At 64.8% G+C, this 115,343-nt stretch carries 94 protein-coding genes and 1 tRNA gene (2 of these 95 running past the window's edge); 57 read left to right on the top strand and 38 right to left on the bottom strand.

The genetic code is table 11. The features are described from left to right. Positions 1-74, top strand: the 3' end of a protein-coding gene (locus LDN95_RS01190) for an alpha/beta fold hydrolase (RefSeq protein WP_226015793.1). 664 nt of this gene lie to the left of the window's left edge; only the last 74 of its 738 coding nucleotides appear in the window; its start codon lies beyond the left edge, outside the window; its stop codon occupies positions 72-74. Positions 75-122: 48 nt separating this feature from the next. On the opposite strand, the gene purU is transcribed toward LDN95_RS01190, so the two are convergent. After that, positions 123-986, bottom strand: a complete 864-nt coding sequence (purU, locus tag LDN95_RS01185; RefSeq protein ID WP_226015792.1) for a formyltetrahydrofolate deformylase — start codon at positions 984-986, stop codon at positions 123-125. 122 nt (positions 987-1,108) lie between these two features. Between purU and LDN95_RS01180 the strand changes: the two genes are divergently transcribed. The 3 genes from LDN95_RS01180 to LDN95_RS01170 all read left to right on the top strand — a co-directional run bounded on the left by LDN95_RS01180 (position 1,109) and on the right by LDN95_RS01170 (position 4,177). Further along, positions 1,109-2,509 (top strand): aminomethyl transferase family protein, encoded by a 1,401-nt coding sequence (locus LDN95_RS01180; RefSeq protein WP_226015791.1) that lies wholly within the window; start codon positions 1,109-1,111, stop codon positions 2,507-2,509. A 121-nt stretch (positions 2,510-2,630) separates the two neighbouring features. Then, a complete protein-coding gene (locus LDN95_RS01175; protein ID WP_226015790.1) occupies positions 2,631-3,512 on the top strand; it encodes a methylenetetrahydrofolate reductase in 882 nt (293 codons plus the stop codon). After that, on the top strand, positions 3,509-4,177 hold the full coding sequence (locus tag LDN95_RS01170) for an alpha/beta fold hydrolase (protein WP_226015789.1): 669 nt from the start codon (positions 3,509-3,511) through the stop codon (positions 4,175-4,177). Before LDN95_RS01175 ends, LDN95_RS01170 begins: the two co-directional genes overlap by 4 nt. A gap of 20 nt (positions 4,178-4,197) precedes the next feature. Here LDN95_RS01170 and LDN95_RS01165 read toward each other — a convergent pair whose 3' ends face one another. Continuing rightward, positions 4,198-5,118 (bottom strand): SDR family NAD(P)-dependent oxidoreductase, encoded by a 921-nt coding sequence (locus LDN95_RS01165; protein WP_226015788.1) that lies wholly within the window; start codon positions 5,116-5,118, stop codon positions 4,198-4,200. Then, positions 5,115-6,047 (bottom strand): SDR family NAD(P)-dependent oxidoreductase, encoded by a 933-nt coding sequence (locus LDN95_RS01160; protein ID WP_226015787.1) that lies wholly within the window; start codon positions 6,045-6,047, stop codon positions 5,115-5,117. Before LDN95_RS01160 ends, LDN95_RS01165 begins: the two co-directional genes overlap by 4 nt. Positions 6,048-6,211: 164 nt before the next feature. Here LDN95_RS01160 and LDN95_RS01155 point away from each other — a divergent pair, with 164 nt between their 5' ends. Genes LDN95_RS01155 through LDN95_RS01135 form a run of 5 tightly spaced genes read left to right on the top strand, consistent with a single transcriptional unit; the run spans position 6,212 to position 12,618 of the window. Beyond that, positions 6,212-7,609: an MFS transporter gene (locus tag LDN95_RS01155; protein ID WP_226015786.1), complete on the top strand. Its 1,398-nt coding sequence runs from the start codon at positions 6,212-6,214 to the stop codon at positions 7,607-7,609. Positions 7,610-7,636: 27 nt separating this feature from the next. Then, positions 7,637-9,067, top strand: coding sequence for an NAD-dependent succinate-semialdehyde dehydrogenase (locus tag LDN95_RS01150; protein ID WP_226015785.1), 1,431 nt, complete (start codon positions 7,637-7,639; stop codon positions 9,065-9,067). Between the two features lie 4 nt (positions 9,068-9,071). Continuing rightward, positions 9,072-10,127 (top strand): amidohydrolase family protein, encoded by a 1,056-nt coding sequence (locus tag LDN95_RS01145; RefSeq protein WP_226015784.1) that lies wholly within the window; start codon positions 9,072-9,074, stop codon positions 10,125-10,127. A gap of 17 nt (positions 10,128-10,144) precedes the next feature. After that, positions 10,145-11,011 (top strand): NAD(P)H-binding protein, encoded by an 867-nt coding sequence (locus LDN95_RS01140; protein ID WP_226015783.1) that lies wholly within the window; start codon positions 10,145-10,147, stop codon positions 11,009-11,011. Beyond that, positions 11,008-12,618, top strand: coding sequence for an MFS transporter (locus tag LDN95_RS01135; protein WP_226015782.1), 1,611 nt, complete (start codon positions 11,008-11,010; stop codon positions 12,616-12,618). Before LDN95_RS01140 ends, LDN95_RS01135 begins: the two co-directional genes overlap by 4 nt. A gap of 29 nt (positions 12,619-12,647) precedes the next feature. On the opposite strand, the gene LDN95_RS01130 is transcribed toward LDN95_RS01135, so the two are convergent. Then, on the bottom strand, positions 12,648-13,109 hold the full coding sequence (locus tag LDN95_RS01130) for a DUF3237 domain-containing protein (RefSeq protein WP_226015781.1): 462 nt from the start codon (positions 13,107-13,109) through the stop codon (positions 12,648-12,650). A gap of 18 nt (positions 13,110-13,127) precedes the next feature. Then, positions 13,128-14,597 (bottom strand): carotenoid oxygenase family protein, encoded by a 1,470-nt coding sequence (locus LDN95_RS01125; RefSeq protein ID WP_226015780.1) that lies wholly within the window; start codon positions 14,595-14,597, stop codon positions 13,128-13,130. Positions 14,598-14,654: 57 nt separating this feature from the next. Between LDN95_RS01125 and LDN95_RS01120 the strand changes: the two genes are divergently transcribed. The 3 genes from LDN95_RS01120 to yghU all read left to right on the top strand — a co-directional run bounded on the left by LDN95_RS01120 (position 14,655) and on the right by yghU (position 17,539). Continuing rightward, positions 14,655-15,128 (top strand): MarR family winged helix-turn-helix transcriptional regulator, encoded by a 474-nt coding sequence (locus LDN95_RS01120; protein WP_226015779.1) that lies wholly within the window; start codon positions 14,655-14,657, stop codon positions 15,126-15,128. Between the two features lie 61 nt (positions 15,129-15,189). Beyond that, positions 15,190-16,521, top strand: coding sequence for an MFS transporter (locus tag LDN95_RS01115; RefSeq protein ID WP_226015778.1), 1,332 nt, complete (start codon positions 15,190-15,192; stop codon positions 16,519-16,521). A gap of 103 nt (positions 16,522-16,624) precedes the next feature. Beyond that, positions 16,625-17,539 (top strand): glutathione-dependent disulfide-bond oxidoreductase, encoded by a 915-nt coding sequence (yghU, locus tag LDN95_RS01110; protein ID WP_226015777.1) that lies wholly within the window; start codon positions 16,625-16,627, stop codon positions 17,537-17,539. A 23-nt stretch (positions 17,540-17,562) separates the two neighbouring features. On the opposite strand, the gene LDN95_RS01105 is transcribed toward yghU, so the two are convergent. Beyond that, on the bottom strand, positions 17,563-18,480 hold the full coding sequence (locus LDN95_RS01105) for an SDR family oxidoreductase (RefSeq protein WP_226015776.1): 918 nt from the start codon (positions 18,478-18,480) through the stop codon (positions 17,563-17,565). A 113-nt stretch (positions 18,481-18,593) separates the two neighbouring features. Between LDN95_RS01105 and LDN95_RS01100 the strand changes: the two genes are divergently transcribed. Further along, on the top strand, positions 18,594-19,313 hold the full coding sequence (locus LDN95_RS01100; protein WP_226015775.1) for a nuclear transport factor 2 family protein: 720 nt from the start codon (positions 18,594-18,596) through the stop codon (positions 19,311-19,313). Here the strand turns inward: LDN95_RS01100 and LDN95_RS01095 are convergent. Then, the gene (locus tag LDN95_RS01095) at positions 19,310-19,804 is read right to left on the bottom strand and encodes a MarR family winged helix-turn-helix transcriptional regulator (protein WP_226015774.1); all 495 of its coding nucleotides are present in this window, start codon (positions 19,802-19,804) and stop codon (positions 19,310-19,312) included. The genes LDN95_RS01100 and LDN95_RS01095 overlap by 4 nt on opposite strands. 109 nt (positions 19,805-19,913) lie before the next feature. Between LDN95_RS01095 and LDN95_RS01090 the strand changes: the two genes are divergently transcribed. After that, complete coding sequence (locus tag LDN95_RS01090; protein WP_370631629.1) at positions 19,914-20,807, top strand: bifunctional 5,10-methylenetetrahydrofolate dehydrogenase/5,10-methenyltetrahydrofolate cyclohydrolase; 894 nt, start codon at positions 19,914-19,916, stop codon at positions 20,805-20,807. Positions 20,808-20,894: 87 nt separating this feature from the next. Here LDN95_RS01090 and LDN95_RS01085 read toward each other — a convergent pair whose 3' ends face one another. The 3 genes from LDN95_RS01085 to LDN95_RS01075 form a co-directional block, all read right to left on the bottom strand. After that, positions 20,895-23,396, bottom strand: coding sequence for a TonB-dependent receptor (locus tag LDN95_RS01085; protein WP_226015772.1), 2,502 nt, complete (start codon positions 23,394-23,396; stop codon positions 20,895-20,897). Positions 23,397-23,541: 145 nt separating this feature from the next. Beyond that, the gene (locus LDN95_RS23265; RefSeq protein ID WP_226015771.1) at positions 23,542-24,468 is read right to left on the bottom strand and encodes a helix-turn-helix domain-containing protein; all 927 of its coding nucleotides are present in this window, start codon (positions 24,466-24,468) and stop codon (positions 23,542-23,544) included. 103 nt (positions 24,469-24,571) lie between these two features. Next, a complete protein-coding gene (locus LDN95_RS01075) occupies positions 24,572-25,696 on the bottom strand; it encodes a cobalamin-independent methionine synthase II family protein (protein ID WP_226015910.1) in 1,125 nt (374 codons plus the stop codon). Positions 25,697-25,815: 119 nt separating this feature from the next. Between LDN95_RS01075 and LDN95_RS01070 the strand changes: the two genes are divergently transcribed. The 4 genes from LDN95_RS01070 to LDN95_RS01055 all read left to right on the top strand — a co-directional run bounded on the left by LDN95_RS01070 (position 25,816) and on the right by LDN95_RS01055 (position 28,895). Then, on the top strand, positions 25,816-27,207 hold the full coding sequence (locus LDN95_RS01070; protein WP_226015770.1) for an aminomethyl transferase family protein: 1,392 nt from the start codon (positions 25,816-25,818) through the stop codon (positions 27,205-27,207). Positions 27,208-27,284: 77 nt separating this feature from the next. Then, complete coding sequence (locus LDN95_RS01065) at positions 27,285-27,995, top strand: nuclear transport factor 2 family protein (protein WP_226015769.1); 711 nt, start codon at positions 27,285-27,287, stop codon at positions 27,993-27,995. Between the two features lie 7 nt (positions 27,996-28,002). Then, positions 28,003-28,401, top strand: a complete 399-nt coding sequence (locus LDN95_RS01060; protein WP_226015768.1) for a nuclear transport factor 2 family protein — start codon at positions 28,003-28,005, stop codon at positions 28,399-28,401. Beyond that, on the top strand, positions 28,398-28,895 hold the full coding sequence (locus LDN95_RS01055) for a DUF3237 domain-containing protein (protein WP_226015767.1): 498 nt from the start codon (positions 28,398-28,400) through the stop codon (positions 28,893-28,895). Before LDN95_RS01060 ends, LDN95_RS01055 begins: the two co-directional genes overlap by 4 nt. A gap of 4 nt (positions 28,896-28,899) precedes the next feature. Here LDN95_RS01055 and LDN95_RS01050 read toward each other — a convergent pair whose 3' ends face one another. The 3 genes from LDN95_RS01050 to LDN95_RS01040 form a co-directional block, all read right to left on the bottom strand. After that, positions 28,900-29,835 carry an NAD(P)H-binding protein gene (locus LDN95_RS01050; RefSeq protein WP_226015766.1) on the bottom strand — a complete coding sequence of 312 codons (936 nt, stop codon included), beginning with the start codon at positions 29,833-29,835 and terminating at the stop codon, positions 28,900-28,902. Next, on the bottom strand, positions 29,835-31,316 hold the full coding sequence (locus tag LDN95_RS01045; RefSeq protein WP_226015765.1) for a carotenoid oxygenase family protein: 1,482 nt from the start codon (positions 31,314-31,316) through the stop codon (positions 29,835-29,837). The genes LDN95_RS01050 and LDN95_RS01045 overlap by 1 nt, the downstream gene beginning before the upstream one ends. Before the next feature lie 66 nt (positions 31,317-31,382). Next, a complete protein-coding gene (locus LDN95_RS01040; RefSeq protein ID WP_226015764.1) occupies positions 31,383-32,183 on the bottom strand; it encodes a CmcJ/NvfI family oxidoreductase in 801 nt (266 codons plus the stop codon). Positions 32,184-32,333: 150 nt separating this feature from the next. Between LDN95_RS01040 and LDN95_RS01035 the strand changes: the two genes are divergently transcribed. Both LDN95_RS01035 and LDN95_RS01030 read left to right on the top strand, forming a co-directional pair. Beyond that, positions 32,334-32,747 (top strand): dihydroneopterin aldolase, encoded by a 414-nt coding sequence (locus LDN95_RS01035; RefSeq protein WP_226015763.1) that lies wholly within the window; start codon positions 32,334-32,336, stop codon positions 32,745-32,747. Between the two features lie 141 nt (positions 32,748-32,888). Beyond that, positions 32,889-34,031: a hypothetical protein gene (locus LDN95_RS01030; protein WP_226015762.1), complete on the top strand. Its 1,143-nt coding sequence runs from the start codon at positions 32,889-32,891 to the stop codon at positions 34,029-34,031. Here LDN95_RS01030 and LDN95_RS01025 read toward each other — a convergent pair. Beyond that, positions 33,986-34,531: a hypothetical protein gene (locus tag LDN95_RS01025; RefSeq protein ID WP_226015761.1), complete on the bottom strand. Its 546-nt coding sequence runs from the start codon at positions 34,529-34,531 to the stop codon at positions 33,986-33,988. The two genes, LDN95_RS01030 and LDN95_RS01025, sit on opposite strands and share 46 nt — an antisense overlap. 112 nt (positions 34,532-34,643) lie before the next feature. Here LDN95_RS01025 and LDN95_RS01020 point away from each other — a divergent pair, with 112 nt between their 5' ends. Continuing rightward, positions 34,644-35,555 carry a cell wall hydrolase gene (locus LDN95_RS01020; RefSeq protein ID WP_226015760.1) on the top strand — a complete coding sequence of 304 codons (912 nt, stop codon included), beginning with the start codon at positions 34,644-34,646 and terminating at the stop codon, positions 35,553-35,555. A gap of 13 nt (positions 35,556-35,568) precedes the next feature. Here LDN95_RS01020 and LDN95_RS01015 read toward each other — a convergent pair whose 3' ends face one another. Genes LDN95_RS01015 through LDN95_RS00965 form a run of 11 tightly spaced genes read right to left on the bottom strand, consistent with a single transcriptional unit; the run spans position 35,569 to position 45,573 of the window. Then, positions 35,569-36,444: a general secretion pathway protein GspK gene (locus LDN95_RS01015; protein WP_226015759.1), complete on the bottom strand. Its 876-nt coding sequence runs from the start codon at positions 36,442-36,444 to the stop codon at positions 35,569-35,571. Further along, positions 36,444-38,570 carry a type II secretion system secretin GspD gene (gene gspD / locus LDN95_RS01010; RefSeq protein ID WP_226015758.1) on the bottom strand — a complete coding sequence of 709 codons (2,127 nt, stop codon included), beginning with the start codon at positions 38,568-38,570 and terminating at the stop codon, positions 36,444-36,446. The genes LDN95_RS01015 and gspD overlap by 1 nt, the downstream gene beginning before the upstream one ends. Next, complete coding sequence (locus LDN95_RS01005) at positions 38,567-39,097, bottom strand: hypothetical protein (protein WP_226015757.1); 531 nt, start codon at positions 39,095-39,097, stop codon at positions 38,567-38,569. Before LDN95_RS01005 ends, gspD begins: the two co-directional genes overlap by 4 nt. Next, positions 39,057-39,608, bottom strand: coding sequence for a type II secretion system protein GspM (gene gspM, locus LDN95_RS01000; RefSeq protein ID WP_226015756.1), 552 nt, complete (start codon positions 39,606-39,608; stop codon positions 39,057-39,059). The genes LDN95_RS01005 and gspM overlap by 41 nt, the downstream gene beginning before the upstream one ends. Positions 39,609-39,610: 2 nt before the next feature. Beyond that, positions 39,611-40,651 carry a PilN domain-containing protein gene (locus LDN95_RS00995; protein ID WP_226015755.1) on the bottom strand — a complete coding sequence of 347 codons (1,041 nt, stop codon included), beginning with the start codon at positions 40,649-40,651 and terminating at the stop codon, positions 39,611-39,613. Beyond that, positions 40,648-41,337, bottom strand: a complete 690-nt coding sequence (locus LDN95_RS00990) for a prepilin-type N-terminal cleavage/methylation domain-containing protein (protein WP_226015754.1) — start codon at positions 41,335-41,337, stop codon at positions 40,648-40,650. The genes LDN95_RS00995 and LDN95_RS00990 overlap by 4 nt, the downstream gene beginning before the upstream one ends. Continuing rightward, entirely contained in the window at positions 41,334-41,708 is a 375-nt protein-coding gene (locus LDN95_RS00985) for a hypothetical protein (RefSeq protein WP_226015753.1), read from the bottom strand. The genes LDN95_RS00990 and LDN95_RS00985 overlap by 4 nt, the downstream gene beginning before the upstream one ends. After that, the gene (locus LDN95_RS00980) at positions 41,705-42,172 is read right to left on the bottom strand and encodes a Tfp pilus assembly protein FimT/FimU (protein WP_226015752.1); all 468 of its coding nucleotides are present in this window, start codon (positions 42,170-42,172) and stop codon (positions 41,705-41,707) included. Before LDN95_RS00980 ends, LDN95_RS00985 begins: the two co-directional genes overlap by 4 nt. Beyond that, positions 42,156-42,608 (bottom strand): type II secretion system major pseudopilin GspG, encoded by a 453-nt coding sequence (gene gspG, locus LDN95_RS00975; protein WP_226015751.1) that lies wholly within the window; start codon positions 42,606-42,608, stop codon positions 42,156-42,158. The genes LDN95_RS00980 and gspG overlap by 17 nt, the downstream gene beginning before the upstream one ends. Further along, positions 42,608-43,831, bottom strand: coding sequence for a type II secretion system F family protein (locus LDN95_RS00970; protein WP_226015750.1), 1,224 nt, complete (start codon positions 43,829-43,831; stop codon positions 42,608-42,610). Before LDN95_RS00970 ends, gspG begins: the two co-directional genes overlap by 1 nt. Further along, positions 43,828-45,573, bottom strand: coding sequence for a GspE/PulE family protein (locus LDN95_RS00965; protein WP_226015749.1), 1,746 nt, complete (start codon positions 45,571-45,573; stop codon positions 43,828-43,830). The genes LDN95_RS00970 and LDN95_RS00965 overlap by 4 nt, the downstream gene beginning before the upstream one ends. A 500-nt stretch (positions 45,574-46,073) precedes the next feature. Here LDN95_RS00965 and LDN95_RS00960 point away from each other — a divergent pair, with 500 nt between their 5' ends. From LDN95_RS00960 to LDN95_RS00920, 9 genes are all read left to right on the top strand, one after another. Further along, positions 46,074-48,224, top strand: coding sequence for a substrate-binding domain-containing protein (locus tag LDN95_RS00960; RefSeq protein ID WP_226015748.1), 2,151 nt, complete (start codon positions 46,074-46,076; stop codon positions 48,222-48,224). A 309-nt stretch (positions 48,225-48,533) separates the two neighbouring features. After that, positions 48,534-50,216, top strand: coding sequence for a ShlB/FhaC/HecB family hemolysin secretion/activation protein (locus tag LDN95_RS00955; RefSeq protein ID WP_226015747.1), 1,683 nt, complete (start codon positions 48,534-48,536; stop codon positions 50,214-50,216). A gap of 28 nt (positions 50,217-50,244) precedes the next feature. After that, positions 50,245-52,032 (top strand): DUF2341 domain-containing protein, encoded by a 1,788-nt coding sequence (locus LDN95_RS00950; protein WP_226015746.1) that lies wholly within the window; start codon positions 50,245-50,247, stop codon positions 52,030-52,032. Positions 52,033-52,069: 37 nt separating this feature from the next. After that, on the top strand, positions 52,070-52,477 hold the full coding sequence (locus LDN95_RS00945; protein WP_226015745.1) for a biopolymer transporter ExbD: 408 nt from the start codon (positions 52,070-52,072) through the stop codon (positions 52,475-52,477). Between the two features lie 12 nt (positions 52,478-52,489). After that, positions 52,490-53,200: an energy transducer TonB gene (locus LDN95_RS23260; RefSeq protein WP_226015744.1), complete on the top strand. Its 711-nt coding sequence runs from the start codon at positions 52,490-52,492 to the stop codon at positions 53,198-53,200. 39 nt (positions 53,201-53,239) lie between these two features. Next, positions 53,240-55,096 carry a putative porin gene (locus tag LDN95_RS00935; protein WP_226015743.1) on the top strand — a complete coding sequence of 619 codons (1,857 nt, stop codon included), beginning with the start codon at positions 53,240-53,242 and terminating at the stop codon, positions 55,094-55,096. Beyond that, on the top strand, positions 55,096-55,617 hold the full coding sequence (locus LDN95_RS00930) for a hypothetical protein (RefSeq protein WP_226015742.1): 522 nt from the start codon (positions 55,096-55,098) through the stop codon (positions 55,615-55,617). Before LDN95_RS00935 ends, LDN95_RS00930 begins: the two co-directional genes overlap by 1 nt. Positions 55,618-55,630: 13 nt before the next feature. Further along, a complete protein-coding gene (locus LDN95_RS00925; protein ID WP_226015741.1) occupies positions 55,631-69,016 on the top strand; it encodes a filamentous haemagglutinin family protein in 13,386 nt (4,461 codons plus the stop codon). A gap of 109 nt (positions 69,017-69,125) precedes the next feature. After that, complete coding sequence (locus tag LDN95_RS00920) at positions 69,126-69,941, top strand: hypothetical protein (protein ID WP_226015740.1); 816 nt, start codon at positions 69,126-69,128, stop codon at positions 69,939-69,941. Here LDN95_RS00920 and LDN95_RS00915 read toward each other — a convergent pair. Then, complete coding sequence (locus tag LDN95_RS00915; RefSeq protein WP_226015739.1) at positions 69,826-71,394, bottom strand: glycosyltransferase; 1,569 nt, start codon at positions 71,392-71,394, stop codon at positions 69,826-69,828. The two genes, LDN95_RS00920 and LDN95_RS00915, sit on opposite strands and share 116 nt — an antisense overlap. Positions 71,395-71,524: 130 nt before the next feature. Between LDN95_RS00915 and LDN95_RS00910 the strand changes: the two genes are divergently transcribed. The 15 genes from LDN95_RS00910 to LDN95_RS00840 all read left to right on the top strand — a co-directional run bounded on the left by LDN95_RS00910 (position 71,525) and on the right by LDN95_RS00840 (position 90,958). Continuing rightward, the gene (locus LDN95_RS00910) at positions 71,525-73,105 is read left to right on the top strand and encodes a glycosyltransferase family 2 protein (RefSeq protein WP_226015738.1); all 1,581 of its coding nucleotides are present in this window, start codon (positions 71,525-71,527) and stop codon (positions 73,103-73,105) included. A gap of 14 nt (positions 73,106-73,119) precedes the next feature. Continuing rightward, on the top strand, positions 73,120-76,455 hold the full coding sequence (locus LDN95_RS00905) for a glycosyltransferase (RefSeq protein ID WP_226015737.1): 3,336 nt from the start codon (positions 73,120-73,122) through the stop codon (positions 76,453-76,455). After that, positions 76,452-77,381 carry an NAD-dependent epimerase/dehydratase family protein gene (locus LDN95_RS00900; RefSeq protein WP_226015909.1) on the top strand — a complete coding sequence of 310 codons (930 nt, stop codon included), beginning with the start codon at positions 76,452-76,454 and terminating at the stop codon, positions 77,379-77,381. Before LDN95_RS00905 ends, LDN95_RS00900 begins: the two co-directional genes overlap by 4 nt. Further along, a complete protein-coding gene (locus LDN95_RS00895) occupies positions 77,339-78,085 on the top strand; it encodes a hypothetical protein (RefSeq protein ID WP_226015736.1) in 747 nt (248 codons plus the stop codon). Before LDN95_RS00900 ends, LDN95_RS00895 begins: the two co-directional genes overlap by 43 nt. Next, a complete protein-coding gene (locus tag LDN95_RS00890) occupies positions 78,058-79,902 on the top strand; it encodes a glycosyltransferase family 2 protein (RefSeq protein ID WP_226015735.1) in 1,845 nt (614 codons plus the stop codon). Before LDN95_RS00895 ends, LDN95_RS00890 begins: the two co-directional genes overlap by 28 nt. A gap of 255 nt (positions 79,903-80,157) precedes the next feature. Further along, complete coding sequence (locus LDN95_RS00885; RefSeq protein ID WP_226015734.1) at positions 80,158-80,511, top strand: hypothetical protein; 354 nt, start codon at positions 80,158-80,160, stop codon at positions 80,509-80,511. A gap of 43 nt (positions 80,512-80,554) precedes the next feature. Next, on the top strand, positions 80,555-81,808 hold the full coding sequence (locus LDN95_RS00880; protein ID WP_226015733.1) for an NAD-dependent epimerase/dehydratase family protein: 1,254 nt from the start codon (positions 80,555-80,557) through the stop codon (positions 81,806-81,808). Between the two features lie 89 nt (positions 81,809-81,897). Further along, entirely contained in the window at positions 81,898-83,331 is a 1,434-nt protein-coding gene (locus LDN95_RS00875; RefSeq protein WP_226015732.1) for a hypothetical protein, read from the top strand. Further along, the gene (locus LDN95_RS00870; protein WP_226015731.1) at positions 83,328-84,167 is read left to right on the top strand and encodes an ABC transporter permease; all 840 of its coding nucleotides are present in this window, start codon (positions 83,328-83,330) and stop codon (positions 84,165-84,167) included. Before LDN95_RS00875 ends, LDN95_RS00870 begins: the two co-directional genes overlap by 4 nt. A gap of 4 nt (positions 84,168-84,171) precedes the next feature. Beyond that, entirely contained in the window at positions 84,172-84,858 is a 687-nt protein-coding gene (locus LDN95_RS00865) for an ATP-binding cassette domain-containing protein (protein ID WP_226015730.1), read from the top strand. Positions 84,859-84,887: 29 nt separating this feature from the next. Then, positions 84,888-85,916: a hypothetical protein gene (locus LDN95_RS00860; protein WP_226015729.1), complete on the top strand. Its 1,029-nt coding sequence runs from the start codon at positions 84,888-84,890 to the stop codon at positions 85,914-85,916. 4 nt (positions 85,917-85,920) lie between these two features. Continuing rightward, positions 85,921-87,612 (top strand): GSCFA domain-containing protein, encoded by a 1,692-nt coding sequence (locus LDN95_RS00855; protein WP_226015728.1) that lies wholly within the window; start codon positions 85,921-85,923, stop codon positions 87,610-87,612. Next, positions 87,609-88,700 (top strand): class I SAM-dependent methyltransferase, encoded by a 1,092-nt coding sequence (locus LDN95_RS00850; RefSeq protein WP_226015727.1) that lies wholly within the window; start codon positions 87,609-87,611, stop codon positions 88,698-88,700. Before LDN95_RS00855 ends, LDN95_RS00850 begins: the two co-directional genes overlap by 4 nt. Positions 88,701-88,708: 8 nt before the next feature. After that, positions 88,709-89,911: a polysaccharide biosynthesis/export family protein gene (locus LDN95_RS00845; RefSeq protein ID WP_226015726.1), complete on the top strand. Its 1,203-nt coding sequence runs from the start codon at positions 88,709-88,711 to the stop codon at positions 89,909-89,911. A 165-nt stretch (positions 89,912-90,076) separates the two neighbouring features. Further along, entirely contained in the window at positions 90,077-90,958 is an 882-nt protein-coding gene (locus LDN95_RS00840) for a DMT family transporter (protein ID WP_226015725.1), read from the top strand. 35 nt (positions 90,959-90,993) lie between these two features. Here the strand turns inward: LDN95_RS00840 and LDN95_RS00835 are convergent, their stop codons facing one another. After that, entirely contained in the window at positions 90,994-93,387 is a 2,394-nt protein-coding gene (locus tag LDN95_RS00835) for a transketolase (RefSeq protein WP_226015724.1), read from the bottom strand. Positions 93,388-93,511: 124 nt separating this feature from the next. Between LDN95_RS00835 and LDN95_RS00830 the strand changes: the two genes are divergently transcribed. Next, positions 93,512-93,988, top strand: coding sequence for an Lrp/AsnC family transcriptional regulator (locus tag LDN95_RS00830; protein ID WP_226015723.1), 477 nt, complete (start codon positions 93,512-93,514; stop codon positions 93,986-93,988). 80 nt (positions 93,989-94,068) lie between these two features. On the opposite strand, the gene LDN95_RS00825 is transcribed toward LDN95_RS00830, so the two are convergent. Next, positions 94,069-94,145: transfer RNA gene (locus LDN95_RS00825), tRNA-Pro, on the bottom strand. 227 nt (positions 94,146-94,372) lie between these two features. Between LDN95_RS00825 and yajC the strand changes: the two genes are divergently transcribed. From yajC to secF, 3 genes are read left to right on the top strand one after another with little or no spacing between them, the layout of a single operon-like run. Continuing rightward, positions 94,373-94,735, top strand: a complete 363-nt coding sequence (gene yajC, locus LDN95_RS00820; RefSeq protein WP_226015722.1) for a preprotein translocase subunit YajC — start codon at positions 94,373-94,375, stop codon at positions 94,733-94,735. Between the two features lie 40 nt (positions 94,736-94,775). Next, on the top strand, positions 94,776-96,392 hold the full coding sequence (gene secD, locus LDN95_RS00815; RefSeq protein WP_226015721.1) for a protein translocase subunit SecD: 1,617 nt from the start codon (positions 94,776-94,778) through the stop codon (positions 96,390-96,392). 20 nt (positions 96,393-96,412) lie between these two features. After that, positions 96,413-97,390, top strand: a complete 978-nt coding sequence (gene secF / locus LDN95_RS00810) for a protein translocase subunit SecF (RefSeq protein WP_226015720.1) — start codon at positions 96,413-96,415, stop codon at positions 97,388-97,390. 48 nt (positions 97,391-97,438) lie between these two features. Here secF and LDN95_RS00805 read toward each other — a convergent pair whose 3' ends face one another. The 3 genes from LDN95_RS00805 to LDN95_RS00795 form a co-directional block, all read right to left on the bottom strand. After that, entirely contained in the window at positions 97,439-98,635 is a 1,197-nt protein-coding gene (locus tag LDN95_RS00805) for a glycosyltransferase (RefSeq protein ID WP_226015719.1), read from the bottom strand. Between the two features lie 32 nt (positions 98,636-98,667). Then, the gene (locus LDN95_RS00800) at positions 98,668-99,240 is read right to left on the bottom strand and encodes a helix-turn-helix domain-containing protein (RefSeq protein WP_226015718.1); all 573 of its coding nucleotides are present in this window, start codon (positions 99,238-99,240) and stop codon (positions 98,668-98,670) included. A gap of 263 nt (positions 99,241-99,503) precedes the next feature. Then, positions 99,504-101,294 carry an ABC-F family ATP-binding cassette domain-containing protein gene (locus LDN95_RS00795; protein WP_226015717.1) on the bottom strand — a complete coding sequence of 597 codons (1,791 nt, stop codon included), beginning with the start codon at positions 101,292-101,294 and terminating at the stop codon, positions 99,504-99,506. A gap of 178 nt (positions 101,295-101,472) precedes the next feature. Between LDN95_RS00795 and LDN95_RS00790 the strand changes: the two genes are divergently transcribed. The 3 genes from LDN95_RS00790 (at position 101,473) to LDN95_RS00780 (ending at position 104,035) form a co-directional block, all read left to right on the top strand. Next, a complete protein-coding gene (locus LDN95_RS00790) occupies positions 101,473-101,772 on the top strand; it encodes a PepSY domain-containing protein (protein WP_226015716.1) in 300 nt (99 codons plus the stop codon). Positions 101,773-101,912: 140 nt separating this feature from the next. After that, positions 101,913-102,587: a response regulator transcription factor gene (locus tag LDN95_RS00785; RefSeq protein WP_226015715.1), complete on the top strand. Its 675-nt coding sequence runs from the start codon at positions 101,913-101,915 to the stop codon at positions 102,585-102,587. 38 nt (positions 102,588-102,625) lie between these two features. Beyond that, a complete protein-coding gene (locus LDN95_RS00780) occupies positions 102,626-104,035 on the top strand; it encodes a sensor histidine kinase (protein WP_370631628.1) in 1,410 nt (469 codons plus the stop codon). 16 nt (positions 104,036-104,051) lie between these two features. On the opposite strand, the gene LDN95_RS00775 is transcribed toward LDN95_RS00780, so the two are convergent. Genes LDN95_RS00775 through rph form a run of 4 tightly spaced genes read right to left on the bottom strand, consistent with a single transcriptional unit; the run spans position 104,052 to position 107,452 of the window. Then, entirely contained in the window at positions 104,052-104,948 is an 897-nt protein-coding gene (locus LDN95_RS00775) for a tyrosine recombinase XerC (RefSeq protein ID WP_226015714.1), read from the bottom strand. Further along, the gene (gene hemW / locus LDN95_RS00770) at positions 104,945-106,099 is read right to left on the bottom strand and encodes a radical SAM family heme chaperone HemW (protein ID WP_226015713.1); all 1,155 of its coding nucleotides are present in this window, start codon (positions 106,097-106,099) and stop codon (positions 104,945-104,947) included. The genes LDN95_RS00775 and hemW overlap by 4 nt, the downstream gene beginning before the upstream one ends. A gap of 10 nt (positions 106,100-106,109) precedes the next feature. Then, positions 106,110-106,739 (bottom strand): RdgB/HAM1 family non-canonical purine NTP pyrophosphatase, encoded by a 630-nt coding sequence (gene rdgB, locus LDN95_RS00765; RefSeq protein WP_226015712.1) that lies wholly within the window; start codon positions 106,737-106,739, stop codon positions 106,110-106,112. Next, positions 106,736-107,452, bottom strand: a complete 717-nt coding sequence (gene rph / locus LDN95_RS00760; protein WP_226015711.1) for a ribonuclease PH — start codon at positions 107,450-107,452, stop codon at positions 106,736-106,738. Before rph ends, rdgB begins: the two co-directional genes overlap by 4 nt. 102 nt (positions 107,453-107,554) lie before the next feature. Here rph and hrcA point away from each other — a divergent pair, with 102 nt between their 5' ends. The 3 genes from hrcA (at position 107,555) to LDN95_RS00745 (ending at position 109,587) form a co-directional block, all read left to right on the top strand. Further along, a complete protein-coding gene (gene hrcA, locus LDN95_RS00755) occupies positions 107,555-108,619 on the top strand; it encodes a heat-inducible transcriptional repressor HrcA (RefSeq protein ID WP_226015710.1) in 1,065 nt (354 codons plus the stop codon). After that, positions 108,616-109,188 (top strand): nucleotide exchange factor GrpE, encoded by a 573-nt coding sequence (locus tag LDN95_RS00750; RefSeq protein WP_226015709.1) that lies wholly within the window; start codon positions 108,616-108,618, stop codon positions 109,186-109,188. Before hrcA ends, LDN95_RS00750 begins: the two co-directional genes overlap by 4 nt. Positions 109,189-109,329: 141 nt before the next feature. After that, positions 109,330-109,587: a glycine zipper domain-containing protein gene (locus LDN95_RS00745; protein ID WP_226015708.1), complete on the top strand. Its 258-nt coding sequence runs from the start codon at positions 109,330-109,332 to the stop codon at positions 109,585-109,587. On the opposite strand, the gene LDN95_RS00740 is transcribed toward LDN95_RS00745, so the two are convergent. Together LDN95_RS00740 and LDN95_RS00735 are read right to left on the bottom strand one after the other, a co-directional pair. Then, entirely contained in the window at positions 109,542-110,069 is a 528-nt protein-coding gene (locus tag LDN95_RS00740) for a vgr related protein (RefSeq protein WP_226015707.1), read from the bottom strand. The genes LDN95_RS00745 and LDN95_RS00740 overlap by 46 nt on opposite strands. After that, on the bottom strand, positions 110,066-110,605 hold the full coding sequence (locus LDN95_RS00735) for a copper chaperone PCu(A)C (RefSeq protein WP_226015706.1): 540 nt from the start codon (positions 110,603-110,605) through the stop codon (positions 110,066-110,068). The genes LDN95_RS00740 and LDN95_RS00735 overlap by 4 nt, the downstream gene beginning before the upstream one ends. 177 nt (positions 110,606-110,782) lie before the next feature. Between LDN95_RS00735 and dnaK the strand changes: the two genes are divergently transcribed. Both dnaK and dnaJ read left to right on the top strand, forming a co-directional pair. Next, a complete protein-coding gene (dnaK, locus tag LDN95_RS00730; RefSeq protein ID WP_226015705.1) occupies positions 110,783-112,690 on the top strand; it encodes a molecular chaperone DnaK in 1,908 nt (635 codons plus the stop codon). 71 nt (positions 112,691-112,761) lie between these two features. Continuing rightward, positions 112,762-113,895, top strand: a complete 1,134-nt coding sequence (gene dnaJ, locus LDN95_RS00725; protein ID WP_226015704.1) for a molecular chaperone DnaJ — start codon at positions 112,762-112,764, stop codon at positions 113,893-113,895. A gap of 17 nt (positions 113,896-113,912) precedes the next feature. Here the strand turns inward: dnaJ and LDN95_RS00720 are convergent, their stop codons facing one another. Then, positions 113,913-115,343, bottom strand: partial view of a patatin-like protein gene (locus tag LDN95_RS00720; RefSeq protein WP_226015703.1) — the 3' portion only. Its footprint extends 894 nt past the window's final position; the window shows 1,431 of its 2,325 coding nt (coding positions 895-2,325); its start codon lies beyond the right edge, outside the window — the gene reads right to left on this strand; it ends in the stop codon at positions 113,913-113,915.

The raw sequence follows: 115,343 nt of genomic DNA, 5'->3' as shown, positions 1-115,343 counted from the left end.
TGTGGGCCGATCACAGCCCCTATCTGTCGCGGCCCGAATCGCTGGCGAGTGCCTTGATCGACGCGATCCCCTGATTGTCCGGCTCCGGACGAGCGTTCGTCCGGAGCCGGAAAATCGCCGCGTCAGTCGCGGAACACCACGGTCTTGCTGCCATTGCGCAGCACGCGGTCGGCCAGATGCAGTCGCACCGCCTCGGCCAGTACCCGGCGTTCGATGTCGCGGCCCTTGCGCACCAGTTCGTCGGGCCGGTCGGCGTGGCTGATGGCTTCGACGTCCTGGTGGATGATCGGACCTTCATCGAGATCGGCGGTCACATAGTGCGCGGTCGCGCCGATCATCTTCACCCCGCGCGCATGGGCCTGATGATAGGGCTTGGCGCCCTTGAAGCCGGGCAGGAAGCTGTGGTGGATATTGATGCAGCGGCCCGTCAGGAACCCGGCCAGATCGTCCGACAGAATCTGCATGTAGCGGGCCAGCACGATCAGTTCGGCGCCGGTATCGTCGACCACCTGCTTGATGCGCGCTTCCTGTTCGGGCTTGGTGTCCCTGGTGATCGGGAAGTGGTGATAGGGAATATCGCCCATCAGGCTGATCGCCAGCGCCTCCTTGGGGTGGTTTCCGACGATTCCGACGACGTCCATCGGCAGTTCACCGATTCGGTGGCGATAGAGCAGATCGCCAAGGCAGTGGTCGAACTTGCTGACCAGCAGCAGCACTTTGCGCTTTGCACCCTTGGCACGGAGCGTCCATTCGATGCCGAATTGCTGCGCCACTGCTGCAAAGTCAGCGCGCAATTGTGCAGGATCGCCATCGCGCGGATCGAACTCCACACGCATGAAAAAAGTGCCTTCTTCCTGATCGTTGAACTGCTTGGCCTCAACGATGTTGGCGCCCGCACGCGACAGGAATCCGGTCACGGCGGCGGTGATTCCGGGCTGATCGCGGCATGACAGCGCGAGGATCTGGTAATCGGTGGGGTTTTTCACGTCTGGCACAGACAGCTCTCCTGTTTGCCGGATGGCAGGGCACCCGGTCACTTTTCGTTTGCGCTTGCCCCAATTCATAGTATGTGTTGCATACAAATTGCAACGCTGCCGGAGAGGGAAAAATGTCCGCCGCCAATCTTGACCAGCTTCTTGCCCAACAAGGCAACATCGTCGAATTGCTGCGCAACTCGCAGCTCGGCGCCTATGTGTATCCGGTGGTCGCGCCGGAGTTCTCGAACTGGCGGTCGGAGCAGTGGGCATGGCAACACAGCGCCGTGCTGTTCGACCAGTCACACCACATGGTGAACCTGTACATTCGCGGCAAGGACGCGGCCAAGCTGCTATCCGACACGATGATCAACAGCTCGAAGGGCTGGACGGTCAACAAGGCCAAGCAATACGTGCCGACCACGCCCTATGGCCATGTCATCGGTGACGGCATCATCTTCTGGGAAGAAGAGCAGTCGTTCACCTACGTCGGCCGCGCGCCCGCATCGAACTGGCTGCGCTATCACGCGGCAACCGGCGGCTATGACGTGGAGATCGAGCTGGACGATCGTTCGCCGATGCGGCCGATGGGCAAGCCTGTCACCCGCAAGGAATGGCGCTTCCAGATTCAGGGCCCCAACGCGTGGGCGGTGATCGAAAAGCTCCACGGCGGGCCGCTGGAGCAGCTCAAGTTCTTCAACATGAGCACGATGAACATTGCCGGCAAGACCGTGCGCACGCTGCGCCATGGCATGTCGGGCGCGCCGGGCCTTGAAATCTGGGGGCCTTACGCCGAACAGGAAGAAATCCGCGCCGCCATTCTGGAAGCAGGCAAGGAATTCGGCCTGATTGCTTGCGGCAGCCGCGCTTACCCGTCGAACACGCTGGAATCGGGTTGGATTCCCTCGCCGCTGCCCGCCATCTATACCGGTGAAAAGCTCAAGGGCTTCCGCGAATGGCTTGGTGCCGACAGCTACGAAGCGACCGGTTCGATCGGCGGCTCGTTCGTGTCGGACAACATCGAGGACTACTACCTCAACCCGTGGGAACTGGGCTATGGCTCGTTCGTCAAGTTCGACCATGACTTCCACGGACGCGAGGCGCTTGAAGCACTTAACCCAGCCGAGCAGCGCAAGAAGGTGACGCTGGCGTGGAACCCCGAGGACATGGCCAAGATCACGGCTTCGCTGTTCAACCCCGATGGCGAACAGTACAAGTTCTTCGACGTGCCCTTGGCCAACTATGCGTCGTCCAACTATGACCGCGTCGTCGATGCGGGCGGAAAGACGGTCGGCCTGTCGATGTTCACCGGCTATTCCTACAACGAAAAGCAGGCGCTCAGCCTCGCCACGGTCGACCCGGAAATCCCGGTCGGCACCGAAGTGCGCGTGGTCTGGGGCGAAGAGAACGGCGGCACGCGCAAGACCACGGTGGAGCCGCACAAGCAGATCGAGGTCCGCGCCATCGTCTCGTCGGTGCCCTATAGCCGCGTCGCGCGTGAGGCTTATGCCGAAGGCTGGCGCACGGGTCGCTGAAGCAAGATCACCCCTCCCCGAGCAGGCGGGCCCGGATCGAACGGGCCCGGATCGAACGGGCCCGAATCGAACGGGCCCGAATCGAACGGGGAGGGGGTTTTCCGGGGAGAGGAGAGCCGCAATGGCCATACCGCAGATCCATCCCAACTGGGACAAGGAACCGGCCGGAATCACCGACGGCTTCTCGCTTGAAATGACCGCCAAGGATGAGGCGAGCCTGCGCGATGCGGCTCCGCTCATTCCGGCTGAAACCCCCGTCGCCGTCACGTTCCTGCCCGGCGAGGATGTTGCCGCACGCGTGGCCGCGACCATTGCCGTGCGCGAGCTTGGTTTTGAGCCGATGCCGCATTTTTCGGCGCGACGCATCACGTCCGAGGACGACTTTGAAGGCTATCTGCGCGCGGTGGTCGAGCAGGCTGGGGTGCGGCGCTGCTTCATCGTGGCGGGCGATCCGCCCGAGCCGGTCGGTCCCTATTTCGACACTTCGGCCCTGATCGCCACCGGCGCGTTCGAACGTGCGGGAATTCAGGCCATCGGCGTCGGTGGCCACCCGGAAGGGCATCCCAACATGTCCGTGGCCGAATGCTGGGCCGTGCTGGAAAAGAAGGTTGCCGATATCTCGGCGCGCGGCATGGCGCCGCTGATCGTCACCCAGTTCGGGTTCGATCCCGATGCCTTCCTCGCCTGGCTCAAGGAATTGCGCGCGCGCGGGATCGATGCGCCGGTGCGGATCGGTGTGCCGGGGCCAGCCGGGATCAAGCGGTTGCTGGCGTTTGCGGCGCGCTGCGGCGTGGGCGCCTCAACTTCGGTGCTGCGCAAGTACGGCATATCGGTGACCAACCTGCTCGGCAGCGCCGGACCCGACAAGTTGGTCGATGCTTTTGCGCAGGGTCTTGGCGCCGAGCATGGCCGGGTGCGGTTGCATTTCTATCCGTTCGGGGGCCTGCGCAAGACGGTCGAATGGATCGGCGATTACAACCGCAAGCACGGGATAAACGCATGACCGATTACGTGCTGGTTCATGGCGCATGGGGCGGTGGCTGGGCCTTTGACCGCTTGTCCGCCGACTTGCGCGCCGCCGGGCACCGCGTGGTTGTGGCCGACCTGACCGGCCTTGGCGCGCGCAAGGATGCGTTCCATCCCGGCATCACGCTGGCCACGCATGTCGACGACGTTGTGGCGCAGATCGAGGCGGCCGGGTTCGATCGCTTCGTGCTGGCCGGGCACAGTTATGGCGGCATGGTGGTGACCGGTGTTGCCACGCGGCTTGGCGCGCGGATCGACGCGTTGGTCTATATCGATGCGTTCCTGCCGGGCGATGGCCAGTCGCTATGGGATCTGACGGGCGCATTCGAGCACGATCACTACATCGGCAGCCAGAAGTTCAGCCCCGGCGCGGTTGCCCCGCTTCCGGGGCTTGAGGCGCCGATCCTGACACCGCATCCGCTGCTGACCCTGCTCGAAGCCGTGCGCTTCACCGGGGAGGAAGCGAAAGTCGCACGGCGCGTCTATATTTTCGCCAACGCATGGGAGCCCACGCCGTTCCGGCAGTTCCGTGACCGCGTGTCGGTGGAAGCTGGCTGGGACTACCACGAGGCCGCAGCCAGCCACGACGTGATGGGCGACCAGCCCGAGCAGACTCTTGCCATCCTGCTGGGCTTCGCCTGAGCGCCTGAGCGCCTGAGCGCTTAGAAGTCCGCCTCGCGCGATTTCTGACGGGCCGCTGCAAAAGCATCGTGGCGGTACTTCTCGAAGGCCACCCGCTGATCGAATCCCGGGTCTTTGGGGTAGTCCTGATATTCGTCGATGATCTCGGCGAAGATCTGGCGCAGTTCTTCCTTGTGGTCCGGATGGCTGAAGATGTGCAGTCGGTTGGCGCGCATCGCCTCGATCACGCGGGCGCCGATCACATCGGGCTCCATGCCGAATTCGTGCACGCCCGCAAGGCGCTCCACCGCAGCAGTATCGACCGGCTTCATTGCGCCTTTCAGCGCATCGGGGCGGATGTCGTCGCTGGCGTAGATGTAGCTTTTGACCAGCCCCGGACACAGCACCGACACGCCTATGCCGTATTGCAGCAACGAATAGTGCAGCGATTCCGACAGCCCGCGCACCGCGAACTTGGTGGTGTTGTAGATGCCGGGCGTTCCGGCGGCAAGAAAGGCGGCCATCGAGGCGGTATTGACCACGTGGCCGCCCTTCTGCTCGCCCGCCTTCACCCGCGCCACCATGCGCGGCACGAAAGTCATTACCCCGTTGATCACGCCATTGAGGTTGACGCCCATCAACCAGTCCCAATCGTCGAAGGTGCTTTCCTCGATCGGCTGGAATAAGTTGACCCCGGCGTTGTTGCACAGGATCGAAACGGGGCCGAATTTGGCCTCCACCTCATCGGCGGCGGCCTTGAACCCGTCGCGGCTTGCAACGTCAAGCTGCACGCCCATGACTTCGCGGTTGTCGAGGCTGGCCAGCGCCTTGTCGATCGAGTCCTGCCGGATATCGGCAATCGCGACCTTGCAGCCTTCGTTGAGCAACTGGCGGACCAGCCCGATGCCGACGCCATTGGCGCCACCAGTGACGAAGGCGGTGCGTCCTGCAAAGTCCTTCATGCGGCCTCTCCTGCAAGGCGGGCGGCCTTGAGCGCGTTCTGACGGTCGATCTCGGCGGTGATCGAGGGGTTGCGGAACAGCATGGCGAAGGTCGCCTTGTAGTCGGGGTTTTCGGGCAAGTGGGTCTGCACCGCTGCGGTCGTCGCTTCGCCCCGCTCGCGCACTCCGTCGAGGAATTCGGAATGGGTCAGGATGTACAACTCGTCGTTGAGCACGCCCTGCAGCACACGTTCGCCCACTTCCTCCTTGGTCTGGTACAAGTGGAACAAGTTGCCGCCCGCCTGACGGCGCTTGTCCGCCTCGGCATAGCCGGTTTCGGCAAGGTCGGCGGGGCGGGTCTTGCCGGCATCGGCGATGTTCGATTGCACCGCGCCGGGGCAGAAGGCCGAGCAGATCACGCCGCGCGGCTCCAGTTCGGGGCGCATGCATTCGATCATTGCGGTGACCGCGGCCTTGCCCGACGAATAGATCGCGGTGCCGCCCACCGGCACCAGCGCTGACATCGACGCGGTGTTGACGATATGGCCGCCTTGCCCGTGCGCCAGAATGCGCGGCAGGATCGTGACCACACCGTTGACCGTGCCGCCAAGGTTCACGCCCATGACCCAGTCCCAGTCGGCAAAGGTCGCAAGTTCGGTCGGGCCGACCACGGCCACCCCGGCGTTGTTGACCAGCAGGTGGATCGCCCCGAAGCGGGCCTCTGCCGCATCGGCTGCGGCGGCATAGTCGGCGCGGTTGGTGACGTCGAGTTGCAGGGCGAGCACGCGCGCGCCGCCATCCAGTTCGGCGCTGGCGGAATCGAGGTGATCCTGGCGGATATCGGCGATGACAACGTTCATTCCGGCGCGCAGCGCGGCCTTGGCGATTCCCAGCCCGATTCCGCTGGCACCACCGGTTATGAACGCCGTTTTGCCCGGCAAATTCTGCATGTTCCCTCTCCGTTATGAGCGCTTTGACGCCAACCGAAGCGGGCGCTGCGCGGACTTGTGCTTTATCTATTCACCAACCGGGATTTGTATGCAAGACTGACAATCGTCTGGAGGCAAGGTTGGTCCGATTCAAGCAGGGCCCCACCCCGGTGAGAGGAGTTTGCATGGCGATTGCAGCGACGCCCGCGGCATCGGGGGTGCCCGAAACGGAAGGCGCAGAGCGGCCTTGGCCCGCACAGGGCGCGGCGTGGTACGCGCTGGCGGTGATCGTGCTGGCCACGTTCCTCAACTTCTTCGACCAGACCGTGTTCGGCATGCTGGCGCAGCGGATCAAGACCGACTTCAGCCTGACCGATGAGCAACTGGGCTTTCTGGGTGGTCCGGCCAGCGTGGTCTTCTTCGTGTTCTTCGGCATCCCGATGGCGCGTCTGGCCGACATCTATCCGCGCCGCATCGTGCTGGCTGCCGGGATGGCTGCGACAGGTCTGGTGATGGGGCTGGGCGGACTGGCGCAGGGGTTCACCCAGTTCATCGCCAGCCGGATGTTTCTGGGCGCGGGTGGATCGGCGCACGCTCCGGCCGCTTATTCGCTGCTGGCTGATTTCTTTCCGCCGACCCGCATCACCCGCGCGTTCTCGGTGCTGCAACTGGGCTTCATCGGCGGGACCACCGTGGGCGTACTGGCGGGTGGTCCGCTGGTGGTGTGGGCGGCCGGTATCCACGATCCGGTGGTGCTGGGGCTGCATCTGCATGGCTGGCAACTGATCATGCTGGGGCAGGCGGTGGCCGGGCTGGTCGCGGCGGGACTGCTGCTGACCATCCGCGAACCGGCGCGTCGCCTTGCTGCGGTGAACGAGCACCCGCAAGAGCCGGTGCAGAATGCGTGGCAAGGCTTGCTACGCCTGACCGGATGGGATGCCGCGCGCGCCATCCACGCGCGGGGGCGGGTCTATTATCCGCTGTTCCTCGGCCTTGCGTTGAGCGCGATCGAGACGTTCGGGCTGGCGTTCTGGCGCGTGCCGTTCCTTGTGCGCACGTTCGGCTGGGACGAGGCGCGGATCGGCATGGTGATGGGCCCGATGCTGCTGGTTTCGCAGCTGGCGGGCGTATTTCTGGGTGGCGTGTTCGTCGAGTGGCTGGCGCGGCGGCACACGGATGCCAACGTTCGCGCTGCTGCGATCCTGTTCGGCCTGACCACGATTTGCGCGGTCGCCGCTCCGCTGATGCCGACGGGTGAGGCATCGCTCGCGCTGTTTTCGCTGGGCGGCATGTTCGGCCTTGCCGGAGCGGTGCCGCAGAACGCCGCGATCCAGCGCATCGCGCCGCCATCGATGCGCGGGCAGGTGACGGCGATCTATCTGTTCATGTTTACCTTCTTCGGCGCGATGGGCAGCCTTGTGGTGGGCGTGGTGGTGCAGCGGGTGATCGGCGCGGAGGCCGGTCTGTGGAAGGCGCTGGCGTTGACTGCCGGTGTCCTGCTGCCGCTGGCCACGCTCTCGATGGTGCTGGCGATCCGCCCCTACCGCCATGAAGTGCAACGGCTGGAAGCTGCCGGTCTTTGAAATTCGCCCCAGTTGGAGCCCCTTTGCATGACGACGTACCCTGAACTTGCCATGATCATCGCCGGTGAGCGCGTCAGCGGTGGTGGCCGCCGCACCCACGCTGTGGTCAACCCTGCCACTGGCGAGGTGATCGGCCAGTTGCCGCTCGCCGATCCCGCCGACCTCGACCGTGCGCTGGAGGCGGCGCAGAACGGCTTTCGGGTGTGGCGCAAGTCCACCCCGCAGCAGCGCGCCGCCGTGCTGACGGGCGCCGCCCGGCTGATGCTTGAGCGGCAGGAGGACATCGCCCGGATCGCGACGCAAGAGCAGGGCAAGACCTTGCCCGAGGCGCGGATCGAAGTGCTGATGAACGTCGGCCTGTTCAACTTCTATGCCGGCGAATGCCAGCGGATCTATGGCCGCGCGCTGGTCCGGCCCGAAGGACAGCGCTCGACCGTGACGTACGAGCCGGTCGGCCCGGTCGCAGCGTTTGCGCCGTGGAACTTCCCTATCGGCAATCCGGGTCGCAAGCTGGGCGCACCGATCGCGGCGGGCTGTTCGGTGATCCTGAAATCGGCCGAGGAAACACCTGCCTCGGCGCTCGCGGTGCTGCAATGCCTGCTCGATGCCGGATTGCCCGGCGATGTCGCGCAAGCGGTGTTCGGCGTGCCCGACGAGGTCAGCCGCCACTTGCTGGGCTCTCCGGTAATCCGCAAACTGAGCTTCACCGGATCGACCGTGATCGGCAAGCATCTGGTCAAGCTGGCCGCCGACAATGCACTGCGCACGACGATGGAACTGGGCGGGCACGGGCCGGTGCTGGTGTTCGACGATGCCGATGTCACCCGCGCGCTCGATACCGTGGTGCCGCACAAGTACCGTAATGCCGGGCAGGTCTGCGTCAGCCCGACCCGTTTCATCGTGCACCAGGACGTGTTCGAGCGCTTTCGCGACGGCTTTGTCGAGCGGGCCAAAGCGGTGACGGTGGGCGATGGCCTCGATCCCGCCAGTCGCATGGGGCCGATGGCCAACGCGCGCCGGACCGAGGCGATGGACCGGCTGATCGGTGACGCTCGGACCCATGGCGCGAACGTCCTGACCGGGGGCGAGCGCGTTGGCAATCGCGGGTTCTTCTATGCGCCCACGGTGCTGACCGAGGTGCCGCTCGATGCTGCGATCATGAACGAGGAGCCGTTCGGCCCGGTAGCCATCCTCAACCCCTATGCCGACGAGGAAGCGATGATCGCCGAGGCCAACCGGCTGCCTTATGGCCTTGCCGCCTATGTCTGGAGCGAGGGCGCCCGCCGTCAGCAGCGCGTCGCGCGTGAGGTCGAGGCCGGGATGGTCGGCATCAACACAACGATGATCGGTGGCGCCGATGCGCCGTTCGGCGGGGTCAAGTGGTCGGGCCACGGCTCGGAAGACGGCCCCGAGGGATTGCACGCCTGCCTTGTCATCAAAGCCATTCATGAAGGATGATGCCATGACGCACGAACTCAAAACCGGCGGCGACCGGGGCTACTTGCGTATCGCCACCGAAGAGGCTTTTGCCACGCGCGAACAGGTCGACGCGTTCCTGCGGATGATCCGCGATGGCACGGCGGACAAGGGCATGGTCAGCCTGTGGGGCTTTTATGCACAAAGCCCGTCGGAACGCGCCGTCCAGATCATGGAACGGCTGATCGATCTTGGCGAGATGCGTATCGCCGCGATGGATGCCACCGGTATCGACAAGGCGATTCTGGCGCTCACTTCTCCGGGGGTGCAGCCCTTGCTCGACGTGGCCGAGGCGCGGGGCATTGCTGCCCGTGCCAACGACCATCTGGCGCAGGCTTGTGCGAAGTATCCCGACCGCTTCATCGGCCTGACCGCTGTCGCCCCGCAAGACCCCGAATGGTCGGCCGCCGAAATCCGGCGCGGCGCCAACGAACTGGGCTTCAAGGGCGTGCAGATCAACAGCCACACCCAGGGCCGTTACCTTGACGATCCGGCGTTCGATCCGATCTTCCGCGCGCTGGTCGAGGTCGATCAGCCGCTCTACATCCATCCGGCGACACCGCCCGATGCGATGATCGGGCCGATGCTGGAAGCAGGCCTTGATGGAGCGGTGTTCGGCTTCGGCGTGGAAACCGGCATGCACCTGCTGCGCCTGATCACCATCGGCATCTTCGACCGCTTCCCAAGCTTGCAGATCATGGTCGGCCACATGGGCGAAGCGCTGCCCTATTGGCTCTATCGGCTTGATTACATGCATCAGGCCGGGGTCCGTTCGAAACGGTATGAGCGGATGAAGCCGCTGAACAAGACCATCGCCGAATACTTCCGCTCGAACGTGCTGGTCACCAACAGCGGCATGGCGTGGGAACCGGCGGTACGGTTCTGTCAGCAAGTGATGGGCGAGGACCGCGTGATGTACGCGATGGACTATCCCTATCAGTACGAAGCGGCCGAAGTGCGGGCGATGGACAGCATGGATCTGCCGCCCGAAACCTTGCGCAAGTTCTTCCAGACCAACGCCGAGCGCTGGTTCAAACTCTGACACGAAAGGCGGTCATCATGTACGCAATTGCAGGAGCTTCGGGCCAGCTTGGCCGATTGGCGCTGGCTTCGTTGATCGACAAGGTCGGTGCGGCGCAAGTCGTGGCACTGGTGCGCGATCCGGCCAAACTGGCGGATGTGGCAGCGCAAGGGGTGAGCGTGCGCGCGGCCGACTATGACCAGCCCGAAACGCTGGTAACGGCGCTGGCAGGGGTGTCCCGGCTGCTGCTGATTTCGGGCAATGCCATCGGCCAGCGCGCGCGCCAGCATGGGGCGGTGATCGATGCAGCCAAGGCCGCGGGGGTCGGCTTCATCGCCTATACCTCGATCCTCCACGCCGATGTCTCGACCATCGGGCTGGCGGGAGAACACCGCGCGACCGAGGCGCTGTTGGCCGCGAGCGGCCTGCCGTTCGCGCTGTTGCGCAACGGCTGGTACAACGAGAACTACACCGGCGCGCTTGCTCCGGTGGTGGCCGGCGGTGTGCTGATCGGCGCTTCGGGGGCGGGGCGGATTGCCTCCGCCGCGCGCGCCGATCTGGCCGAAGCGGCGGCAGTTGTGCTGGCTGGCGGGGATGAAACGGCGGGCAAAGTCTACGAACTGGCGGGCGACGCCGCCTTCACCATGGCCGATTTTGCCTCTGAACTCAGCCGCATAGCAGGCAAGCCGGTGGTCTATCAGGACATGGCCGAGGCCGACTATGCCAAGGCGCTGGAAAGCGTCGGCCTGCCCGATTTCATCGCCGCGATGATCGCCAACTCCAGCTTTCAGGCGAGCAGCAGCGCGCTGTTCGATGACAGTGGCACGCTGGGGGCGCTGATCGGCCGTCCGACAACGCCGATCGCGCAGACCATCGCCACGGCGCTTGGGGTGGCAGCGGCATGAGCGGCGCGCCCGCCGCATCGGTCTTTCCCGACAAGATTGCCAAAGGCGGGCGCTATGCGCTGCTGCTGGTGGCGCTCGCCAACGCGATGAGCCTGCTCGACCGGCAGATTCTGGCGATCTTGGCGCCGGCCATCAAGAAGGATCTGGCCATCGGCGATGCCGAGATGGGGCTGCTGTATGGCACCGTCTTTGCGTTGTTTTATGCGCTGTTTTCCTTGCCGGTGGGGCGGCTGGCCGATGGTTGGCTGCGCACGCGATTGCTGGCGATCAGCATCTTCGTGTGGTCATTGGCGACCGGACTGGGCGCGCTGGCCTCGACCTTTGCCCTGCTGGCGCTGTCGCGGCTGGGCGTCGGCATTGGTGAGGCGGCGACCCAGCCTGCGGGCACCTCGCTGGTCTATGACTTCTGGCCACGCCAGCGCCGGGGGTTCGTGATGGCGGTGCTGGCATCGGCGATCGCGCTCGGGCTGGGCGGATCGCTGGTGCTGGGGGGCGTTGCCGCGCATGCCTGGGACGCGCGCTATGCTGGCGGAGCCGCGCCGTTCGGGCTCAAGGGCTGGCAGTTCGCCTTTGCCGTGGCGGCGCTGCCGGGGCTGGTGCTGTCGGCGTTCCTGTGGCGCCTGCCCGAACCCCGGCGCGGGCTGATGGATGGGGTGGAAACGCCGCCCGATCCGCACCCTTTCCGCGCCAGCGGAGCGGTGCTGGGCTCGGTCCTGCCGGGCCTGAACTGGCTGTCCTTGCGGCGGCAGGGGGCGAGCGCGGCGAGCTTTGCGTTCAACCTTGGCGCTCTCGGGCTGATCGTTGTGGCTGCGGTGGGGCTGGCGCATTTCGGCAAGCTGCTTTCGCCCCGGCCGCCGCTGGTGCTGGGCGGAGTGACGATCGATGCCCATGCGCTGCAATGGCTGGTGATCGGCTTTGGCGTCTATGTGCTGGTCAACCTGTTGCAAGGGCTCAAGATTTCCGACAAGCAAGCCTGGCGCGTGATCGCCGGAGCCCCGACGGTGCCGCTGTGCATGGCGGTAGGAACGCTGCAATCGGCGCTGAATTACGGGATGATGGCGTTCAACCCCAGCTTCCTGATCCGCACCTATGGCTTGACGATGCAGCAGACCGCGCTGGGTTTCGGCCTGTTGTCGGCGGGGATGGGCATCGTCGGCCCACTGATCTGGGGCCCGCTTTCGGACCGGTTACAACGCCGTTTTCCCGGTGCAGGACGCGCCTGGGTGGCGCTGTTTGCCATGGGTTTGTCGCCGATCCTGTCGTTCTGGGTCTATTTCGCACCCGATCCGATGTCGTTTTACATGCGTTTTGCCCTGTATAGCATGGTGCTTACGGGGTGGATGCCGCCACTTTACGCGATCCTGTACGATCAGGTGCTGCCCCGTTTGCGGGGTATTACCGCCAGTCTGTACCTTCTGGCGATGACGATCCTGGGCATGGGCATAGGGCCATATGCAGTTGGCTTTATATCCGATCTGACTGGTGACTTGCGCACCGGCATGCTGTCGATCAACGTGGTCGCGGCGCCGATCGTGGTGCTGATGCTGGTGATCGTGCGGCGCGCGTCACGCGATGAAATGACGCTCGCCGCGCGGGCAGCAGGGTAGGCGGTCGGGGCTGTGGGAGTGGCAGGGATTTAAAGCACGCGCCACACCCACAGCCGGATGCCCAGCGGATAGCGCGCGCCGGCGCAGATGAAGATCGACTTGTTGAGCCAGTCGTAAGGCCCTTCTGGGGCGATGAATTCGGGGACGGTGCGGAAATAGTATTCCGCCGGATCGACCGGTTCGCCCGCCGCCAGCCGCGCCATCACCTCTGGCGGGCCGTGGCGCAGGCCGCGGTTGCGGATCTGGATCAGCACGCCGTCAAAGGTTTCGATGGCATAGATCGCGTCGGCCACGGTCACGCCATCGCTGCGGGTCAGTTGCCAGTCGGCCGCATTGCCGACGAGTTTGCCCTTGATGAGCGGCCCTTCGACCCGCCCCCCGCCGACGATCGGGATGATCCGGCGGGTGCCGTCATAGGTCGTGCCGATCTGGCGCGGCGGTTCAAGATCGCCGTGCGCCTCATAGACGAATTCAAGCTCGGGCCGGATCATCGCGCCATCTGCCTCCGTTCAGGCCGCAAGGCCGATGGCTGCGGCATCGGCCCAGTTGCCGTGCAGGCCAAAACGCAGCCGGATGGGGATGTGTACCGTCGCCAGCGGGCCTTGGGCGATGGCTTGCGCGTCGAAGATCAGCAGATCGCTGCGCTGTTCCTCAAGCCGGTTGCAGACTTGCACGATCCAGCCGTCGCCTTCGGTTGCATCGGCATTGCGGGGGATGAAGCACGGCTCCTGCAGGCTGCTGACCGGGCCGCACCACCAGTGTTGTTCGGCGCCCGTGGCGAAGTCCTTGTGGAACAGGCAGTTCATCAGCAAGCCGCCGGCGCTGCCGCCGCGCAGTTCGACCGGCCGGGCCATGTCCATTTCCAGGAACCAGCCGTGGCGCGTCTTTTGCCCGACAAAGCGATCATCGATGCGCGGGAACTCTGCCGCCGTGTCCGACAGGCGCACCACCGCATCGAAGGCATCGCCGTTGCTCGCCATGTCGACCACCCAGTCGGTCGGATGGCTCATCGCCTCGCGCCCGTTGAACGGCGCGCCGTGCACGTCGGGGAAGAACGGGAACATGTTGTTCTTCGCCTCGCACGTGATGAAGTGCACCTTGGTGCCTTCCTGCCAGGCGTTGAGCACGTGGCTGGCAAAGCAGTTGTCGCGGGTGAACCAGCGGATATCCTGCTGCGTCACCCCATCGCGGCGCGGGATCACGCCCAGATGAACCGGCATGGTCGTGTCGAATCCGAAGTGCGGCAAGCCCTGCTCCAGCCGTTCCCACGATCCGATCGAGGGCACGATGTGCAGCACGAGGTAATCCTCGGTGATGCCGAAGTCGTGCATCATGCAGTAGTACGGCACCTTGAACCAAACTTCGCGGACCAGTTCGCCGTCGGGGCTGACCTCCATATAGGTCACATCGTCGGTGCACAGTCCGCTGGCGGCATACCCGATGGCCACCATGTTGCCGGTGCGCGGGTCGATCTTGGGATGGGCGGTAAAGGTCTGGCCGGTCATCTTGCCGCCGAACTTCTCGAAGCCCGCAGTCTCCATCGTCGCCGGGTCCATGACCAGCGCGGGGCTGTCCTCTTTCAAGGCCCACAACTTGCCGCCAAAGATGAAGGCGTTGGTGTTGGCGGTGGAGCGGATGGCGCCCTTGACGCTGTCGTCATCGGTCAAGGGGTTGCGGTATGTCCCGAAAAGGCCCTTGCCAGCGGCGTGTTCCAGCTTCCATTTGTCGGTTTTTGCCCAGCGCTGGCGGAAATCGACCTGTCCGTCGTGGATATGGAAGCGGGTGATCATGCCATCGCCGTTGAAGGCGATGTCATCGCCCAGACGCGGCGGGAATTGCGGATCGGGCTGGACGCGATAGAACGCGCCGTTCAGTTCGGGCGGAATGGTGCCTTCGTGCGACAGGTCGGCAATGTCGGCCTCGATGCGCGACGGCGTGTTGAACCCGGTGAAACTCGGGGTCTGGGGGAAGTGGCTCACGGTCACCCTCTCGATTCTATTTGTATGTTACGCTGACAATCCTTTAGGATGCGAAAGATGGCAAGACCCAAAGAAACGCTGGTACCGACAACCCCACACGTGGCCGGGGATGAGGATATCGGCGAAATCCGTTCGATCGTCGGGTTTCACATCCGGCTGGCGCATGGTGCGGTCTATCGCCACTTCACCGAGACGTTCACCGACATCGAGCTGACGCAAAAGCAGGTGTCCGTGCTGTGGTTGATCGACGATCACCCCGACATCGCGCAGACCGATCTGGCGCAGCGCATGCGGATGGATCGAGCGACGACGATGGCGATCGTCAACCGCTTGCAGGAGCGCGGCTATCTTGTGCGGGGCGCGTCGCTGACCGACCGGCGCAAGCAGACGCTCAACCTGACCGACGGCGGTCGTGCCGCGCTGGCGCGGGCCAAGGACGCCATCGGCGAGCACGAGCGCTGGCTGAAGTCGCGGTTTACCGATCAGGAAATCGAAACCCTGATCGAGATGCTGACACGTATTCACGAATAAGGCCGCAATGGCCCGGACCGCTGCCGACAAGGCCGTGGCCGGGGGGAGAGGAAGCAGAACCATGAATCGCAACGACCCGGCCTCGATCATCGAGCAGTCGGCAATGAGCGTCCGGCAATGGCTGGCCGTGGGGCTGACCATCATGCTCAACGCGCTCGACGGGTTCGACGTGTTGTCGAGCGCCTTTGCCGGTCCGGGGATCAAGCAGGAATGGCACCTTGGGCCCGATGGGCTGGGGGCGATCCTGTCGATGGAATTGATCGGCATGGGGGTCGGTTCGGTGCTGTTCGGCGGCTGGGCCGACAAGTACGGACGCCGACCGACGACGCTGGGCTGCCTGCTGCTGATGGCGGCGGGCATGTTGCTGGCGGCACGGGCCGGATCGCCGCAGGAACTGTCGGCGTGGCGCGTGCTGACCGGGCTTGGCATCGGCGGGATGCTGGCCGCGATCAACGCCATTGCCTTTGAACTTTCCAGCTTGCGCCACCGCAGTCTGGCGATGGCGCTGATGGTGATCGGCTATCCGGTCGGCGCGTTCCTAGGCGGGCTGGTGGCGGCGCATCTGCTGCAAAGCTATGGCTGGCGGTCGGTGTTCCTGCTGGGCGGCGGGATGACCGTGGTGTGCATTCCGCTGCTGCTGGCTTTCGTGCCCGAACCGCCGCCATGGCTGGCGCGGGTGCGGCCGCCTCGCGCGCTCGACCGGATCAACCGCACGCTGGCCAGTTTCGGCCATGCCACTGTCGAGCGACTGGCCGTGATCGCCGAAGGCACGCCCAAGGCGCGCTTTACCGACATCTTCTCGCCCGCGCATCGCCGGACAACCGTGCTGATCGCCGCAGCCTATGCCGCGCATGCGCTCAGCTTCTATTTCATCCTGAAAATGGTGCCGGCGATCATGTCGGACCCGCAATTTGCCGGGCAGCACTTCACCAAGTCGCAAGGGGCGGGCGTGCTGGCATATGCCAACCTTGGTGGCGCCATCGGCGGCGCGGTGTTCGGCGTGGTGATGCACAAGTTCGGCATCCGCCGTGCCACGCTGGGCGCGTTGGCGCTGTCGACCGTGATGGTCGCCTCGATCGGCATCGGCCAGACGACGCTGGCGGGCTGGACCTGGCAGGTGGCAGCGATCGCGCTTTGCACGAATTCCGCAATCGTCGGCTTCTATGCGATGTTTGCGTTCGTCTATCCGACCCAGCTCAAGGCGACGGGCACCGGCTTTGCGCTGACCGTCGGGCGCGGCGGCGCGGCGCTTGCCCCGTATCTGGGCGGTGTGCTGTTTGCCGGGCACATGAGCCTTGCCGGTGTGGCGGGGATCATGGCGATGGGTTCGCTGGTGGCACTGGTGCTGTTCCGGCAACTGCCCGACGATCATGGCCAGCTAGCCAACAGTTGATCTTGCCCACCGTTGATTTCCGGGTGGGCGCACCCATGTTCCAGACCGATGCCGGGGCTACGGTTGCAAAGCCCCGCGCGGTTCCTTTTCAGGAGATGTAGCGATGGCCGATGGTGATCCCGCGAACAACTTTCCCGCAGGCTATGTGCCGCCCAAGGTGTGGACCTGGGATCAGCCTTCGGGCGGGGCCTTTGCCAACATCAACCGGCCGGTTTCGGGCGCTACGCATGACAAGGTGCTGCCGGTGGGCAAGCACCCGCACCAGCTTTACTCGCTGGGCACGCCCAACGGGGTGAAGGTCACCATCCTGCTTGAGGAACTGCTTGAACTGGGCATTTCCGAAGCAGAATACGACGCCTGGCTCATCAACATCGGATCGGGCGACCAGTTCGCCAGCGGCTTCGTCGACATCAACCCCAATTCCAAGATTCCGGCGATGCTCGACGTGTCGATCGACCCGGCGGTGCGCCTGTTCGAATCCGGCTCGATCCTGTTCTACCTTGCCGAAAAGTTCGGGCATTTCCTCCCCACCGAAACCCACAAGCGCGCCGAGACGATGAACTGGCTGATGTGGCAGATGGGCAGCGCGCCCTACATCGGCGGCGGTCTGGGGCATTTCTATGCCTATGCGCCGATCAAGATCGAATATGCCATCAACCGTTTCACGATGGAGGCCAAGCGCCTGCTCCACGTGCTCGACACCCAGTTGGGCAAGACCGAGTACGTGGCGGGCGATGACTACACTATCGCCGATATCGCCAACTTCACCTGGTACGGCAACATCGTGCGCGAAGCCTACAACGTGCAGGAATTCATCGGCGCGGGCGAATACACGAATGTCAGCCGCTGGGTCGATCAGTTGCTTGAGCGCCCGGCGGTGCTGCGCGGGCGCATGGTCAATCGCGGCTTCGGCACGCCCGACACGCAACTGCGCGAACGCCACGATGCGCGCGACTTCGAGGTCAACCGCGAGGATCTGGTGATCGCGCGCGGTGGTGAACGCATCACGTTCGACTGACCTGCGGCAGGCCCGGATCGGGGTCAGGTCAGGTCGCTGATCCCGATCCGGCTGCCTGCTGCTGCCGCGCGGTTCGCTTCGCGGCGCAACCGTTCGATTTCGGCGCGGCCCGGCGGGATCGGCTCGTCGGGCAGGGCGGCCATCAGTTCGGCGTGAATCTCCTCGAAATCCTCGCGATGATCGGGATGGGTCAGGATCAGGAAGCGGTTCTCGCTGATCCCGCGCAGGGTTTTTTCGCCGACTTCGAGCGGGTCCATGCCCAGCTCGAACGCCTGTCCGAAGGCCTCCAGTTCGGCGCGGTCGACCGGGGCGAAGCCCGATCCGGCAAAGCCCTCGGGCCGCTTCAGCGCCGATCCCCACGCATTCGTGCGGGTCAGCCCCGGACACATCAGCGACACGCCGATGCCATAGGGCGCCAGATTGTAGCGCAGGCTTTCCGATAGCCCACGCACCGCAAACTTGCTGGCGGTGTAGATGCCCGCCTGCGGCCCGGCGCAAAACGCCGCCATCGAGGCAACGTTGACCACATGGCCGCCTTGACCATGCGCTTTCATCCCCGGCAGCATCGCCACCAGCGCGTTGGCGATCCCGCCGAAGTTGACGCCCATGATCCAGTCGTAGTCGTCATGGCTCGCCTCGTCGGTCGGGCCGAACACGCTGACGCCGGCATTGTTGACCAGAACGTGGACCGGGCCGACCTCCGCGGCCAGCGCCGCCCATCCCGCGCGGTCGGTCACGTCAAGCCGGGCAAAGCGCGGGGCGGCATAGCCGTTGGCGACGAACCACGCGGCAGCCTCATCCCGGTGCGCCTGATTGCGGTAGGTCAGGACAAGGTCCATGCCTTGCGCCGCAAAGGCGCGCGCGATGCCCAAGCCGATGCCGGTCACTCCGCCGGTGATGAGCGCGGTCTTGCCCTGCCAGTTCGAACCGTGGCCGTTCATGCTGTTTCCTCTCGCCATGCTTTGTAGCATTTGTTAGCAATGCATACAGTCTGGCGGTGCCTCGGATCAACCGTTCAAGCCCGCCAGAACACAAAAACATGGGAGAGTGGCCGATGTCCGAAGTGGAGGCGCGCCTTGCGGCGCTGGAAGGCCGCGTGGCCGAGCTTGAAGACCTGAACGCCATCCGCCGCCTGCAGATGGCCTATGGCTATTACATCGATTACAACCGGCCCGAGGAAGTGGCCGGACTGTTCGCGCGCGATGGCGCGGTGGTGTTCCTTTCGGGCGAATATCGCGGGTACGAAGGCGTGATCCGGCTGTACGGCACGTGGTTCCAGAACTTGTTCACCGGCGGGCGGCGCGGGCCGGTCAAGGGGCTGCTGCTCGACCATTTCCAGTTGCAGGACGTCATCACCGTCGCGCCCGACCGAAAGACCGCCAAGGGGCGCTTCCGGGGCATTCTTGCGGGCGGCTGGCACGATGCCGTGCTCGACGCCAAGCCCGAAGGGATGCCGCAGCAATTCTGGGAGGCGGGCATTTATGAGAACGATTACGTTCGCGAAGATGGCGTGTGGAAGATCAAGCGGCTCGACTACATGATGCAGTGGCAGGCCGACTATGAAACCGGCTGGGCCAAGACGATCGCGCACTTGCAACCGGCGCAAGTGTGCTTCCCCGAAAACCCGATCGGCCCGGACGTGATCCTGCCCGAAAAGGACGTGCGCGAAACCTGGCCGCACCGGCAGGAAGTGCCGATGAGCTTTGCCCATCCGGTGCTGGGTGCCGCCTTCGTGCGCGACGCTTTCACCGCGATGCAGGGCAAGTGGCCCTAATCCGACAGTTGCACGTCCTGATGGTGGCTGCGGATCCAGTTGACGAGATTGCTGTTGATCCGGTCGGTCAGCTTGGCGAGCGTTTCGCGCTGACGTCGGGTTAGCCCGTCAAGCACGGCCTGCGCCACCACCTCGAAATGGGGCGCGGTCTGGTCCAGCCCGACGCGGCCGGTCGCGCTCAACCTGACCGGACGACGGCGGCGGTTGACCGGGTCGTGCGCGTCCTCCACCCAGCCGCGTTCGCGCAAGGCGGCGATTGCGCGGCTGACGTTCATTGCGGTCAGCCCGGTGATCTCGACCAGATCGTGCCCGGCCAGATCGCCTTCGCCCGCCAGCGCCATCGCCACGCGCAGTTCCGGCGGTGCGATCCCTACCTGATCGCACACCCCGTCGCGCATCGGCGCGGTGATGAAGCTGCCGACCTTGAGCAAGCGAACCAGCAGGTCCGCGGCAGCGATATCGTTATCGGGTGTTACGGTTTGGTCGTCCATGCGCCAATTCCTTGACGAATAGGTGGACGGTGCGCAAGGGGCCACAAGCGCCGTTGTGGTCCCACTTGCACGGCGCCTTGGCCTTGCGCAACCGCACTTGGCCGCTATAATGTACGTAACACATACGAATTTGGGGGATTGCATGACGGCCCGGATCATCGACGGCGTGGCATTGGCGCGAAGCTTGCGCATCGGTATCGCCGACCGCGTGGCGGCTTTGGCCGACAAGGGCGTTACGCCCGGCCTTGCGGTCATTCTGGTGGGTGAGGACGCGGCATCGGCGGTCTATGTCGGCCGCAAGATCAAGGCATGCGCAGCAGTCGGCATCCGTTCGCACACCGATCGCTTTGCCGCCGACATCAGCAACGAGGCGTTGTTGGCGCGGATTGCGGAATTGAACGCCGATCCCGCCATTCACGGCATTCTGGTGCAACTGCCGCTGCCAGCGCACATCGACATGGCGCGCGTGCTCGAAACGATCGCGGTGGACAAGGACGTCGACGGCTTTCACCTTTACAACATTGGCGGGCTGGTCACCGGCAACACCGTGTTTTCGCCGTGCACCCCCTATGGCGTGGTCAAGCTGCTGGAGAGCGAGGGCGTGGACCTTGTCGGGCAGAACGTGGTCGTGGTGGGCGCGAGCAACATCGTCGGCAAGCCGACCGCGCTGATGCTGATGGCCGAAGGGGCGACCGTGTCGATCTGCCACGTCCATACCCGCGATCTGGCGCAGTACACGATCATGGCCGACATTCTGGTGGTCGCCGCCGGCGTGCCGGGGCTGATCGTGCCGCAGATGGTCAAACGCGGCGCGGTGGTGATCGATGTCGGCATCAACCGGCTGCCCGATGGCCGGATCGTGGGCGACGTCGACTTCGCGGGTGTTTCGCGCAAGGCGGCAGCGATCACCCCGGTTCCGGGCGGGGTCGGGCCGCTGACCGTCACCATGCTGCTGGAAAACACCGTCCAATCGGCCGAACGGGCGAATGCCATCGCGGCCTGATCGGCGGATCTGTGGACAAGGAAATGGCCGCCCGGACACGATCCGGGCGGCCTTTTTCTATTCAGCGCGTGCGACCGCGAAGGATATTCAGAAGGTACGCTTGATCGTCACCGCCCAGGTGCGCGGCAGGCCGGGCGAGCCGGTGATCGTGCCGAATGCGGCCTTGGTATCCTCGACCGTGACATAGTAGTACTTGTTGAACACGTTCTGGACTTCGAGCGCGACCTGCCAGTCCTTGTCGTTGGTGGTGTAGCTCAACCGCGCGTTGCCAAGGAAGCGTCCGTCGATCTGGTTCGACCGGTCGTTGAACGCATCGGTGTAGATCGTCGATTGGTAGCTGCCGTCGAACCGCACACCGATCGTGCCCGGCTTGATCGTCCAGTCATACTGCACGCCGAAGCTGTAGTTCCACTTTGGCGTATAGGGCGTGACATTGGCCAGCGGCACGCCCGAGGCACCGGTGTCCTTGTACTTGAAGTGCAGATAGCTGAGCGAGCCGTCGAGCGTCAGCCCCTCGACCGGGCGCAGCGTGGTCTCGAACTCCAGACCCCAGACATTGGCCTTGCCGACGTTGGCCGGCATCAGGCACGGCGAACCGGGGCAGCGCGTCAGCGTCAGGATGATGTCGTTGTACTTGTTGACGAACAGCGACCCGTTCAGGCGCAAGCGGCGGTCGAACAGGTCGGCCTTGAAGCCCGCTTCATAGGTGGTCAGCGATTCCGGCTTGAACGCCTTGACCTGATTGCAAGGCGCTGCCACGCCCGGCGGCAGGGCCGAGCATTCGCCCGATGAAGGCCCGAAGAACGGACGCGGGTTGACGCCGCCGCCCTTGTAGCCGGTCGCTGCCGAGGCATAGACGAACAGTTCGGGGCTGAAGCGGTAGTCGGTCTCGATGCGCCAGTCGGTGCGCTTGCCTTCGAACGTGCCCTGAATGTTGTACAGGCCGATCAGCAGGCAGTTGGGCGAATTGCCGATACCCGTCGGCCCGGCGGTCGGCTTGCCGAGGAAGAATTCGCACGGCAACGGGCCGGGGACGGTGCCATCCGGGTTGGACCGGAAGTAGGTGTAGACCTTCTTGTCCCAGCTTTCGCGGATGCCGCCGGTGATGCCCCATGCGTCGGTGACGTGGAAGGTGCCGTTGAAGAACAGCGCCTTCGACGTCGATGGGGTGGTGTCCGGCCCGTGCACGAAGTCGATCCCGGCATAGTTGAGATCGACGCGCGCGTTATAGGTGCCGTTCTGGTCGAAATAGAACCCGCCAAGCGTATATTCGAAGCGCTTGTCCATGAAGTTGCCGTTCAGACGCAGTTCCTGGCTCCATGCATGGTGGCGCAGCACGTTGTCGAGCTGCGACACAGGGATCGGCGATCCGTCCTGATCGTAGCCGAACTGCATCTTGTACTTGCGGTACGACGTGATCGACACGAGCTTCAGGTTGTCGGCCAGCGAGGCGGTGATGTTGCCCATCAGGCCCCAGCCGTCGAAGGTCTGGTGGTTGGTGGCCGAATAGGGCTTGAACGGCGCCTGCGAAGTCGGCGTGCGCGCATCGGTGAACGTGGCGTAGTTGATGAAGCGCCGGTCATACCCGGCGGGGGGCGTGTCGCAGCTTGTCGAAAACGCGGTGGTGTTGGGCACGAACGCGCAGTTGTAAGGCACCGCCGCGCCGTTCTTGCCAGCGAGCCAGGGGATGCCTTCGGGCGTTGTCGCGGCATTGTTGGCATAGAGCAGCACTTGCGCGCCGGCATCGTTGCGCTCGCGCGTGTAGTCGCCCGACAGGTTGACCTCGATATCGGGCGTTGCCAGCCAGCGCAGCGCCAGCTTGCCCGCCGAGAACGAACGCCCGCCCAGAGTGCCGCGCTCCACGCCGTTGCCGATCGATCCGTTGGCCGGAACGTTCGAGCCCGGATGGGTCAGCGCATAGTCGAGCAGCTTGACATAGCCGTCCTGGTTCTTGGTGGCACCCGACAGGCGCGCAAAGAAGTTGTCGGTGATCTTGAAGTCGGCAACGCCGCGCACGTCCAACCGGTTGTAACTGCCGTAGGTCGCCTGCAGCGAACCGCCGCCGTTGCCGTCGGGCTTCTTGCTGAACAGCTTGATCGCGCCACCGATCGAGTTCTTGCCCGCCAGCGTCCCTTGCGGACCGCGCAGCACTTCGACGCGATCAAGGTCCATCAGGTCGAGCAGCGAGCTGGACAGGGTGGGGATGTACACGTCATCGACATAGATGCCGACGCCCGGTTCGAGCGCGTAGTTGAAGTCTGTCTGACCAATGCCGCGGATGAACGCGATCAGCCCGACGCCCCCGGTCTGGCCCATCGGCTTGAGCGTGACATTGGGCGCCTGATTGGCGATCTGGGCGATGTCGGTCTGGCCGCGCGCTTCAAGGATCGCCGCGTTGACTGCGGTGATCGCCAGAGGTGTGTCCTGCAACTTTTGCGCGCGGAACTGCGCGGTGACGACGATTTCGGGCGTTGTCGCCGGAGCGCTGGCCGTTGCGTCTGCCTCGGCCGCGAAGGCTGGTGCAGCAGCGCAGCCAAGTGCCAGCGCGGTTGAACAATAAAGAAAATGCCGTCCCATCGACTTGGTCATCATACCCTCCACATTTTGTTATTTTGTAAAACTTTTTAGCAAGTGCCGGGCCGAACCGCGTGAATGAGCGCGCAAGCTGATCGGACAATCGCGCAAGGACTGGTCTCATTTGGCAATCGGAACGCTGTTCGCAGATCCACGCCGCTTAGTGTCGGCGGCGGTATTCGGTCGGGGTCATTCCAAAGCGGTCCTGAAAGCGGCGGGCGAAGTGACCGCTATCGGTAAAGCCGCAGTCGAACGCGATTTCGGTGATCGGCACGTTGCGGCGGATCGCCAGATCCTCGGCGGCAAGGCTCATCCGGCGCTGGGTGATGGCGTGGCGCGGCGTGGTTCCGGCTCCGGCGGCGGCGGCCTGCAAGGTGCGCAGCGGAACGCCAATGGCCGAGGCGAGGCTGGCCGGGGTCAGCGCCGGATCATGCGCATGGACGGCAATGGCCGCGTGCATCCGGTCGAGCACGCCGCTGCAATCCAGCCCATCATCGCGCGCGCCGCACAAGCTGGCGACGATCATCGTGGTCAGGCTGTCGGCATAGGCCGCCGCCGAGGCCGGATCGAGATCTTGCCCGCCTTCGCGCCACAGCGACAGCACGAAGCGGTGCAACAGGCGACTGGTCGGCAATTCGCGCGGGATTGACCGGGCGATGCAATCGTCAAGCCCGGCGATGCGGTCGCCCAGCCTGTCGCGGTCGATCTCGACCACCAGCATCTGGTGTTGCGAGGCGACGTCCCAGCAATACGCATCCTCAGCCGCGCACAGCACCAGATCGCCAGTGCGCAAGGTCACTTCGCGGCCGCGTTCGGTCAGGGTGGGGGCGGTTTCCTGCGCGATATGCAGCACGACCCGCTGCCGATCCATGTGGCGCACGGCTTCGGGGCGGCGGCGCACCGTGACGCCGCAACTGCGCGGCCAGATCATCGTCAGGTCGCCCAGCCGCCAGCGCAGCATTTCGGCGGCAAAATCCTGCCGCATCGTGTCGACGACCAACCCGTCATAGGTTTCGCCGACGATGCGGTTCCAGAAATCGAGCCGTCTGCCCGGCGCTTCTGCTTGTGTCGAGAACCGTTCGATCACACCCCTCGCTCCTCTCCCAAAGCCGGTCCCAAAGCCGGTCCCAAAGCCGGTTTTACCGCGCGTTCGCCCGTTGTTCGGGTCTTGCGCGCGGACCGTCGCAATTTCAGCCCGCGCGCGCGGCGGCGATGTCGGCCCCCTCGCGCAGCGCGCGCAACTTCTTCCAGGTCACCGCCGGATCGATCTTGCCGTAACCGGCAAACGTGCCGAACCCGCAATCGGTCGAGGCGACGACCCGGTCGGTCCCGACGATGGCGATGAACCGCTCTAGCCGCTGCGCGATCAGTTCGGGGTGTTCGACATAGTTCGAGCAGGTGTCGATCACGCCGGGCGCGAGCACTTTGTCATCGGGAAGGTCGGCTTGCGCCCAGACCTTCCATTCGTGTTCATGGCGGGGGTTGGCCGCCTCGAACAGAATGGTCGATGGCCTTGCGCCGAGCACGATGCCGATCACCCGCTCAAGCGGAATGTCGTGATCGTGCGGGCCTTCGTAATTGCCCCAGCACACGTGCATCCGCAGGCGGTCGGGGGCGATCCCGGCGGTTGCCGCGTTCAGCGCCTCGACATTGGCGGCGGCGATCTTGAGGAATTCGGCCTCGGACAAGTCCTGATACCCGGTGTGCCGTGACATGGCGAGGTCCGGGCAATCGAGCTGCAACTGGAACCCGGCGGCCACGATCGCCTCGTATTCCGGCCGCATGGCATCGACCAGATCGGCCAGATAAGCCTCATGGCTGGGATAGAACTGGTTGGGCTGGAACGCGGTGATCAGGCCCGGCGAGGCGGCATTCATGAAGCCTTGCGCGGGCTTGCCGTCCATTGCCGCGCTAAAACGGCGGATGTCGTCGAGCGCGGGCTGCAGGTTGACCAGCTTTACTTCGCCGATGCACGCAGCGCGGACGAATTCCTGATCGCCCATCACTGCGGCCAGTTTGCGCCGGAAATCGGGCAGGGGGGCAAGGTCGAGCGCGGGCTTGCGCGGAACGTCACCGCCAAAGCCGGAAAGCCGCTCGGTCATGTACGTGGAATAGCCGACCTTGCCCAGTTCGCCGTCGCTGACGACACTGACACCGGCGGCGATCTGCGCATCGACGGCCGCGGATACGGCGGCGCCCACCGCTGCGTCGAACGCGGCCTCGTCATAAGCCTCGCCATGGTCGCGCGCGAGCAACAGCGGCACCAGTTCGTCACCGCGCGGCAGGCTTCCGACATGCGTCGTTGCGATCTGCACCATCGATCCGCTCCCAAACTTTTGCAGCCGGACTTTTTGCGGCTTGCAATTTGTATGCTTTACTAACAAATATTCGGCGAGGCGCAAGCGCGCAGAATCACAAGCAGGAGAGGTTTTTCATGTCCCAGACGCTCGAGTCGATCCTTGCGGATGCCGGCGATATCGTCACCTTGTTGCGCAACCAGCAAGTTGGTCCGAACGTCTATCCGGGTGTTCCGGCGGAATTTTCCAACTGGCGTGACGAGCAGCGGGCATGGGCTGAAACCTGCGTTCTGTTCAACCAGAGCTATCACATGGCCGAACTGATGGTCGAGGGGCCGGGCGCGTTCGATTTTCTCAATGGACTGGGTATCAACAGCTTCAAGGGCTTCGTCCCCGATCGCGCCAAGCAGTACGTGCCGGTTACGCCCTATGGCCATGTCATCGGCGACGTGATCCTGTTCTACCTCGCGCCCGAAAAGTTCAATCTGGTCGGCCGCGCGCCGACGTTGAACTGGCTGTTGTTTCAGGGTGAGGGCCGCAGTGACGTGACCCTGACTTATGACGAGCGCACGGCTGCGCGGCCCGACCCGGAAAACCGCCGCCACTATCGCTATCAGGTGCAGGGCCCGAATTCGGCCAAGGTGATCGAGGCGGCGACCGGCGCCCTCGCGCCCGACCTCAAGTTCTTCAACATGACCTGGCTGACCATCGGCGGCAAGCAGGTGCACGCGCTGCGTCACGGCATGGCGGGGCAGCCGGGCTATGAACTGATGGGCCCGTGGGAGGATCGCGATGCGGTCCACGCCGCGCTGGTGGAAGCGGGCAAGCCGTTCGGGCTGACGCTCGTCGGCGGCCGGACCTATTCGTCCAACACGCTGGAATCGGGCTGGATTCCTTCTCCGCTGCCGGGAATCTACACTGGCGATCTGCTCAAGCCCTATCGCGAATGGCTCTCGGCGGGGCATTACGAATCGCGCTGCTCGGTCGGTGGCAGCTATGTGCCCGACAGCGTCGAAGGCTATTACCTGACGCCGTGGGATCTGGGCTATGGACCCTTCGTCAAGTTCGACCATGACTTCGTTGGGCGTGAGGCGCTCGAAAAGATCGCGGCCGGTCCGCACCGCCAGAAGGTGACGCTGGCGCTTGACGACGAAGCGGTGTCCGAGGCGATCTATGGGCAGTTCGGCAAGGGCAGCCTGCGCCCCAAGTACATGGAATTCCCCAGCGCGGTCTATGCCATGCACCCGTTCGACCGGGTGGAAAAGGACGGCAAGCTGATCGGTCTGTCGACCTGGATCGGCTATACCGCCAACGAAGGCAAGATGCTGACGCTGGCGATGGTCGAGCCTGAATTCGCAACGCCCGGCACCGAGATCGAACTGGTCTGGGGCGAGCCCGATGGCGGCACCAGCAAGCCCACCGTCGAAAAGCACCGCCAGATCACCATCAAGGGCGTGGTCGCGGCGGTGCCGTACTCGGAAGTCGCCCGTACCAGCTATGCCCCCAGCTGGCGCAGCAAGACGGCCTGAAATCACCTGGCCGGGCGCCATCCCCAACGGAGCGCCCGGCACCCGGTTGCCAAGACAAGAAACATGGAGAGGATATCATGACCGAACTTGCCGCGCTTGAAGCGCGCATCGTCAAGCTGGAGCACGATCTGGCCGTCCAGCAGGACATCGACCAGATCCGCCGCGTGCAGTACACGTATGGCTATCTGATCGACAAATCGCAGTACAACGAGGTCGTCGATCTGTTTTCCGAGGATGGCGAGGTCTGGTTCCTTGGCGGGATCTATCGCGGCAAGGCCGGGGTCCGCCGCCTGTACATCGAGCGCTTCCAGAAGCAGTTCACGCAAGGCCACAACGGGCCGCGCTATGGCTGGCTACTTGATCACCCGCAGTTGCAGATGGTCATCGACGTTGCGCCCGACCGCAAGACCGCAACCGTGCGCGGACGCTCGATGATGCAGGCGGGTCTGCACGAAAGCGCCGAGGGCAACCAGCGCGCCTGGTGGGAAGGCGGCATCTACGACAACCGCTATGTCCGCGAAGACGGCGTATGGAAGCTGCAGCGGCTGGGCTATTTCCCGTTCTGGCATGGCACGTTCGCCGATGGCTGGGCCAAGACGCCAATCGACTACATCCCGTTCACCAAAGTGCTTTACCCCGAAGATCCGCTGGGCCCCGACGCCTTTGTCGAACCTCGCACCCGGCTGTGGCCGGCCACCGATATCGTGCCGTTCCCCTATCCCCACCCGGTGACGGGTGAGCCGATCGTGTGCGACAACAGCCGCGCACGCGAAGGTTTCAAGGACTGACACAACGATGAGCGAGGCCCTGTCCCTGCTGCTCGACGAACGGGCAATCGAGCGATTGCTGATCGACTATGTCGCGCACAACGATGCCGGTGAATGGGAGGCGCTGGCCGCGCTCTATGTGCCCGATGGGCGTATGAGCCGGCCGACCGCGCCCGATGCCTTCATCGAAGGGGCAGGGGCCATCCTCGCCGCGTTTCAGGCGCGCCCTCCGCGCACGACGCGGCATATCGTGGCCAATGTGCGGGTCAGCGTGGCGGGGGATGAGGCGATGGCGAGTAGCCAGATCCTGCTGTTCACCGCTGCCGGCCAGCCCCCGCTGGTCGGCACCTATCAAGACCGCCTGCTTCGCACCGCTGCCGGTTGGCGCTTTGTCGAACGGCGCGGCAGTCTGGACTTTGCAGCATGACTTTTTCCACGCTCGACCAGCCGGTGCTTGAATTCGCGTTCGAGTGCCGCCTGTTGTTCACCCGCGTCTTTGCCATTCCCAACGTGCACAACGGCGGCTTCCGTTCTGCCGTGCTGGTGGACGAAGGCCGCTTCGAAGGGCCTCGCCTGCGCGGGCGCGCGGTTCCCAATTCGGGCGGCGATTATGCCCATTTCCGCGATGACGACACCGCCGTGTTCGATGCACGCTATCTGTTGGAAGTGGATGACGGCACGATCATCTACATGCAGAACCGAGGCTATCTGTGGGGGCGCAAGCCCGATGCCATGGCCCGCTTGCGCGCCTGGGCCTTTGAAGGCGGGCCACCGGTGGCGCACGAGGACTATTACCTGCGCGCCCAGCCGATCTTCGAGACGCCCAAGGGCCCGCACGACTGGATGACCCGCCACGTGTTCGTCGGCGTGGGCGAGCGCAAGCCAGACGGCAATCTTGTGCGCTATTACGCGCTGACCTGAGCGATCAGCCTGCTGGTCGAGCGGCAGCGCGGAGGAATTCCACGTTGTCCTCGATCATCTCGCGCGTCGAACGTGGCGGGCGACCGAGCAGGCGTTCGACATCATTGCCGCAGATCGCAAGGAAGCCTTCGCGGATTGCCCGGCCAAACGTGACCATGTCGTCGCTGTTCCAAGGGATTCCGCCAACGAACTGGTCGTCAACCGGTCGGCGCGGGATGCCCATGGCGTCGAACATCGCGTATTGCGTGGCATCGTCCACGGACCGGTAGGTCAGCGGAATGCCGGTCACTTCGGCCATCGTGGCGGTCACTTGCGCAAAACTTTCCAACGCCGGGCCGGTAATGTCATAGACTTGGCCTTCGTGGCCATCGCCGGTCAGCGCCGCCACGGCGCACAGCGCGCAGTCCTCGCGCCAGACCATCGCCTCCAGCCCCTCGCCCGCGTTGGTGACCCATGCGCCGCTGGCCATCACGCCCGGACCTGCCATCAGGATCATCGAGTCCGCATAATGCGCATCGCGCAGCATGGTGAAGCCAAGTCCCGAGGCGCGGATCAGCCGCTCGGTCTCGATGTGGTCATGGCGCACTTCGGCGGGGTTTGCCGGATCGTCGATGCCGATGAAGCTGGTGTACAGGACATGCCCGACGCCTGCGGCGACTGCGCCATCGACGGCGGCGCGATGCTGCACCACCCGCGCGCCGACCCGCGTGCCCGATATCAGCAGCAGCTTGTCAGCCCCGGCCAGTGCCGTGACCAGCGTTTCGGGCTTGTCATAGTCGCCATATCGCACCGCGCAGCCCTGCGCCGCGCGGTCGGCCAGCTTGGCCGGGCTGCGGGTGATCAGGATCAGGTCCGCCGCCCGCCCTTGCGCGACCAGAGCGTCGGCCACGATGCTGCCGTACTGGCCCGATGCCCCGGTGATCGCTATCCGCGCACCCATCAGGCCGCTTCCGCCTTGGCCGCAGCGATCTGCGCGGCGCTGACCCACCAGCCATGGACTTGCGGACGGGTGCGGTGGGGCAGCGTGACTTTGGCCACCGGGCCTGCCTCGGGCTGGGCGGCGGCGATGATCCAGCATTCGTGGACGAAGCTGTCCGGTCCCGTCTGGTGATCGACGACGGTCAGCAGCCAGCCTTCGTGGCCGCTTTGCGCCGAAGGCACATGCACCGGCTCGTTGAAGCAACTGCCCATCGGCAAGGCGAGCGCGCGGGGCTGGGCGCCGGTGAAGTCGAGCCGCAGCAGCACGTCGAACATGGCGCCGACCGGCCCGCCGAACACCGGTGGACCGCGCCGTTCGGGGTTCATCGTCAGCATCCACGCATGGGTGTAGGGGCGCCCCTGAACCGCAGCAGGGATCACCGGAAAGTCGCCCGGAGGTCCGATCACCGTTTCGGCAATGGTGTCGGCGCTGCCCTTGGGATCGACCGTCCAGCGCGCCAGCCTGCCGTTAAGCTCCCACTGCTCCAGCGCGATGCCCGATGCGGCGCGGATGAACGGAAACGCGTTCGAGTCGGACAGGCACTGGTCGAAGTGGATCAGCCCGTCGGCATCCTCGAACGCGTTCATCATGTGGTAGCACGAGACCCCCGCAGGCCCCCGGAACCAGCGGATTTCAGAGACATCGCCATAGCGCGGCAGCACGCCCAGCCAGCTGTCGACCGATTGGTCGTGCAGCCAGTGCTCGCCGCCCGCCTTCAGCCGGTCAAGTTCGCAGGTCGTCGGGTAGATCGGGAACAGCGCGTAATTCTGCGTGATGGTGAAGTCATGCATCATCGCGCAGTAGGGTGCTTCGAACCACTGCTCGCTCGTCAGCGCGCCGTCGCGGTCGATGATGAAATAGGCGATGGTGCGCGTGGCAAGGCCCGCCGCCTCGTATCCGAACACGAACATCTCGCCAGTATCCGGGTCGATGCGGACGTGCGCGGTCATCGTTTCGGACCTCAGCAATCCGCCGAAGTCGTAGCGACCCAGCGTTTCCAGCGTGGTTGGATCGACGCGATAGGGGCGACCATCCTCCTTGGTCATCAACAACTTGCCCGCGTGCCACACCGGCGTGGTGTTGGCGACGGTGCGGTCGAGCCCGGTGGCCTCGGGCTTGTCGGTGAAGGGGTTGCGATACTTGCCGAACAGGGCGTGGCCTGCCGCCACTTCGGCCTGATGGCGCTGCGTGGCGACATAGCGTGCGGCGGCGCTTGCCGTGCCATCGCCAAAGCGGATGGCCGAGACCATCCCGTCGGCCGACAGGATCGCGGCGGCATCTTCCATGAACGGGGCAAACGCCGGATCGGGCACCGCGCGGAAAAAGGTTCCGGTGACCTCCGGCGGGATCGTGCCTTCGACAGGCAGCGCGGTGAAGTCGAATTCGGTACCCAGCGGGGTGTTGAGCCCGATGTAGTTCGGGTCTTGCGGGAAGCCGGTCATTGCCCTCTCCATTTATAACATTTGTTATGATATTTGCCCGCAGGACACGCACTTGGCAAGAGGGTTTCAGGCAAACCAGAAGGCAACGGCGCGCATTTCGAGCGAAGCGCGCGGCGTGCAGCCGGCCGGCGCCAAGGGGTTGTCGAAGGCCACGTGCGGCGCCGGGTTGCCGCGCACACTGTCGCTGCTCTTGAAGATCAGTGCCTCGTCGCGGGTCATGTCGGGAAACCACACCCAGCGGTGCGCCGGATTGGCTGTCATGACCCACGAATCGAAGCGCCATTCGGGGCCGCCGGGCGGATCAAAGATGGCATCGGCCACGATCAGGTCATCCGGGCCGACGCTGCGCGCATCGCACACCGCCAACGGCACATCCTGCGGCGGCCCGCTGAACGTGCGCCAGACGTTGTAGTGGGCATAGCGGGCCGCAACCTTGCCCTCCGGGCAGGATCTTGCGGCGAAACCGGCCGAAGTCTGCGCGGTGGCGTCAACATGGACGAAACGTGCCGGGTGCGAGTTGTCGCGGCTGCCCGCCCGGCCTGACGCTTCGCTGAAGCGCACGATGCCGGGCGAGGTCACGATCACCTGATCGGCCCCGGTCTGCGCAAGTAACAGTGCAACGATCTCGGCCGAATGGATCGCGGCCACCTGCGCGGCATCGGTGAAGTCCTCCACCGCGCTGACATGCGGCACCAGCGCAAAGCCTTCGCGGTCGAGCAAGCCGGGTTGCGCGCGCCCATCGGTCAGCGGCATCGGCTGCGGGTTCAGCGGCACCCGGTCGTCATGATGCGCGTTGGCGTAGTAGTATGGGCGCTCTGGCCCGCTTGCGACATAGTTGATCGTCGCCACCACCGGCTGTGCTGCCATGGCCAGTCCTCCTTTGTCCCATGCCGCCGACCTGTCCCGGTCGTGCGATCGACAAACTGTGCCCGCCGCGATTGCCATTGTCGAGAATTATAGTAAGTCAGACATACAATTCTGCCCCATCGGGGCGGGCAAGGGATGGGGAGAGTGGTGTTGACCGGCAAGCCTGCGCGCCTTGTTGCGACAGAGCGGGAGAGCGCGCCCATCGTCGCGCCCGTTGCAGCGTATTGTCAGGTCATGCTCGATGACATTCCGGTGCATGCCGACATCGGTGTGCTGAGCGCGGAGATCGGCGTGCAACAGCCGCTGTTCGTCCATGTCACGCTCGACGTCACCCCGCCCGAGGCCGACGAACTAGACCAGACCTTTGACTATCGCGGCATCCATGCAGCGACGCAGGCGCTGGGGCAGGAGCGCATTGCCCTGATCGAGACGTTCGCCCGCCGCCTTGCCGAACACTGTCTTGCGGATCGGCGGGTGATGGTGGCCGAGGTCCGGGTGGACAAGCCTCGCGCCATTCCAGGCAGCATGGCGCGCACCCGGATACGCCTCACGCGATCAGCCTGAATGCCATCAATCAGGACAAATCCGCGCTTCGTCATGATTGCGTAACACGGAAAGGGTTGGGGCAGGGAAGATGTCTTCGGGCAAAGGTCCGCTGGCGTCCCGGTCATTTTGCCCCGAACACCTTTCAAGGCGCCGATCCGTATGCATACCGCTGACGTCTCCATTCTCGCCAATGCGCTCGACGGAACCCTGCCCGATGCCGTGCTGGCGGTGCCATCGATGATGAGCCTGAAGGAACGCCTGCTGCTTCAGGCACTGGCGCAGCACGAATATCGCGGCGATGGCGTTATCGTCGATGCCGGGGTGTTCTGTGGTGGTTCGACGTTGTGCCTTGGCACGGGGATCGAAGGCAACCCGGCGCGCGATGCCATCCTGGCGCGCTGGCCGCAACCGATCCGCACGTACGAGTATGGCATCGTCAACCCCGGCATGATCCCGTTCTTCGAGCGCCACAATGTGGCGGGCGACTGGCAGGTGGGCGAAAGCTTCGAGGCCTATCTGCGCGGCAACATCGCGCCGGTGGCCGACAAGGTCGAGCTGACCATGGGCGACATCTCGCTGGCGACGTGGGACGGCGCTCCGATCGAGATCATGTTCCTTGACGTGGTGAAAAGCCACGCGATCCAGATGGCGGTGCTGCGCACTTTCATGCCGCACCTTCTGGTCGGCGGTATCCTGTTGCAGCAGGACTATTTCATCGATGGCTTGCCGTTCCTGAAGATCATGCAGGAGCATTTCGCGGACCATTTCGAGTATCTGGGCGAAGTCTGGTCGCTGGGCATGTTCCGCCTGATCAAGCCGTTCGCGCCCGAAGCCTTCGCGACCGATCCGATCCCGGCGATGACGCTCGAATACAAGCTGGAACTGCTCGACCGCACGCGCGATCGCAGCATCGATCCGTTCCGCCGCCTGTTGTGTGATCTGGGCAAAGTGCGGTTCCTTGCCTCGATCGGCGAGAATGCCCAGGCGGTCGCGTTGCTGGATACGCTGCCCGAAGCCTACCCGGCGCAATTTGGCGATGACCAGTTGCCACGCATCCGCAATGCCGTACGCGCGGCCACCAATCGCGCGCATGGCAAGGCAACCACGCCGCCGCGCCTTGTCCGTCCGGCGTTTCCGGTGGAAGCTGCCGCGCCGGTGCTTGCAGAGCCGGTGGCGGCTCCCGTCATTGGCGAGCCGCTGAACACATCAGCCGTGCTGGAAAAGCCGGAGCCTGCGCGCCCCGGCTTCTTCGCGCGTTATTTCCCCTTCTTGCCGCGCAGTTCGACCGCGCAGGTTCCCTGATAAAGCGCCTTTTCATCGAAGTGCGTCAGCTCGCTGGCGCGCAGCATGAACAGGTTGGCGGTGCCATGCGCTTCGTCGATCGGATTGATCACGATCACGTTCATCTGCGGATCGCGGATCATGCCGGTCAGTTCCACCCGGTCGGGCCACATGTCGATCACCCGGTCGAACACCGGCTTCACCTGCGGCGCGATATGATCGGGATCGCTGAGGATGCGCGTGCGCGGATCGACCTTTTCCGGCGGATCGACGGCCTCGGGCGGGGGCGTGGTCCGGCGCGGGATCGCGGGCAATTCCAGCGCAAAGGCGTGGGTGCTGTCGAACTTCAGCTCCGAAGCCTTCTGCTCGCGGCTCGGATCGAAATTGGTGATGTGGCCAAGGCGGCAGGTCAGGATGCGGTGTGGCAAAAGGTTGGGCGCTGGCGCTGGCTTGGCGAGGCCGGAGAGTGGTGCACAGCCGATCAGCAGCGCGGCGATGACAGCGATCTTGCGGTGGGGCATCGTGGACTTTCCGATAGGCCCGCGCACGAGTTGGCGCGGGAAAAATGCTTCGCGCCCCCATTGCGCGCCAATGTGTCAATCAAATGAAACATTGCTGCCCCAAGGGCGAGGCATGACGGGGGTTTCCGATATGCTGCGCACACGCCAGCCGGGTTTGCTGTGGGCACTGCTTGCAGCGGCCTTGGTGGCGTTGCTGCCGATGGCGGTGCAGGCGCAAGGGCTGGCCGTTGCGGGCCTTCCGGTGGTGCCCGCAGGCGCCAACCCTGTCGGCGCTGCAAACCCTGTCGCTGCCGCCAACCTTGCCGTGATCGACCGCGCCGATCCCTCGCTGGCGGGGACCATCGCCACGGCGCCGGCCTTGTTCACCGGCTCGAGCGATCGCCAGCGGGCGGTCGACTGCATGACCGCAGCCATCGCCTATGAAGCGGGCAACCAGCCGGTTCAGGGGCAGGAGGCGGTCGCGCAGGTTATCCTCAACCGTATGCGCCATCCGCGCTTTCCCAAGACGGTCTGCGGGGTCGTATTCTCTGGCTCGGACCGGACGACCGGTTGCCAGTTCACCTTTACCTGCGACGGCTCGCTTTACCGGCGGTTGCGCGCGGAAACTTTTGCCACGGCGCGTGCGGTGGCCCTGTCTGTGATCGACGGGATTTCGCCCGACCGGGTCCATGGCGCCACGCACTACCACGCCGACTATGTACTGCCGTACTGGGCTGCGACAGGCACGGCGGTTGCCAAGATCGGCGCACACATCTTCTATCGCATGCCGGGCGACGGCGGGCCGGGCGCGGGCGATCCCGTGCTCACCAGCGGCGAGCCGTCGGTGGCCCTGCTAAGCCGGGTCGTGTCAAGGCAACCGCGCCGCCCGGTTCAAGCAGTGGTGCGCAGTGCCGCGCCCGTCGCGCGGTCGCTGTTCGCCCCGTGGGGCCTGCCGGTCAACGGTCTGGCGGCCAATGCCAGCAATCCCGGGGGCGGTCTTGCCACGGCCGGTTTGCGGCCAGCGGGACTTGGCCTGCACCCCTGAGGGTTCGTTTCGGCTAATGCCAGGCGCGGATCAGGAACGGATGTGCGGCATTGGCGGTGATGATCACTTGCGCCTCACGATGCGCGCGGCCACCGCCCGATAACACCGCATCCACCGCGATCGTCAGCGGGCGACCGACCAACGCCTTGGCATCGCCGAAGCCCAGCGCGGTGCGCTGTCCCGCCTGTTCGCGCGCAGCCGCGATGGCGGCGACCGAATCCGCGCCGCCTTCGGTCATCACCGCGATCGCGCGCGGATCGGCGTGCGCGGGATCGAACGACAGCGCATCGGGATCGACGCTGACGAACGGCGCCATCCGTGCCGCCAGCACCGGCCCGATGCCCCGGATGCGCGCGAGTTCGCCGAGCGATTGCAACCCGCTGTTGCGTGGCGCTATCCCGAATGGCGCGTAATAGGCCGTTTCGGCGCCTATCGGCCGGACATCCTCATCGTCGTCGATCCAGTCGAGCAACGAATCGCGCGCGGTTTCCAAAGCTTCGCCTTGCAGACCGAGTTGTTCGAACAGGCGGGTGACCGTGGCGTCATCGATCGCATTGAGCGGGATCTTGCCCTTCTCATCGACGATCCGCGCGCTCAGTTCCGCCGCTTCATAGGACAAGACGCGGGTTCGGCCATCCAGCGCGTCGATCGCCGCCGGGTCGCGCGAAACGAGATCGTGCAGCGTGATCGCGATGCCCGCATCGGCGGCCGCCAAAGCCTTGGCGCGCAGGATCTCGCCGCGTCCGGTTTCGATCTGGGCGCGGGTGGCGGTCAGCGCCGTGACCGCAATCCCCGCGAACAAGGCCAGCCCGACCACCGCCGCCACCAGCGCATAACCGGCTTCCGGTTCTTCGACCGGCCGATCTTCGTCAGGCGGCGGTGCGCGCATCAGGGAATCCGGCCGGTGGAGCGGAAGGGTTCAAGCGTGCGCAGCTTGGCGCGCAGTTCCTCGGTCACCGCGCGGCCATCGTCGGGGGTGTGCAGCACGTGCGGCTTGAGCAGCACGACCAGTTCGGTACGCTTCTGCACCTTTTGCTGGGTGCCGAACAGCCCGCCCAGCACGGGGATCCGCGACAAGAACGGAATGCCGTTGCGGATCAGCTGGTTGTTGTCGCGAAACAGGCCGCCCAGCGCGATCACCTGATTGTCGGGAACCGCGACCGTGGTGGCGATCCGCCGGGTGGAGATCGTCGGCGTCTGCTGCTGGGTCTGGCTGCTGGAACTGGCGGTGCTGACGTCGCTGACTTCCTGGCTGACGTCCAACTGGATCACGCCGCTGGCGTTGACGCGCGGAGTGATCTTGAGGATCACGCCGGTATCGCGGTATTCGATGGTGTTGACGATCGAGGTCGTGCCGGTCAGGTTGGTCGCCGAACCGGTCGAGATCGGCACCTGATCACCCACTTGCAGCGCTGCGGTCTGGTTGTTGAGCACCAGCAGCTTGGGCGCCGAGACGACCTTGACGCTGGTGCGTTGTTCCAGCGCCTTCAACGAAGCGGCGATGCTGCTTCCGGTGTACGAATAGCTGAACGTCGTGGCGCCGCCCGGCGCTGCGCTGGCCGTGCCAACGCCAAGCGTGTTGCCGTTGCTGGCAAAGTTCCACTGCACACCATAGCCGAGATCGTCGTTGAGGCCGACTTCGGTGATCGCGGCTTCGATCATGACCTGCGTGGGCGGCAGGTCGAGCTTGCGCAGCGCATCCTCGACAACCGCGTACTCGCGCGGGGTGGCATAGATGATGACCGCGTTGTTGACCTCGTCCGAGGTGACGTGCGTGCCAGAGTTGCCCGGTCCGCCGCCATTGCTGTTGTTGCTGCCGAAGCCCTGACTGTTCTGACGTTGTCCGCTGCCTGACTGCCCACCACCCGATGCACCGTTGACCGAAGGCGGCGGGGCCGGTTGCTGGCCAAAGCCGTTGGCAGCGGATGCGGGGTTGTCGCCTTCGCTGCCCCCCGAACCGCCTCCGGAGCCATAGCCCGCGCCGCCACCGCTCGATCCGAAGGCGGCGTTGATCGTCCGCGTCAGGTCGCGCGCGCGGCCGTTCTGGACGCGGTAGACATAGATCCGGGGCTCGGTGCTCTGGCCTTCGCGGTCAAGGATCTCGATCCAGCGGCGCACGTCCTGCAAGTATTGCGGGTTCGTGCTGATCGCCAGAATGCCGTTGATCTGATCCATCGCCAGCAAGCGTACCAGCCCCCGCGTCGGCGAATCCGGGGCGTTGATCAGCTTGTCGAGCGAGGGGACGATCAGCCGGGAATCGGTCTTTTGCGGCACATAGAGCGCAAAGCTGGTGTTGCGCAGCCAGTCGACGTCGAACTGGCGCAGCAAGTCGCGCGCGCTGCCGCGCTGGCCGGTGGTGCCGCTGATGGTGATCGTGCCGGTGCCGGTATCGGTCGAGGTAACGACGCCGGGCAACAGCGAATCCAGCACCTTGCGTACTTCGTCGGCGTTGATGAAGCGCAGCGAGATCACTTCGCTGCCGAAACCCGCCACATCCTGCGCGATCGGCGCGCGGGTGGAGGCGGATGCCTGAATCGCATAGCCACCGCCCTGCGGCACCAGCGCCATGTTCGAAGCGCGCAGCGCGTCTTCGAGCAGGCCGATCAGCGCACCGCGCGATACCGGATAGGGTGTGACGAACGACACCGGCCCGCTCAGCCCCGGAGCAATGGTGAAGTTCTTGTGCAGCAGATCGCCCAGCACGGTGGCGGCGACCACGCTGACATCGGCCTGCGGCAGGTTGAGCGAGATGTCGCCCCTTGCCGGGGGGGTGGTGACCGGGCGCGTGACCACCGGCATGGTGGTTTCACCGGTCAGGATGGTCGAACGGACATGTTCGTCGCGCCCGGCATCGAGCGCGGCCTGCGCCAGTGCGGGCACCGCGATGACCGGCGGAGTAGCGGCTTCGTGGACCCTGTCGTCGGTGATGTGGCCGAACTGGGGCACCGGCAGGACCGGCGTCGCGAGTGCCGGTGCGGTCAGCAGCGACGTAATCAACGGGCGCGAGATCATCATTGTTCTTCTTCCGCAGAGGAATTGGGGCTTTGGCCACCGGCTGCGACCGCGCGGGTGCCATAGGGAACGGTAAGGGTTTCGCCCGAGGGACGGGCAAGGCGGGCACCACCGTGGTCGAGCCCGACGATGCGCCAATCGGCCACGGTTCCGCCACGCGCGACATAGCGGACGGAACGATCGGGCATCTGCACGACCGCAAGCATTGCCCCGCGCCGCCGCAGTGTCCCGGCAATGATCGCGCCGCCAAGCGGATCGGGCGGCGCAGTCGTGGTGGAGCCGGCCCCCGCCCCCGCGGTGGGCGCGAACAGCAGACGCTGCGCCAGTTGCGGCGGAACCGATACGGTTCCGGGCTCTCCGGGCAGCGCAGGCATGGCGAGGCGTGCAGGCGCGCCTGCCGGTGGCAGCGAGATGCCGCCCGGCAACAGCAGTTGCACGACAGCAAGGCCGCCGAGCAGCGGCACGAGCAACGCCGGAAGGCGCGCCGGGCTACCGTGCGGGGGCAGCGAGAACGGGAATCGAGGCGTCAAGCTGGACATCCAGGGTTACGGCGTGGGCGACGATCAGCGCGTCATCTGCACCGACCACGAGCGAGGGTATGACAAGCGCAGGCCGTGCGTTTTGCGCCAGCGCCAGCAGGCGGAACAGTTGCTCGGAACTCAGCCGGGCGCGGATGCGGCAGGCGGCGGTTCCTTCGGCGGCGGGCAAGTCCTCCGCCCCGCGAAAGTCGCCGCCGACCGCCGCGACCTGGGCCTGAAGCCGTTCGCGCAACTGTTCGGTGGCGGTCGCCTGGTCGGGTGCGCGCAAGGCAAAGCCGGCCAGCGCGCGCTGGCGGCTCTCGGCCTGGCGGCGCAGGCGCGGGATCGCCGCGATCATCCGGTCGTTGGCAGCATAGCGCAAGGCAAGATCGGCGCGCTCGGCGGCGCGACCGGTGAAGCCTGCCACGACCGGCCCGATCACCAGCCATTGCACGGCGACGAACAGTGCGATCAGGATCATGACCGCGACAAGGCGGGATTCGCGGGGCGATAGCGCGCGCATGTTCACTGTCTTTCCGTCTTGGCGACCGGTCTGGCCGGGTCGGTACGGACGATGATCTCGAACGGCTGACCCAGCGGCGTGGCGGTGGTGGCGCTCGACGATGACGCGCCGTCGCCATAGCGCACGGTGACGAACCCGGCATGGCGCAATGCGCCCGAGACGTCGGCATTGGGCGGACGGAATCCGGTCAGGCGCAGCGAGCCATCGCTCCACGCCATGCGCTGAAGCCAAGCGCCGGGGGGCAGAGCTGACTGCAGCCGCGCCATCAGCGCCAGCGGCTCGGCCCGTTCGCGACTGGCGAGCGCGGCGGCGGCAAGCTGGTCTGCGCGGTGCATGCGGCCGGTGATCTGGCGCACCGCCATCATGCCGGGCTGTTGCGCGGCGACCGCTTCGGCCATGGCATCGCGTGCGGCAACATCGCGCCAGACAAGCAGCGCGATGTTGAGCGCAAACAGAAAGGCGACAGCCGCCCACCACCGCAGCGCCGCGCCGCTGCGGTCGGGCAACAGGCCCGCCCGGCGCAACGCGGGCAGCAGATCGATCGGCAAGCCGCGCTCCACCTTGACGAGCAGGCGAGCCGGTTCGCGTGGTGCAGCCTTGATTGCGGCGGCAATTGCGGTGGCAAGCCCGGTTGGCAGGCCTGCCACGGCAAGGTCGGCAGCTTGGGCTTCTGCGCTGTCGGGCGCTGCGGAACCGGGCTGGGCCTGTCCGGCTACGATCATCGCCCCGCCGCCGAACGGCATCAGCCGGTCGGCATCAAGCTCGATCAGGCGTTGCAGTTCGCGCCCGCGCACTGGCGGCAACGGCACCCGCCGCAACAGCGCAACGCCCTCGGGCAGCACCGCAACCCACGCCCCGCGCGGTTCATCGGCGAACGTCTGCTGGTCGGGATCGAAGCGAATTTCGGCAAGGCTGGGAGAAAGCCGTGCGCGCAGACCTTGCGGCACCATCGCGCGCAATTCGTCGGTCCACCAGTGTACCGCGTCAGCGATCCAGCCGCCAAGGGTCTGCATGTCGGCATCGAGCAACCCGCGCGAACTCATGACTTTGCTCCGCACCGATCGGCGCGGGCGACGGCCGGGCAGGGCGAGGTGGTTGCCCCGCGCGGATGGATCACCAGATCGGGCCATGTGCGCCGGTCGTCATCGGCAAAGCGCACGTCGATCTGCACCAGCAGCGGCAATTGCGGCCGACTGCCCCAAGTGCGCTGCCATGCCGGGCCATCGGCTGCCGCTGGTTGCGGGCCGTAATAGCGCAGCTCGAACGCTTCGGTTCCCGCGAGCAGACGGGTAGCCTGCCAACCTTGCGTTTCGGGTGCGCGGGGATCGATCATGGCATCAAGGCGGTTGAGCGTGTAGAGCATCAGGTCTCCGGCAGTGTTGCGGACAAGCCGATAGCGCCAGGGCGCATCGGGGCTGGCGCGGTCTGGCGCGTTGGCGACGAAATCGAGCCGGATATCGTTGCCGCGAAAATCGATGCCCGTTCCGCCGGTCTGGCCATCGCCGAGCGGTGTTGCACTTTCGAGAAGGGTGCGCAGGCGAAACTGCACGCGTTGCACTTCGTCGATGCGGTTGTCGGCCTGTTGGGTGCGGGCGACGGTCTGTCCGATCCGCGCGATCCCCGCCGCAAGCAACGTCGCTGCCACGCCGGTTATCGCCAGCGCCACCAGCATCTCGACAAGCGAGAAGCCGTTGCCGGTCGGCTGTCGGACGATTGCGGGCCGGTTCATGGCTTGATCCGCACGGTCGCAAGCGTCAGCAGCGGCCGCTGCCCGGCGTCGGCGACCGTTACCGTCAGTTGTTCCAGCGGCGCCGGGTCGAGCGGATCAGCCGTGCCATAGGGCTCACGCGCGATGCGCCAGTCCAGACCCTGCGAGCGTCCCTCGGTCGCTCCATCGTCCGCCGCCGCCCGATCGAGCGCGGATTGCGCAACAAGCACCGCCACGCGCCGTTCGGCAACCGCGTGGCGCGTGCGGGCATCCTGTCCGATGGTGGTGAACAGCATCGCGGTGGTGGCCGCGATGATGGCGAGCGCGATCAGCGCTTCGACCAGCGAGAAGCCAAGCTCTTCCGTCTCCGCGTGGCAGTTGCCGAGCGTCATGGCAGCGCCGGGTCGGCCGTGATGATCACCCGGCTGTCGTCGGGGTCAAGAGTGATCCGGCGTGCCCGCACACCCTGATCGATCGTCGCGCGACCGCCACGGGCAGAGCCGTCGGGATTGAACGTGAAACCATCGCGAGGCCAGTCGATCGCCGGACGGCTCTCGGGCAGGGGCAGCGGGGCACGGCCGTTGCCGAAAGCCAGCAGCGTTCCGTCGCCGGCAAGCGTAAGCGTCACCGGGGCGTCCGATGCCAGCGCATCGCCGCGCGCCTGCGCCAAGGCCAACCGCACGGTCGCGGCAACTTCCTCTGCGCCGCGCGCTGCCAGCCGGTGTTGCAAGACCGGAAAGGCGATGCCCGCGACAAGCGCCATGATCCCCACGGCCACCAGCAATTCCAGCAGCGTGAACCCGGCCTCCGACCGATCGGCAATGGGGTGGCCCGAATGCCTACCAGTTGCCGACATCTTTGGCCTCGCCGGTGCCACCCGCAGCGCTGTCCGAACCATAGCTGTAGACGTCGATCTCGCCGTGATCGCCCGGCACCTTGAACAGGTAAGGCTTGCCCCAGGGGTCGTTGAGCGCGCCGGCATCGCCGATGTAGGGACCGTTCCAGGCAGGGTTGCCGCCCGGTGCCTTGACCAGCGCGGGCAAGCCCTCTTCCGCGGTCGGGTAGCGCCCGGCGTCAAGCCGATAGAGTTCGAGCGCGGCGGCGATGTTCTTGGCCTGAACATGCGCGGTCTGCGTGCGCGAGGAGCCGAGGTAGCGGATCACCTGCGGGCCGACGATGGCCGCCAGCAAGCCGAGGATCGCCAGTACGACGAGCAGTTCGAGCAAGGTGAAACCGGCCTCGCCGGGGGTGCCGCCAGTCGTCGGGCGGCGCGTTGCGGAAAGCTTGGACATCAAGGTTGTGCCACTGCCAGATCGTTGAAACCGAGGATTGCGGAAAGAATTGAGGCGATGATGCCGGCCACGGCGGCGCCCAGAATGACGGTGATCGCGGGCGTCAGCAGCGCCACCAGCCGTTCCAGCCGGGTGCGCACGTCGCGGTCGAGCACCATGGCAAGGCGCGAGAGCATCAGCGCCAGTTGCGAGGTTTCCTCACCCGTGCGCAGGAACGACACCGCCATGCGCGGCAGCACGCCGGTTGCGGCGAGCGGCTGCGCCAGACCGCCGCCTTCGCGCACGCCATCTGCTACGCGGCCGACGGCATCGCCGATCACGCTGTTGGCGATCGTGCGGCGGGCAAGCGACAGCGCGTGGGGCAGGGGCACGCCGCCTTCGAGCAGCGCGCCGAGCGTGTGGGCAAACCGGGCGGTGTCGATCCGCCGCGCCAGTTCGCCCAGCTGCGGCACGCCCAGGATCACGCGGTCAAGCACCAGCCGCGCGCCGGGGCGGGCCAGCGCCTGTGCCAGCACGATCCCGCCAAGGCCAAGCCCCAGCAGCAGCCACAGTCCCCACGCGCGCAGGAACCGGCTTGCCCCGATCACCGCCATGCTGGCTGCGGGTAGCTGGCCGTGAAAGGTGTCGAGCAAGTGCTCGAACTGCGGCACCACGAACAGCAGCATCATCGCGATCACGCCGACCGCGATGACCAGCAGCGCAACCGGATAGATCATTGAGGTGACGATGATCCGGCGCAGATCGGCGGCCTGTTCAAGCATCGTCGAAAGCCGCTCCAGCGCTTCGCCCAGACGGCCGTTGGCTTCGCCGGCTTCGGCCATGGCAGCATGGGCCGGGCTGAACAGCGCCGGATTGTCGGCCATTGCGCGCGACAGCGGAGCCCCCTCGCGCACGGCTTTGAGCAGATCGGCCATCGTGGTGGCGGTGCGCGTGTCCTCGATATTGTCGATCGCCAGCGCCAGCGCGCGGTCGAGCGGCAGTCCGGCCTTGAGCAGCACCGCCAGTTCGGCAACCAGCACCCGCGCTGCTTCGGATTGCGCGCGCGAAGGACCGCGCGCACGCCCGGTGCCGGGCCGATCGACCCGCGTCAGCGCGACCGGGCGCGCGCCTTCGCGGCGGATGCGCAGGACCGCATCGGCGTCGCTGGCGGCCACGACATCGCCGTTGACGAGCGTGCCGTCGGCACGGACCGCGCGATAGCGAAAGGTGGCAAGCTCGCTCATTCGCCCGACCCAACCCGCAGCACTTCGGCCACGCTGGTCAGGCCAGCTGCGACTTTGGCATAGCCATCGTGCACCAGACTGCGGTGACCGGCTTCGTGCGCGGCATCCTCGATCTGGTGGGTGTTGGCGTTCTTGACGATCAGGCGCGCGATCTCGTCGGTCACCGGCAGGTATTCGAACACCGCGACCCGGCCCGCATAGCCGGTTCCACTGCACGACGGACAGCCGCGCGGACGATAGATGGTGTCGACCTTGATGCCGGTCGCCTTGCGCAGGGGCTTGTCGGTGGCGACGGGTTCACGGCACACCATACACAGGCGGCGCACCAGTCGCTGCGCCAGTACGCCGGTCAGTACCGAACCCAGCAGAAATGGCTCCGTTCCCATGTCGAGCAGGCGGGTGACCGCGCCAGCCGCTGTGTTGGTGTGCAGCGTCGAAAGGATCATGTGTCCGGTCAACGCGGCCTGTACCGCGATGCGCGCCGTCTCGCTGTCGCGGATTTCGCCGACCATGATCACGTCCGGATCCTGGCGCAGGAACGAACGCAGCGCCGAGGCGAACGTGAACCCGATTGCCGGATGCACCTGAGTCTGGATCACGCCGGACAGCCGGTATTCGATCGGATCCTCTACCGTCAGCAGCTTGCGTTCGACCCGGTTCAGCTCGGCGAGCGCGGCATACAATGTCGTCGTCTTGCCGCTGCCGGTCGGGCCGGTGACGAGCACGATGCCGTGCGGCTTGTGTATGGCCTCGCGCAATTGCCCTGCCAGCGCATCGTCGAACCCCAGCGCGGTCAGATCAAGCGCCAGACCGGCGCGGTCGAGGATGCGCAGCACCACGCTTTCGCCCTCGATCGACGGGGCGGTGGCAACGCGCAAGTCGATGTCGTGTCCGCGCACGGCAAGCCGCAGACGGCCGTCCTGTGGCAAGCGTCGCTCGGCAATGTCTAGCCCGGCCATCACCTTGATGCGCGCGATCACCGAAGTCTTTAGCGCGGCGGGCAGGCGCTGGGTCTCGCGCAACATGCCATCGACCCGCAGACGGACGAGCAAGGCATCCTCGCCCGGCTCAAGGTGGATGTCCGACGCGCGCTGGTCCACCGCATCGGCGATCAGGCGGTTGACCGCGCGAATGGCGGGCGCATCGCTGACCAGATCGCGCAGGCGCTCGATATCGTCGCTGTCCAGCCCGCTTTCGACGACATCGGGCTCGTCGGCGTCCTGCGCGGAAATGCGCTCGATCGCCGCATCGATGTCGCTGGCGCGCGCGACCACACGGTCGACGCGGCGGCCATAGCTGAAGCGGAAGGCCTGCGCCACGAACGGGTCGAACGGATCGACCACCGCGACCAGCACATGCGCATCGTCGAAAGACAACGGCACGGCGCGGATATCGCGCAGGAATGCGCCCGAAAGCGGATGGTCGCCGATGTTCGCGGACTTGAGCTGGGCGGAATTGGCCAGCGGGAGGCCACTGGCTGCGGCCAAGGCCTCGCTCAATGCCTGTTCGCTGGCAAGGCCCAGCCGGGTGACGACAGATTCGAGGCGTTCGCCGCTTTCGGTCTGAACGATGGTGGCGCGATGAATCGCCTCGCGCGTCAGCAGGCCGCTGTCGGCAAGGACCGATGCGAGCGTGCGCCCGGCTCCGCCGACCGTTCGTTGCTCATCCGCAGAATCGGACGACGGCGCGGCGGCCGGGGCGGCGGCCAGTTGGCCGGAGCCTGAATTTCCTTGGATTTGCACAAACTTATCCGCCCCGCCAGCACGTGATGCCATCGCGCACGGCATCAAGCCGCGTCCACCCGCCGATCATTTATGCCTGTAATTAGACAGGAACGTTACAGTCCTCCCACCAAGTTGGGGCGCACTTGGCCGTAACGCGAAACGCGGTTTTGATCGGCAGCCGAAAACAGCCGAGAAACTGGCGAAGAAAACCCCCGTTGAAACAAATGAATCACATTTTTGTCACGGAAGCCGTCTATCTGCGGCGATGCCAAGGTTAATTCCGTTGGCTTGGGGGTGTAGGGGTTCGCACATCATCATTGCATGAAACAGGTTCAACTTCGGGGCTCGGTTCCGGAGGCGATCACGTTCGTGCTCTTGATGATCTGGCATCCTTTTGCTCCGCGTGTTTCGAGTTCGTGGGCAAGCTACTGAATTAACATACCAAAAAAGGACGAGGCGCGGTTCGGCCCCGGTTTCGTGTTCGTCCGTTAGTTCGTTCACCTTGGAAGGATTATCCAATGCTGAAGTCCAAGTCCCTGCTGCTGGCCGCGACGATTGTCGCTGGCCTGACCGGCGCGTCGGCCAATGCTGCCACCACCCCGGTTCCCTTCGTGCCGACCCTTACGCCGCTGCCGGCTCCCGGCCCGAACGATGGCGACAACTCTCTGCACGGCGCTGGTGCGACCTCGGTGCAGAAGCTGCTCGTGCGCGAATTCAACTGCATCGGTGTGAACCACAAGGTCGGCGCCAGCGGCATTTCCGGTTCGGGCACCTCGGCCACCAACGGTTCGTTCTCGTCGGTCGCCGCCGGCAAGTACACCCCCGCTTCGCCGACCACCGCCAACCCAGCGCTTGATTGCTCGGTTGATGCCAACGACATCCAGCCCGCTTTCTCGGCCAAGTATGTCGGCACCGGTTCGGGCTTCGGTCGTCAGATCTGGCGTGAATTCAAGGACGACTTCGACGGTTCGGCCGTTGGTTCGGGCGTCACGCACGTTTACAACCCGTTCAACTCGCTCGGCGAAACCGGCACCCCCGACGCCCGCTGGAGCCATGTCCAGTACGCGATCTCGGACAGCCCGATCGCTCCTTCGGATCTGACCGACTTCAACAACGGCGGCTCCAGCGCCACCACGGGTACGTTCCCCGGCGCAGCCGGTTCGGCCGGTGCCGCGGTTCAGTTCCCGCTGTTCGTCCTGCCCGTCGCGATCGTTTACAGCCCGGTTTACGGCGTTAACGCTGCCAGCGCTCCGATGACCTTCAATGCTCAGTGGGCCACCACGTTCAACGGCGTGTCACTGAACGCGCTGCGTCTGTCGCGCAAGGCTTACTGCGGTATCTTCAACGGGTACTACAAGAACTGGAACGCTTCGGTTTTCCAGATCCTGAACAAGAACACCCCGCTGTTCGACGCCACCAACGACACTGCCGCCCGTTGGGCAACTGACGGTGCGCCGATCCGTCTGGCCGGTCGTCTCGACAACTCGGGCACGACCAACGTGTTCACCCGCCACCTGAACGCCGTTTGCGGTCTGGCTGACTCGGTTCCGCTCATCGACAGCGCGAAGCCCGGTCTGAAGGCTGCCAAGCTCGGTGCTGCCGATACCGCAAACTACAAGAACGCCTACGACCGTGCGGCCGACAACCTGCCGTACAACTCGAACAACAACGGCGGCGTGAACCTGTCGCTGGTTCGTGAAGACAGCAACTACAAGCCGGCCAACACGCTCTCGACGAAGGTCGCCGGTTCGACCAACCTCGTCTCGGGCACCTACTACGACGGTACCAACGTCGTGACGCAGTCGGGCACCACCAGCGGTCTGCCCACTGGCAAGGACGGTTCGGGTCTGTTCGTCACCGCCGACGGTGGTAGCAAGCTGGCCAAGTACATCCTGCTGGCTCCCGACTACACGCTCGGCACCGTCACGGTGAACGGCAAGATCGGTTACATTTCGGCCGACGCGATCCCGCCGTCGCCCGATGCTGCTGCGGTTCCCTCGGGCGCCCCGGTCGGTACGTTCCTGGCTTCGGCTCTGCTGCAGGTCAGCAACGGCACTGGCTACGCCCAGCCGTCGCTGGTTCAGGCTCTCAAGGCTTTCGGCACCGCCGATACCGCGATCCTGCCGCCTGAATCGGATGCCAACGGCGCCTACCTCGCCGGTGACACCCGTCTCGTCCGCAGCGCGACCAGCACCTCGACGGCTGCTGTTCGTGAAAACCCGGTCGCCTGGACCGACGTTCTCTACGTCAGCAACGGTGGCAACAACCTGGCAGCGCCGCTGGCTGGTTACCCGATCGTGGGTACCACGCAGTTCTTCGGCTACACCTGCTACACCGCCACCAACCGTCAGGCGATCGTCGAAGTCCTGGGCCTGGCCCTGGGCGGCGTGACGCGCAACTCGACCAACGCTTCGCTCTCGGTCAACACCTTCAAGGGTGCTGCTGCCGCCAACATCGGCATCTTCGACCAGGCGAACATCGGCGTGCTGCCGATCGCTTGGCAGAAGGCCCTGATCGACACGTTCCTGCAGAAGTCGGCGACGACCGCTCTGGCTGACAAGAACCTGTACATCCAGGACATCGTGCAGCGCGCGAAGTCGGTGAAGGCTACGCCGACCCCGCCGGAAGCGAATGCCAACCCGACTTGCTCGGGCAAGACCGGCGCCTGATCCTTCTTCACGAAGGCTCTAGCTAAAAAGGGGGCTCCGGAAGCAATTCCGGGGCCCTTTTTTTGTATTCGGTGATGCTGCCAAGCCGCTTGTGGCGATCTTGGCGCGGGAAGCATCGCTCGGTGCGCGCGCAAAAGTCAGGCCCCGAGTGGGGAATATGGGCGCCTGCTCCTTCGCAGTTCAGCCGTTCGGCTCCGATTGTTTGCAGAGGCTGATCGGGAAAGGGGCGTCAATGCAGCATTGGCGTCACACTAGTTACACACAACGCTGCCAGAGCCCGGGCACAAGCTTGGGGAACGGTTAATTCGAATGAGGGACTTTCGCTTACTGGTGCTGGGTGCTTGCGCCTGCCTGCCGGCCATCTGGCCGGTTTCGGCGGTGTGCGCAGCCGAACCGGCAGCAGCCCCGGCAAAGGCTCCAGGGCCAGGCGATGCCGCTCCGGCGCCGGAGAAGTTCTTCATTCAAGCCTTTGATGTTTCGGGCGTAACCCGGCTTTCGGTCGGTGAAGTGGAGCGGATCGTCTACGATCATGCCGGTCCTGATCGCACCAAGGATGACGTCGAGGCGGCGCGCAAGGCGCTGCAGGATGCCTATGCCGCCAAGGGGCTTGAGGCGGTCATCGTCGATGTGCCCGTTCAGGATGCCGAGAGTTTCGGTCAGGGTATTGTCAAGATCGCAGTGGCCGAAGTTCCGGTCGGCTTCATAAAAGTTACCGATAGCCGGTACCATTCGCTGTGGGTGGCGCGCCAGCACGTGCCATCGCTCCAAGAGGGCAAGGCGATCGATTTCAAGGCGCTGCAGGCCGATGTCAGCCGCGCCAACCGTTTTCCCGATCGCTCGATCAATCCCGAGTTCAAGCCCGGCCGCGTTCCCGGTACGGTCGATGTCGATCTGCGCGTCACGGATTCGCGCCCGCTGCATATCACCGCCGAGCTGGACAACGACAACAGCCCGTCGACCACGCCGCTGCGCGCTTCGGCCAGCGTGCGCTACACGAACCTGTGGCAGGCCGGGCATACCGCTGCGCTGACCTACATCGTGGCGCCGCTGCATCGTTCGCAGACCGAGGTTATCTCGGGGTCGTACTCGATCCCGCTGTTCGGCAGCCCATGGAGCTTTTCGGTTTCGGGCTACCATTCGAACAGCAACGTGGCGTCTGCCGGTGGCTCGGCAGTGCTGGGGCGCGGCTATCAGGTCGGCGTTCGGGCGACATACCAGTTGCCCGCCGCGCACACGTACCAGTCGATCAGCTTCGGCCCGGATTTCAAGAACTTCAAGCAGAAGATCACGGTCGGCTCAACGCTCGCCAGTTCAGCCCCGATCCGCTACATTCCGTTCGAGATGAGCTACACGCTCGCCGGGGCGACCGAGAGCACGAACTACTCGATCACCGCAGGAGCGACAGTCGGCCTGCGCACGATCAAGGGGATCACATGCGTCGATATCTCGGGCGTGTGTGTCCCGGCCGACGCTTTCCGCAATCGAGAGCAGTTCTCGAACGAGAACTTCATCCATGCCAACCTGTCGCTCGATCTGGGCCACAACTTTGGCAGTGACATCGAAGGATCGCTGCGGGTCAATGCCCAGCTTGCCGATTCCCATCTGATTACCAACGAGCAGTTTGCCGCAGGCGGGGTCCACTCGGTGCGGGGGTACTACTCGGCCGAGGCCGTGGGCGACGATGGCATTTCGCCCAGCCTTGAGCTGCGCGCGCCCAGCCTTGGCAATCTGTTCGCCAATGGTGGTCCGGCTTTGAGCTGGGTCAGCGATTTGCGCTTCTTCGGCTTTGCCGATGCCGCTTTCCTGCACATCCGCAACGCACTGGCCGGGCAGACTGCCAACTACAAGCTGATCGGCGTCGGCGGCGGCGTTCGGGTGAAATTGTTCGACCACATCTCTGGTGAAGTGATCGGTGCGGTCCCGCTGACCAACGGGTCGGTGACGAAACGAGGCGATCCGCGGGTCAGCTTCCAGGTGAAGGGGGAATTCTGAAGTGACTTCGATCGGGGGGAAGCAGGCCATGATGCGTTTGCTGACGGCGTTCGCGGTGCTGCTCGCGGCCTTGGGTTTTGCGCCCGGCGCCAATGCGGCCAGCGAAGCGTGGTGGAACAAGGAATGGAGCTATCGCAAGGCGGTGACGGTCGACCTGTCGCCGTCGGGCGTCAACGTCAGCGGCCCGGTTGGCCGCACGGTGGTGCTGGTGCGGCTGCATTCGGGCAACTTCACCTTCACCGATGCGATGCCCAACGGCGCGGATATCCGCTTCGTCGACAGCGACAACAAGACGCCGCTGCCCTTCCACATCGAACACTACGACGCCACCACCGGCATCGCTACGGCGTGGGTATCGGTGCCCAACCTCAATGGCGGCGAAAAGCGCGCGATCTGGCTCTATTTCGGCAACAAGAGCGCGCCGGTCGGTTCGGACGAGAAGGGCACCTTCGACCCTGATTACATGGCCGTGTTCCACTTCGCCGAAAACCCCGGCACGCCGAGCACCGACAGCACCGCGAACGCGAATGCCGCCAAGGCGGCGCCTGCTGGCATCGACGATGGCGGCATCATCGGCCGCGCCGCACGCTTCCCCGGCCAAGGCCAGATCGAGATCGCGGCCTCGGGCTCGCTCGCCCAACCGGCTGCCGCGCCGTTCTCGTTCACCGCATGGGTCAAGCCCGAGCAACTTGCCGGAACGCAGGCGCTGTTCACGCGTGGCGGACTGGTCATCGGGCTCAATGCCGGCGTGCCATTCGCGCAAGGGCCGGGCGTTGCCGTTCAGGGCAAGACCGCGATCAAGCAGGGTGATTGGACCCACGTGGCCTTTGTCAGCGATGGCACGGCGTTCCACCTTTACGTCAACGGCACCGAGGATGGTACCGGCGCGGGTGCGTTGCCCGCGATCGACGGCTCCGCCTTCATCGGTGGCGCTCCGGGCCAGCCGTTCAATGGCGAACTCGACGAAGTGCGCCTGTCCAAGACCGCGCGTCCTGCCACGATGATCCTGGCGATGGCGCAAGCCGAAGGTCCGGGCGGCAAGCTGGTGTCGGTTGCCGAAACCGCCGAGAAGCAAAGCTCGGGCGGCGGCGTGATCATGTTCATCGTCAGCAAGCTGGAGCCGGTCGATCAGGGCGTGGTCGCGCTGTGCCTGCTGCTGCTGGCGGCGGCGATCGCACTGATGGTCAACAAGGTGCGCTACCTCAACAAGGCGGACAAGAACAACGCCGAATTCATGCGCTATTTCCGCGCGATGGGCGACGAGCTGGTGCCGCTTGATGAAGTCGAAGGCATCGATGCGGCCAAGGCCAAGCGCCTGAGCGGTTCGCCGCTGGGGCGGATCTATGCCAGCGGCATCGAGGAACTGATGATGCGCAAGCAGCGCTGGGGTTCTCAGCCGCTGTCGAGCGAAGCGGTCAGCGCGATGCATGCCGCAGCCTCGTCGGTGGTCGTCGAGGAAAACCAGAAGCTGGACAAGCTGATGGTCATTCTGACGATCGCGATTTCGGGTGGGCCGTTCATCGGTCTGCTGGGCACCGTGATCGGGGTCATGACCGTGTTCGGCGGCGTGGCGATGGCGGGCGACGTGAACGTGAACGCGATCGCACCGGGTATCGCTGCGGCACTGTTGGCAACGATCGCCGGTCTGGCCTGCGCCATCCCCTCGCTGTTCGGGTACAACTATCTGAACGGCCGGATCACCGTGGTCGCCGACCAGATGCGCGTGTTCATCGAGCAGCTGATCACGCGTCTTGCTGAAATCCAGCGCGACGAAGCGGCCGAGATGGACATGCTCGCCTCGACCGAAGCCTACTGAGGCCCCAGCCGGGCTGACGCGCGAAAGGAACTGACCCATGGACGTTGGTGGCGGCCGCAAGGCCTACGACGACATCAATATCACGCCGATGCTCGACCTTGCGTACGTGCTGCTGGTGATCTTCATCCTGATGGCGACCGCATCGGTGCAGGGCATCAAGGTGGACTTGCCCAAGGCCAGTTCGGCCAAGAGCCTGGTCCAGCCGAAAACGATCGCGATAACGGTCAACAACCAGGGCCAGGTGTTCATGGACGCCTTTCCGGTGACGCTGGCCGATCTGGAAACCCGCCTGCGCAATGCCAAGGCTTCGAACCCCGATGTGCCGATCGTGCTCAAGGGCGACCAGACCGCGCAATATGGCAAGATCACCGAAGTGCTCGATCTGTGCCGCCAGCTTGACCTCAACAAGGTCGGTCTGGTCACCGGCAAGCCGACGGCGTCCTGAGGGCCTGCTGACGTGGCCAAGCCCGACCTTGCTGATCCCGACGAGGAAGGCGGCTTCAAGCGCTGGTTGCCGTTGATCATCGGCGGCCTGCTGCTGCTGGCCGCGTTGTGGTACATTGGCGGGCTGCTGAGCGCCACGTCGGGCGTGAAGGTTGAGGCGCCGCCACCGCAGGCGGTGCAGATGCTGCCGCCGCCTCCACCACCGCCTCCGCCACCACCACCCACGCCGCGTCCGCCCGATCCGACCAACAAGCCAGACCCTGCACCTGTTCCCAACAACGAGCCGCCCAAGCCCGCTGCCGCGCCGGTCACCATCAACGGGCCGGCGCAGGCCGGTTCGGACGCGTTCGGCCTGTCGGCAGGCTCAGGCGGCGGCAACGGCGCTCCTGCCAGCACGGGCACTTGTGTCGGCCCCAACTGCGGCAAGGTCGGCGGCGGTGGCGGTATGGGCGAGGTGTTCTATCGTCGGTACCTGAGCGCGGTGCTGCAAGAGCGCATTCAGCGCAACGACAAGCTCAACCGCCTGTCGTTCACCGGTGATTTCGCCATCACGATCTCGCCCGGCGGACGCGTCACGCAAGTCAGCGTGCTCAAATCGACCGGTCGCGATGACCGTGACGAGCAACTCAAGGCCGCCTTGCTGGCGGTCGCCAATCTTGATCCACCGCCCGCAGGCGTGCGCTTTCCGCAGCGCGTCTCGGTGCGGGGCAAGCGACCCATCTAGCTCGGCGCTGGCCGGCTGGACCGAAGAGGAAGTGTGAAGATGCGCGCGAACAGGTTCCCTTGGACCCGCACCGCCCTGATGCTGGTTGGCCTGCCGTCCGGGCTGGTGCTGGGCAGCGCCTGCGGCCATGCGCAGGCGGCCACCGTGCCGGTGGCGCAGGCGCCGTCGAGCAACGCCATGGTCAATCTGGTGCGCCTGCTGGTGGCCCAAGGCACGATCAGCAAGGACAATGGCGATGCACTGATCGCCGAGGCGACGCGTGAGGCCGAACAGGCCGTCATCGCCCAGCAGCAGGCAGCAAGCGCCGCTGTGCGTGCAGCTTTGCCGTCGCCCGCGTTCGGCAATCCAGCACCTACCGCCGTGGCGAGCGCTGCGCCCGCGCCCAATCTTCCGGCTCCGGCACCCGGCACCATCCGCGTGCCTTATGTACCCGAAAGCGTGCGCACGCAGATCCGCGACGAGCTGCGCGCCGACATCATGCAGCAGGCAAAGGCTGAAGGCTGGGCCAGCCCGGGCAAGGCCGCACCCGACTGGACCGAGCGGTTCAAGCTCTCGGGTGACGTCCGCTTGCGCTCGCAGTCGAACTTGTTCAGCCGCTTCAACTCGACGCAGATCCCCAACTTCAAGGCGATCGTTGCCAGCGGTCCGCTTGATCTGATCAACAGCCAGATCCCGCTGCTGAACACCACCGAAAGCCGCTACAATCAGCTGCAACTGCGCATGCGGCTGGGGCTTGATGCGAAGATCAACGACCACCTGAAGTTCGGCTTGCAACTGGCGACGGGCAACGATGCGTCCCCCAACGGCACCAACGTCAACCTTGCCGGTGGTGCGTTCAAGCGCGCGATCTACCTTCAGAACGCCTTTTTTGAAGCCAAGCCGACCAGCAACTGGACGATCTGGGGCGGCCGCTTCAACAACCCGTTCTGGACCACTGAATCGCTGTACGACGTCGATCTGGCGTTCGATGGTGTGGCGACCGAGTTGAAGCTGCCCCAGCGCATGTTCGGGCGGCTCGACTGGACTTTGCGCGGTGGTGCGTTCCCGCTCGATTTCGGCAGCCAGAACTTCCCCGAAACCGCCAACACCAAGTCGGTCAGCGCACAAAAGTGGTTGTTTGCCGCGCAGTTGCAGGGCGATCTTCACCTTCCGGGTAAGGTCGAGTTCACCGGAGCGGTTGGGTATCACCACTTCGCCAATGTCTCGGGCCGTGCGTCGGCGCCTTGCGCGCTCTACCTTGGCGCGACGCAGTGTTCGTCCGATCCGACATCGCCGTTCTATGTGCAGAAGGGCAACACGCTGTCGTTCATCCGGCGCATCGTGCTCGATCCCTCGCTGCCGTCGACCACGGTGCAGTCGCAACCGCAACTGCTTGGCTTGACGCAGAAGTTCCACGTGCTCGACATTCGTGGCCAGGTTTCGGTGCCACTGTTCGACGAAAACCGCTTCAGCCTTTCGGCCGAATACATGTACAACTTGGGCTTCCGTCGTTCGCGCGCCTGCCGCTATGGCCTTGCCGGTGAGCCGGTCAACAACGGTGGCAGCGGCGGCAGCGGCAATATCTGCGATACCGACCTGACCAAGCGCACGCCCTATATCGGGGGCAAGCACGGCTATGAACTGACCGCCGAGATCGGTCGCCACGATCCGTGGAACGCTGGCGAATGGCGGGCTTTCGGAACATGGCGCTACCTGCAAAGCGACGTGACGCTGGACGCGTTTGCCGGCGATGACTTCCACCTTGGCGGCACCAACGCGCGCGGCTTCATCCTTGGTGCGCAGCTGGGCCTGTTCAAGAACATGAACGTGCAGGCGCGGTGGTACAGCGCCAACGAGATCGCGGGTGATCCGCTGGCGATCGACGTGGTCATGTTCGACATCAACGCGAGGTTCTGATGCGCGGCAAGGCCATGTTTGCGCTGCTGGCGCTGATCGCCGGTCCCTCGGTCGCATGGGCTGCAGCGCCTGCGCGCCCGGCTCCCTCCCGGCCGGTTGCGGTCCCACCGGTTACCGCCCCAGCGGCGGCTCCGGCCCCGCAACCCAACAGCGATGCGCAGCTTGAATCGCTGCGTCAGCGCCTGCTCGCCAGCCAGCAGACAATCGCGACGCTGGAGCGCGAGCTGTCCGAGGAAAAGAACCGCACGATCGCGCTCGAACGGTGCCGCACCAAGAACGGCAAGCTTGTCGGCATCGGCCGGCAGCTTGTCGAAGGCTACCAGAAGCGGTGGCGGATCACTCACAAGGATCCGTTCCAGCTTGGCCGTCGCCGCTTCGAGTTCGAGATGCAGGCGTTGAGCGAGGCGGTCTACGACGAAGGCGTGGATATTACGCCCAAGCCAGCAAGTGCGCCTGCCGATGCCTCGACCGACGGCCCTGCCGCGACGACTGCTCCGACCGCCCCTGCTGGCGGGAACTAGGACCGAAACGACAATGGCACCGCGTTCTTCCGCCTCGGCTTCCACAACTGCCGACGATGCCCGTATCCCGGGGTCGCGCCGTACCGGCCTGATCGCCGGGCTTGCGGCAGGCGGCGTTTCGGCGCGGTGCCTGTTGGCCAGTGTCAGCTTCGGTGCGCTGGTGCTTGGTCTGGCCGATCCGGCAAAGGCGCAGCTTGCCGCGATGCGTGCCGCAGCCGGAACGGTCAATGCCGGTACGGTCAGCGCCGGCACCGCCGCTACGCCCAGCCGTACCGTGACCATGCAAGAGGCGTTGCAGCGCCAGCAAGTGCTGCAGGACCGGGCAAAGGCGCTGGCCGGATACGTTACCTCGGCGCGTAGCGCGGCGCTGGCGGCGATCAAGACGGTGCCGACCGATGGCATCTCGGACAAGGGTTTGAACCCGATTTCCGCGGTTCGGTCGGCGACGTTGTATGTCGCGGCAAGCGCTTCGACCACCACAGTCACCGGAAACGCGGTTCCGACTTCGGTGTCGGCGGCCAACGATGCGACCGGCATCAATACGTGGGAAGGGGCCAAGGCACCCGTCCAGACCACCGACAGCAGCGGCAAGGTCACCGTCACCATCGACCAGACCCAGCAGCGTGCGTTGCTGAGTTGGCAGAACTTCGATGTTTCGGCCAATACCTCGTTGGTATTCAACCAGAAACAGAATGGCACAGCCCAGCAGAGCTGGACCGTGGTCAACCGTGTGGTCAATGCGGTCAACCCCAGCGTGGTGCTGGGTTCGATCAAGGCGGACGGCACCGTCCTGATCCTGAACAGCATGGGCGTGCTGTTCGGTTCCTCGTCGCAGGTCAACCTGCACTCGCTGGTGGCGAGCAGCCTTGAACTGGGCAATTTTGCTTCGGCGGTGGTTTCGGTCGGGCAGCGCCAGTACTTCGTGGCGGCCACGATCAAGGACCGCAACACTTCGTACCTGCAGAACGGGCTGCTGGTTTCAGGAGTGTCCACCTACAAGCCGCAATACCTGTCGGCGCTGCTACCCAGCGGGCAATACGACGTGACTGCCGCCCTGCCGGTGCCGACCACGCTCGAAGGTGCGGTCAACGTCTATGGGGGCGCGCAGATCACCTCGGACAGCGGCGGCATGATCTTGCTCGCAGGCCCCAGCGTGACCAATGCCGGGACGCTTTCTGCCAGCGACGGGCAAGTCAGCCTGCAAGGCGGGCGCTATATCGGCGCAGTGACTTCGACCGGGGCAAGCGGCAGTGCCGATACTTCGGTGCGCGGGCTGATCTTCTCGAGCCAGTTGCCATCGACGCCGACCAGCCCGCAGGATTCGACCCCCGATCAGGGCATGGTGCTCAACCTCGGTCTGGTCAGTTCGCGGCGGGGTTACATCTCGCTGGGCGCGGGCGTGTTCGGCACGGTGACCAACTCCGGCCTGCTCAGTGCCACGACCAGCGTTTCGCGCAATGGCAAGATCGCACTGTCGGCGGGCACTGTGACGCTGACCGGCGATGACAATCCCGATCATGCCAGCGGCGTGACGATCACCGCCGACGACAACGGCGAAACCATCCCGCAGGGCAGCCCCGACAGCCCGGCGTCGTTCAAGTCCTCGCAGATCACCATCGGCGCTTCGATCACCGGTTATCTGACCACCGATACCACCGGCGATTCGGCGCTGCTGCCTTCGGTATTCACCATGGGCAAGAACGCGTTCATCTATGCGCCGAATGCCAAGGTGGTGATCGGACACGATGTCACCACCGGTAACTTTGCCGCCAACAGCGCGGTCAAGGCATCGGTATCGATCGCCGACGGCGCGATTATCGACGTGTCGGGCCTCAAGGACATCGCGGTAGCCGCATCGCGCAACACGCTGACGATCAGCCCGGCCAAGCGCAACGAATTGCGCGATACGCCCAACTATCGCGAACTGTCCTCTGACGGCAGCTTCACCCTGAACGGCCAGACGCTGATCGTCGATCCGCGCATTTCGGGTGTGCGTTCCGACGGCGTGGCATGGGTCGGATCGCCCTTGCTCGAAGCCGCCTCTGCGGTCAGCCAGATCCCGGTGACGGCAGCAGAGCTGATGACCAAGGGCGGGTCGATCAGCATCGATATCGGTGTCGTTACCGCCACCACCAATCTGGATGCGGCAACGGTCGGTGCGATCACCATCGCCAAGGGCGCGCTGCTGGACATCAGCGGCGGCTGGCGGACATATGGTGCGGGCTACATCTACACCAGCCAGTTGGTCACCAGCGATGGGCGGGTGATCGACATTGCCGATGCCGATCCCAACGATTCGTATGTCGATGTGGTCAGCGGCTTCAGCTCAAGCCAACCGCATTTCGGACTGACCCAGACTTATACCAACGCGCTGATCCGCGGCACGCATTACCAGACCGCTTATGACGAAGGCCGCGATGCCGGTGCGTTGATGGTGGTGGGCAGCAACATCAGCTTTGATGGCACCGTCAAGGGCGATGCCTTTGCCGGGGCCTATCAGATCGCATCGGCGATCGCGGCGTCGGCCTCGTCCTCGATCGCAGGCGATCCGCGCAAGCTGCAATACTCGCAGTACCAGTTGCCCAGCGGAGGCCTGTTCCGCATCGGCTCGTTCAGCGCCTCGTCCGACATCGGGCTTGGCCAGGACATTGTCGTCTACAACGGCACGCGCGGTACCGGTACGGTCAACGCTGCCGAGCTCTTGCTCGATGCCACCATGTTGTCAGGTGCCGGGCTGTCGGCGCTGATGCTGCAGACCAGCGGCGCGATCACGCTCGCCGGAAAGTCGGATGCGACCCTGCAAAGCGCCGCCGCGCTGACGCTTACCGGCGATGCCGACCTGACGCTGGCCAATGGCGGCACGCTGGAACTCGATGCGGGCCGTGCGATCCGCCTGAACAGCGATGTGACGATTGCCGGTGGCAAGATCGCGGCGCGCACCTATCAGTTGACCTCGGTTGCCGGGATCGGGATCGGCACCATTGGCAACGTGTTCCGCGCGGATGACGACATCGCCACCAGCTATGCCAGCGAGGACGGGCTCAAGAGTCCGTTCGACATTACCGTCACCGGCACGCTGTCCACCGCCGGGCGCTGGGTCAACGATTACACCAACACCAGCGGTATTGCTGGTGGGGCTGCGTGGATCAACGGGGGGTCGATCAGCCTTGCGGTCGCGCCGCGCGTATTCGTGCCGCTGGGGGCCACTGCATCGAGTGCGACGGTGGCGACCGACCTGTCGGGCAGCATCATCATCGCCGATGGCGCGCGGCTTGATGTCAGCGCGGGCGGCTATGTCTCGGCCCAGCGCAAGTTCAACCTGAGCGCGACCGGCGGCAGCGTCACGCTCAAGAACGAAACGACGTATGCCTCGGTCGTTCCGGTTACGGCCGATCCCAACGATGCGGCGGGCACCACCGTGGTCGGCCAGTCGGTGGCGTTTGCTCCGCTGGCGGCCAGCCCGACCACGATCGGCGTCACCCCGGCGCTGGTGGTGACGAAGCAGAACGCCAAGGTGCGGATTGCCGACGGTGCGTTGCGCGGCTTCGGCTTTGGCGGTGGCGGAACGTTCACGCTGATCAGCCCCGATGTTGCGTTCGGCAGCGTCACAGGCGATGCCAATGCCACGCATATCGGCCTCGATTTCTTCCGCACGACCGGGTTCGGCACGCTTGCGGTCACCAACTACCACTCGCGGATCGTCTCCAACCTGTTCAGCAATGGCAGCGAAGGGCTTTCGGCGTTCTTCGACACCACCAGCTTCACGATCGGCAGCGGTGAAACGCTCGATCTGACGCAAGTCGTGCTGCCCTCCAACCTTGATGTGACCACGCAGCAGCAACTGCTGGGCCTGGCAAGCGGCGGCGACGTGTTGTCGCTGCTGGCGCCGACGGTACCCACCGAAGCGTGGTATCAGAAGGCGGCCAACCTCAAACTGACCGGCCTGATCGAACTCGAAGTGGCCAAGGGCGGTCGCATCATCGGTGCAGCGCAGGCCAGCATCACCACGCCCAAGTTGCGCAACGCCGGCTCGATCGTGCTGCACAGTGGCACCATTGCTCAGATCGCGACGATGCCCGGCGTACTCAACGCATCGGGGATCGGCGTGACCGATCTGGGCAAGGTGTTCGGCAGTGCCGATGCGCAAGGGCGCTTCGATGTCGGGGCGCTCAACACCGCAGGCGTGACCAATGCCGACGGTACCGTGGCGACGAACGAGCAACTGCTTGCAACGCCCAACGCGGAACACTTCGTCTATTTCGTCGGCAGCGTGGCCGCCAATACCGGCATCTTGCTTGACGCAGGCAGCACCACCGACCTGCCGGGCATTGCGCTTTACAACCCGGCCGCGCCCTTGCGCAACGATGGCACCCAGTACCAGTTCGGCAAGTTGCTGGCGGGGGGCTCGATCACTTCGGCATCGGCTTACAAGCCGGTGTCAGACGTGGCGCAGGCGTTGTTCGCCAATCCGACCTACGGCTTTTCGTCCTATCCCGATCCAACCAGCGGCGCGCCCAAGCCGCCGCCGCAGCTTGCCGAGACAGCAGCACGACTGTTCATCGCCGCCCCCGGATCGACGCTCGACATCAGCGGTGCTTCGGCCATGCTCGATGTGGCGGTGTCGGCAACGACGTATGCGCCGTCGCTGCAATGGAGCAACGCTGGAACAATTGCCTTGCGCGGCGGCGGCAGCCTGGCAGGCGCGACCGTGCGCGCGCAGGGCGGATCGGCATCGGCCACCGGCGGCACGCTGGAATGGCTGGACCCCACCATTCGCGCCACCGACGCTGCGGCATCGGATGGTCACTCGGTCTCGGCTGCACAGATCAGCGCGGCGGGTTTCTCGACGCTGCTGGCCGATGGCGGACTGACGCTTGACGGCACGTTCACGCTGGCGCTGAACAAGGCACTGCTGGTCCGTTCGACGCCGTCGATCAACGAAGAGCCTGTCGGCAGCAACGCGGCAGTGGTGATTTCGGCGACCGCGGGCAGCAATGCCACCATCGCCGCGCCTTACATCGGCTTCTCGAGCCGTTCGGGCACGGCGGCAAGTTCTGGCGCGGCAACCGGTTCCGGCAAAGTCACGTTCAAGGCTGGTGCTTCGGGCATGGACTTGATCGGTGGCATCCTGTTCGATGCCTCGATCGCGGCGACCACGCTTTACAGCCAGAGCGACGTGCGCCTGATCGGGGTGGACGACCGCGCCGACACCACACAGAAGCCGGTGCTCAATGGGGCGCTGACCAGCGCTGGCGACCTGACATTCGATGCCGCGCGCGTTTACACCACTACCGGCACCGGCAACCTGCAGCGCTATCTGGAAAGCGAAGCGGGCAAGACCGACAGCGCCCTGCCATCGCCTTACGTGTTGAGCGCGCTGGGCAACGGCACGATCACTTTCCTTGGCGATCACATCAACGCCACCGCGCCGCTTTCGGCGGGTTCCTACTTGCGCATTCAGGCCAAGACCGTGGTGCAGGACGGGTTCCTGGCGGTGCCGTTGGGGCGGATCGAGTTCGGAACGGCGAGCAATCCGGTTGAAACGATCACGTTCGGCACCGGCAGCATCACCTCGGTTTCGGGCGCTGGGCTCAACGTACCCTATGGCACTACCACCGACCTGACCGAATACTTCTTCACCCCCGGTACGTCCTCGCCGATCACCGCGCTGCCTACCGGCGAATTGCGCATCACCGGATCGAACATCACGATCGCCTCGGGCGGCAAGATCGACGGTTCGGGCGGGGGCGACGTGTTCGCCTACGAATTCGTCTCGGGCACGGGTGGTTCGCGCGATGTGCTCAACCGGCTGAACACCGATGCGTTCAGCTCGAACAATTATGATCCGGTGACCGGCAGCGGCACCCAATATGCCGACGGACGGCAGGTCTATGCGATCGTCCCGGCGGCCGAAGCGGCCAAGGTCGCGCTTTATGATCCGGTCTATTCGAGCGACTATGACGGCAGCGGGCCGACCAACCTGTATGGCAGCGATGCGGGCCTTGCCGTGACGCTCGATGGCGGCAATGGCATTCCTGCCGGTCAATACGTGCTGATGCCCGCGCACTATGCGTTGCTGCCGGGCGCCTATCGTGTGGTTCAGAACAGCGGTGCGACCGCACCTGCTGCCGGATCGAGCCAGACGCTGCTTGATGGCAGCGTGGTGATGGGCGGGTCGTATTCGACGGCGGGAACCGGATTGAGCAGTTCGGAACGCGTGTCGTTCACGGTCATGAACCAGGCGACCGTGCTCAAGTATTCCAAGCTGCAGACCACCAGCGGCACGACCACGATTGAAACCACGGCGAGCAATGCGGGCAAGACCAGCCCGCGTGTTCCGCTCGACGCAGCGCGGGTGGTGCTGGCGCCGCTGGCCTCGCTCAAGGTCGACGGCGCGTTCGACATGACGCCGGGCAAGCTCACGTCAACGACCACGACCGGTACCACCACGACGACGACCACCAAGACCGGGCGCGGCGCTGAAGTCGACATTCTGGGCAAGCAGATCGTCATCAACCACACCGGCACCAGCAGCCTTGCCGGGCTTGTGCTGTCGGACACCACGCTGACCAACCTCAACGCCGACAGTTTGCTGATCGGCGGACAGCGCACCGAAAACACCGACGACACCACCACTATCGACGTTTCGGCCAAAAGCATCGTGGTTGTCGGCAATACCGATCTGAAGCTGCCCGAACTGATTCTGGCGGTTGGTGGTACCGGCTCGCGGTTGGTCATCAACGACGGTGCGTCGATCGTGGCGACGGGCACGATGTCCGATACGCGGGCAGGCGATTATGTCGTCAGTTCGGGCGGCGTAAGCAGCACCTTCGACCGCACCGGCGTGGGTTCGGTCCTGCGCGTATCGAGCGGGCCGCAGCGCCTGCTGACGCGCACCGGCACGGTGGCGGCGGCAAATTCGAACCGCAACACCACGCTCGACATCGGCGCAGCCACGTTCGGCGGCGCTGCTATGCTGCTCGAAACCAGCCGCACGCTGCTGGTCGACGACAAGGCCGACCTTGCCACCAAGAGCATCGCGCTGGTGGCGGACAACCTCGGTTTCGGTTCGGGCGGCATTGGCGCCACGCTTGAGGGCAAGCTGGCCAAGGCATCCGAACTGGTGCTGCGTTCGACCAACGCGATCACCTTCGACGCCGGGTCAACCCACACCTTCAACAACCTGATCCTCGATACCAGCGGCATCGCGCTGACCCGCCAGACCGGCGGTAAGAACACACTGACGATCAACGCGGGCGACGTGACGCTGCTCAACAGCGGCGCCGTCAACGCGGGTTGCGGCGCGTTCGGTGTTCCGGTGTGCGGCACGGGCGGCAATGTGCTGGCGATCAACGCGGCAACGCTGACGCTCGGTTCGGGCACCTTCAACACCTACAGCTTCGATGGCGCGGTCCAGTTGGCGGCGACCAAGGGAGCCTATTACGAAGGCAAGGGCGCTCTGGCACTGGGCGGCGCGGCGCTGACGCTGACGACGCCGTTCCTCACCGATCGCGCAGCGGTGGTGGACCCGACGCGCGCCTCGTCCAAGCCGAGCGACGCGATCACGCCGACCGGCAACTACACCATCCCGGTCACGCCCGATTATGCCTTTGCCACCAGCGGCGCGATCAGCCTGAAGGCTCCGGTCCTCGCCAGTGGCAGCACTGCGCCGACCGTCGCCGGAATCCGCGCTCCCGGTGCACATGTCACGTTCGGTTCCGCGGCCAGCCCGATTGCGGGCATGACCATCGACGGGGTCGCCGTGAACGCCACGTCGGGCGTGATCGACGTGCGCTCCACCGGGACGATCGCCTTGGCCGGAGCCGCATCGCTGGCGACGCCGGGCTACAGCCGCAGCTATGGCGACAGCCAGAGCACGACGACGGTTTCGGCAGGCGCCGGGACCGTCAACCTCGTCTCGCTGACCGGCGATATCGTCCTGCCATCGACGACAAGCATCACCGTGGACAACGGCACCGGCAATGCCGGGCGGCTCAACCTGCTGGCAGACGAAGGCGCGATCACGTTTGCCGCCACGCTCAACAAGGGCGTGACCGGCACGCGCGGTGCGTCGCTGACCTTCGATTCGGGCAAGTCGGCGTTCGATCTGGACGGCTTTGCCACGCAATATGGCACGCTGTTCACGGGCGATCTGGAAGTCCGTTCGGGGCTGGGCAATCTGGCGCTCGGCTCTGGCCACAAGCTGGCTGGCAGCACGATCACGCTGGTCGCTGACGGCGGGCAGATCGACATCGCGGGCACGCTCGATACCTCGGGCGCGGACTTGTCCAAGCTTAGCCCCACGGCAGCCACGTCGGCGCGAGTCGATGGCGGTGCGGTCGCGCTGTGGGGCATGAACGGGGTTACGCTGCGTTCGGGCGCGCTGATCGACACGCATACGACCGGTTATGCCGATACCGACCAGCGTCAGGCAACTGCCGGCGACGTGACCATCGGCATCGGCAATACCGGCGGCGCGCTGACGATCGAGACGGGCGCCAAGCTTGATGTCGCCGCGCGGCGTACGCAGACCGCGCTGGCCGCAGGCAACACTGGCAATCGCCTGATCGCAACGACGGTCAAGGACGCCAACACGCTGGTCAACACCACGGTCTACAAGTTCGTGGAAGCCGACACCGGTGGCACGGTCACGCTGCGCGCACCGGTTCTGGGCGCGAATGACGATCACATCGACTTGCGCTTGCATGGCACGGTCACCGGCGCCGCCAGCGTCGAGGTCGAGGCCTACAAGACCTACGATCTTGATGCCTTGGGCAACGAGGGCGCATACGAAGGGGTCAGCGCCAACGGCAGCTCGGGCGTGGTGCTCGATGCCACGCCGACCGGCAACAACATCCTGTCCGATGTGTTCAAGGGCAGCGATGGCACCGCCTCGATCCCGTGGTTCATACAGCATTTCGGTGTGACCGCCGTCGACGGCAGCAATCTGTCGGGCTTGCGGCTGCGTCCGGGCGTCGATCTGGTGTCGACCGGCAACATCGGCCTGATCACCAACTGGAACCTGGCTGCCGGAACCGTCGACCAGACCCGCGCCATCGCCGACGGGTTGATGACGCTGATCCCCGAACTGGGCAAACGGCCGGATTTGCGCTCCAAGTACTACGAAGTGGTCGCAGGACAAGAAGGCAACCTGCTCGAAAACTACACCACCTTCCTCTATCGCGTCGGCGGCAAGGCCAGCGGCGAGGCGGGCGTATTCTCGCTTCGTGCGGGCGGCTCGCTCGATATCGGTGGCAGCATCAGCGATGGCTTCTTCACTTTTGCCGACAAGTCGGACGCCACCTGGATCAACTACCAGCTTGGCGGCGGCACCCGCACGTTCGATCCGGCGCTGCTGGTAAGCTGCGGCAGCGGGCTCGATTGCTCGGGCCTGCCGACATACGCCGATGTCGCGGCGGGCAAAGCCGTGGCGAACAGCGCCAACACGCTGACAATCGGGCTGAGCAAGTATTACGTCGGCAATCAGGAAGGCCGCGCAACGGTCGACGCGCCGTTCAACGCCGATGCCAACAGCGCGGTGGCGTCGGGCAGCAACCTTGATCCCAATACCGGCAACTTCAGCGGCGATGCGCTCGGTTTTGCCCAGTTGTTCCCGCTGCTGGCCGATGGCAGCCCGATCCGGTCGAGCAGCCTGCGACTGGTCGCGGGCGCTGGCGATACGATTTCGGCCAATCCGCTGCACATCGATCGCGCCACCAATGCGCTGTTGCAGGTAGAAGGCGAGACTGCCTATTCGTTCACGGCCACGGCCGGTCAGGTCAAGCTGGGCTCGGCGCTGAACTTGTCGCTGGCGGTGGCGGGCAGCAGTGCCGGGACCGGTCCGCTTTATACGCTGGGGTCGCTGGTCGATACCACCGACACCACCGGCAACGCCGCCGCACTGACCGACGACACGTACACCGCCATCACCTGGGGCAATGGTTTTTCGGGTGCGTCGGCGGACTTGCGCAGCGCGGCGCAAAGCTTCTTTGCCAGCAAAGAGGCCAAGTTCACCAAGTCGCCAGCGGGCATCATCACCGGCGTTGCCGCGCGGCTTGCCGACGTTCTGGCGTTCCTGAGCAATGTCGAGCCGACCTTGCTCGGCGGGATCGCCAACAGCACGCCGGGCTATCCGACAGGTACGCTCAAGGCGCCGTCGATCATCAACTTCGGCACGCAGGCCGCCTATTCGCACACCATCGTGCGGACCGGTGACGGAACGATCGCGCTGGCCGCGTCGGGCAACATCGACTTGCGCAACGGCGCTTTCACGCAATACCGCACCGAAAAGGGCGTCACCACGTTCAGCAGCGGCGCCAGCAACGCGCAAGTCGGCGGTACGGCGGTCTACAGTGCCGGGCATCGTGTCGGCACGGCGGCGCTGCTCGCCAATGTGGTGGGCACAGGCCAACTCGTCTCGGTCACGCCGGACAGTGCCTATGTCGGGATCAAGGCGCAGAATGCCGCGTTCCTGCCTTCGGCCAAGGGGCTGGATGATCAGGCCGCAGTGCTGGCAACCGGCGGCGGTTCGGTCTGGCTGAACGCCGGAGGTGACGTGCTTGGTCGCCGCGACTTGTGGAGCGAGCGGTTCCTTGGCGCGGGCGCGACCTACAGCGGCAACCAGTTGACCACGTACGACGTCACCCAGATCGGCGATGCTTCGCAACGCTGGCGCGCGGGCGTGGTCGGACAGGACACCGAGATCGCCATCGCACCCAAATACTTTTCCAGCGGCGTCGGCGCGCTGGCGGGGGGCGATGTCACGATCCGCTCGGGCGGCAGCGTGACCGACCTGACCGTGGCGCTGGATGCGGCGGTCACCACAACGGTCGGCCTGACTACCGGCACGTCTCCAGCACAAAGCGTCGGTGCGGTGCAGGTCACGCTGGGCCGGGGTAACCTCGATATCAGCGTTGCGGGCAACCTGAATGCCGGCCAGATCGATGTGGCGCACGGGGTCGGCACGATCAACGTCGATGGCAGCGTGGTCGGCTTTGGCAAGGAGCCCAACACGACCACCACGGACACGACGCAGTATCTGCGCGTGCGACTGGCTGACGCTTCGGTCACGCTCAGCGCCCAAGGTTCGATCGCACTGGCCGGCGTCTCGGCATTGGGCGCGCAGCGCACTGGCGAAGTGCTGGGCAAGTACAACGCAGCCGGGTTCTTCGCGCCCGAGGCCAGCTTCGGCGCCATCGCCACCGGCAGCCTCAGCTACATCGACAACCGGCTCGACCAGGCTGTTCCCTTCCAGCTCGGCAGCGGCAACGCGGGTGCCTTTGCCGGGTCGGTGCTGCCGCCGTCGCTGACGCTGGCGGCGCTGACGAACAGCCTGACCGCGCCAAGCCTGCCGCTGCTGCTCTACCCTTCGACCAGCGGCAATCTTGACCTGTTCAGTGCAGGTGACATCAGTTCGCTGGTCATCGCCATGAGCGACAGCGATCCGTCGCTGTTGCCCGGCGCGTTCTCGGCCGCGCAGATCAACCTCGATTCGATCAACGCGTCGGGCGCTGGCAACGTCACCGCGCTGGTCGGTCTCGGTTTCGGCATGCCGGGCGTGGAAGCCACGACCAGCGACCGGTTGCTGCGCCTCTATCACAGCGAGGCGATCACCCATGCCGGCGACACCATCGCTGCGCAGATCTTTGCGGGCAACGACATCCGCAACTCGCTGATCAACTTGCCCAAGCAGGCACGGATCACCGCCGGGCGGGACATCGTCAACCTGTACTTTGCCGGGCAGAACGTTTCGGCGGGCGACACCACCACCATCACCGCCGGACGGGATATCACCGGCACCACCTCATCGTCGGTCACAGCCAACCTGCCTTACGTGATTTCGAGCAATTACATGCTTGGTGGCCCGGGCACGTTCCAGGTGCAGGCAGGGCGCAACATCGGGCCGTTCATCAACTCGGCCACGGTCAACAACGTCAACTATGCCGGTGGTATCCAGACCGTCGGTAATGACGCCAACCCCTGGCTCGGCGCTGCAGGGGCCGACCTGACGGTGTTGTTCGGCGTTGCCAAGGGTGTGAACTACGCCTCGCTGGCATCGACCTACCTTGATCCTGCCAACTTCGCCGCACTCGATGGCGACTTGTTCGTGCAGGTGAAGGACGCGATCGGAAATTCACATCCCGATCGGACCAAGCCGGTCTATGCCCCGGTTCTGGCCAGCTGGCTGCGCACGCACGCACCCGCAGCCTTTGCCGCGATCTTCGGCTCGGTGGCCAGCTATCCCGACACCACCGACGGCAACGCCGCGCTGACCACAGCCTCCTACGCGCAGATGAGTGCGCTTTACACTGCGTTCAAGGCGCTTGATCCGCTGCTGCAGAACAGCTTCCTGATCAAGGATCTGTACTTCAACGAATTGCAGCAGACGCCATCGATCCGCTCGTATCGCGCGGTCAACACGCTGTTCCCGGCCAGCCTTGGCTATACCGACAACCTTGCCGAGTTCACGACCGCGGCATCGACGATCAGCACCGATCACCCGCAAGGCCAGCCGACCCGCATTCTCGAGAACGGCCAGCCCAAGAAGGCGACGCAAGTCGTCACCGGCAGCGTCGACTTGCGTCTGGCAACGTTCGAAACCACGCGCGGTGGGGACATCACCATCCTTGGTCCCGGCGGTAACTTCATCGGCGGTTCGGTGGTGCGTACGTCCGAACAGGCGGCGCGGCGCGTGACCCGCTTCGGCGTCGACGCCACCGCAAGCCTCGCCTATGGTCGCATCGACAGCACCAACACGCAGGCGATCGACGGCATCCCGCTTGGCTACGAAGGTGTGCTGACCTTGCGCGGGGGCGCGATCCGTAGCTTTGTTGACGGCAATTTCCTCGTCAATCAAAGCCGCGTGTTCAGCCAGGCGGGCGGCAACATCGTGATGTTCTCGTCGAACGGAGACCTCAACGCCGGGCAGGGGCCGCGCAGCGCCTCGAACTTCCCGCCGGTGACGGTGCGCTTCGATCTGGACGGCTTCAGCGAAGTCGACAGCGCCGGGTCGGTGTCGGGCGCAGGTATCGGTGCGTTCAAGCGCAGTCCGTCCGACCCGTCATCGTCGGTCAGCCTGATCGCGCCGGTCGGTACTGTCGACGCCGGTGATGCGGGCGTGCGCGCGACGGGCGACGTGGTGGTCATTGCCGCGCGTGTGACCAACGCCGATGCGATCAGTTCGTCGGGCGGCTCGGTCTCGGGTGTGCCTTCAGGAGCGGTGACGGCTGCCGCGGCCCCGGCTGGAGCCAATGCTGCGGTTGCTGCGCAGTCAGGAGCCAAGTCCGGCGGCAACGATAGTGCGGACAAGCGCTCGGTCATCACGGTCGAGGTCAAGGGCTATGCCGGTGATCCGAACTGCGACGATCCGAACGATCCTGATTGCAAGGTCCGTCCCTGAGCGAGGATGGGCCCGCCCGCAGGTTTCGATTGTTGAAAAAATGTGGCAATCGACCCGGTTCGTCACGCAACTGCAACTTGACGCTTTATAACCCCCGCTTGGGGGAAACATGCTGGATTTCGATGGGGGACATGCGCGTCCGGCGACCAATGCATTGGTCGCCGATGCTCTGACGGGCGGGCTTGGCCTTGGCCCGCAGCTTTCGGCTGTGTCAGCCACGCCCGCGCAATTCATCGTCCATCTTGACAGCAGTGTGCCGCGCGACCCGATCGCGACCGGGCATCTTCTCGGCGGACTGCGGCTGCTTGGCGATCGTTTCGCCATCGTCTCGGCCAATTCGCGTGACACGGCCCGCACGTTCTGCGCCAAGCTGCATCGCGCCGGTCTCGATGTGCCTGAAAGCCGGGTGTTTCTGGCGGGCGAACAGACCTTGCGCCTGGTTGGCCTGCGCCATCCCGAGGCGCGATGCCTGTTTGCCGCCTCGCGCATTCTGACCCATGCAGCGCGACGCTTCGGGCTGGTTCCGGTTCAGCGCGATGCCGATGTGGTGGTGATCGGGCGCGATACCTCGTGGAATTATCAGCGGCTGGAATTGATCGCCAATGAGGTGGCGCGCGGCGCTGCGTTCTATGCCACCAATCGGGATACCACGATGCCCACCACCGATGGTCGGTTGTTGCCCGATACGGGGGCTATGGTCGTCGCTGTCGAGGCGGCAAGCGGCGTTTGCGCCACGTCGCTCGTTGGTGCGCCACCGCGCGAACTGTTCGCCCTTGCTGCCAGCGCGCTGGGCGGTGATGCGGTGCTGCTTACGTCAAGCGGGGTGGCTGGGTGCGAGATGCCGACAATGCCTCTGCCACGCAGCCTTCAGGATTGGCGGGATCTGACCAGTCAGTTCGGGTCGCGGCCAAGTTTGGTGGCATGATCGCCTGCGTTCTTGCCAACGCGTTGCGCCGGCCTTGTGCCAGCGTCACCAATCGCTGTAGCAACCGCTCAGGTACATTCGCCAGTTCCGGCGCCAGCAGATGGGCGGAATGATTACCGCGCAGACGGTCGGCAATCGCACCCAGATCGAATGCGGCGATGGCATTGCCCGTGGCAAGAGCATGGGTCAGCGTGAACGACCAGGTTTCGGGCCAGATGGCGGGAAACAGCACCAGATGCGGTGCAAGATCGCGCAGCAGGCTGCGGGCGTCGGCATTGCGGTAACGGCCGGTGACGGTAACTCCGGCGCGGCGCAGCGCGGCATCGTCGCTGCTGTAGCCGAGCAGGGTGAACTGCACGGGCGCGTTGGTGCGCCGGGCTTCGTCGGCCAGCGCCAGCAGCACGTCGAAGCCCTTAGGCCGATTGAGTGCGCCGATGACCACGATCGACAGCGGTGCATCGGCAGGCTGTATCGTCTGATTGCCAGAGGCAGCCGGCTCGCGCTCGGGGTTCCAGACATCGAGCGGAATATCGCCGAACACCCGGGCCATGCGGATCGCCAGATCGCGGCTGGGGACGGTCACGCGCTGGGCGCCATGCAGCAAGGCCGCACTGGCCGCACGCCATTCGGCCATGGCAATGCCAAGCGGTGCGACGCATGTCTGGCAACTGGCAAGGTCGGGCAGTGCGCAATATCGGCCGGACACATCCACCAGATTAACCCGCGGACAGGCTGCAAGATAATCGTGCAGGATCACTTCATACGTGATGCCCAAACGGCGGGTGAGCGCGGGCAGATTGGCCACCACATCCAGCGGCAGGTCGATGACGTGGTTGACCACCATCCGGGTAATACCCAGCCGGGCCAGCAACGCAGCAAGCAGCGGCTCGGCCTCAGGGCCAAGTCCGATGATCTCGGCCTGATCGCCGGATCGAACCGCAAAGCGGGGTTCGGGCTGGTCGAGGCGCAAGGTGCGGATAACCCGCTCCCCCTCGGCTTCCAGCCGATCGGCAAGGAGGTCGAGGAATTGCGAACTTCCGCCACCGCGCGCATGGTCGAGCAGCAGCACGCCGGGGCGCGGATCGTCGGCGGGAAGGGCGGCCGTCCTAAGCAGTGGAGGCGCTCCACTGGACAGCGCCGTTCGCAGCAAATGGCGGGCTGGTACGCCGGGATGCGTTTCACGCGCGCGGGGCAAATCGAACAAGGGGCCGGGCAGGCGTCCCAGCCTCGCCCCGACCAGCAGATAATGCAGTTCGGGTGCGCGTGCGGCCATCCGCCGTTGGACCGGATAGTGTATCTGATCGAGATAGAACCCGGCGTCGAACACGCCTTTCATCGCCGCAATCTGGCGGTGCAGGATAGCGCACACCATGAGCCGCGCAAACGGCAGCGGCCCGAACAGGGCACGGTTGCGCAAGCGCGTAGCCGTGCGGTGTGCTAGAATGAAGCGCATGTCGTGGCTTGCGTCCTTGCCGAACCGGCTGCACCGCCTGAACCACCAGATCGGGCGCCGTGCCGCCCGGTGGAGCGAGCGGCTGTTGCGGCATTGCTCTGGTCGTTGGCCGTCGCTCGGCAGATCATGGTTGGCGGGTCCGTTGCGCTGGCTGGTCGCCCGGCGCTTGCGGGCGGCGGGACTGATCGATCCCTATCACCCGGATTGTTGCAGTTCCGTGGCACTGGCGCGGCTTGTCGATGTGCCAGCGTATGCAGAGCGGTTCGGTCTGACCGACGCCGGCCCGCTCGAAACGGCCGTCGCGGCGCATTATGCCGTGCATCGCCCGCCCGCCGATGAAAGCGGCGTGGTCCGCTTCGATCCGCGCGCCTACCTTGCCGCAAATCCGGACGTGGCAGCGCGAAAAGCCGATCCGCTGCGCCACTTCGTGCTTCATGCACAGCGCGAAGGCCGCGACAGCTCGGTCGCGGTGCCAATCCCGTATGAGCCGACTGCAACTGAACTTGCGCGCGGCACGGACCGGGCGACACCCGGAATGGTTTGCGTGATCGTTCCGGTTCACGGCGCAAGGGTCCGCACGCTGCGCTGCCTTGCCAGCCTGTTGAACGCCGCCAGCGACGTGCCCCATCGCGTGCTGGTGGTCGATGACGCATCACCCGATGCAGCCTTGCGGGCGGCGCTCGACGCGCTTGCGCAGGCTGGCCGTGTCGCCTTGCTGCGGCTTGACCGCAATCGCGGCTTTTCCGGTACGGTCAACGCCGGGCTGGCCGCGCTGGCGGCGGGCGAGGATGTGGTGCTGCTCAACAGCGATACCGAGGTGTTCGACCACTGGATCGACCGTTTGCGCGCCACCGCCCATGCTCAAGGCGATACCGGCACCGTCACCCCGTTGACCAACAGCGGCACGATCCTGTCCTACCCGATCGCCTTGCGCGACAATCCGCACCCGCTCGAAACGTCATGGCGCGCCATTGACGCCATGGCGCGGGATCTGGCGCTGCCGCCGGTCGAGATCCCCACCGCCGTCGGCTTTTGCATGTACATCCGGCGTGATTGCCTCGATGCTACAGGTCCGTTCGATGCCGAGGCATTCCCGCGTGGTTATGGCGAGGAGAACGACTTCTGCCAGCGCGCTGCGGCACTGGGTTGGCGGCACATGGCGGCCACCGACACGTTGGTCTATCATGCCGGCTCGGCCAGTTTCGGCAGCGCCAAGGCTGCACTGATCGAGGCCGGTCTCGCCGTGCTTGACCGGCGCTACCCTGAATATCAGGCGCAAGTGCGCGCCTTCATCGCGCACGACCCGCTCAGACCGGTGCGTCTGGCGCTCGATTGTGCCCGCATCACCAGCCTTTCGCCGGTGCGCCAGATCTCGCACTGGGTCGGCGATCCGCCCGCAGGCTTCGGCCCCGGCGATATTCGGATGACGTTCGAGCCGGGTTGCAGGGCTGTCACATTGTCCTGCGCCGGGGCACCGATCACCCCGTCGCTCACCGACTTGATGCTGACTGACATGATACTGCCATATGACGAACCTACGGCGGCTTCCGCATTAACCCTGCTTGCGCCTGCGGTACTGGACTTGCGGGACGGGGATTGCATCGGGGCCCGCCAACTTGCCAAGTTCATCAAGATCGCCCGGAAGCAGTCATTTACAGGCACTGTTCGCGCTGGCTCCGGCCAGTTGAGGCACACCAAGTCGAATCGCTGAGTCAACCATCGCCGATGTTCGCATCCGATCCAGATCCCCTGTCCTCCGAGGCCCTCGACATCAGCGATGTCGAGCGGATCTTGTGCAGCCCGCTGCCGGACGGTTCGATCGACGGGTTGCTGCCGCGGATCAGCGATGCCTGGACGACGCGTTTCACCTCGCTCGACCGGTTTGCCGGAGAACCCGAGTCCACCAAGGCGCAGCGCATCTGCATCGCGACCGAGGAAATCGTCGGCCCGGTGCGCAATGGTGGCATCGGCACCACGTACGCCCACCTTGCGATGATGCTGGCCGCCGAAGGCAACGCGGTGACCGTGCTCTATCTGCGCGGCAACGAGGTTGAGGTCGAGACGATCGACCACTGGATCGCATGGTATGCGGAACGTGGCGTGCGGCTGGTGCCCGTGCCCGACTATGCGGTGCGCGACCGTTTCCTGACCGCCGCAGATCGCTGGCTGCGCGCACCCTACAACATGATGCGCTACCTGATCGAGCATCCGCAGGATGTGGTGCACGTATCGGAATGGCGCGGTTCGGGCTATCTCAGCCTGCTGGCCAAGCGGCAAGGCATCGCGTTTGCCGACACGCTGTTCATCGTCAAGACCTCCTCGCCGTGGCTGTGGAACCGGCTTTATGGCAGCCAGCCGCTCGAACGTGCCGACGATCTGGTCAAAGTGCAGGCCGAACGGCAAAGCGTGGAACTGGCCGACGTGGTGATCGGCGGTTCGCTGCACCTGCTGCGCTGGATGGCGAGCCAAGGCTATGCGATTCCGCGCGACCGCACATTCGTGCAGCCCAACGTCGCCACCTTCACCACGCTCGAACCGCTGATGCAGGCGCGCCAGCTGACGCGCGGCGAGCGGACCCCGATCAACGAGATCGTGTTTTTCGGCCGGCTTGAGGCGCGCAAAGGCCTGTTCGTGTTCTGTCAGGCGATCCGCCGCCTGATCCGCAAGGGCGTGAAACTGCCTCCGCGCATCACTTTCATGGGCAAGCCGGGCGCGCGCATGGCCTCGCACCCCGACCAGACCACGCCCGAATACATCCGTTCGGTCACCGAACAGTGGCCGTGCGATGTGCAGATCCTGACCGAATTCCAGCAGTTCGAGGCGATCGAGTATCTGCTGGGGGACAAGCGCCTCGCGGTAATGCCGTCGATCATCGAAAACAGCTCGATGGCGATCTATGAAGCGGCCATCTGCGGCATCCCCAGCGTGTGCACCAATGTCGGTGGCAATGCCGAACTGATCCATGCCGATGACCGCGAGGCGGTCCTGTGTCAGCCGCATCCGGTTTCGGTCGGCGACAAGCTGGAAGAGGCGCTGGCGCTGGGCGGGATGGTCCCGCGCCCCAGCTTCGACAACGACGCGAACCTGGCGACATGGCGCCGGTTCCACCGCCAGTTGGGTGCAGGCCTGCGCGAGCGGCTGATCGCTCAGGCCCGCGAGCCTTCGCGCGCGGCAGGTTCGGCGGGCGCGCGGACAAACGGTCAACCGGCCACCAGTGTCTGCATCTACTTCACCGGCGATACCAACGCGCTAGGCCGCACTTTAGCCAGCGTTGCCCAGCAAAAGCATCCGGCTGCCGAAGTGCTGGTCGCGGTCGATGGCGATGACGTGGCCGCCATTGATGATGCGCGCCAGATGCTGGCCGCACATGGCTTCGTCGGCGATGTTGTCGATGCCTTCGACCTTGATGCAGGTGCGGCTTTCAATCTTTTGGCGCAGCGCGCGCGTGGGCGCTTCCTGTTGTTCTTGTGGGAAGGGGCGGGGCTGGAGAAGCCTGCGCTGTCCGCATTGGAGAGCATTGCCGCATCGAGCGGGGCAGGGCTGCTCAATTACCTGCACCGCGTGCTTGATCCGGCAGATGCCGACGCGACGCCACCGCTGCGCGCACTGGTCATCGGCAGCGCTTCGGACAGTTTTTGCCGCAACGATACGCGCGAATTGCCGCTGTTCGTGCGGGCAGAGGCGTTCCGGCGGCTGGGCGGGTTCACCGCCGACTATCGCGTGCTGGGCTACGATCACGAGTTCGTGGCAAAGGCACAGCTAGCAGGCGAACAGTGCGAGACCGCGCTGCTCGAACTCGGTGCGATCCAGGCGCGCTCGGCCGATTGGATGCGTTTGCGCGGTTATGATCTGTCGGCCAGTACGTTCCGCGTGATCCGGCCAAAGCTGGCGGCGTCGCCATTGGGCATCCGCGACCTGCTGCTCTTTGCGCGCGGATTGCAGATGCGCGGGGGTGCTGGCGGTGGCAAGCGCAAGTCTCCGGCGCAAGAGAACGTGACCAAGGCCGAAGGCCTGCTGGCGCGGATGATCACGGGCCTGTCCAGCCCCGAACCCGCCGCGCAGCCGCCAGCGCAAGTGGTCGTCGCCAAGTTCGCCAATGCCGGAAAGGCCGCCGAAACCGCGCGCGCCGCCGCTGTCGTCGCGGCGCCCAAGGCTGCGCAGGCGCAAGGGGCGACGACCGAAAAGCCTGCCGGGCGCGGGCAAGGTGCTGCCAAGCGCGGCAAGAAGCGCCCGGTGGCCGAGCGTTCTGGCTTGCTGGGCTTGCTCGACCGGTACGAGGACGGCTCGCTGGTCCCGGCCAAGCGGGCACCCCCGCCGCCCGCGCGTCAGACCACATCGAATGCGCTGGCCAGCCTGATCGAACGCGGCGAAGTTGCGAGCGAAGGCAATCTCGTTGGACAGTTCATCGGCTTGCACGATGGCCGCCTGCAAGGCTGGGTCACCACGATCGGGCCTCGCGCCGGGCAGTCGAACCGGCCCTTGCAGGTGGAACTGACTGTCGACGGGGTCACCACGCTGCATCCTGCCAGCCACGTGTTCCCGGCCATGTCCTTGCTGCCGCCCGAGGCCATGCGCCACGGCTTCGTCATCGACCTGCCGCACAAGCCGGCACGCTCAGCAACAGTTGCATGGCAGGTAAAAGTGGCCGGATCGTCGCTTATGCTGGGCGAAGGGGTGGCCATGGCGGCCGACGCCCCGCTGGAAAAGTGCGGCGTCAACGGGTTTTGCGATCCGGGCGAGATGGGTCTGGTCTATGGCTGGGCGTGGTATCCGACGATGCCCGACTTGCGCGTCGACCTTGCCGTGTTTGTCGATGGCGCCCCGCTCACCCGCTTGCGCGCCAACCGTGAGCGCGAGGACTTGCTGGCCGGAGGCATCCCGCAAAGCGATTACGGATTTCAGGTGATGCTGCCCAAAGTCCTGCGCGAACAGGGCCGTCACCGGATCGACGTTGTGGTAGCAGACAGCGGCATCCCGCTGCGGCGATCTCCGGTTTACGCCGAGGGTATGCACGTGACCGTGAGCGAACTTCCCAGAAAGAAACTGTTCGGGTGGCTATGAAGATCCTTGTAACCGGCGGCTGTGGCTTTATCGGCGCCAATCTGGTTCCCCGGCTGGAAGCTGCGGGTCATGCCGTGCGCGTGCTCGACAGCGAGGTGCTGGGCCAGCGCGAGCATCTGGGTGATTTTGCCGGCGAATTCCTGCGCGGCGATATCCGCGACGACGTTGCGCTAGACGCCGCACTGGTCGGAGTCGATGCGGTCGTACATCTTGCCGCCGATACCCGCGTGATCGAATCGATCGCCGATCCCGCGCTCAACTTCGATGTGAACGTGGTCGGCTCGTTCCGCTTGCTCGAAGCGATGCGCCGGCATGAGGTTCGCCGGATCGTCAACGCATCGACCGGTGGCGCGATCATCGGTGAGGCGGAGCCGCCCGTGCACGAAGGCATGGTGCCAAATCCGATCTCGCCCTATGGCGCGACCAAGCTGGCGGTCGAAGGATTGTGTTCGGCATGGGCGGGCAGCTATGGCTTTTCCGCGCTATCGCTGCGTTTTGCCAATGTCTACGGGCCGCGCTCGTTCCACAAGGGCAGCGTCGTGGCCGCCTTCTGCAAGCGCATTCTCGCCGGTGAACCGCTGATCGTGCACGGCAATGGCGAACAGACCCGCGATTTCGTCTATGTGGCGGACTTGTGTCAGGGGATCATGGCCGGGCTGGCCAGTGATCGTTCGGGCGTGTTCCAGCTTGGCTCGGGACAGCCCTTGTCAGTCAATGCCCTGATCGAGGCGCTACGCGTGGTCGTTGGCCCGCAATCTGTTGCTGTCGACTATCGCCCGGCCCGCGCTGGTGAGATCGACAAGACCTGGTGCAACGTGGCCAAGGCCCGCGCCGAACTGGACTTTCGCCCCGATACGCCTCTGCATGACGGACTTGCCGCCACATGGGACTGGTTCGTGCAGCAGAATGCTTTGGCCTTGGCGTGATCGGCCTGCGTCGCCCGTGGTTCCGGCCAACGCCTGCGCTGGCGCTGCCGCCTCGGCAACTGCGGAGCGTCGAACGGATCGGCTGGCTTGAAGGGGTGCACGACGGCTGGTTGCGGGGCTGGGCGCATGATCCCATCCAGCCGGGCAAGCCGGCCCGCATCCAGATCAGCGGCGGGGCGACCGGCGGCACCATCACCGTGCTTGCCGACCACTATCGCGCCGATGTGCAGGCCGCCGGTCATGGCCTTGGGGTTTGCGGCTTTGCCGTGCCGGTCGGCGCGATGGTGGCCGATCCGATCGAGGCGCGCTGGGCGGATACGGGCGAGCCGTTACCCGGCAGCCCATGGCGTGCGGGCGCCGCCAAGGCGCCGCTCGAAGGGTGGCGTGGATCGCGCATAGCAGTGTTCGATCCGCCATTGCCGGGCAGTGCGACGCTGACCGGCTTCGCGCTCGACACCGCCGACCCGCCTGCGCGTCTCGAGGTCATGCTGGTGGCGGGCGAGCACCGCTTTGGCCCGGTTCGGGCTTGCCGCCATGCCGCGCTTGCCCGCACTTTGGGCGGCGATGGCTTCCATGGCTTCTACCTGCCGTGGAACCCTGCGGTCCTTGCCGAAACCGTCGAACCCGAGCTGCGTGACGCGCGCGATGATGCCTTGCTGCTGAAATTGAACCGGACATGGGCGCGCAGCGTCGGCTTGGCCTGATCCTCCCGCCGGGTGATGACCCGTGGCGCCGGTTCAACCTTGAGCAAGGTTTCGGCGCGGTCGCGGCACAAATGCTCGCGCAGGGCTGGGCTGTCGACGTGCTGGCAGAGCAGGTTCCCGATGAGCCGTGGCCGGCCGGGGCGGCCTTCGTGCCGGTGCCGTTGCTGCCCTGGCCGGTGATCGGTGGGCCGGGTTCGACCAGCATCACCCGCAGCCTCGATTTCGGCCACCGCCTGTGGGCTTGCGCGCGGACACGGCGATACGATGCCTTGCTTGCACCTTTGGCGGGAGGGGTGTTGCAACCGTGTCTGATGGCGCGGGAACTGGGTGAGCTTGATCGCGCGACCGCTCTCCTGTTGTGGGGCGACGCGCCGACTGCGGCTCGGCTGCTGGCTGACATGGAATTGGCCTCGCTGGGGGCTCTGGCCGATGATGCGCTTGAAAGGCAGTGCGCCGAACTGGCCGATGCGGTCTTTGCGCCCGGCGCTGCCGCGTTCGCGCCGCTTCGCAAGCTGGGTGTGCCGCAAGAACGTCTGGTCGAGGCACGGCTGGGTGCGTTCGGGCGTTGGCCGATCTCGCCGTGGTCAAGTGGCCCGGTGGCTACGCTCACGCATATGGGGCCGGGCAGGCGAGCGTGGGGTGCGGACCGCTTCCTTGACGAAGTCGAGCTGCGCGCCGAAGCGGGCACTCTGCCGCCTGAGGGTATCCGCCTGTTGGGGCCATGGCGCGATCGTGCCTATGGCCTCAGCAAGGATCTGATCGGACTGCGCGCGCTCGACTGGGCGTTCGACTTCGGTCTCGATGATGCGGTCGAACCGCACGATCTGGGCCACAGGCTTGCCCGCGGTGGGCCAACCACGCTTGTGTTTTCGGGCCCGACCGCCGACGACGACGCGCTGGTCGCGCTGGCGCAGGCCGCCGGGCATAGCGTGGAGCTGGCTGCGGACCACCGGCTTGCGAATGCCAAAGCGACTGACCTCGGCAGCGATTGGCCGGCGCTGATCGAGAGGGTGACGGGCATGCGGCGCGCAACTTTGGTACCTGCGCCATCGGGCAACGGACCGGTCGCGAGCATCTGCATCGTCCATCGCGACCGACCTGAGGCGATAGTCCGCGCGGTGGCGAGCGTGGCTCCGTCGAGCGCCTTGGTGCGCGAAATCATCGTCGCCGATGCCGGAAGCGTGATGGATGGGGTCGAATCGGCGCTGGCGATCGTCGCGCAGTCGGGCGCGCAGGTGCTTCGCCTCCCGCCGATGCGGCATCGCGCCGCCTGTCAGGCCGCTGCGGCAGCAGCACGGGGCGATGTTCTGGTCTTTCTGGACGACGACAATGCCTGGCGCGGGGATGGCGCAGCCCGGCTGATCGAGGGGCTGCTGGGCAGCGAGTTCGACATCGTTGTGACGAACCTGGCCCTGCACCAGAACGGCACAGTAGGCACTGATCCTGCGGGATCGCCGATGGCAATCCGTGCCTTCATCGGAGAGGCACATGCCGCCGGTCTGTTCTTCAATTGCTGGGGCGATTCAAGCCTGGCCATCCGGCGTACGGCGTTTGACCGGGTCGGCGGCTTCGGCACTTATGAAGGTGCCGGAAATGATTGGGCTTTTCTCGCCCGCGCCAGAGCTGCCGGACTGCGCATCGGTGTGCTGCAGGATCCCGCGGTCGATTATTCTAGCGGCACATCCAGCGAAAATCATCGCTGGCGCAAGCGCGATGCCGAGGGCGCCCGGCAAGAAGTTGTCCGGGTCAGCGCGTTAACCTTTGATGAAAAGTTGCTGGCGTTGCTTGATCTGTCGCAACTCTGTCACATCGTTTGAGTACCGCCATTTCGGTCGGAACGCGGTGACGACCACAAGGGGATCTCGTTCATTTTGAGAGCCAGCGGATTAATGGTCTTGGTAGTCACTTCTACCGAGATCTTGTCTGCTGTCGCCCTTCCCCCTCTCGTTGGAGGGATGCTGCGCAATAGAGTTATTGGTTCTCGAGGGTGCTTTTTTAGCCGTTCATTGATGCGAGGGTGAAAAGGGTCGCCCGGCATTTGCTGATGAAGTGTTTTCCAGGGGGTTGCTTTTATGTTGCTGTTTATTGACGAGCCGCGCAACTTGAAACTGGTGCGCCAGATTCCCGAAACCGGTTCGCGTGAACCGCTGGGCAAGATCAAGAAGCAGTTCCTGGCGATTCCTGAAGATGTACTTCCGAACCTGTCGACTGAAGAAGTCGCCGAAGTGGAAGCCGCGTTCGAGCTGGTCGCTCAGGGTGAAGCTGCGCGCGTCAAGCTGCTGGTCGCCAACTTCCCCGCAACCATCCGTGAGGCGCTTTCCTACTACAAGGATGGTGCGTCCGCGGTCGAACAGCGTTGGATCCTCGGTGCCCTGCTCGAAGGCCTGCGCGTCGTGCGCCGCCACGAGCGTGAAACCGGCGTCTGAGCCCGTATTTCTTCCCACCGGTCCGGTCGAGGTAAGTATTCCGATGGAAAAGGTTATTGTCCTTGGTGGCGACGGGTTCTGTGGCTGGCCGACGGCGCTGCATCTGTCTGACATCGGCTACGAAGTCATCATTGTCGACAACATGTCGCGCCGCAAGATCGACATCGAACTGGAAACCCAGTCGCTGACGCCGATCGCTTCGATGAACGAGCGGCTGGCTGCCTGGCGTGAGGTAAGCGGCAAGACGATCCGTTTCGAGCGGATGACGATCGGAGCCGATTACGATCGTCTGGTCCGTCTGCTACGCGAAGAACGCCCGCGCGCCATTGTGCACTTTGCCGAACAGCGCGCGGCGCCTTATTCGATGAAGGGCGCCTATGAACGGCGCTATACGGTCGGCAACAACCTCAATGCCACGCATGACGTGTTGAGCGCGATTGTGGACAGCGGCCTTGATATCCATCTGATCCACCTCGGCACGATGGGGGTCTACGGTTATGGCACGGCGGGGATGAAGATCCCTGAAGGCTATCTGCCGATCACGGTGGACACGCCCGAAGGCGCCAAGGACATCGAGATCCTCTATCCGGCCAATCCGGGCAGTATCTACCACATGACCAAGGCACAGGACGCCCTGTTCTTCTGGTACTACAACCGCAACTTCAAGACCCGCGTGACCGACCTTCACCAGGGTATCGTGTGGGGCACGCAGACGCCGCAGACCGAAATGGACGACCGTCTGGTCAACCGTTTCGATTATGATGGCGATTACGGGACGGTCCTCAACCGCTTCCTGATGCAGGCGGCGATCGGCTACCCGCTTTCGGTCCACGGTACCGGTGGCCAGACCCGCGCGTTCATCCACATTCGCGACACCGTGCGCTGCGTCGAATTGGCAATCGCCAACCCGCCCGCGCATGGCGAACGCGTTGCGATCATGAACCAGATGACCGAAACCCATCGCCTGATCGATCTGGCGGAGATGGTTTCCGAATTGACCGAGGTTCCGTTCGAACTGATCCCGAACCCGCGGATCGAAGCGGAAGAGAACACGCTGGTCGTGTGCAACGACAGCTTCCTCAAGCTTGGCCTCCAACCGACCCGGCTGGTCGATGGGCTGGCGCTTGAAGTCACCGGAATCGCCCGGCGCTTTGCCGCGCGGTGCGACCGATCGAAGATTCCTTGCGTGTCGCAGTGGCGGCGCGATCTTGCCAATGTAACCGAGCCTACCGTCGTCCCGTTGACCCTTAAAGTGGTTTCCGGGTGGGACGAAGGCCAGATGCCGATCGCCGTCTGATTGGCCAATTGGGGGGCCGGCCATGTCAGGGTGCTTTTTGTCAGCCTGAGCATGGTGTGGTTGCCCCGTGATTTGAGGGAGCAGCCGTGATGGCAAACGAAGGCGAAGAGAAGGAACTCTTCTTTCAGGGCGGCAATCGGCCGGAGCCGGATGCCACCCTCGCTGGCGGGGACGCATTTGCTGCCAGGCTGCCACACGCGCAACCGCGGGCTGAAGGCGTGGTGCCGCCGCCGGTGGATGGTGGCAGGGGCTTCCGTGGCTTTGCTGCGCAAGAGTCCGCAGCCGCGCATGAGGCTGCTGCTTCGGAAGACCTGCTCGACGCACCGGCCCGCAGTCGCCCTGCCGAAGAGCCGTATGTCACCCAGACCAGCGAAACCAGGCTGCCGCCGTTTCCGTCGCGTCGCCCGACGCTCTCGATCGGCCGGGCGATCTGGTTTGCGCTTTCGTTCCTCGCTCCAGTCCTGCTCGGCGGGATCTATCTGTTCCTGATCGCGCCTGACCTTTACGTTACCGAGTTCCGCTTCACTGTGCGTCAACCACTGGCGCAGGCTTCGGGTGCTGGCGCAACAGCTGCGCCGAACGCGGCGTTCTTCGGCGGCAATCCGACTCCCGGCAGCGACTTGCTCGACAACTACACCGTTGCCGACTACGTGCGCAGCCCGCAGGCCGCCCGCGATCTCGACGCAAAGTTGAAGCTGCGGACCGCTTTCAACAAGCCGTCCGATCCGTTCTCGCGCATCGGCGATGCCTCCTCGGCTGAGGCGCTGGCGGCATACTGGCGCCGCATGGTCTATTCGGAATACGACCCGGCCTCGGGTCTGGCCGTGGTGCGGGTCAAGGCCTACACTGCCAAGGACAGCTTCGACATCGCGTCAACGCTGCACAAGTTGTCGGGCGATCTCGTCAACGGCATCGGCCATGAATCGCAGCAGGACACGCTCAAGTTCGCGCAAGTCGAAGCCGACCGTGCGACGGCCAAAGTCAATGAACTGCGCAACCAGCTTGAGGGTCTGCGTCGCCGCAATGCGGTAATCGACCCGACCACCAGCGTCGTGCAGGGCAACAATGAGCTGACCGATCGGTTGAAGGCGCAGCTTGCGCAGACGACCACGCAGATCGCCATTCTCAATGGCCAGCTCAATAACCCGAACGCACCGCAGATCCGCTTGCTGCAACAACAGCTTGTGGCGACACGCGCCGCGCTGAGCCAGACCGAGGGGATGGTTACCGGACGCGGCGATCAGCGCGATCTGGTGCGCACGATGGGCGAGTTCGAGGACATGAACACCCGCCTGCAAAGCGCGGTGCAGATCCTCGTCAACAACACCAGCGCGCTCAGCCAGGCGCAAGCGATGGCGGACTCGCAGCGCTTGTACATGACCACCTATGTCAAGCCGACGCTGCCTGATTCACCTGCGCAGCCGCATCGTCTCAACGACTTCGTCTTGCTGGTGCTCGCAGCCGGGCTGCTGTTCATCGTCGGCATCCTGATCGGTAACTCGATCAAGGAACACACCAAGTGAGTAGCGCTGCAGCGGGCTCTGGTGGCGGCTTTCGGGGCGAGGTGGATGATTTCCGCCTCGCCCTGGTGGCGCAATGGCGCACACTGGTGGCGCTGTTCTTTCGCGAAGCGGAAATGCGGCGCGGCCAAAGTTTCGCATTCAGCTTTCTGGCCTATGCGCTTGAGCCTTTGATCATCATCGCCACAATCTCGATCCTGTTCAGTGTGCTGGGTGTGGCCCCGCGCTATGGATCGAGCCTCACGCTGTTTCTGGCGACGGGTGTGGTGCCGATCTACATGTTCATCCATACCTCGATGCGGGTGCGCACTGCGGTCGCTCCTGGCCTTCACCGCATCCGCTATGCGATGGAGCAACCGCTTGATCACGTGATCGTTCATGCCGCCCTGCACATGATCTCGACATCGATCATGGCGATCGGCTTTTTCGGCTCGCTCTACTATTTCGCCGGGGTGGATCAGGCCGTTCCATTCGAGCCGCTGACCGCGGTAAAGGCGTCTTTGGCCATCTTCGTGATGGGTGCGTCGATGGGCATGCTCAACGCCGTGATCGCCCGTTTCCTGCCGATCTGGGACGTGCTGTGGCCGGCCATCGCCCGCGCCTCGCTCCACTTTTCGGGGCCCTATTTCGTTGCCGCGTTCCTTGCTCCCAATGTGCGGGGCTACTTCGCGCTCAACCCGATCCTGCATGGCGTGAACTGGTTCCGCCATGCGTTTTATCCGTTCTATCCCAACCAGATGACCGATCACGGTTTTGTTCTGACAGTCGGCGCCGTGATGCTGACCGCCGCGTTGCTGCTGCTCAACAGCTCGGTCCGCTATCTTGAAGACAAGGAATAAAGGAATGATCCGCCTGCAATCGCTGACTTACGCCTATCGCAAGGGCGCGCCGGTGATCGACGGATTGACCGTCGATCTGCCGAGCGACCGCCGCCTTGCGATCTTGGGCGCGCAGCAAAGCGGCAAGACCACGCTGGTTCAGTTGCTGGCCGGGTTGATCACGCCAGGCTCGGGTTCGATCGAGCGGCTTGCGCGCCTGTCGTTCCCGGCCGGTTACCAACGCGGTTTCCGCATGGCCAGCACGCTGGGCCAGAACATCACGTTCGCCGCCAAGATCTATGGCGCGGATGCGGACGAAGTGATCGGGTTCGTCGCCGACGTCACCGGCCTTGGCGCGATGGTCGACCGGCCCTTGCGCGATCTGTCGGTGCAGGATCGCATGAACACCAGCTTTGCTCTGACTTATGCCCTGCCGTTCGACACGTATCTGTTCGACAACACCTTCACTGTCGGTGAGCCTGATTTCCGGGCCAAGTGCCTTGCCATGTTCGAAGCGCGCAGCCGCACGTCGGGCATGATCGTGGCGACCAAGTTCGCGCGCACGGCAAGCCAGTTCTGCGACTGTGCGCTGGTCCTGATCAAGGGCCACGCGACCTATTACGACGACGTGGCCCAAGGCGTCGCTGCCTATGAACAGTCGCTGCCGGTTGCTCAGCCCAAGCCAGCGGCAGAGGCGCCGACCGGAGCCTGATGCCGGGGTTTGCGCCTGGATGCCGGCTTGTGGCTGCGGCACTCGCCCTCGTGGCGGTGCCGTTGCGCGCCGCTCCGGTTGAAGCGCCGTGCTTTACGGCGGCTGACAACACGCGCCTGCCGTTTGCGGTGTTCCAGCAGGCGCCACCGCCGTCGGCACGAGCGCGGCGGTACGATTATTACCCCCTGACAGCGGCAGCGACGATGCAACTTGGCCGATTGGCCGATGCAGCCGGTGGCACCGCGACGTACTATTTCCAATGGGCCAATCGTTCCAATGCGCCGTTCACCGACAAAGGTGGGCGGCCCGTCATCCGTAAGCCCAACATCCAGCCGTCCATCGCCGGAATGCGCAAGCAGCGCACTCCGTTCACCTCGGTCGCGCGCGCAGATGCCTGCACGCTGGCGCAGGCAGCCACGCTGCTTGGGCAGGGCGGCAAGGCGGCGGTGACCGCATTCGGTGCCGGGATCACCTATGCCAGCGAGACGGCACAGAGCGACAACGGGCTGACCGGACCGGCCGATCGTTGCGTCCTGCCCGAAGGTCTGCTGCCGGCAGGCGCCGGACTGATGCTCGATTACGAAGTGTCGGACGGACGCAGTGCTGCGCAGACGCTGGAGTTTCTGACCAAGTACGCGCAACTGGTGCACGGAGCCGGTCGCAAGGCGTTCCTGATGATCGATCCGTTCGATGCGCCCTCGCAGCGCTTTGGCGGGATATCCGCCGCCAATGCCAACGCCATCGTCAGCCGGTTCGATCACACTGCGATCATGCTGTGGAGCAAGAACCGGCAAGGCAGCCTTGCCGCCAGCTATGCGGCGCAGCGCGCGATGATCGCGGCGGGCGGGCAAGTCGATCCGCAGCGCCTGATCATCAATTTCGAACTGGCCGGGACCACGCTGGATGACGCGCGGTTCGTGCGCCGGACGATCCTGACCGACCGTCTTGCCGGGGTGATGTTCTGGCGCAACCGGGTGCGGCAGGGCGGCAGTTGCAGCACCGACGTCAACCGCAAGATCGCCGAAATCGTGTTTGGCCGCTCGAGCGGGGAGGGCTGAGGAGATGCCGCTGCTGACCCTGTCCGGCCCCGATGCCATGGCCAACCTCAAGGCCAACCCTGCCGCCACATGGCCGATGCGCGGGTCGTTCGGCAGTCGGCTGGAACCGCTCGCCAAACCGGGTTTCACCCCCTCGTTCAAGCTGGCGGCCGGGGAGCCGATCTTCACGATCGGTTCGTGCTTTGCCCGCCATGTCGAGACGATGCTTGAACAGTGCGGCTTTGCCATCCCGTCGCGCGCGGCGGTGAAGGCCGATCCGCAGTTCGCGCTGATCGGCCACAACATCCTCAACAACTACGGCGTGCCCTCGATCCGCAACGAACTGCGCTGGGCGCTCGACCCGGCTTGTCCGTTCACCGAAGATCAGGCATTCGTCGAGGTGACCCCCGGCAAGTTCGTCGATCTCCATCTCAACCACGCGATCAAACCGACGTCACTCGATGTCGTGCGCGCGCGGCGGCGGGCCATTCTGGCGGGCTATCAGGCGGTGCGCGATTGCCGGGTGGTGATCGTGACGCTCGGGCTGGCGGAATGCTGGTTCGACACCTGGACCGGGATTTACCTCAACACCGCGCCGCGTCGGTCGTTGCTGCGCCGATGGCCCGAGAGGTTTCAGTTGCATGTGCTCGACTATGCCGATGTGCTGGCGGGGCTGGAGGAAATCCTCGCCCTGCTGCGCAACTACGGGCACCCGGACTTGCGGGTGATGATGACCGTGTCGCCGGTTCCGCTGACGTCCACCTTCCGCGCGCAGGACGTGATGCTGGCCAACACATATTCCAAGGCTGTGCTGCGCGCTGCGGCTGAGGCTGTTTGCCTGCGCCACGATTGGGTCGATTACTACCCTAGCTTCGAATCTGTCACTCTGTCCGAGCGCGGCGCAGCGCTGGAAGATGACATGGTGCACCCGACTCATGGTGCGATCTGGCTCAACACCACGCGCATGATCCGCGCCTATGTTGGCGCTGACGCTCTCGGGCCGCAGGACATTGCCGCGACCATAGCGGAAAACCCGATGGCGGCGCTGACCCTGCTGGCCGAGCGCGAAGATCTGCTGGCGGCCGATCCGGCCCTGGCGATGGCGCTTTACGGCGCGGCGGCCAAGGCTGGGCGCATGGACCTGCTCGAGCGCGCGCTGGGCCACGTCGGCGATCGGGTGCCTGCCGATGAGCAAGACCTGACCCGCGCCCGGATCGCGTTGTCGCGCGGTGATGTGGCTGGGGCTCTTGCGCTATTGCAGCACGAGCCGACCCGTCGCGCCGCACGTGGGCAATTCTGGGCGACCAAACTCAATGCGCAACTGGCGCAAGGCGATCTGGAAGCGGCGCGCATGGTGGCGCAAGGCTGGTCGGCGTCCAACCCGCGCACGGCCGAGCCGTTCCGGCTGCTCGGCGTGGCTTATGCCGCAAGGCGCCAGTTCGATGCGGCCTTGCGGCTGTTCGAGGCCGCGCTCGATCTGTCCGACGACGATGCGCGCGTCCTGCTCGATTATGCCGATCTGCTGTTGCAGACGGGCCGGCGTAGTGAGGCGCAGGCGCTGCTCGACACGATCCATCCCGGCAATCCGGCGCAGACCGATCGGCTCGCCCGCTTGCGGCTGTGGGCGTGGGACAGCATCGCACCGATACCGGTGGATGCGGCACCGGCGTTTCAGCCGGACTTCGATGACATATATGAAGAGGTAGACGTTCAATGACCAATGGCCTGCGCCCGATCGCCGCAGTGGCGGTATCGAATGACGCGCCCGACCGCGCCAACGCGCGCGCCTCGCGGGCCGTCATCGATCTGCAGACCCGGCGCTTCTCGGAAAAGGGGCTGCAGGATGCCATCCTGGAACTGGTGTCGCGCAAGCAGACCGACCGGGCCACCAAGTTGCTGATCGATAGCCTGCCTGCGATGTACGAATCGAACGTCAACAGTAAGGAAAAGCTCAACAATCTGCTGTTTCTTGCGCGCGCAATCCAGAACGGCGGCGGATCGAAGCACGGGCATGTCAAGCTGCGCGCCAAGGTCAAGTCGCTGGCCGGGTTCGTCAAGGATCTGCCGCTGCCCGAGGGCGGCTTCATCGAGCTAGGCTGCGGTGCGCACGACCCTCTGGGGCTGTCGTTCTACTTCTTCCTCAACGGGCTGACCCCGGCTTGTGGCGTCGATCTGCTGCCGCCGCGCACCGACAATTTCAGCGCCGTCTCGATGTACGAAATCCTCGCCAACGTGAAGATGTTCCCCGGCCGCTACACCTGGCCCGGTCACAAGCCGCATGAGATCCTGACCGCATTGCGCGGGATCGACGTTGCCGCGTTCGAACGCGGTGACTTCTGGGGCGGGGTCGAGGCGATGGACGGCAAGGTCCGCCTGATCAGCGAGGACGTGTTGACCTGCGATCTGGTGCCCGGTTCGATCGCGCTGTTCACGTCGTTCGCGGTGCTTGAACATGTGACCGACATCGATGCGATCTTCCGCCGCAGCCATGAGCTGATGGCGCCGGGCGGAATCGCCTATCACTTCAACGACCTTGCCGATCATCGCAGCTATCGTGGCGATGATCAGTTCGGCCCGCTGTCGTTCCTGACCGACGAGGTCGCGCCGCCCAACATGAACCGCCTGCGCGCCCCGCAGATCACCGCTGCGGCGCTTGCCGCCGGGTTCGAGGTCATTACCGACCAGCGGATCACCACCGATTTGCCCGCCGCGCTCAAGGCCCGGCTGGTTTCGCCCTTTGCCGCGATGGCCGACGAAGACGTCGCGGTAATCAAGCAGCATCTCGTTCTTCGCAAGCCAAGCTGAGGTCCAACGTGCAACAAGACCCCCAGACGCTCGCTGTGCGCTCCGGCCACAAGTCCACCCTCCTTTCCGGCGTCGTGCTCGGCTCGCTCGCCCTGTTGACGTCCGGCTGCGCGTCGATGCCGGTGTCCGGCCCGATGTCGCCCGGTATCAGCCGCGAGGCTGCCGCAACCGGCGCGCCGTTCGTGCTGATCCCGGTCGACCGGATCGTGCTCAAGGAATTGAGTGGTGGCACCGTCGATGACTTCAAGCCGCTCGCCAGTGCCCAGCCCGTGCCGCAGGACGTGATCCACGTCGGCGACATGCTGTCGGTCACGCTGTGGGAATTCGGCAGCGGCCTGCTTGGCCCGATGACCAATGCCCAGGGGCTGGTCGGTGCGCAGTCTGCCACCGTACCCAACCAGACCGTCGACCAGTCGGGCATGATCATCGTGCCCTTTGCCGGGGACATTCAGGCTGCCGGCAAGACCCCGCGTCAGGTGCAGGCAGCGATCCTTCAGGCCTTGCGGGGCAAGGCCGACAACACGCAGGCGCTCGTGCAGATCGTCCAGACCACCGACAACGCGGTAACCGTGACCGGCGACGTCAACCATCCCGGTCGCTTCCCGCTGGCGGTCAGCGGCACCCGTCTGCTCGATGCGGTCGCGACCGCCGGTGGCACCAGCGGCAAAGCGCGCGACATGCTGGTCCAGCTGACGCGCGGTGGCGAAGTACGCTCGCTGCGTCTGCCCACGGTGCTGCGCGACCCGGCGCAGAACATCTACCTCAAGCCCGGCGATCTCGTCACGCTCGACCACGAACCGCAAAGCGTCGTCGTGCTGGGCGCGACCAACAAGCAGAACGAGGTCTATTTCGGCAAGTCGCGCCTCACTCTGGCCGAGGCCATCGGCAACGGCGGCGGCCTGATCGACAAACAGGCCGATCCCTATGGCGTCTATGTCATCCGTTACGAAAAGCTGGAAGTGGCCAAGAAGCTGCGCGTCGCGCCGCTGCCCGATTATCTGACCGTCGGCGATATGGTGCCGGTAGTCTATCAGGTGAACTTCAAGTCGGCCGACGGTCTGCTGCTGGCGCAAAGTTTCGCAATGCGCGATCAGGATCTTGTGTTCGTTTCGACGTCCGAGGCAGTGCAGGTGGGCAAGCTGGCCGGCCTGATCAACTCGGTCGCCAGCATCTTCAAGCGCGCCCAATACGGCGGCGCCTACGATTATTGAGCCATCGCGCTGCGGCAAGGTCTGGCAGAAAGCGGCACCGGTTTCCTGAGTGGAAGCCGGTGCCGCTTCCGTTCGGGCTGGCAGCGATCCGCGCGCCGGGTTTGCACAATGCGCGAAGGCTCCTTAAGGGAGCGCTTAATCGACGCGCGAAAGGCTCAACTCCGCATGCGGCCACGTGATTTTGCCCTGCTGGTTCTGGTCTGCGTGTTCTGGGCGATGAGCAATGTGCTCAGCAAGATCGTGGTGGCGCACTGGATGGTGCCGCCGCTGTTCTATGCCGCCGTGCGCTTTGCGCTGGTCGCGTTGCTCACGCTGCCATGGCTTCTGCCCATCCCGCGTCCGGTGTGGCGGATTGTGGCGGTGGGGTTGCTGATGGGTGGTGGCAATTTCGCGCTGATGTTCGTCGGTCTGCAAACCTCCTCGCCCTCAGCCGCTGCCGTGGTGGTGCAGGCCAGCGTGCCGATCACCACGCTGCTGTCTGTGGTGCTGCTGAAAGAGCGCATCCATTGGCGCCGTGGCATCGGCATCCTCTTGGCGTTGAGCGGCGTGTTGGTGGTGGTCTGGCAACCCGGTTTGCGATTGTCCGGCGGGCTGACGTTCGTGCTGGGGGCGGCGCTGGCCGGATCGTTCGGCGCCATCATGATGAAGCAGATGGAGCAGGTCAGCGCCCTGCGCTTTCAGGCTTGGGTCGGGTTGACCTCGTTCGCGGCGCTGGCACCGGCTTCGGCCCTGCTGGAAAGTCACCAGATGGCCACGGCCTCTGCTGCCGGGTGGCCGTTCGTCGGCGCGGTGGTGTTTTCGGCGCTGATCGTCTCGGTCTTTGCGCACACCGCCTATTACGGCCTGATCGCGCGGTACGAGGCGAACCTGATCGCCCCGCTGACGCTGATGACGCCGGTTGCGACCATCACGCTTGGCGTCCTGTTTACCGGCGACCATCTCGACGCAAGGCTTCTGCTAGGCACTGGCGTGGCTCTGGCAGGCGTGTTGCTGGTGGCGATCCGTCGCACCGGCGCACCCATTGTCGAGACGCAGGAGCATGCCTGAGCCAACCCCTGCGCCCTGCGCCCTGCGCCCTGCGATCAGTCCCTGACAAACAGGTCGGCAGCCGCTTCGATGATCGCTTCGCTGTCGAGCCGATAAGTCCGGTACAGGTCGGGCAGGTCGCCGGTCTGCCCGAACCGGTCGACACCAAGCGGGCTCACGCGCATGCCCCTGACCGCGCCCAGCCATGACAGGGCACCGGGAGCGCCGTCGATCACGGTGATCAGCCCCGCGTCCGGTTTCAGCGCGCCGAGCAGGTTTTCGACAAACGATGGCCTGCGCACACCGTCTGTCCAGCGGGCATTGCGCGAAGCCGACCAGCCGCGGTGCAGCAGATCGGGCGACGTAACGTTGAGCAGGCCCAGTCCGGGTATGTCGTCGGCCATCTGCTCCCACGCTTGCAGCGCTTCGGGGGCGACGACGCCGGTGAACACGATCGCCGCTTCCGCGCCCGGACCTGGCCGACGCAGCCAATAGCCGCCTTGCAGCGCGTCCTGCTCCCATGCGTCATCCTGCCGTTCGATCTGCGGGATGACGCGGGTCGACAGGCGCAGATAGGCGGAACTGCCATCGGGCTGCTGCATGTCCGCAAATGCCCAGCGCATCATCAGCGCTACTTCGTCGGCATAGGCCGGTTCGAAGTAGGTGAGGTTGGGCTGGCCCATGCCGATCAGCGGTGTGTTGATCGACTGGTGCGCGCCCCCTTCGGCAGCCAGTGTGATCCCCGATGGGGTGCCGACCAGCAGGAACCGGGCATCCTGATAGCAGCCATAGTTCAGCGCATCGAGGCCGCGCGCGATGAACGGGTCATAGACCGTGCCCACCGGCAGCAGGCGTGTGCCGAAATGTGGCGCCGCCAGCCCCAGCGAGGCCAGCATCAGGAAGAAATTGTTCTCGGCAATGCCCAGTTCGATGTGCTGGCCCGCCGCATGTTGCGCCCACTTCTGGGCTGAGGGAATCTTGGCCTTCTGGAATACGTCGGCCAGTTCCTGACGGCGGAACAGCCCGCGCTGGTTGACGAAGGCGCCAAGGTTGGTGGTCTGGGTCACATCAGGCGCGGTGGTGACGATGCGGTCGGCCAGCGCCTCGCCAGACTTCGCCAGATCGAGCAGGATGCGGCCGAACGCGGCTTGCGTCGATTGCTCGGCGCCATCGGGAACCGGCAATCGCGCCGGCACCGGAACGGCAGGTGCGGTCGGTTCAGGCGGCTTTTTCGCCAGCGCGCAAGCGTCGACGAAGGCCTTCAATTGCGCTGCCACATTGCTGCCAAGCCCTGCCCATGGCTCCCATTCCTCACCCTCGGCAATGCCCAGACTGGCGCGCAGTTGCGCGATCTGGGGAGGGTTCATCATGCCCGAATGGTTGTCCTTGTGCCCGGCCAGCGGCAGGCTGTGCCCTTTGACGGTATAGGCGATGAACAGCGTCGGGCGGTCATCGTTCGCTGAATCGAACGCATCGATCAGCGTTTCGGTGCAATGCCCGCCAAGGTTGGTCATCAGGCGGCCAAGCGCTTCATCGTCAAAGCTGGCGAGCAGTTCTCTGACATGTGGCTGTGTGCCTATGTCCGCCAACAACCGTTCACGCCACGCCGCACCACCCTGATACGTCAGCACCGCGAATTCGGCGTTGGGGCAGGTTTCGATCCATTGCGCGATTGCGGTACCGCCGGGGCGCTTGAACGCGGCCTGCTGCAGCTTGCCATGCTTGAGCGTGATCACCCGCCAGCCGCACGTCTCGAAGATATCGTCAAAGCGCCGGAACATGCGGTCTGCCGTGGTGCTGTCGAGCGACTGGCGGTTGTAGTCGACCACCCACCAGCAGTTGCGCAGATCGTGCTTGTAGCCCTCGATCAGGCATTCGTAAATGTTGCCCTCGTCCAGTTCGGCATCGCCCATCAGCGCGATCATCCGCCCGGCGTCCGCCTCGCACAGCTGCCCGTGGGCGATCAGGTAGTCCTGAACAAGGCTGGAAAACGCGGTGACAGCCACGCCAAGTCCGACCGAACCGGTCGAAAAGTCCACCGGAATGCTGTCCTTGGTCCGGCTGGGATAGCTTTGGACTCCGCCCAACCCGCGAAAATTCTGCATTTTCTCCAGCGACTGGTTGCCCAAGAGGTAGTGAATTGCATGCAGAAGCGGGCCCGCATGGGGCTTTACCGCGACTTTGTCCTGCGGCCGCAGCGCATGGAAATAGAGCGCGGCCATGATCGCGGTCATCGACGCGCAACTCGCCTGATGTCCGCCCACTTTCAGGCCGTCGCGCTTGGGACGGATGTGGTTGGCATTGTGGATCATCCACGAAGACAGCCAGCGCAGCCGCGTCTCGAGCAGGTCGAGAGACCTGATCCGCTCCTGACGCGCATCGGCTGGCGAACCATCGCCTGCTGTATCAGGTTTGCGCGCTTTGCGGGTGGTGGTCTTGATCAGTGACATGCCGTGCTCCCGAACGATCGACCACGCTTATCAGGCAGAGCGTTGGAATGTCCTTGCAATCATTGCGTCATTTTGCGCATCATTGGGTCGATTTTGCCGACGATCGGACTCTTTGTGGAGGAATATGCCAAAAACGTCGCTCGATGCGCTTGATCGCAAGATCCTGCACAACCTTCAGGTCGACGGTCGCATGTCCAACCAGGATCTGTCCGAGCGGATCGGACTGTCGCCAAGTCCGTGTCTGCGACGGTTGCGGCAACTGGAAAGCGATGGCGTGATCACGCAGTATGTCGCGCTGGTCGATCCCGGCACGATCGGGCTGGATGTGACCGCGTTCGTGCGCGTGCGGCTTGACCAGCAGGACGATCGGCACCTTGCCGTGTTCGAAAGCGCAATCGCCGAATTTCCTGAAGTGATGGAATGTTACCTGATGACCGGCGATGCTGATTATCAGTTGCGCGTGGTGGTGGAATCGCTCCACGCCTTCGAGGAATTCCTCAGGGGCAGGCTGACTCGCATTGCGGGCGTCGCGCAAGTGACCACCAGCTTCGCGCTGCGTCCGGTGGTGTACAAGACCGCACTGCCGGTGGATGCTGCCTGAAAGCACAATCCACAGGCGCAGCGCATACGGAAACGGGCAGCTTACGCTGCCCGCAGGATCCTTGCAGATGTTCGGTAAATTGGTCGGGACGAGAGGATTCGAACCTCCGACCCCCACACCCCCAGTGTGATGCGCTACCAGGCTGCGCTACGTCCCGACCGGAGGGCGGCCTATATGCACAGGCGCACGGCTTGGCAAGTGCTTCGCGCAGTTCGTCGAACATTGCTTCTTGAGCCTCACAATTCCGTGACAGAACATGCCGCGCGGGACGGTGAGGGCAGTTTCGTTGCGCTGCGCATTGCAAGCTGCTAGTCGCCCCTGCGATCGGCGAAGCCTTGGCTTGCGCCTTCCCATTTGCGATTCCACGAAAGACGGCCAATTCCTATGAACGGTCCCGCGATGTTGAGCTTGCTGTCCACCGCCTATGCCCAGACTGTCGGCGGCGGTGCCCCGGCGGAAGCGCCAGCCTATCTCCAGTTCCTGCCACTGGTGGCGATGGCGGCCATCTTCTACTTCCTCATCCTGCGTCCGCAGATGCGCAAGCAGAAGGAACATCAGGTCAAGATCGCCGCTCTGAAAAAGGGCGACGAGGTGGTCACCGCGGGCGGGATCATCGGCAAGGTGATCAAGGTCGAGGATCACGTAGCCGAGATCGAGATCGCGCCCAACGTCCGCGTCAAGGCGGTCAAGAGCACGCTGGGTGAAGTCGTGGCGCCGGGCGGCAATGCCGCTGCGGCCAACGACTGAGCACGCCGACGACCGAATGAATTGGGCGGAACGATAACCGATGCTTGAATTTCCCCGTTGGAAGGTGACGTGGCTTTGGGCGCTGACGCTGCTCGCCTCGCTCGCCGCGCTGCCGTCGATCATGTCTGCGGCCGGCTATAGCTGGCCCGCTGGCTGGCCCGAGCCGAAGGTCAACCTCGGTCTCGACCTTGCAGGTGGTTCGCACATTCTGCTTGAGGCTGATCCCACGCAAGTGCGCCAGCAGCGTATCGAGGCGATGGAGGAATCGGTCCGCAACAAGCTGCGCACCGCCAACCCCGCCGTCCGCGTCAGCGACATTTCGATCCGCGACGGTGCACTCACATTCCTTGTCGACGATGTGACCAAAGTGGACACCGTGCGCGAGGCGGTGCTGCCGCTGACCAGCGGGGCAGGGCTCACCGGTCGTCGCGACTGGGATATCAACGTCATCGACGGCAATCGCTTCCTGCTCAAACCGACGCAGGAAGGCGTCGATCAGGCAGTGACGCAGGCGATGGACACCGCCGTCGAAGTGGTACGCAAGCGGATCGACGCGCTCGGCACCAAGGAGCCGACGATCATCCGCTCGGGCGCCAACCGCATCGTGGTGCAGGTGCCCGGCCTGCAAGACCCGCAGGCGCTCAAGAACCTGCTTGGCCAGACTGCCAAGCTCGAATTCAAGCTGGTCGACCAGTCGGCCGATCCCTCGGCCGTGGCGCAAGGCATCGCGCCTCCGGGCAGCGAGATCGTACCCTTTGCGCAGACCACGCCGGGGATGACCGCCAAGTCCGCGCCCAAGATCGCGGTCAAGCGCCTCGGCGGGATTCGCGGCGATCAGTTGACCAATGCCCAGCAGACCAACAATCCCCAGACCAATCAGGCGACGGTCACGATCACCTTCAACACCGAAGGTGGGGCGAAGTTCGCCAAGCTGACGACAGCCAACGTGGGCAAGCCGTTCGCGATCATCCTTGACGGCAAAGTGCTCTCTGCGCCTTCGATCAATGAGCCGATCCTTGGCGGTAGCGCGGTGATTTCGGGCAGCTTTACCGCCGAAAGCGCCAACCAACTGGCCATTTCACTGCGTTCGGGTGCGCTGCCGGTCGATCTGAAAGTCGTGGAAGAACGCACTGTCGGTCCCGATCTTGGCGCGGATTCGATCCGCAAGGGCATGATCGCGATGGGCGTCGGCACGCTGGCGCTGGCGGTGTTCATTCTTGTCACCTACGGCCGTTTCGGCGTCTATGCCTGCTTCGCGCTGGTGTTCAACGTGCTGATGATCCTTGGGATCATGGGCATTATCGGCACCACCCTGACGCTGCCCGGCATCGCCGGTTTCGTGCTGACGATCGGCGCGGCGGTCGATGCCAACGTGCTGATCAACGAACGTATCCGCGAAGAGCGACACCGTGGTCGGCGCGTGATGCAGGCGGTGGAAATGGGCTACAAGGAAGCGAGCCGCGCGATCTTTGATGCCAACATCACCAACATCATCGCGGCAACGCTGATGTTCGCGTTCGGCTCGGGCCCGGTAAAGGGCTTTGCCGTCGTGCTGATGATCGGCATCGCCACGTCGGTGTTCACCGCCGTGACCATGACCCGCATGTGGGTCGCCCAGTGGCTGCGCCGTACCCGGCCCGCTGACATCAACCTTTGATCCGGCACAGGTCGACCCAGATGAAACTGCTCAAGCTCGTTCCCGATCACACCAACATCCACTTTCTCAAGTGGCGCGTGCCGTTCTACATCGTCAGCCTGTTGCTGATGGCGGCAAGCTGGACGCTGGTGCTGACCAAGGGGCTCAACCTCGGCGTCGATTTCGTCGGCGGTCAGATGATTCGCGTCACGTTCGAGCACAGCGCCGCTGCCCCGGTCGCGGCCTTGCGCACCGAAGTGACCAAGCTCGGCTATGGCGAGCCGATCATCCAGCGCTATGGCAAGCCCAACGAGATCTCGATCCGGATGAAGCTGCCCGAGGGCGCCGACCATGATTCGGCGCTGTCGGACAAGATGGCGCGGACGATCACCGCCGATCTCAAGCAGAACCATGCCGATGCGCGGATCGATGGCGTCGATTCAGTATCGGGTAAAGTGTCGAAGGAACTGGGTTGGGACGCGTTCCGCGCGCTCGGCCTGGCCGCGCTGGCGGTCGCCGCCTATATCTGGTTGCGGTTCGAATGGCAGTTCGGGATCGGCGCGCTGCTCAGCCTTGTCCACGACGTGACGCTGACGCTGGGCATGTTCGCGCTGACCCAGCTTGAATTCGACCTCAACATCGTAGCGGCGCTGCTGACTTTGATCGGCTACTCGCTCAACGATACGATCGTGGTCTATGACCGCATCCGCGAAAACCTGAAGAAGTATCGCAAGATGCCGATTCCGGAACTGCTCGACCTGTCGGTCAACGAGACGCTGGCGCGCACGATCGTGACCTCGCTGTCGATGTTGATCACGCTGGTGGCATTGCTGATCTTCGGTCCGGATGTGATCTTCGGCTTCACTGCAGCCATTACGCTGGGTATCTTCGTCGGCACGTACAGCTCGATCTACATGGCGGCGCCGATTCTGATCTGGCTCAAGGTCACGCCGAAGAGCTTCATTCCCACCGAAAGCGCGATCGACCGGCAGGAACGGCTTGCGCGCGAACGCGGCTGATCTTGTCGGGCCGAACGGGCCGAGCGCAGCGCGCCCGGCCCATTGCGCTCAGAAGGCGCGATTCCCTGTAACAATGGCGCGGTAAATCGATGCCATTGCCTCGGCATTGGCATCCCAGCTGAAGCGGGCAGCGCAAGCGGCCACCTCGTGCTGCGGGATCGCTGCGGCAAGGACTTCGGCTAATCCTGCGGCAATGCCTCTCGGGGTCCGCTCGACAATGCGGCCTGCCGCCGGGTTGTTCACGATCTCGCGCGCGCCGCCGATGTCGGGGATGACGATCGGCGCGCCGCACGCCAGCGCTTCGATCCACGCATTGGCGAGGCCTTCGCGTTCGGAGGCAAGCACCATGGCATCGGCGGCGCTCAGCAACGTCGGCACGGCATCGTGCCCTTGATTGCCGAGGAACAAGACCCGGTCTGCCAAAGCTGAACGGTCGGCAAGATTGCGCAATTCCGCATCATCAGCGCCAGCACCGACCAGTGCGAGCCGCACGTCGCCGGGCAGGTTTGCCAGCGCCGCGATGGCCAGCGCTTGCCCCTTGATCGGGATCAGCGCGCCGACGCTCACGACCAATCGACCATCTGCGGGCACACCAAGCTCGGCGGCCTTCATCCGGGCGATGGCGCGGGGCTGCGGGTAGAAGCGACTGCGATCGAGGCCGGTGTAGTGCACCGCAATGCGATCCTCCGGCATGCCGAGGGCCACCATGTCACGCCCCAGCGCCGCTGATACCGACAGCAACGCGCTGGCCTGATCGGCTGCGGCGCGCATCTTGCGCAATGGCCCCGAACGGCTCCCCCAGTAATGGATGTCAGAGCCGCGCGCCTTGATCGCAAGCGGGACACCAAGTTTCTGGGCGATCGCTGCGGCGGCGGGGCCATCTGGGTAGAAAAACTGTGCGTCGACCAGATCGAACGGCGTTTGCGCGTGCAGGCGCCGCGCCAAGGGCAGTACCGCGCGCGCAATCAACGAGGGGTTGAGGTTGGCGAACAGGCCTCCGAGTTGAGGGTAGCGCGGGTGATGTACCGTGATCTGCCCGTCCTGCTCGCTCGCGGGCGTGCCGTGCAAGGGCGCTCCTCGTCCCAGCGGCCAAGGTGGCAGGCTGATCGGGTTCATCACCGTGACATCCCAATCGCCCCGTGCGGCAAGAGCGCGGGTCTGGTTCTGGACGAAACGGCCAAAACCCGGCCGTACTGGCGCAGGGTAGAGCGTGGCGATGGTCAGCAATCGCAACGGGCGGCGCATGTCCATTGCCCGCTCATCGGGCAATGGCCTGTTCAAAGTCGGCGAACCAGTGTTTCGGCGATGCCCAGCCACACCGGACGGTCGATCACGACTTGTCGCTGGCCGATGCCGGGCGGTAACAGCGCAACGCGATCGTCGTCGCGGTCGATCATCCGTCCGAACGCGAAACGTCCGCCGGGGCGAGGGGCCAGCACGTCGCGATTGAGAGCGCGGGCAAAATCCTCAGGCCCGATCCGCCGCAGCCACACCTGATCGCCCGCGCGGTATTCGCCAGCGCTGACATCCACCGCCATGACCAGCAGCGCAGCATCCGCGCTTGGCGTGATGGGGATCAGAGCATCGACCGGCCGGGGCAGCGCCTCGGTCCCGGCAGCGCCAAGCCGGGCCACCAGCATGGGCGGCGAATCCGATTCGGCCTTAACCAGTTGCTGCGGATCGACTTCAAGCGCCGCCGCGATCCGGTTCATCCAGGTCAGCGACAGCGATCGCATGCCGGTTTCGAGCCTGCCAATCGTTTGCGCGGTGGTCGCCGGTTCGCAACGCGCCGCCACATCGGCGAGCGTCAAGCCTTTCTGCCGTCGAATATCCCGAATACGGTTGATCATATCTGGCTCTTAAGTGCGTGGGAAGGCGCGCTTTTTACACCTACATTCAAATGGGTGTCGGGCGCAAGCGATGTATCATACCCTTTTAGAAACGGGAATTTGGGTAAATATTTGCTGAGCGGCGATCGTGAGATCAACAGAAATGGTAATCCTGTACGGTCTTACTGGCCATCCCTTGCGATATCCTTGCCGATGCCGCCGCGCGATTAGACTCGGAAATGCTTTCCCCGCGATAACAATCGCTTCCTTCGATTTCGGGCAGATCAGCCTTCGACGAGTTCGGCGAGTTCGAGCCAGCGTTCCTCGGCAGCATCCTTGTCGGCGCGCGCCTTGTCGAGTGCGGCGGTCAGGCTGGCGAACTTGCCGGGGTCGCGTGAGTAGAGGTCGGGATCGGCCAGTTGCGTCTCACCGCGGGCAATTGCAGCGTCAAGTTCCTCAATTCGCTTGGGCAAAAGTTCGTAGTCGCGCTGGTCCTTGTAGGAAAGCTTGCCTTTGCGCGGCGGTGGAGGTGCGGCGACAGCGCTTGTGGCGGGTTTGGGTGCGGCCGACTTGCCGACAGGCAGGATGCGCGCCTGCCGCTGCTTTTGCCAGTCGGCATAGCCCCCCGCCACCACATCGACCCGGCCTGACCCGTCGAGCCCGAGCGTGATGGTGACGGTGCGATCCAGAAAGTCGCGATCGTGGCTGACGATCAGCACGGTGCCATCGTAGTCCGAGATCACTTCCTGCAACAAATCGAGCGTTTCGAGATCGAGATCGTTGGTCGGCTCGTCGAGCACCAGCAGGTTCGACGGTCGGGCAAATTCACGCGCCAACAGCAGCCGCGAGCGCTCGCCACCCGACAAAGTGCCGACGCGCGCCTCGACCAGGCCGGGATCGAACAGGAAGTCCTTGAGATAGCCCTGGATGTGCTTGCGCACGCCGCGCACGTCGATCCAGTCGCCACCTTCGGCCAGTACGTCACGGATGCGCTTTTCCGGCGTCATCAGGCTGCGCTGCTGGTCGATGATCACGCTTTCGAGCGTTTTGGCCAGCGTGATCGTGCCGCTGTCCGGCGCGATCTGGCCGGTCAACAGCTTGAGCAGGGTGGTCTTGCCCGCGCCGTTGGCACCGACCAGACCGATGCGATCGCCGCGCGTGATCCGCAGCGAAAAGTCGCGAATGATCGGCCGTTCGCCGAACGAAAGGTTCACCTTGTCGGCCACGATCACGGCCTTGCTCTTGGCATCATCGGTGGCGAGCGCGAGCTTTGCGGCGCCTTGTGGCGAGAGCATTGAGGCGCGTTGCGCCCGCATCTCGTGCAGCTTGGCAAGGCGGCCCTGGTTGCGCTTGCGCCGCGCGGTAACGCCGCGTTCCAGCCAATGCGCTTCGATCTTCAGCTTGGCATCAAGCTTGTCGGCGGCGCGCGCCTCTTCGGCATAGGCTTGTTCCATCCACGCTTCATAGCCGCCGAAGCCGATGTCCTTGCGTCGCAGCGAACCGCGATCGAGCCAAAGCGTGGCGCGGGTCAGCCGTTCCAGAAACGTGCGGTCATGGCTGATCACGACGAACGCGCCGGTGTAGCGTTGCAGCCAGCTTTCGAGCCATTCGATCGCGGCAAGGTCGAGGTGGTTGGTCGGCTCGTCTAGCAGCAGCAGATCGGGTTCGCTGGCCAGCGCGCGGGCAAGCGCGGCGCGGCGGCGTTCACCTCCGCTGGCGCTGTGGGCCGGACGGCTGAGGTCTATGCCGAGCTGGCCCGCGATGGCTTCTACTTCGTGGCGCGGCGGTGCGTCCTCGCCCGAAAGGGTGAAGTCGAGCAGCGTATCGTACCCAGTGAAGAACGGATCCTGTTCGAGCGTGATGATCCGTGTACCCGGCTGCACCGAGCGCTTGCCGCGGTCGGAATCGACCAGTCCGCCGATCAGCTTGAGCAGCGTGGTCTTGCCAGCGCCGTTGCGGCCGATCAGCGCCAGCCGGTCACGCGGGGCGATTGCGAGTGCGATGTCCTGAAACAGCCAGCCATTGCCCTGGATCAGGCCAAGGCCTTCCCAGCTTAGTATCGGTGCGAGTGCCATCGGGCGCGCTTAGCCGGGCTGCTCGACAAGGTCCAGCGCTGCCGGCCTTGTGCGAGGGAGCGAGGGTTCTTTCAGGATGGAGCCTTAAGAACTTGACGGGATACCCCATTGGCGTGTGAACGGGTTCACGCGGGCACATTCACGACCCGTTCAATGCCGGGGGGCCATCAGTACGTCCATGTTTCGCACCCTGACCAGATGTGTTGCCTTGATTGCGTGTGCCGCCGGACCGTTGGCCCTTGCGCAGCAGTATCCCAATGAGCAAAACGAAGTGCGCCGCGATCTGCGCAATGGCAATGTCCGTTCGTTGCGCGATATCGAGCGCATGGTTCTGCCGATGATGCGCGGAATGCAGTACCTCGGCCCCGAATATGACCCTGAAGCGATGGCCTATCGGCTCAAGTTCATCCGCGATGGACGGGTCGTGTTCGTTGATGTCGATGCCCGGACCGGCCGGATCTTGTCCGAGCAACGCTGATCACCCGCTTGCTGAACAGCGATTTACCGGGGCATTCCTTGACCGTTCATCTTCTTCTCGCCATCTAACCGCCACATGAACGGCGTTTTCGGGTTCGGCTGCAAGGCGCGGCGGGCCCGCCAGAACAGGGGCACAAGGCCATGCGTATCCTTATTGTCGAGGACGAACCCACACTGGGGCGGCAGCTCAAGTCCACCCTCGAACAGAACGGCTATGCCGTGGACCTGTCGACCGACGGCGAAGATGGGCACTTCCTTGGCTCGACCGAAGAGTACGATGCGGTGATCCTTGACCTCGGCCTGCCCGAGATTGACGGCCTGACCGTGCTTGGCATGTGGCGCAAGGAGGGGCGCAAGTTCCCGGTGCTCGTGCTGACCGCGCGCGACAGTTGGTCCGACAAAGTGGCCGGACTTGACGCAGGGGCAGACGACTATCTGGCCAAGCCGTTCCAGACCGAGGAACTGATCGCTCGTCTGCGCGCGCTGATCCGCCGCGCTTCGGGCAATTCGAGCAGCGAACTGATCGCGGGCGATGTCCGGTTGGACACACGCTCGGGCCGGGTCACGCTGGCGGGCGAGCCGGTCAAGCTGACTGCCCAGGAATACAAGCTGCTGTCGTACCTGCTGCACCACAAGGGCAAGGTCGTCAGCCGTACCGAGCTGATCGAGCACATCTATGATCAGGATTTCGATCGCGATTCGAACACGATCGAAGTGTTCGTCACGCGTATCCGCAAGAAGCTGGGCCCTGATGTGATCACGACGATCCGCGGACTCGGTTACAGCCTTGACGATCCGGCGCAAGGCGCGCGCTGATGTCGCGCAGCGCGTCCACCCCCGGCTGAGCTTGCGGCATGGCCGGGCGCGCGCCTGACGATACGACACCCATGGCGCTGCAACCGGGTGTCGCGCATCATACCGGCTCGTTGCAGCGGCGCATGCTGCTTATCGCGTTCGGGTGGATATCGATTCTGCTGCTGGGCGGCGGCATCGCGCTCGATCGCACGTTGACCGGACTGGTCACGCGCAATTTTGATGAGCAGCTTGGCTACATGTTGACCGCGATGGTCACCACTGCCGAAATCGGGCCCGATGGCGAGGTGTTCTTCAACCGCTCGTTGGGCGACCAGCGCTTTCAGGAGCCGAACAGCGGGCTGTACTGGCAGATTTCCGGGCAGGGGCATGAGGATTTTGCCTCGCGGTCGCTGTGGGACCGAACGCTCAAGCTCACCGGCGATCATGTCGATACCCAGCCCCATATCTATGACAGCAAGCAGTTTGACGGTGAACCGATGCGGCTGATCGAGCGCTCGGTGATCCTGCCCGGAAGCAGCACGCTGTGGCAGTTTTCGGTGGCCGCCAGCCGGGGTGAGATCGATGCGCAGATCCGGCGCATCCGTTCGATCCTGATCTGGTCGTTCCTTGTGCTGGGCATCGGATTGGTGGCCATGGCCAGCTTGCAGACCTATTACGGTCTAAGTCCCTTGCGGCGGGTGCGACGCGCGATCGCTCAGATGCGCGAAGGCGGGGTCAGCCGGGTCGATGAGCCGCTTCCGCTTGAAGTGCAGCCGCTGGTGCTGGAACTCAACGCCCTGATCGATCACTCGATCCGTCAGGCCGAGGAAGCGCGCACCCACGCCGGCAATCTGGCCCATGCGCTCAAGACCCCGCTGACCGTGGTGATGAACGCCGCCACCGCCCGGTCCGACGATCTGGCTGATACCGTTATCCGCGAAGCGACGGTGATGCGCAGGCAGGTGGACCACCACCTCGCCCGCGCGCGCGCCGTCGGCCGCCGGGCTACCGGGATGGCCCGCGCCAAAGTCTGGGACAGCGCCGACGCCGTACAGCGCGCGGTTGAGCGGCTTTACCCCAAGGTCCGCTTCGACATCGATGGCAACCGCGATGCGCAAGTGGGCATCGAACGGCAGGATCTCGATGAAATTCTCGGCAACCTGATCGAGAATGCCGCGAAGTACGGTGGCGGGTCGGTGTTCATCACCGTCGATGGCAATCCGGCGGACCCGGCCTTTTGCGAGATCTGGGTCGAGGACGATGGCATGGGCATTCCCGAGGATGCGCGTGAGCGCTTGTTCACGCGCGGCGCCAGGCTTGATACCGGCAAGCCCGGCACCGGACTGGGGCTCGCCATCGTGCGCGATGTGGCCGAACTGTACGGTGGATCGATCGGCATCAGCGAAAGCGAGGATCTGGGGGGCCTGCAGGCAACGCTCAGCCTGCCACGCGCCAAACCCGGCAAGTAGAGCGCGCTACGCTCCGTCAGGCGCGTGGATGCGCGTTGCGATAGACGTCGAGCAGTACCGCCGCATCGACTTGCGTATAGATCTGCGTTGATGACAGACTGGCGTGGCCGAGCAGTTCCTGCAGGCTGCGCAAATCGGCACCAGCGCCCAGCAAATGCGTGGCGAAGCTGTGGCGCAGCGCGTGGGGGGTCGCGGTTGCGGGCAGCCCGAGCACGACGCGCGCACGCGCTACCGCCTTTTGCACCATCCCTTGCGATAGCGGCCCGCCCTTGGCGCCCCGGAACAGCGGTTCGTCGCGGGGCAGAGGCCAAGGCACTTGCGCGGCATAATCGGCGAGCGCGGCGGTGACGATCGGCAAGATCGGAACAACCCTTTGCCGTCCGCCCTTGCCGGTAATGACCAGGCTTTCGCCCAGTGGCAGCGCCGCTGCGGGCAGGGACAGCGCCTCGGCAATTCGCAGGCCCGCGCCATAGAGCAGCAACAGGACCGCCCGGTCGCGCGCGGCAATCCACGGTTCGGCCGCGTCTTCGGCGACGGCAAGCGTCAGGTTCACCGCTTCGTCCGGAGTGATCGGGCGGGGGAGGCCTTTTTTCACGCGAGGGCCGCGAACACGTGGCGCTCGCGCCTCGGGATCGCCTGCCTGCTCGCGCGCGAACACCAGCAGGGCCTTGAGCGCGGACAGTTCGCGCGCGGTCGAGACATTGCCGATCCCCTCGGTCCGGCGCATCGCGAGATGCGCCCGCAACCGCGTGGTATCGAGACGGGCCAGAGTCGGCCAGTCGGACACTTCGGGCAAGGCTTCAAGCAGCCGACGGGCCGCAGTGTGATAGGCGCGGACGGTGTGGGGTGAGCGACGGCGGGTCAGCGCAAGATGGTCATGCCACTGACCCAGCAAGTCGTGGCGATTGGTCATGGCTCGACCAATCCAGCGGGCACCAGTTCGGCCAGCAAGGCGTCGAGCAGCGGCATTCCCGCTTCGGTCACGATCAGCCGTTCGCCACTGTCGCGAAGCAAGCCCTGCGCGGTATAGAACCGCCGCTTGTCCGGCACGATCAGGTCGGTTTCGGCAAGGCCGAAGCGTGCAGCGAGCTGCGCTGGCGCAATGCCTTCGCCCAGTCGCAGCCCCATCAACACCGCTTCGGCGGCCTGTTCGGGCAAGGGCAGGGGACGCTCCTCGGAAAGGCCGTGGCCCTGCGCGGCGATTGCCTTGAGGTAGTTCTCGGGCTTGCGATGGCGCACGGTGGCGCGGTTCAGCCGACGTCCGTGCGCGCCCGGACCGATCCCGGCATAGTCCTGATACCGCCAGTACGTGAGGTTATGGCGGCTTTGTTCACCAACGCGCGCGTGATTGCTGATCTCGTAGGCGGGCAGGCCAGCGGCTGCGGTGCGTTCGCGGGTAAGCGCGAACAGATCGGCGGCATCATCATCGTTCAGTGGGCTGATCTTGCCTTCGCGCACCAGCGTTGCAAAGCGCGTGCCCGGTTCGATGGTCAACTGATACAGCGACAGGTGTCCGGTGCCCAGCGCCAGCGCGCGGCCAAGCTCGGCCTCCCACGATTCGGGCGTATGGTCGGGCCGGGCATAGATCAGGTCGAAGCTGACACGCGCGAAATTGCGCTGAGCCACATCAAGCGCGGCAAGGCCCTCGGTCGCATCGTGCAACCGGCCAAGGAAGCGCAAGGGCGCGTCCTCCAGCGCTTGCAGCCCCAGCGACACGCGGTTGATCCCGGCACTGGCAAGCGCTGCGAAGTTCGCTGCCTCCACCGACGAGGGATTGGCTTCGAGCGTGATCTCGATATCGTCGGCAAAAGGCCATAGTTCGCCCGCCCGGTCGATCAGCCGCGCGACCAGTGCGGGCGGCATCAGCGATGGCGTGCCGCCTCCGAAGAAGATCGAGGTCAGCCGCCGTCCGGGCAGAAGTGCCGCCTCATGCGCCAGATCCGCCAGCAGCGCGGCTTCCCATGCTGCTGCATCGACCCGGTTGCGGACATGGCTGTTGAAGTCGCAGTAAGGGCACTTGGCCAGACAGAACGGCCAGTGGACATAGAGGGCAAGCGGCTGCACGCCTGCGACCTTACCCGGCAAACTGTTCGGCCACCAGCTTGGCGAACGCATCGGCGCGATGGCTGATGGCGTGCTTTTCAGCAGGATCGAGTTCGGCGAAGGTGCGGGTGTCGCCCAACGGCACGAACACCGGGTCATAGCCGAAGCCCAAAGTGCCGCGCGGCGGCCAGGTCAGGCTGCCGGCGGCCCGGCCTTCATAGGTTGCACTGCTGCCATCGGGCCAGGCGATGGCAAGAACGCAGGCGAACCACGCATCGCGCGCGGTGTCAGGCCCCAGTTCGGCCAGCTTGCCCTCGACCTTGCCCATGGCCATGTACCAGTCACGCCCCGGCCCGTCTTCAAAAGGCGCAGCTTCAGCCCAGTCGGCGGTATAGACGCCGGGCGCGCCGCCAAGCGCCGCTACGCACAGCCCCGAATCGTCGGCCAGCGCGGGCAGGCCCGCAGCCTGCGCCGCCGCATGAGCCTTGATCAGCGCGTTCTCGACAAAAGTGGTGCCCGTTTCGGCCGGTTCGGCAAGGCCCAGTTCGCCCGCCGACAGGCAGGTCATGCCATATGGAGCCAGCAGCGCCTGAATTTCGCGCAGCTTGCCCTTGTTGTGCGTGGCAATGACCAGCTTACCGGGCACCAGCTTCTGGCTCACCGCGCGACGGCCTTTTCCTGCGCGGCGAAGATGTCGTTGCAGCCGATGCGGGCGAGGCGCAGCAAGCGCAGCAGGCCTTCCTCATCGTAAGTCGCGCCTTCGGCAGTGGCCTGCACTTCAGCGATATGGCCGCCTTCGATCAGCACGAAGTTGGCGTCGGCATCGGCGCTGCTGTCCTCGATGTAGTCGAGGTCGAGCACCGGCGTGCCGTTGTGGATGCCACACGAGATCGCAGCAACCTTGCGGGTCAGCGGGTCTTCCTTGATCGCCCCGGCATCGAGCAGCTTCTGCACCGCAAGGCGCAGCGCGATCCACGCGCCCGAGATCGACGCGGTGCGCGTGCCGCCGTCGGCCTGAATTACGTCGCAATCGAGCGTGATCTGGCGCTCGCCCAGCTTTTTCATGTCGGTGACGGCGCGCAAGCTGCGCCCGATCAGCCGCTGGATTTCCTGCGTGCGGCCCGATTGCTTGCCCTTGGCCGCTTCACGGCTGCCGCGCGTATGCGTGGCACGGGGCAGCATCGAATATTCCGCCGTCACCCAGCCTTCACCCTTGCCGCGCATGAACGGGGGGACGCGCTCTTCAACCGAAGCGGTGACAAGCACCTTGGTGTCGCCAAAGCCGATCAGGACCGAGCCCTCAGCGTGCTTGGTGAAGTTGGTTTCGATCGAAATCGCGCGCATCTCATCAGCGGCGCGGCCGGAAGGTCGCATGGGAATTCCTTAGTCTCGGGTTATGCGGGGTCTGTGGCGGATCGTTCGCCCTGCCGCAAGGGCTCTTGAGCGCAAGGCCCTTCCCGGCGCATAGAGAGGCAGATGCCAACGCCTCCGCTCTCAGAACTGACTACGCGCGCCCGCGATATCTTCCGCTTGGTGGTCGAAGGCTACATCGCCGACGGTCAGCCGGTGGGCTCAAAGACGCTCGCCGGGCGTGGCGGGGTTAACCTGTCGCCCGCCTCGATCCGCTCGGTCTTGCAGGAATTGCAGGACGCGGGACTGCTGGCGGCGCCTCATACCAGCGCCGGGCGAATGCCGACCGACGTCGGCTTGCGCCTGTTCGTCGACGGGATCATGCAGGCAGCCGAACCTTCGGCGGCCGAACGAATGCAGATCGAGCGCGGGTTGGCATCGGGCGGAACGATCGAAGCAGCCATCGCGGCGGCCAGTTCCGCGCTATCGGAGCTGTCGGCAGCGGCGGGTGTGGTGATGGTGCCGCGCCGCGAACCGCGCCTGCAGCAGATTTCATTCGTGCCGCTCGGCCCACTGCGGGCACTGGCGGTGCTGGTGGCCGAGGACGGCGGCGTCGAGAACCGCGTGATCGATCTGCCCGGCGCACTCGATCCCGCGACATTGGAGCAGGCGGGCAACTACCTGACCGCGCGCCTGTCCGGGCGGACATTGGCAGAGGCGATCCATGTCGTGCGCAGCGAGATCGACGGTGGCCGGTCGGCGCTCGATGCTGCCAGCGCCGATCTGGTGCAGCGCGGGCTGGCGGTGTGGAGCGTGGATGCCGCCGCGCGGCCGGTGCTGGTGGTGCGCGGTCAGGCCAACTTGCTTGACGAAGCGGCGCTGCAGGACATCGAGCGGGTGCGCCAGTTGCTTGACGAGCTGGAAAACGCCGAGGCCATTGCCGGTGTGCTCGATGCCGCGCGACTGGCGCAGGCGACGCGCATCTTCATCGGCAGCGAGAACCGGCTGTTCTCGCTTTCGGGGTCTGCCGTCATCGCTTCGCCTTGGCGCGATATGGACGGTCGCGTGGTCGGCGTGGTGGGCGTGATCGGGCCTACGCGGTTGAATTATGCCCGCGTCGTCCCCATGGTTGATTTCACAGCCCAATCGCTGGGCAAACTCATCGGACAGGACGGATTCTCAAGAATATGACGGATAACGATACGCGCCCGCAAGATCCTCAGGCCGCTGCCGAGCTGGAAGGCGTACCGGCAGACCTGATCGATTCGCCCGCAGCTGACACTGCCGTTGACGAGCGCCTTGCGCGTCTTTCCGAAGATCTGGAGAACGCCAAGCAGGACGTGCTCTATGCCAAGGCCGAAACGCAGAACGTGCGGCGGCGGCTGGAAAAGGACATTGCCGATGCGCGCGCTTATGCTGCCACGGCCTTTGCCCGCGACATTCTGTCGGTAGCCGACAATCTGGCGCGCGCGCTCGAATCGATCCCGGCAGAGCTGCGCGAAGATGACAAGTTCCGCAATCTCGTCACTGGGCTGGAAGCGACCGGGCGCGAAGTCGAGAAGATCTTTGGCAACCACGGCATCGCCCGTATCGCGGCGCGCGGGCTGCCGCTCGATCCGCACCAGCATCAGGCGATGATGGAAATCCCCTCGACCGATGTCGATCCGGGCACGGTGCTGCAGGAACTGCAGGCCGGGTACATGATCAAGGACCGGCTGTTGCGTCCGGCGATGGTAGTCGTGGCCAAGAAGCCCGACTGAGCGCAGCGGATTTCAGCAGGTTTGGACGGCCGTTCCGCTTCATTGCGGGGCGGCCGTTTTGCCTTGGCTAGACGGGAAAGCAGGAACAACCGGGGCCGCCACACGTTCCTGAGGCATACGCTTTTAGAAGGAGCATGCCTCATGCAACATCGTTGGTTCATTCCGCTCGCCGCTGCCGGTGCCCTTGCGCTTGGTGGTTGCGCCTCGAACTATGGCGGCGAAGGCGCGCTGGCCGGTGGTGCCGGTGGCGCGATACTGGGCGCTGCGACCGGTGGCGATCCGCTGGCTGGTGCCGCTGTAGGCGCGGCCATCGGCGGGGTCGGCGGCTCGCTGATCAAGAAGAACGGCCATTGCTATCGCCGCAACGACCGGGGCCGTGAATACCGCGTACGCTGCTGATCGAGGTACCGGACGGAGAGGGCAAGCTGCTCCAGCAGGGGGGCTTGCCCGTCTTCGGGCGTAAACGCGCCGATCCGTGCCAGAAATGCGTGGGCGACGATCTCCGCCTGCTGCTCCAGACCGTAATCTGTCAGGTGCCAATCGGGCCGCAACCGATAGGCATAACGGCAGAACGGATGGCGCCGCAGCGGCAAATACCAGCGGCCGCGCCGTTGCGCCTGCCAGACATGCGTCATCTCGTGGATGAACAGTCCCTGCAGCCCCGCCGGTGCGACCGCAAAATCCTCGCGCCAATGCGGACTGGCCGGATGGAAGTGGATATGCCCCATCGGCGCCATCACGGTGTGCGCTGGCTGGAACGGCATGAACCGGCGTCGCCGCAAACGCACGGGGGCACAATCCACGCCGTCGCCAAAGACCGAACCGACCAGATCGACCTCACTTGCGCTCAGCGGACGTTCGCCCCCTGCGGGCGTGGTCACATGTGATCCATGCCGGCCATGCCGTCATCGCCACCGCCAGCACCCTCGACCTTGGCCGATGCGCTGATCTTGTCGCCATTGTCCAGCGTCAGCGTGATCTCGACGGTGTCGCCGACCTTGGGAGCGTTCTTCGCGTCAAACAGCATGACGTGAAAGCCGCCGGGCTTGAACTCGGCTGGCTTGTCGGGCGAAACAGTGACCGAATCGACCTTTGCCATGGTCGAGACACCGCCTTCGGTGCGGCTTTCATGAATTTCGGCGCGCTCGAACCCATCGACATGAACCGCCACGACCTTTTGCGCCGGGCCGCTGCTTTGGCTCAGCGTGAAATAGGCAACGCCCGGGTTGCCTGCCACAGCGGGCAGCTTGACCGTCGCATCATCGACCAGCAGCCCGGCAGGCGCGGTCGGGCCGGTCGAGAGGGCGTCTGCCGTCTCGGTTGCAGTCGCACTTGGCTCGGCCGCTTTCTGACCGCAGCCGCCCAGCGCCAGCGTTGCAACCATGATCGAAGGCAGGACAAGACGATGCAGGCGCATGGATCGGCTCCGTGATGAAAAAGGTGATGCAAACACGGCACTGGTAGGCGAGTGGAGGTCTTGTGCCAAGGCGATGCACACCTATATCGCCCCTTGAAGAGCTGCGAAACCGGCGTTCGCCCAATCGGGGAACCCCGTCCGGGCGCAGTGTCTGGCTTGGTAAGGATATGGGGAATCATGGCTAAAGTTATTGGTATCGACCTTGGCACCACCAACAGCTGCGTTGCGGTCATGGATGGCGGCGTGCCCAAGGTCATCGAGAATTCCGAAGGCGCGCGCACCACGCCTTCGATCGTGGCTTTCACGAAGGACGGTGAGCGCCTGATCGGCCAGCCGGCCAAGCGTCAGGCCGTGACCAACCCGGATAACACCATCTTTGCGGTCAAGCGTCTGATCGGTCGTCGTTTCGATGATCCGCTGACCCAGAAGGACACCGAGCTGGTCCCTTACAGCATCACCAAGGGCAAGAATGGCGACGCCTGGGTCAAGGCCGGTGGTCAAGATTACAGCCCGTCGCAGATTTCGGCCTATACCCTTCAAAAGATGAAGGAAACCGCCGAGAGCTATCTGGGCGAAACCGTGACGCAGGCGGTCATCACCGTTCCGGCCTACTTCAACGACGCCCAGCGTCAGGCAACCAAGGACGCCGGGCAGATCGCCGGTCTTGAAGTGCTGCGCATCATCAACGAGCCGACCGCTGCGGCGCTGGCCTATGGCCTCGACAAGCAGGACGGCAAGACGATCGCGGTCTATGACCTTGGCGGCGGTACGTTCGACATCTCGGTTCTCGAAATCGGTGACGGCGTGTTCGAGGTGAAGTCCACCAACGGCGACACGTTCCTGGGCGGTGAAGATTTCGACACCGCAGTGGTCGAATATCTGGCCGACAAGTTCAAGTCCAAGGAAGGCCTGGACCTGCGCGGCGACAAGCTCGCTTTGCAGCGCTTGAAGGAAGCTGCCGAAAAGGCCAAGATCGAGCTGTCCTCGGCGCAGACCACCGAAATCAACCTGCCGTTCATCACCGCGCGCATGGAAGGTGGAAGCACCACGCCGCTGCATCTGGTCGAAACGATCACCCGTTCGGACCTTGAACGGCTGGTCGGCAAGCTGATCGAGCGGACGCTGGAACCCTGCCGCAAGGCGCTGGCCGATGCCGGGCTCACCGCCAAGGACATCGACGAAGTCGTGCTCGTCGGCGGCATGACCCGCATGCCGCGCGTGCGCGAAGTGGTGAAGGACTTCTTCGGCAAGGATCCGCACACCGGCGTGAACCCGGACGAAGTCGTCGCCATGGGCGCGGCCATTCAGGCCGGCGTGCTGCAGGGTGACGTCAAGGACGTGCTGCTGCTCGACGTGACCCCGCTTTCGCTGGGGATCGAGACGCTGGGCGGCATCATGACCCGCATGATCGACCGCAACACCACGATCCCGACGAAGAAGAGCCAAGTCTACTCGACCGCAGAGGACAACCAGCAGGCTGTCACCATCCGCGTGTTCCAGGGCGAACGCGAAATGGCGCAGGACAACAAGATCCTTGGCCAGTTCGACCTTGTCGGCATTCCGCCCGCACGGCGCGGCGTGCCGCAGATCGAGGTGACGTTCGACATCGACGCCAACGGCATTGTCAACGTCTCGGCCAAGGACAAGGGCACCGGCAAGGAACAGCAGATCCGCATTCAGGCTTCGGGCGGTCTGTCCGATGCCGACATCGACCAGATGGTCAAGGATGCCGAACGCTTTGCCGCCGATGATAAGAAGCGCCGTGAATCGGCCGAGGCGAAGAACAACGCCGACAGCCTCGTCCATGCTACCGAGCGCCAGCTTGAAGAGAATGGCGACAAGATCGACGCCAGCCTCAAGGCCGAGATCGAGGCTGCCATCGTCGATGCCAAGAAGGCGATCGAAGGCGGCGACGTGGACGACATGAATGCCAAGACCCAGGCCTTGACCGAAAAGGCGATGAAGATGGGGCAGGCGATCTACGAGAAGGAGCAGGCCGCCGGTGCCTCGCCGGGGGCTGAAGGGCCCAAGGCCGATGACGGTGTGGTTGATGCCGAATTCTCGGAAGTCGACGATAGCAAGTGATGTTGCGATGATCGGGATCCTCCGCCGGTGCCATGGGTACGGGCGGAGGACCGCGGGTACAGGAATACGCAATGTCGACTGAAATCGACTACTACGAATTGCTCGAAGTCGAGCGCACTGCGGACGACAAGACGCTCAAGTCCGCGTTCCGCAAGCTGGCGATGAAGTGGCACCCGGACAAGAATCCGGGCTGCGGTGACAGCGAGGCGAAGTTCAAGCAGATCAACGAGGCTTATGCCTGCCTCTCCGATCCGCAAAAACGCGCCGCCTATGACCGATATGGCCACGCGGCGTTCCAGCAAGGCGGTCCGGGCGGCGGTGGCGGCGGGTTCGGCGGGGGCGAAGGCTTCTCCGACCTTGGCGACATTTTCGAGACGTTCTTTGGCGGCGGCTTTGGTGGCGGGCGGCAGCAATCGCGGCGCGGCGCCGACTTGCGCTACAACATGGAAGTCTCGCTGGAGGATGCCTTTCACGGCAAGACCACCGAGATTGCCGTCGAAGTGGCCCAGACGTGCGAGCCCTGCCATGGCAGCGGAGCGCAGCCGGGCACGTCCGCGCGGCGCTGCAACTTGTGCGGCGGGCAAGGCAAAGTCAGGGCGCAGCAAGGCTTCTTCATGGTCGAGCGCACTTGTCCCAACTGCCATGGGCGGGGCGAGGTGATCGAGACGCCCTGCCGCGCCTGTCGCGGTGAAGGCCGCGTCGATGCCGAGCAGAAGCTTGAGATCAAGATTCCGCCGGGCGTCGACAACGGCACCCGCATCCGCTTGTCTGGCAAGGGCGAGGCCGGACCGGCGGGCGCTCCGGCTGGCGATCTCTATATCTTCCTGCAAGTGGCGCGGCACCGCGTGTTCGAGCGCGATGGCACGACCTTGCTGACCCGCGCGCCGATCAGCTTCACCACCGCATCGCTGGGTGGTTCGATCGAGATTCCCGGGCTCGACGGGCAGCGCCACGTGATCGAGATTTCGCCGGGTATCCAGTCGGGCAAGCAGTTGCGCAAGCGCGGCGCGGGTATGCCGGTGCTGCAAGGGCGCGGTTTTGGCGATCTTGTCGTCGAGATTCAGGTCGAAACCCCGACCAAGCTCAGCGCGAAGCAGAAAGAGCTGTTGCGCGAGTTTCAGGCCACCGAAACCGGCGATGAAAGTCCGCAGTCCAAGGGCTTTTTCGAGCGGCTCAAGGATGTGTGGACCGACCTGACGGAATAGTCGTCGGTCAGCACTGGTCAGCCATCGGCAAAGGCGGTTTCGACTTCGCCTATCACCCGTTCGACAAGGCCCGGTTCCGCATGGAGCCGGGCCTTTTCTTCATGCAGGATGGCAAGGAATGCGTCGCGCTTGATCAGGCGGAGTACGGCATTGTCCAAAGGCTGATCGGCCGTCGATGCGATCAGGTCGATCATCCGCTCCGCACCGTGCAGGCGGCCCCATAGATAATCGTTCTCGCGATAGGCACGGCTGAAAAATGCGCCGAAATGGAAGAATTCGACACCTCGCAGGCACGCGCGGGTGCCCCCGGCGCGGATCGAAATGGCGTCTTCGGGCGAAATACGGTCAACCTTGATCGGGTCGAACTCGCCCATTCCCTCGCCTTGCAGCAAGGGCAGGGTGGCGATGTCGTAGAACGGAAAGCCGAGATAGGCATACAGGAAGCGGCGGCGCAGCGGGCGCTCCATCCCCTGCAAAGCGGCAACGATCATGCCGTCAACCAGCAGATCGACCGCGCGCAGATCGCGCCTCTCGGCAATGGCGCGCAGCACGCTAGCGGGGTCGGCACGGACTTGCGCGGCGATCGCGGGGAAGTCCGTGCCGAGCGTGGCGCCCGAGATCCGCGCCTGATACAGGGCCTGCGCTTGGAACACCGTTTCGCGCGCCGCTTCACGCGCGGGACGGGCAATGCCTTCACCATCTTCCCAATCGTGCGCCAGCCGCCGCGCCAGCAGCTTCAAGCGGCGGATGCGAAACGCGATGTCGTGATCACGGTAGAGCTCGATTGCGGCCGGCGTGGCACCACCCCTCGCGGCCGCCGGACGATCAAGACCCTGAGCGCGCAGGTGCTGCCACAGCGCGGACTCGATATCCTGCGCGCGGCCGCATTCGGGCGCGGCTTCGGCGATGACTTGGGCAAGATCGGCGACCATGCCCGTCAACTTGACCTGACCATAGCCGTGGAAGGCGAAGCCAGCCTGTTCGGCCGCGGCCTGCTGCGCCCTGTTGCGCCATGCAGTCAGACGTTTGGGGCTGGGCTGATCGAAAAACAGGGTGTGGCCGAACAGCCGTTCGACCGCTGCGTCGATATCGGGCCGCAACGCGTCGACGATACCGCGCATCCGCTCCCGCTCACGCGAGATGCGGCCGAGCGATTCGAGGTTGTCGCGGATCGGCTGTTCGCGCGGGATCGACGAAAGCGCGCCGAAAATCGCCGAAAAGAAGCCGACCGTGCGGCCATGACGCCCGTCGATGCCAATGTGTTCGGGGCTGGGGTCGATATAGACGAAGCGGCGGTCCACCTCTCGCTGGGCCGGACGATCGCGCAGCACGTCCATGGCCTGCGCGAAGGGGCGGTTGACCAGTACCGCACCATCGACCAGCGCGGCGTCCGCCACCAGCGCACGGCGCCAGCGGCTGGGCATGATCCGTCGCAAGAATGCTTCGCG

The sequence above is a fragment of the Novosphingobium sp. FKTRR1 genome (assembly GCF_020404405.1).
Taxonomy (GTDB): domain Bacteria; phylum Pseudomonadota; class Alphaproteobacteria; order Sphingomonadales; family Sphingomonadaceae; genus Novosphingobium.
Note: the sequence above shows the minus strand (reverse complement) of the source record. Positions and strands in the feature narration are given on the sequence as shown.

What these genes read in the sequence shown, in the direction of transcription:
- yajC (WP_226015722.1), top strand. Translation starts at nt 94,373, where the DNA reads ATGAACGGTCCCGCGATGTTGAGCTTGCTGTCCACCGCCTATGCCCAG.
- LDN95_RS01180 (WP_226015791.1), top strand. Translation starts at nt 1,109, where the DNA reads ATGTCCGCCGCCAATCTTGACCAGCTTCTTGCCCAACAAGGCAACATC.
- LDN95_RS01160 (WP_226015787.1), bottom strand. Translation starts at nt 6,047, where the DNA reads ATGCAGAATTTGCCGGGCAAAACGGCGTTCATAACCGGTGGTGCCAGC.
- LDN95_RS01120 (WP_226015779.1), top strand. Translation starts at nt 14,655, where the DNA reads ATGGCAAGACCCAAAGAAACGCTGGTACCGACAACCCCACACGTGGCC.
- LDN95_RS00995 (WP_226015755.1), bottom strand. Translation starts at nt 40,651, where the DNA reads ATGAGTTCGCGCGGGTTGCTCGATGCCGACATGCAGACCCTTGGCGGC.
- LDN95_RS00785 (WP_226015715.1), top strand. Translation starts at nt 101,913, where the DNA reads ATGCGTATCCTTATTGTCGAGGACGAACCCACACTGGGGCGGCAGCTC.
- LDN95_RS00970 (WP_226015750.1), bottom strand. Translation starts at nt 43,831, where the DNA reads ATGAGCGAGCTTGCCACCTTTCGCTATCGCGCGGTCCGTGCCGACGGC.
- LDN95_RS00780 (WP_370631628.1), top strand. Translation starts at nt 102,626, where the DNA reads ATGGCCGGGCGCGCGCCTGACGATACGACACCCATGGCGCTGCAACCG.
- LDN95_RS00865 (WP_226015730.1), top strand. Translation starts at nt 84,172, where the DNA reads ATGATCCGCCTGCAATCGCTGACTTACGCCTATCGCAAGGGCGCGCCG.
- LDN95_RS01020 (WP_226015760.1), top strand. Translation starts at nt 34,644, where the DNA reads ATGACGGGGGTTTCCGATATGCTGCGCACACGCCAGCCGGGTTTGCTG.
- LDN95_RS00800 (WP_226015718.1), bottom strand. Translation starts at nt 99,240, where the DNA reads ATGATCAACCGTATTCGGGATATTCGACGGCAGAAAGGCTTGACGCTC.
- LDN95_RS00905 (WP_226015737.1), top strand. Translation starts at nt 73,120, where the DNA reads ATGTTCGCATCCGATCCAGATCCCCTGTCCTCCGAGGCCCTCGACATC.
- LDN95_RS00980 (WP_226015752.1), bottom strand. Translation starts at nt 42,172, where the DNA reads ATGTCGGCAACTGGTAGGCATTCGGGCCACCCCATTGCCGATCGGTCG.
- LDN95_RS00880 (WP_226015733.1), top strand. Translation starts at nt 80,555, where the DNA reads ATGGAAAAGGTTATTGTCCTTGGTGGCGACGGGTTCTGTGGCTGGCCG.
- LDN95_RS00935 (WP_226015743.1), top strand. Translation starts at nt 53,240, where the DNA reads ATGCGCGCGAACAGGTTCCCTTGGACCCGCACCGCCCTGATGCTGGTT.
- LDN95_RS01145 (WP_226015784.1), top strand. Translation starts at nt 9,072, where the DNA reads ATGACGCACGAACTCAAAACCGGCGGCGACCGGGGCTACTTGCGTATC.
- LDN95_RS00855 (WP_226015728.1), top strand. Translation starts at nt 85,921, where the DNA reads ATGCCGCTGCTGACCCTGTCCGGCCCCGATGCCATGGCCAACCTCAAG.
- LDN95_RS01085 (WP_226015772.1), bottom strand. Translation starts at nt 23,396, where the DNA reads ATGACCAAGTCGATGGGACGGCATTTTCTTTATTGTTCAACCGCGCTG.
- rph (WP_226015711.1), bottom strand. Translation starts at nt 107,452, where the DNA reads ATGCGACCTTCCGGCCGCGCCGCTGATGAGATGCGCGCGATTTCGATC.
- dnaJ (WP_226015704.1), top strand. Translation starts at nt 112,762, where the DNA reads ATGTCGACTGAAATCGACTACTACGAATTGCTCGAAGTCGAGCGCACT.
- LDN95_RS00850 (WP_226015727.1), top strand. Translation starts at nt 87,609, where the DNA reads ATGACCAATGGCCTGCGCCCGATCGCCGCAGTGGCGGTATCGAATGAC.
- LDN95_RS00950 (WP_226015746.1), top strand. Translation starts at nt 50,245, where the DNA reads ATGATGCGTTTGCTGACGGCGTTCGCGGTGCTGCTCGCGGCCTTGGGT.
- secD (WP_226015721.1), top strand. Translation starts at nt 94,776, where the DNA reads ATGCTTGAATTTCCCCGTTGGAAGGTGACGTGGCTTTGGGCGCTGACG.
- LDN95_RS00830 (WP_226015723.1), top strand. Translation starts at nt 93,512, where the DNA reads ATGCCAAAAACGTCGCTCGATGCGCTTGATCGCAAGATCCTGCACAAC.
- gspM (WP_226015756.1), bottom strand. Translation starts at nt 39,608, where the DNA reads ATGCGCGCGCTATCGCCCCGCGAATCCCGCCTTGTCGCGGTCATGATC.
- LDN95_RS00895 (WP_226015736.1), top strand. Translation starts at nt 77,339, where the DNA reads ATGGGACTGGTTCGTGCAGCAGAATGCTTTGGCCTTGGCGTGATCGGC.
- LDN95_RS01065 (WP_226015769.1), top strand. Translation starts at nt 27,285, where the DNA reads ATGACCGAACTTGCCGCGCTTGAAGCGCGCATCGTCAAGCTGGAGCAC.
- LDN95_RS00745 (WP_226015708.1), top strand. Translation starts at nt 109,330, where the DNA reads ATGCAACATCGTTGGTTCATTCCGCTCGCCGCTGCCGGTGCCCTTGCG.
- LDN95_RS00795 (WP_226015717.1), bottom strand. Translation starts at nt 101,294, where the DNA reads ATGGCACTCGCACCGATACTAAGCTGGGAAGGCCTTGGCCTGATCCAG.
- LDN95_RS01130 (WP_226015781.1), bottom strand. Translation starts at nt 13,109, where the DNA reads ATGATCCGGCCCGAGCTTGAATTCGTCTATGAGGCGCACGGCGATCTT.
- LDN95_RS01070 (WP_226015770.1), top strand. Translation starts at nt 25,816, where the DNA reads ATGTCCCAGACGCTCGAGTCGATCCTTGCGGATGCCGGCGATATCGTC.
- LDN95_RS01095 (WP_226015774.1), bottom strand. Translation starts at nt 19,804, where the DNA reads ATGGACGACCAAACCGTAACACCCGATAACGATATCGCTGCCGCGGAC.
- LDN95_RS00990 (WP_226015754.1), bottom strand. Translation starts at nt 41,337, where the DNA reads ATGAACCGGCCCGCAATCGTCCGACAGCCGACCGGCAACGGCTTCTCG.
- LDN95_RS00835 (WP_226015724.1), bottom strand. Translation starts at nt 93,387, where the DNA reads ATGTCACTGATCAAGACCACCACCCGCAAAGCGCGCAAACCTGATACA.
- LDN95_RS00925 (WP_226015741.1), top strand. Translation starts at nt 55,631, where the DNA reads ATGGCACCGCGTTCTTCCGCCTCGGCTTCCACAACTGCCGACGATGCC.
- LDN95_RS00930 (WP_226015742.1), top strand. Translation starts at nt 55,096, where the DNA reads ATGCGCGGCAAGGCCATGTTTGCGCTGCTGGCGCTGATCGCCGGTCCC.
- LDN95_RS01170 (WP_226015789.1), top strand. Translation starts at nt 3,509, where the DNA reads ATGACCGATTACGTGCTGGTTCATGGCGCATGGGGCGGTGGCTGGGCC.
- LDN95_RS00955 (WP_226015747.1), top strand. Translation starts at nt 48,534, where the DNA reads ATGAGGGACTTTCGCTTACTGGTGCTGGGTGCTTGCGCCTGCCTGCCG.
- LDN95_RS01150 (WP_226015785.1), top strand. Translation starts at nt 7,637, where the DNA reads ATGACGACGTACCCTGAACTTGCCATGATCATCGCCGGTGAGCGCGTC.
- LDN95_RS00900 (WP_226015909.1), top strand. Translation starts at nt 76,452, where the DNA reads ATGAAGATCCTTGTAACCGGCGGCTGTGGCTTTATCGGCGCCAATCTG.
- LDN95_RS00775 (WP_226015714.1), bottom strand. Translation starts at nt 104,948, where the DNA reads ATGACCAATCGCCACGACTTGCTGGGTCAGTGGCATGACCATCTTGCG.
- LDN95_RS01055 (WP_226015767.1), top strand. Translation starts at nt 28,398, where the DNA reads ATGACTTTTTCCACGCTCGACCAGCCGGTGCTTGAATTCGCGTTCGAG.
- LDN95_RS01030 (WP_226015762.1), top strand. Translation starts at nt 32,889, where the DNA reads ATGCATACCGCTGACGTCTCCATTCTCGCCAATGCGCTCGACGGAACC.
- LDN95_RS00885 (WP_226015734.1), top strand. Translation starts at nt 80,158, where the DNA reads ATGTTGCTGTTTATTGACGAGCCGCGCAACTTGAAACTGGTGCGCCAG.
- hrcA (WP_226015710.1), top strand. Translation starts at nt 107,555, where the DNA reads ATGCCAACGCCTCCGCTCTCAGAACTGACTACGCGCGCCCGCGATATC.
- secF (WP_226015720.1), top strand. Translation starts at nt 96,413, where the DNA reads ATGAAACTGCTCAAGCTCGTTCCCGATCACACCAACATCCACTTTCTC.
- LDN95_RS01115 (WP_226015778.1), top strand. Translation starts at nt 15,190, where the DNA reads ATGAATCGCAACGACCCGGCCTCGATCATCGAGCAGTCGGCAATGAGC.
- LDN95_RS01060 (WP_226015768.1), top strand. Translation starts at nt 28,003, where the DNA reads ATGAGCGAGGCCCTGTCCCTGCTGCTCGACGAACGGGCAATCGAGCGA.
- LDN95_RS00750 (WP_226015709.1), top strand. Translation starts at nt 108,616, where the DNA reads ATGACGGATAACGATACGCGCCCGCAAGATCCTCAGGCCGCTGCCGAG.
- LDN95_RS00735 (WP_226015706.1), bottom strand. Translation starts at nt 110,605, where the DNA reads ATGCGCCTGCATCGTCTTGTCCTGCCTTCGATCATGGTTGCAACGCTG.
- LDN95_RS00875 (WP_226015732.1), top strand. Translation starts at nt 81,898, where the DNA reads ATGGCAAACGAAGGCGAAGAGAAGGAACTCTTCTTTCAGGGCGGCAAT.
- LDN95_RS01040 (WP_226015764.1), bottom strand. Translation starts at nt 32,183, where the DNA reads ATGGCAGCACAGCCGGTGGTGGCGACGATCAACTATGTCGCAAGCGGG.
- LDN95_RS01025 (WP_226015761.1), bottom strand. Translation starts at nt 34,531, where the DNA reads ATGCCCCACCGCAAGATCGCTGTCATCGCCGCGCTGCTGATCGGCTGT.
- LDN95_RS01135 (WP_226015782.1), top strand. Translation starts at nt 11,008, where the DNA reads ATGAGCGGCGCGCCCGCCGCATCGGTCTTTCCCGACAAGATTGCCAAA.
- LDN95_RS00945 (WP_226015745.1), top strand. Translation starts at nt 52,070, where the DNA reads ATGGACGTTGGTGGCGGCCGCAAGGCCTACGACGACATCAATATCACG.
- LDN95_RS00790 (WP_226015716.1), top strand. Translation starts at nt 101,473, where the DNA reads ATGTTTCGCACCCTGACCAGATGTGTTGCCTTGATTGCGTGTGCCGCC.
- LDN95_RS00915 (WP_226015739.1), bottom strand. Translation starts at nt 71,394, where the DNA reads ATGCGCTTCATTCTAGCACACCGCACGGCTACGCGCTTGCGCAACCGT.
- LDN95_RS01045 (WP_226015765.1), bottom strand. Translation starts at nt 31,316, where the DNA reads ATGACCGGCTTCCCGCAAGACCCGAACTACATCGGGCTCAACACCCCG.
- gspD (WP_226015758.1), bottom strand. Translation starts at nt 38,570, where the DNA reads ATGATGATCTCGCGCCCGTTGATTACGTCGCTGCTGACCGCACCGGCA.
- LDN95_RS00840 (WP_226015725.1), top strand. Translation starts at nt 90,077, where the DNA reads ATGCGGCCACGTGATTTTGCCCTGCTGGTTCTGGTCTGCGTGTTCTGG.
- LDN95_RS01140 (WP_226015783.1), top strand. Translation starts at nt 10,145, where the DNA reads ATGTACGCAATTGCAGGAGCTTCGGGCCAGCTTGGCCGATTGGCGCTG.
- LDN95_RS01050 (WP_226015766.1), bottom strand. Translation starts at nt 29,835, where the DNA reads ATGGGTGCGCGGATAGCGATCACCGGGGCATCGGGCCAGTACGGCAGC.
- LDN95_RS01015 (WP_226015759.1), bottom strand. Translation starts at nt 36,444, where the DNA reads ATGCGCGCACCGCCGCCTGACGAAGATCGGCCGGTCGAAGAACCGGAA.
- LDN95_RS01175 (WP_226015790.1), top strand. Translation starts at nt 2,631, where the DNA reads ATGGCCATACCGCAGATCCATCCCAACTGGGACAAGGAACCGGCCGGA.
- LDN95_RS01155 (WP_226015786.1), top strand. Translation starts at nt 6,212, where the DNA reads ATGGCGATTGCAGCGACGCCCGCGGCATCGGGGGTGCCCGAAACGGAA.
- yghU (WP_226015777.1), top strand. Translation starts at nt 16,625, where the DNA reads ATGGCCGATGGTGATCCCGCGAACAACTTTCCCGCAGGCTATGTGCCG.
- LDN95_RS00805 (WP_226015719.1), bottom strand. Translation starts at nt 98,635, where the DNA reads ATGCGCCGCCCGTTGCGATTGCTGACCATCGCCACGCTCTACCCTGCG.
- LDN95_RS01165 (WP_226015788.1), bottom strand. Translation starts at nt 5,118, where the DNA reads ATGAAGGACTTTGCAGGACGCACCGCCTTCGTCACTGGTGGCGCCAAT.
- LDN95_RS00960 (WP_226015748.1), top strand. Translation starts at nt 46,074, where the DNA reads ATGCTGAAGTCCAAGTCCCTGCTGCTGGCCGCGACGATTGTCGCTGGC.
- LDN95_RS01100 (WP_226015775.1), top strand. Translation starts at nt 18,594, where the DNA reads ATGTCCGAAGTGGAGGCGCGCCTTGCGGCGCTGGAAGGCCGCGTGGCC.
- LDN95_RS00985 (WP_226015753.1), bottom strand. Translation starts at nt 41,708, where the DNA reads ATGACGCTCGGCAACTGCCACGCGGAGACGGAAGAGCTTGGCTTCTCG.
- LDN95_RS00890 (WP_226015735.1), top strand. Translation starts at nt 78,058, where the DNA reads ATGGGCGCGCAGCGTCGGCTTGGCCTGATCCTCCCGCCGGGTGATGAC.
- gspG (WP_226015751.1), bottom strand. Translation starts at nt 42,608, where the DNA reads ATGTCCAAGCTTTCCGCAACGCGCCGCCCGACGACTGGCGGCACCCCC.
- LDN95_RS01090 (WP_370631629.1), top strand. Translation starts at nt 19,914, where the DNA reads ATGTACGTAACACATACGAATTTGGGGGATTGCATGACGGCCCGGATC.
- LDN95_RS01105 (WP_226015776.1), bottom strand. Translation starts at nt 18,480, where the DNA reads ATGAACGGCCACGGTTCGAACTGGCAGGGCAAGACCGCGCTCATCACC.
- dnaK (WP_226015705.1), top strand. Translation starts at nt 110,783, where the DNA reads ATGGCTAAAGTTATTGGTATCGACCTTGGCACCACCAACAGCTGCGTT.
- LDN95_RS00920 (WP_226015740.1), top strand. Translation starts at nt 69,126, where the DNA reads ATGCTGGATTTCGATGGGGGACATGCGCGTCCGGCGACCAATGCATTG.